Source organism: Alcanivorax xiamenensis, from assembly GCF_009846745.1.
Classification (GTDB): Bacteria; Pseudomonadota; Gammaproteobacteria; order Pseudomonadales; family Alcanivoracaceae; genus Alloalcanivorax; species Alloalcanivorax xiamenensis.
In genome coordinates this window covers 1-115,343 of the sequence record NZ_AQPF01000004.1, presented here as the reverse complement: position 1 = coordinate 115,343, position 115,343 = coordinate 1, and the positions used below count along the sequence as shown (strand labels likewise).

95 protein-coding genes and 1 tRNA gene (1 of these 96 running past the window's edge) are annotated in these 115,343 nt (G+C 61.5%); 42 read left to right on the top strand and 54 right to left on the bottom strand.

All coding sequences use genetic code 11. From position 1 onward, the window contains the following. The 10 genes from prmA to coq7 all read left to right on the top strand — a co-directional run. On the top strand, positions 1-463 hold the 3' portion of the coding sequence (prmA, locus tag A6D6_RS04585) for a 50S ribosomal protein L11 methyltransferase (protein WP_133491972.1). 422 nt of this gene lie to the left of the window's left edge; 463 of the gene's 885 nt are visible here — the last part of the coding sequence; its start codon lies beyond the left edge, outside the window; the stop codon is at positions 461-463. Positions 464-545: 82 nt separating this feature from the next. Next, positions 546-1,646, top strand: coding sequence for a zinc-ribbon and DUF3426 domain-containing protein (locus tag A6D6_RS04580; RefSeq protein ID WP_159660064.1), 1,101 nt, complete (start codon positions 546-548; stop codon positions 1,644-1,646). Positions 1,647-1,758: 112 nt separating this feature from the next. After that, positions 1,759-2,799: a tRNA dihydrouridine synthase DusB gene (gene dusB / locus A6D6_RS04575; RefSeq protein WP_159660063.1), complete on the top strand. Its 1,041-nt coding sequence runs from the start codon at positions 1,759-1,761 to the stop codon at positions 2,797-2,799. 44 nt (positions 2,800-2,843) lie between these two features. Beyond that, positions 2,844-3,125 (top strand): DNA-binding transcriptional regulator Fis, encoded by a 282-nt coding sequence (fis, locus tag A6D6_RS04570; RefSeq protein ID WP_014993375.1) that lies wholly within the window; start codon positions 2,844-2,846, stop codon positions 3,123-3,125. Positions 3,126-3,291: 166 nt separating this feature from the next. Then, complete coding sequence (gene purH, locus A6D6_RS04565; RefSeq protein ID WP_159660062.1) at positions 3,292-4,860, top strand: bifunctional phosphoribosylaminoimidazolecarboxamide formyltransferase/IMP cyclohydrolase; 1,569 nt, start codon at positions 3,292-3,294, stop codon at positions 4,858-4,860. Positions 4,861-4,954: 94 nt separating this feature from the next. After that, entirely contained in the window at positions 4,955-6,241 is a 1,287-nt protein-coding gene (gene purD, locus A6D6_RS04560) for a phosphoribosylamine--glycine ligase (protein WP_159660061.1), read from the top strand. Positions 6,242-6,305: 64 nt separating this feature from the next. Continuing rightward, entirely contained in the window at positions 6,306-7,055 is a 750-nt protein-coding gene (locus tag A6D6_RS04555; RefSeq protein WP_133491967.1) for a sulfite exporter TauE/SafE family protein, read from the top strand. 187 nt (positions 7,056-7,242) lie between these two features. After that, positions 7,243-8,301: a cyclic nucleotide-binding domain-containing protein gene (locus A6D6_RS04550; RefSeq protein ID WP_133491966.1), complete on the top strand. Its 1,059-nt coding sequence runs from the start codon at positions 7,243-7,245 to the stop codon at positions 8,299-8,301. Next, positions 8,267-11,053 (top strand): hybrid sensor histidine kinase/response regulator, encoded by a 2,787-nt coding sequence (locus A6D6_RS04545; protein ID WP_159660060.1) that lies wholly within the window; start codon positions 8,267-8,269, stop codon positions 11,051-11,053. Before A6D6_RS04550 ends, A6D6_RS04545 begins: the two co-directional genes overlap by 35 nt. 135 nt (positions 11,054-11,188) lie before the next feature. Then, positions 11,189-11,857: a 2-polyprenyl-3-methyl-6-methoxy-1,4-benzoquinone monooxygenase gene (coq7, locus tag A6D6_RS04540; RefSeq protein ID WP_236563985.1), complete on the top strand. Its 669-nt coding sequence runs from the start codon at positions 11,189-11,191 to the stop codon at positions 11,855-11,857. 147 nt (positions 11,858-12,004) lie between these two features. Here the strand turns inward: coq7 and speD are convergent, their stop codons facing one another. Together speD and A6D6_RS04530 are read right to left on the bottom strand one after the other, a co-directional pair. Then, positions 12,005-12,841, bottom strand: a complete 837-nt coding sequence (speD, locus tag A6D6_RS04535) for an adenosylmethionine decarboxylase (protein ID WP_133492005.1) — start codon at positions 12,839-12,841, stop codon at positions 12,005-12,007. A 110-nt stretch (positions 12,842-12,951) separates the two neighbouring features. Continuing rightward, the gene (locus tag A6D6_RS04530) at positions 12,952-13,371 is read right to left on the bottom strand and encodes an OsmC family protein (RefSeq protein WP_133491963.1); all 420 of its coding nucleotides are present in this window, start codon (positions 13,369-13,371) and stop codon (positions 12,952-12,954) included. A gap of 271 nt (positions 13,372-13,642) precedes the next feature. Here A6D6_RS04530 and crp point away from each other — a divergent pair, with 271 nt between their 5' ends. After that, positions 13,643-14,272: a cAMP-activated global transcriptional regulator CRP gene (gene crp / locus A6D6_RS04525; RefSeq protein ID WP_014993366.1), complete on the top strand. Its 630-nt coding sequence runs from the start codon at positions 13,643-13,645 to the stop codon at positions 14,270-14,272. A gap of 215 nt (positions 14,273-14,487) precedes the next feature. Here crp and trpC read toward each other — a convergent pair whose 3' ends face one another. The 11 genes from trpC to cyoA form a co-directional block, all read right to left on the bottom strand. After that, the gene (gene trpC / locus A6D6_RS04520) at positions 14,488-15,282 is read right to left on the bottom strand and encodes an indole-3-glycerol phosphate synthase TrpC (protein WP_159660058.1); all 795 of its coding nucleotides are present in this window, start codon (positions 15,280-15,282) and stop codon (positions 14,488-14,490) included. Positions 15,283-15,417: 135 nt separating this feature from the next. Further along, on the bottom strand, positions 15,418-16,461 hold the full coding sequence (gene trpD, locus A6D6_RS04515; protein ID WP_133492004.1) for an anthranilate phosphoribosyltransferase: 1,044 nt from the start codon (positions 16,459-16,461) through the stop codon (positions 15,418-15,420). A gap of 2 nt (positions 16,462-16,463) precedes the next feature. Then, the gene (locus tag A6D6_RS04510; RefSeq protein WP_159660057.1) at positions 16,464-17,054 is read right to left on the bottom strand and encodes an anthranilate synthase component II; all 591 of its coding nucleotides are present in this window, start codon (positions 17,052-17,054) and stop codon (positions 16,464-16,466) included. Continuing rightward, on the bottom strand, positions 17,054-18,544 hold the full coding sequence (gene trpE / locus A6D6_RS04505) for an anthranilate synthase component I (RefSeq protein WP_133491960.1): 1,491 nt from the start codon (positions 18,542-18,544) through the stop codon (positions 17,054-17,056). Before trpE ends, A6D6_RS04510 begins: the two co-directional genes overlap by 1 nt. A gap of 424 nt (positions 18,545-18,968) precedes the next feature. Further along, on the bottom strand, positions 18,969-19,529 hold the full coding sequence (locus A6D6_RS04500) for a response regulator transcription factor (protein WP_133491959.1): 561 nt from the start codon (positions 19,527-19,529) through the stop codon (positions 18,969-18,971). Further along, the gene (locus A6D6_RS04495; protein WP_133491958.1) at positions 19,513-20,862 is read right to left on the bottom strand and encodes an ATP-binding protein; all 1,350 of its coding nucleotides are present in this window, start codon (positions 20,860-20,862) and stop codon (positions 19,513-19,515) included. The genes A6D6_RS04500 and A6D6_RS04495 overlap by 17 nt, the downstream gene beginning before the upstream one ends. Positions 20,863-21,033: 171 nt before the next feature. Further along, complete coding sequence (locus A6D6_RS04490; RefSeq protein ID WP_236563984.1) at positions 21,034-21,789, bottom strand: SURF1 family protein; 756 nt, start codon at positions 21,787-21,789, stop codon at positions 21,034-21,036. Further along, a complete protein-coding gene (cyoD, locus tag A6D6_RS04485) occupies positions 21,786-22,172 on the bottom strand; it encodes a cytochrome o ubiquinol oxidase subunit IV (protein WP_133491957.1) in 387 nt (128 codons plus the stop codon). The genes A6D6_RS04490 and cyoD overlap by 4 nt, the downstream gene beginning before the upstream one ends. After that, the gene (cyoC, locus tag A6D6_RS04480; protein ID WP_159660056.1) at positions 22,169-22,798 is read right to left on the bottom strand and encodes a cytochrome o ubiquinol oxidase subunit III; all 630 of its coding nucleotides are present in this window, start codon (positions 22,796-22,798) and stop codon (positions 22,169-22,171) included. The genes cyoD and cyoC overlap by 4 nt, the downstream gene beginning before the upstream one ends. Then, complete coding sequence (gene cyoB, locus A6D6_RS04475; RefSeq protein WP_133491955.1) at positions 22,791-24,794, bottom strand: cytochrome o ubiquinol oxidase subunit I; 2,004 nt, start codon at positions 24,792-24,794, stop codon at positions 22,791-22,793. The genes cyoC and cyoB overlap by 8 nt, the downstream gene beginning before the upstream one ends. Before the next feature lie 68 nt (positions 24,795-24,862). Beyond that, positions 24,863-25,894 carry a ubiquinol oxidase subunit II gene (gene cyoA / locus A6D6_RS04470; RefSeq protein ID WP_236563983.1) on the bottom strand — a complete coding sequence of 344 codons (1,032 nt, stop codon included), beginning with the start codon at positions 25,892-25,894 and terminating at the stop codon, positions 24,863-24,865. Between the two features lie 106 nt (positions 25,895-26,000). On the opposite strand from cyoA, the gene A6D6_RS04465 reads away from it, so the two are divergent. Beyond that, a complete protein-coding gene (locus A6D6_RS04465) occupies positions 26,001-27,314 on the top strand; it encodes an MFS transporter (protein ID WP_159660055.1) in 1,314 nt (437 codons plus the stop codon). A gap of 344 nt (positions 27,315-27,658) precedes the next feature. Here the strand turns inward: A6D6_RS04465 and A6D6_RS04460 are convergent, their stop codons facing one another. Beyond that, positions 27,659-28,771: an NADH:flavin oxidoreductase gene (locus A6D6_RS04460; RefSeq protein ID WP_159660054.1), complete on the bottom strand. Its 1,113-nt coding sequence runs from the start codon at positions 28,769-28,771 to the stop codon at positions 27,659-27,661. A 149-nt stretch (positions 28,772-28,920) separates the two neighbouring features. Here A6D6_RS04460 and A6D6_RS04455 point away from each other — a divergent pair, with 149 nt between their 5' ends. Further along, positions 28,921-29,367: a winged helix-turn-helix transcriptional regulator gene (locus tag A6D6_RS04455; protein WP_133491952.1), complete on the top strand. Its 447-nt coding sequence runs from the start codon at positions 28,921-28,923 to the stop codon at positions 29,365-29,367. A gap of 267 nt (positions 29,368-29,634) precedes the next feature. Here A6D6_RS04455 and A6D6_RS04450 read toward each other — a convergent pair whose 3' ends face one another. Genes A6D6_RS04450 through A6D6_RS04430 form a run of 5 tightly spaced genes read right to left on the bottom strand, consistent with a single transcriptional unit; the run spans position 29,635 to position 33,349 of the window. Continuing rightward, positions 29,635-30,174: a C40 family peptidase gene (locus A6D6_RS04450; protein WP_133491951.1), complete on the bottom strand. Its 540-nt coding sequence runs from the start codon at positions 30,172-30,174 to the stop codon at positions 29,635-29,637. A 22-nt stretch (positions 30,175-30,196) separates the two neighbouring features. Further along, positions 30,197-30,991 (bottom strand): EamA family transporter, encoded by a 795-nt coding sequence (locus A6D6_RS04445; RefSeq protein ID WP_159660053.1) that lies wholly within the window; start codon positions 30,989-30,991, stop codon positions 30,197-30,199. After that, the gene (gene rpe / locus A6D6_RS04440) at positions 30,992-31,666 is read right to left on the bottom strand and encodes a ribulose-phosphate 3-epimerase (protein WP_133491949.1); all 675 of its coding nucleotides are present in this window, start codon (positions 31,664-31,666) and stop codon (positions 30,992-30,994) included. Then, on the bottom strand, positions 31,659-32,363 hold the full coding sequence (murU, locus tag A6D6_RS04435) for an N-acetylmuramate alpha-1-phosphate uridylyltransferase MurU (protein WP_159660052.1): 705 nt from the start codon (positions 32,361-32,363) through the stop codon (positions 31,659-31,661). Before murU ends, rpe begins: the two co-directional genes overlap by 8 nt. Continuing rightward, on the bottom strand, positions 32,363-33,349 hold the full coding sequence (locus tag A6D6_RS04430) for an aminoglycoside phosphotransferase family protein (protein WP_133491947.1): 987 nt from the start codon (positions 33,347-33,349) through the stop codon (positions 32,363-32,365). The genes murU and A6D6_RS04430 overlap by 1 nt, the downstream gene beginning before the upstream one ends. A 175-nt stretch (positions 33,350-33,524) precedes the next feature. Here A6D6_RS04430 and A6D6_RS04425 point away from each other — a divergent pair, with 175 nt between their 5' ends. The 9 genes from A6D6_RS04425 to A6D6_RS04385 all read left to right on the top strand — a co-directional run bounded on the left by A6D6_RS04425 (position 33,525) and on the right by A6D6_RS04385 (position 45,448). Then, entirely contained in the window at positions 33,525-35,798 is a 2,274-nt protein-coding gene (locus A6D6_RS04425) for an LPS-assembly protein LptD (RefSeq protein WP_236563982.1), read from the top strand. Continuing rightward, complete coding sequence (locus A6D6_RS04420; RefSeq protein WP_133491946.1) at positions 35,791-37,089, top strand: peptidylprolyl isomerase; 1,299 nt, start codon at positions 35,791-35,793, stop codon at positions 37,087-37,089. The genes A6D6_RS04425 and A6D6_RS04420 overlap by 8 nt, the downstream gene beginning before the upstream one ends. Continuing rightward, entirely contained in the window at positions 37,086-38,063 is a 978-nt protein-coding gene (pdxA, locus tag A6D6_RS04415) for a 4-hydroxythreonine-4-phosphate dehydrogenase PdxA (RefSeq protein WP_133491945.1), read from the top strand. The genes A6D6_RS04420 and pdxA overlap by 4 nt, the downstream gene beginning before the upstream one ends. After that, the gene (gene rsmA / locus A6D6_RS04410; protein WP_133491944.1) at positions 38,060-38,833 is read left to right on the top strand and encodes a 16S rRNA (adenine(1518)-N(6)/adenine(1519)-N(6))-dimethyltransferase RsmA; all 774 of its coding nucleotides are present in this window, start codon (positions 38,060-38,062) and stop codon (positions 38,831-38,833) included. The genes pdxA and rsmA overlap by 4 nt, the downstream gene beginning before the upstream one ends. A 48-nt stretch (positions 38,834-38,881) precedes the next feature. After that, the gene (apaG, locus tag A6D6_RS04405; protein WP_133491943.1) at positions 38,882-39,271 is read left to right on the top strand and encodes a Co2+/Mg2+ efflux facilitator ApaG/CorD; all 390 of its coding nucleotides are present in this window, start codon (positions 38,882-38,884) and stop codon (positions 39,269-39,271) included. Between the two features lie 156 nt (positions 39,272-39,427). Beyond that, positions 39,428-40,240 (top strand): symmetrical bis(5'-nucleosyl)-tetraphosphatase, encoded by an 813-nt coding sequence (locus tag A6D6_RS04400; protein ID WP_159660051.1) that lies wholly within the window; start codon positions 39,428-39,430, stop codon positions 40,238-40,240. Between the two features lie 391 nt (positions 40,241-40,631). Continuing rightward, entirely contained in the window at positions 40,632-42,554 is a 1,923-nt protein-coding gene (locus A6D6_RS04395) for a PrkA family serine protein kinase (protein WP_133491941.1), read from the top strand. Between the two features lie 114 nt (positions 42,555-42,668). Continuing rightward, entirely contained in the window at positions 42,669-43,952 is a 1,284-nt protein-coding gene (locus A6D6_RS04390; protein WP_080530538.1) for a YeaH/YhbH family protein, read from the top strand. Next, complete coding sequence (locus tag A6D6_RS04385; protein WP_159660050.1) at positions 43,952-45,448, top strand: SpoVR family protein; 1,497 nt, start codon at positions 43,952-43,954, stop codon at positions 45,446-45,448. The genes A6D6_RS04390 and A6D6_RS04385 overlap by 1 nt, the downstream gene beginning before the upstream one ends. Before the next feature lie 194 nt (positions 45,449-45,642). On the opposite strand, the gene A6D6_RS04380 is transcribed toward A6D6_RS04385, so the two are convergent. The 4 genes from A6D6_RS04380 to A6D6_RS21810 form a co-directional block, all read right to left on the bottom strand. Continuing rightward, on the bottom strand, positions 45,643-45,966 hold the full coding sequence (locus A6D6_RS04380) for a hypothetical protein (RefSeq protein ID WP_133491939.1): 324 nt from the start codon (positions 45,964-45,966) through the stop codon (positions 45,643-45,645). An 87-nt stretch (positions 45,967-46,053) separates the two neighbouring features. After that, positions 46,054-47,034, bottom strand: coding sequence for an NAD(P)H-dependent flavin oxidoreductase (locus A6D6_RS04375; RefSeq protein WP_159660049.1), 981 nt, complete (start codon positions 47,032-47,034; stop codon positions 46,054-46,056). A gap of 203 nt (positions 47,035-47,237) precedes the next feature. After that, complete coding sequence (locus A6D6_RS04370) at positions 47,238-47,930, bottom strand: DMT family transporter (RefSeq protein ID WP_236563981.1); 693 nt, start codon at positions 47,928-47,930, stop codon at positions 47,238-47,240. Further along, positions 47,912-48,136, bottom strand: coding sequence for a hypothetical protein (locus tag A6D6_RS21810; RefSeq protein WP_236563980.1), 225 nt, complete (start codon positions 48,134-48,136; stop codon positions 47,912-47,914). Before A6D6_RS21810 ends, A6D6_RS04370 begins: the two co-directional genes overlap by 19 nt. A 235-nt stretch (positions 48,137-48,371) precedes the next feature. Here A6D6_RS21810 and A6D6_RS04365 point away from each other — a divergent pair, with 235 nt between their 5' ends. The 3 genes from A6D6_RS04365 to A6D6_RS04355 all read left to right on the top strand — a co-directional run bounded on the left by A6D6_RS04365 (position 48,372) and on the right by A6D6_RS04355 (position 51,441). Then, a complete protein-coding gene (locus A6D6_RS04365; RefSeq protein WP_133491936.1) occupies positions 48,372-49,616 on the top strand; it encodes a multifunctional CCA addition/repair protein in 1,245 nt (414 codons plus the stop codon). Further along, positions 49,601-50,338: a pteridine reductase gene (locus A6D6_RS04360; protein ID WP_159660048.1), complete on the top strand. Its 738-nt coding sequence runs from the start codon at positions 49,601-49,603 to the stop codon at positions 50,336-50,338. Before A6D6_RS04365 ends, A6D6_RS04360 begins: the two co-directional genes overlap by 16 nt. Before the next feature lie 221 nt (positions 50,339-50,559). Beyond that, positions 50,560-51,441 (top strand): hypothetical protein, encoded by an 882-nt coding sequence (locus tag A6D6_RS04355; RefSeq protein ID WP_133491934.1) that lies wholly within the window; start codon positions 50,560-50,562, stop codon positions 51,439-51,441. On the opposite strand, the gene folK is transcribed toward A6D6_RS04355, so the two are convergent. Both folK and folB read right to left on the bottom strand, forming a co-directional pair. After that, positions 51,431-51,946, bottom strand: a complete 516-nt coding sequence (gene folK / locus A6D6_RS04350) for a 2-amino-4-hydroxy-6-hydroxymethyldihydropteridine diphosphokinase (protein WP_159660047.1) — start codon at positions 51,944-51,946, stop codon at positions 51,431-51,433. The genes A6D6_RS04355 and folK overlap by 11 nt on opposite strands. Next, entirely contained in the window at positions 51,946-52,302 is a 357-nt protein-coding gene (gene folB / locus A6D6_RS04345; RefSeq protein ID WP_014993332.1) for a dihydroneopterin aldolase, read from the bottom strand. Before folB ends, folK begins: the two co-directional genes overlap by 1 nt. A 152-nt stretch (positions 52,303-52,454) precedes the next feature. On the opposite strand from folB, the gene plsY reads away from it, so the two are divergent. Further along, positions 52,455-53,060 (top strand): glycerol-3-phosphate 1-O-acyltransferase PlsY, encoded by a 606-nt coding sequence (gene plsY, locus A6D6_RS04340; RefSeq protein ID WP_166643055.1) that lies wholly within the window; start codon positions 52,455-52,457, stop codon positions 53,058-53,060. Between the two features lie 138 nt (positions 53,061-53,198). Here plsY and tsaD read toward each other — a convergent pair whose 3' ends face one another. After that, on the bottom strand, positions 53,199-54,236 hold the full coding sequence (gene tsaD / locus A6D6_RS04335; protein ID WP_159660046.1) for a tRNA (adenosine(37)-N6)-threonylcarbamoyltransferase complex transferase subunit TsaD: 1,038 nt from the start codon (positions 54,234-54,236) through the stop codon (positions 53,199-53,201). A 221-nt stretch (positions 54,237-54,457) separates the two neighbouring features. On the opposite strand from tsaD, the gene rpsU reads away from it, so the two are divergent. From rpsU to A6D6_RS04295, 8 genes are all read left to right on the top strand, one after another. Continuing rightward, positions 54,458-54,673, top strand: coding sequence for a 30S ribosomal protein S21 (rpsU, locus tag A6D6_RS04330; protein ID WP_014993329.1), 216 nt, complete (start codon positions 54,458-54,460; stop codon positions 54,671-54,673). A gap of 21 nt (positions 54,674-54,694) precedes the next feature. Further along, positions 54,695-55,144 (top strand): GatB/YqeY domain-containing protein, encoded by a 450-nt coding sequence (locus A6D6_RS04325; protein ID WP_159660045.1) that lies wholly within the window; start codon positions 54,695-54,697, stop codon positions 55,142-55,144. 140 nt (positions 55,145-55,284) lie between these two features. Continuing rightward, positions 55,285-57,195 (top strand): DNA primase, encoded by a 1,911-nt coding sequence (gene dnaG / locus A6D6_RS04320; protein ID WP_133491930.1) that lies wholly within the window; start codon positions 55,285-55,287, stop codon positions 57,193-57,195. Positions 57,196-57,288: 93 nt separating this feature from the next. Next, entirely contained in the window at positions 57,289-59,178 is a 1,890-nt protein-coding gene (gene rpoD, locus A6D6_RS04315; RefSeq protein ID WP_133491929.1) for an RNA polymerase sigma factor RpoD, read from the top strand. A 160-nt stretch (positions 59,179-59,338) separates the two neighbouring features. Next, positions 59,339-59,415 (top strand) — tRNA-Ile (locus A6D6_RS04310). A gap of 534 nt (positions 59,416-59,949) precedes the next feature. Further along, the gene (locus A6D6_RS04305) at positions 59,950-61,368 is read left to right on the top strand and encodes a reverse transcriptase domain-containing protein (protein ID WP_159660044.1); all 1,419 of its coding nucleotides are present in this window, start codon (positions 59,950-59,952) and stop codon (positions 61,366-61,368) included. 262 nt (positions 61,369-61,630) lie between these two features. Beyond that, positions 61,631-62,425, top strand: coding sequence for an enoyl-CoA hydratase/isomerase family protein (locus A6D6_RS04300; protein ID WP_159660043.1), 795 nt, complete (start codon positions 61,631-61,633; stop codon positions 62,423-62,425). Positions 62,426-62,452: 27 nt separating this feature from the next. Next, a complete protein-coding gene (locus tag A6D6_RS04295; RefSeq protein WP_159660042.1) occupies positions 62,453-64,117 on the top strand; it encodes a class I adenylate-forming enzyme family protein in 1,665 nt (554 codons plus the stop codon). A gap of 90 nt (positions 64,118-64,207) precedes the next feature. Here A6D6_RS04295 and A6D6_RS04290 read toward each other — a convergent pair whose 3' ends face one another. The 6 genes from A6D6_RS04290 to A6D6_RS04265 form a co-directional block, all read right to left on the bottom strand. Beyond that, the gene (locus A6D6_RS04290) at positions 64,208-65,140 is read right to left on the bottom strand and encodes a DUF808 domain-containing protein (RefSeq protein WP_133491926.1); all 933 of its coding nucleotides are present in this window, start codon (positions 65,138-65,140) and stop codon (positions 64,208-64,210) included. 144 nt (positions 65,141-65,284) lie between these two features. Beyond that, positions 65,285-66,643 carry a hypothetical protein gene (locus A6D6_RS04285; protein ID WP_159660041.1) on the bottom strand — a complete coding sequence of 453 codons (1,359 nt, stop codon included), beginning with the start codon at positions 66,641-66,643 and terminating at the stop codon, positions 65,285-65,287. Positions 66,644-66,689: 46 nt separating this feature from the next. Then, the gene (locus A6D6_RS04280; protein ID WP_159660040.1) at positions 66,690-68,819 is read right to left on the bottom strand and encodes a TonB-dependent receptor family protein; all 2,130 of its coding nucleotides are present in this window, start codon (positions 68,817-68,819) and stop codon (positions 66,690-66,692) included. 34 nt (positions 68,820-68,853) lie between these two features. Continuing rightward, a complete protein-coding gene (locus A6D6_RS04275) occupies positions 68,854-69,294 on the bottom strand; it encodes a CopD family copper resistance protein (protein WP_097058375.1) in 441 nt (146 codons plus the stop codon). A 110-nt stretch (positions 69,295-69,404) separates the two neighbouring features. Next, positions 69,405-71,333, bottom strand: a complete 1,929-nt coding sequence (locus tag A6D6_RS04270; protein WP_159660039.1) for a hypothetical protein — start codon at positions 71,331-71,333, stop codon at positions 69,405-69,407. A 64-nt stretch (positions 71,334-71,397) separates the two neighbouring features. Then, on the bottom strand, positions 71,398-71,934 hold the full coding sequence (locus tag A6D6_RS04265; protein WP_159660038.1) for a hypothetical protein: 537 nt from the start codon (positions 71,932-71,934) through the stop codon (positions 71,398-71,400). Between the two features lie 111 nt (positions 71,935-72,045). Between A6D6_RS04265 and A6D6_RS04260 the strand changes: the two genes are divergently transcribed. Continuing rightward, positions 72,046-72,780 carry a Crp/Fnr family transcriptional regulator gene (locus A6D6_RS04260; protein WP_159660037.1) on the top strand — a complete coding sequence of 245 codons (735 nt, stop codon included), beginning with the start codon at positions 72,046-72,048 and terminating at the stop codon, positions 72,778-72,780. Positions 72,781-72,817: 37 nt separating this feature from the next. Here A6D6_RS04260 and A6D6_RS04255 read toward each other — a convergent pair whose 3' ends face one another. Together A6D6_RS04255 and A6D6_RS04250 are read right to left on the bottom strand one after the other, a co-directional pair. Then, entirely contained in the window at positions 72,818-73,543 is a 726-nt protein-coding gene (locus A6D6_RS04255; RefSeq protein ID WP_133491922.1) for an SDR family oxidoreductase, read from the bottom strand. Between the two features lie 74 nt (positions 73,544-73,617). Then, positions 73,618-74,808 (bottom strand): oxygenase MpaB family protein, encoded by a 1,191-nt coding sequence (locus A6D6_RS04250; protein WP_159660036.1) that lies wholly within the window; start codon positions 74,806-74,808, stop codon positions 73,618-73,620. A 108-nt stretch (positions 74,809-74,916) separates the two neighbouring features. On the opposite strand from A6D6_RS04250, the gene A6D6_RS04245 reads away from it, so the two are divergent. After that, a complete protein-coding gene (locus A6D6_RS04245) occupies positions 74,917-75,525 on the top strand; it encodes a TetR/AcrR family transcriptional regulator (protein ID WP_133491920.1) in 609 nt (202 codons plus the stop codon). Positions 75,526-75,547: 22 nt separating this feature from the next. Here A6D6_RS04245 and A6D6_RS04240 read toward each other — a convergent pair whose 3' ends face one another. The 5 genes from A6D6_RS04240 to A6D6_RS04220 all read right to left on the bottom strand — a co-directional run bounded on the left by A6D6_RS04240 (position 75,548) and on the right by A6D6_RS04220 (position 82,983). Then, complete coding sequence (locus A6D6_RS04240) at positions 75,548-76,534, bottom strand: acyl-CoA dehydrogenase family protein (protein ID WP_159660035.1); 987 nt, start codon at positions 76,532-76,534, stop codon at positions 75,548-75,550. Between the two features lie 21 nt (positions 76,535-76,555). Beyond that, entirely contained in the window at positions 76,556-77,119 is a 564-nt protein-coding gene (locus A6D6_RS04235; RefSeq protein WP_133491918.1) for an NADPH-dependent FMN reductase, read from the bottom strand. 52 nt (positions 77,120-77,171) lie between these two features. Then, positions 77,172-77,462, bottom strand: a complete 291-nt coding sequence (locus A6D6_RS04230) for a DUF1330 domain-containing protein (protein ID WP_014993312.1) — start codon at positions 77,460-77,462, stop codon at positions 77,172-77,174. Positions 77,463-77,618: 156 nt separating this feature from the next. Beyond that, a complete protein-coding gene (locus A6D6_RS04225) occupies positions 77,619-78,413 on the bottom strand; it encodes a LamG domain-containing protein (protein ID WP_159660034.1) in 795 nt (264 codons plus the stop codon). 10 nt (positions 78,414-78,423) lie between these two features. Further along, positions 78,424-82,983: a phosphodiester glycosidase family protein gene (locus tag A6D6_RS04220; protein ID WP_236563978.1), complete on the bottom strand. Its 4,560-nt coding sequence runs from the start codon at positions 82,981-82,983 to the stop codon at positions 78,424-78,426. A gap of 287 nt (positions 82,984-83,270) precedes the next feature. Here A6D6_RS04220 and A6D6_RS04215 point away from each other — a divergent pair, with 287 nt between their 5' ends. Further along, positions 83,271-84,077, top strand: coding sequence for a LuxR family transcriptional regulator (locus A6D6_RS04215; RefSeq protein WP_159660033.1), 807 nt, complete (start codon positions 83,271-83,273; stop codon positions 84,075-84,077). A gap of 319 nt (positions 84,078-84,396) precedes the next feature. Here the strand turns inward: A6D6_RS04215 and A6D6_RS04210 are convergent, their stop codons facing one another. The 4 genes from A6D6_RS04210 to A6D6_RS04195 all read right to left on the bottom strand — a co-directional run bounded on the left by A6D6_RS04210 (position 84,397) and on the right by A6D6_RS04195 (position 99,187). Further along, positions 84,397-85,674 (bottom strand): PstS family phosphate ABC transporter substrate-binding protein, encoded by a 1,278-nt coding sequence (locus tag A6D6_RS04210; RefSeq protein ID WP_159660032.1) that lies wholly within the window; start codon positions 85,672-85,674, stop codon positions 84,397-84,399. A 139-nt stretch (positions 85,675-85,813) separates the two neighbouring features. Beyond that, positions 85,814-86,059: a hypothetical protein gene (locus A6D6_RS04205; protein WP_159660031.1), complete on the bottom strand. Its 246-nt coding sequence runs from the start codon at positions 86,057-86,059 to the stop codon at positions 85,814-85,816. A 76-nt stretch (positions 86,060-86,135) separates the two neighbouring features. Further along, positions 86,136-86,927, bottom strand: coding sequence for a LuxR family transcriptional regulator (locus A6D6_RS04200; RefSeq protein ID WP_133491913.1), 792 nt, complete (start codon positions 86,925-86,927; stop codon positions 86,136-86,138). Positions 86,928-86,986: 59 nt separating this feature from the next. Continuing rightward, a complete protein-coding gene (locus A6D6_RS04195) occupies positions 86,987-99,187 on the bottom strand; it encodes a filamentous hemagglutinin family protein (protein WP_159660030.1) in 12,201 nt (4,066 codons plus the stop codon). 432 nt (positions 99,188-99,619) lie between these two features. Between A6D6_RS04195 and A6D6_RS04190 the strand changes: the two genes are divergently transcribed. The 3 genes from A6D6_RS04190 to A6D6_RS04180 are packed head-to-tail and all read left to right on the top strand — an operon-like array spanning position 99,620 to position 101,756. Further along, entirely contained in the window at positions 99,620-100,222 is a 603-nt protein-coding gene (locus A6D6_RS04190) for a secretin and TonB N-terminal domain-containing protein (protein ID WP_159660029.1), read from the top strand. Next, positions 100,219-100,776 (top strand): RNA polymerase sigma factor, encoded by a 558-nt coding sequence (locus tag A6D6_RS04185; protein WP_133491910.1) that lies wholly within the window; start codon positions 100,219-100,221, stop codon positions 100,774-100,776. The genes A6D6_RS04190 and A6D6_RS04185 overlap by 4 nt, the downstream gene beginning before the upstream one ends. Further along, positions 100,773-101,756 carry a FecR family protein gene (locus A6D6_RS04180; protein WP_133491909.1) on the top strand — a complete coding sequence of 328 codons (984 nt, stop codon included), beginning with the start codon at positions 100,773-100,775 and terminating at the stop codon, positions 101,754-101,756. Before A6D6_RS04185 ends, A6D6_RS04180 begins: the two co-directional genes overlap by 4 nt. A 147-nt stretch (positions 101,757-101,903) precedes the next feature. Here the strand turns inward: A6D6_RS04180 and A6D6_RS04175 are convergent, their stop codons facing one another. From A6D6_RS04175 to A6D6_RS04135, 9 genes are all read right to left on the bottom strand, one after another. Then, positions 101,904-102,206 (bottom strand): hypothetical protein, encoded by a 303-nt coding sequence (locus A6D6_RS04175; protein ID WP_097058364.1) that lies wholly within the window; start codon positions 102,204-102,206, stop codon positions 101,904-101,906. A 16-nt stretch (positions 102,207-102,222) separates the two neighbouring features. After that, on the bottom strand, positions 102,223-103,197 hold the full coding sequence (locus A6D6_RS04170) for a peptidylprolyl isomerase (protein ID WP_159660028.1): 975 nt from the start codon (positions 103,195-103,197) through the stop codon (positions 102,223-102,225). Positions 103,198-103,254: 57 nt separating this feature from the next. Beyond that, complete coding sequence (locus A6D6_RS04165; protein ID WP_159660027.1) at positions 103,255-103,746, bottom strand: YbjN domain-containing protein; 492 nt, start codon at positions 103,744-103,746, stop codon at positions 103,255-103,257. Positions 103,747-103,787: 41 nt separating this feature from the next. Continuing rightward, on the bottom strand, positions 103,788-104,456 hold the full coding sequence (locus A6D6_RS04160) for a DNA repair protein (RefSeq protein ID WP_159660026.1): 669 nt from the start codon (positions 104,454-104,456) through the stop codon (positions 103,788-103,790). Between the two features lie 29 nt (positions 104,457-104,485). Next, the gene (locus A6D6_RS04155; RefSeq protein WP_159660025.1) at positions 104,486-106,183 is read right to left on the bottom strand and encodes a putative porin; all 1,698 of its coding nucleotides are present in this window, start codon (positions 106,181-106,183) and stop codon (positions 104,486-104,488) included. Between the two features lie 61 nt (positions 106,184-106,244). Then, entirely contained in the window at positions 106,245-107,003 is a 759-nt protein-coding gene (locus A6D6_RS04150) for an energy transducer TonB family protein (RefSeq protein ID WP_236563974.1), read from the bottom strand. A gap of 29 nt (positions 107,004-107,032) precedes the next feature. Next, positions 107,033-107,458, bottom strand: coding sequence for an ExbD/TolR family protein (locus A6D6_RS04145; RefSeq protein ID WP_014993295.1), 426 nt, complete (start codon positions 107,456-107,458; stop codon positions 107,033-107,035). Positions 107,459-107,469: 11 nt separating this feature from the next. Continuing rightward, positions 107,470-109,362, bottom strand: a complete 1,893-nt coding sequence (locus A6D6_RS04140) for a DUF2341 domain-containing protein (protein ID WP_133491905.1) — start codon at positions 109,360-109,362, stop codon at positions 107,470-107,472. A 59-nt stretch (positions 109,363-109,421) separates the two neighbouring features. Then, a complete protein-coding gene (locus A6D6_RS04135; protein ID WP_236563973.1) occupies positions 109,422-111,008 on the bottom strand; it encodes a ShlB/FhaC/HecB family hemolysin secretion/activation protein in 1,587 nt (528 codons plus the stop codon). A gap of 566 nt (positions 111,009-111,574) precedes the next feature. Between A6D6_RS04135 and A6D6_RS04130 the strand changes: the two genes are divergently transcribed. Next, entirely contained in the window at positions 111,575-111,901 is a 327-nt protein-coding gene (locus A6D6_RS04130) for a hypothetical protein (RefSeq protein ID WP_133491904.1), read from the top strand. Between the two features lie 63 nt (positions 111,902-111,964). Then, positions 111,965-112,657, top strand: coding sequence for a 4'-phosphopantetheinyl transferase family protein (locus A6D6_RS04125; protein ID WP_159660024.1), 693 nt, complete (start codon positions 111,965-111,967; stop codon positions 112,655-112,657). A gap of 228 nt (positions 112,658-112,885) precedes the next feature. Here A6D6_RS04125 and A6D6_RS04120 read toward each other — a convergent pair whose 3' ends face one another. Then, a complete protein-coding gene (locus tag A6D6_RS04120; protein ID WP_159660023.1) occupies positions 112,886-114,661 on the bottom strand; it encodes an acyl-CoA dehydrogenase C-terminal domain-containing protein in 1,776 nt (591 codons plus the stop codon). Between the two features lie 87 nt (positions 114,662-114,748). After that, a complete protein-coding gene (locus A6D6_RS04115; RefSeq protein ID WP_133491901.1) occupies positions 114,749-115,120 on the bottom strand; it encodes a YbaN family protein in 372 nt (123 codons plus the stop codon). Positions 115,121-115,343: the final 223 nt, after the last annotated feature.

Genomic DNA, 115,343 nt, shown 5'->3' with positions numbered 1-115,343 from the left:
AACCACCGCGCTGTGTCTGGAGTGGTTGGAGGCGGCGCCAGTGTCCGGCAAGCAAGTATTGGACGTGGGCTGCGGTTCCGGCGTGTTGTCCATCGCCGCCTTGCTACTTGGTGCCGGGCGGGCCCTGGGTAACGACATTGATGAGCAAGCGTTGCTGGCCAGTCGCGCCAACGCCGAGGCCAATCAAGTCGCCGACCGGCTCGATCTGTGTCCGGCGGACGCCATGCCGAGGGGTTTCCAGTGTGACGTTCTGGTCGCCAATATTCTGGCGGCCCCGCTGATCCAACTGGCGCCGACCCTGGCCGGATACTGCAAGCCCGGCGCGCTGCTGGCGTTGTCGGGCATCCTCGCCGAACAGGCCCGATCCGTGGCGGAGGCCTACCAACCCTGGTTCGATCTGTCGCCAATCGAACAGCGCGGGGACTGGGTAAGAATAGACGGGGTTCGCAAGCTGTCCGCATAACAGTTGCGGCGGGATGGCATGATTCGGTAAAACTCCCTACACAGCCACTACACGAAAAATCCGACTCACGGACCGCCAGCGCATGACCGGCCCCTACAAGACCCGTTGCCCTCACTGCGAGGCGCAATTCAAGATCAGCGAGGAGCATCTGGCCCAGGCCAAGGGTGCGGTGCGCTGTGGTTCCTGCTTGCGCGTTTTTCAGGCCACCGAACACTTACTGGAAGGCCCGCCGCTGGTGCGGGAAGAAACGCCGGCACCGGCGGCGGACTGGTCGGCGGCACTCCCCGAGGAAGCACTCCCCGAGAAGACACCGGCTCCGGCCCCCTCAAGCCCTGACCGCATCCGCGCCGAAGACGACCGCCAGTTGCAACTGAGCGACAGCTTCCTGTCCCTGGAAAAGGAGGACCCGGTCCCCGATCTGGATCTGGAACTGGGCAACCATCCCCACGAGCAAACCGATGAATCCTGGGCCGAGGCTCTGCTGCAGGAACTCGAATCGGATCCCGAACCGGTCACCGCCGACACCAGAGACGCCGGCGCCCCCGCGACACCGCAACCCGCCCCGGCCGAACCGGAAGCGGCCGCGGACGACGCCTTTGAATTTCTTAACGGACCGGCCACCGCCCGTTCGGCGGCGCGGCGCGAACTGGACAGCCCTCCCCGCCGCAATCCGCTGGCGTTGTTGGGCTGGACTCTGGCGGTACTGCTGGCTCTGACGGTGCTGGCCGGCCAGTACCTGTTTTTCCATTTCGACACGCTGAGCAGGGATCCGCGCTGGCGCCCCGCTTTCGCCGAAGCCTGCGCGGTGGCCGGCTGCACCCTGCCGCCACGGGTGGATACCACTCAACTGCGGGGTACCAATCTGGTGGTACGCAGCCATCCACGATTCGACAATGCGCTGGTGGTGGATGCCCTGCTGTTCAATGAGGCGTCCTGGCCACAGCCGTTCCCGGAACTGGAATTGACCTTCATTGATCTGCAAGGCAAGCCGGTGGCCCGGCGGCGCTTCCAGGCCGGCGAGTACCTGCGCGGAGAGTTGGCCGGGGCCGGGGCCATGCCGATCCGCACACCGATACACGTTTCCCTGGAAATCGTCGACCCGGGACACAAGGCGGTCAGCTACCATCTGAGGCTGCTGCCGGCGGCCCAAAGGCCGGCGGCGCGGCTTTCCAACGTCCACTGAGCCGCATATCCCCGCTGCCGCCCTTTTCTCCCGGCGCCCGTGCCTCTATGATTGGCGCCCCCATGCCGGAGTCTCCACCCGGTGAACCCGTTCCGTCCAATCGAGGACCATCATGCGCATCGGCCCCCACGCCCTGCCCAATCCGGTGATCCTGGCCCCCATGGCCGGTGTCACGGATCGCCCGTTCCGGCGTCTGTGCCGGGAACTGGGCGCTGGCCTGGTGGTGTCGGAAATGGTGACCTCGGACACCCGCCTCTGGCAGTCGGCCAAGTCATCGCGCCGTCTTGATCACAGCGGCGAGCCTGGCCCGATCTCGGTGCAGATCGCCGGCGCCGATCCGCTGATGATGGCGGAGGCCGCCCGCGCCAACGTGGACCTGGGCGCCGAGATCATCGATATCAATATGGGCTGCCCGGCGAAAAAAGTCTGCAAACGGGCCGCCGGTTCCGCCTTGTTGTCGGAGCCGGAGCTGGTGGCGCGGATTCTCGAATCGGTGGTGGCCGCCGTGCCGGTACCGGTCACCCTGAAAATCCGCACCGGCCCCACCCGCGACAACCGCAACGCGGTTCTGATCGCCCGCATCGCCGAACAGTCCGGCATCCAGGCGCTGGCCATTCACGGCCGCACCCGTGCCGACCGTTTCAATGGCGAAGCGGAATTCGACACCATCGGCGAGGTGGTCCGCTCCGTGGAGATCCCGGTTATCGCCAACGGCGACATCGATTCCCCACAAAAAGCGCAACGGATACTGCAAAGCACCGGTGCCGGTGGTATCATGATCGGCCGCGCTGCTCAGGGTAACCCCTGGATATTCCAGGATACGGTGCATTACCTGGAGCACGGTCGTTTAGCCCCGGCGCCATCGGTGGAAGAAGTACGCGCTCGCGTGCTCACTCATTTGAGTGACTTGCATGACTTCTACGGCACGTATTCCGGTGTGCGCATCGCTCGCAAACATCTGGGCTGGTACACCCAGAATTTGCCGGGCGGGGAGCATTTCCGGCGCGGATTCAACAACCTGGAAAAGGCCACCGACCAACGGCGGGCCATCGAGCAGTTTTTCCAACAGATCAGCGCCAGCAGTGACCGGTTGCGTATCGGTTGCTATGGCGGGGTGTCTGCCCGGAACAAAGACGGAGCATTGGCCGCATGACCCTTTCTTCCATGAAGACAGTCACTGCACGGACACTGACAGAAATGAACACCGCTGAATCGCGTAAACCGCATCTGACCCTCGCCCGCAGCGAAACCCACGATACACTGCGTAACTGCGTGCGACGGTCCATCACCGACTACTTCAATCAGCTGGATGGGGAAGCGGTCAGCGACCTGTACCAGATGGTGCTGGCGGAGATGGAAATTCCGCTACTGGAAAAAGTTCTGGAATACACCCGTGGCAACCAGACCAAGGCTGCTGAATTACTGGGCCTGAACCGCGGGACGCTGCGCAAGAAACTCAAGCAGTACGGTTTGCTGTAAGGATAACCCAGAATGCCGAGGGCAGTTCAGACTGCCCTTTTTTATTGAGTATCGCTAACACGCAACACGCTGGCACGCAACTGACAAACCCCGCTCCGCTGCTCCACACCAGGCGTGCAAGCGTGCAGCGTGTCGGCGTGCAAGCGTCACCAAAGGTGCCCCTCCCATGAGCAAGGTGGTAGAACGCGCGCTGATCAGCGTTTCCGATAAAACCGGTATTGTCGACTTCGCCCGGGCCCTGGCCAACCGGGGCGTGGAACTGCTCTCCACGGGCGGCACTTTCCGTGCCATCCAGGAGGCCGGCATCGCCGTTCGCGAAGTATCCGATTACACCGGCTTCCCGGAAATGATGGACGGACGGGTGAAGACCCTGCACCCCAAGGTGCATGGCGGCATCCTTGGCCGGCGCGGCCAGGATGATCAGGTCATGGCGGACAACGACATCCAGCCCATCGATCTGGTGGTGGTGAACCTCTACCCGTTCGAGCAGACCGTCGCCAACCCGGACTGCAGCCTGGAAGACGCCATCGAAAACATCGACATCGGCGGCCCCACCATGGTGCGCTCGGCGGCCAAGAACAATGCCCACGTGGGCATCGTCACCGACGCCGGCGACTACGCCCGCGTGCTGGAGGACATGAACGCCAACAATGGCGCTTTGTCCGATGGGTTGCGCTTCGATCTGGCGATCAAGGCGTTCGAGCACACCGCCGCCTACGACAGCGCCATCGCCAACTATTTTGGCCGCCGGGTCGGCAACGGCAGCGCCGACTTCCCGCGCACCATCAATCTGAATTTCGTCAAGGCCCAGGAAATGCGCTACGGCGAGAACCCCCACCAGAAGGCGGCGTTCTACACCGAGCGGCGGCCCGGCGAGGCCTCCGTGGCCACTGCCCGGCAATTGCAGGGCAAGGAACTGAGCTACAACAACATCGCCGATACCGATGCCGCGCTGGAATGCGTCAAGTCCTTCACCAAGCCGGCCTGCGTGATCGTCAAGCACGCGAATCCTTGCGGCGTGTCGGTGAGCCTGGACGGCATCGGCAAAGCTTATGAGCTGGCTTTCCAGACCGACCCGGAATCCGCCTTCGGCGGCATCATCGCGTTCAATCGTGAACTGGACGCGGCCACCGCCAAGGCGATCGTCGACCGTCAGTTCGTGGAAGTGATCATCGCGCCCGCGGTGAGCGAGGAAGCCCTTGCCGTCACCGCCGCCAAGAAGAACGTGCGCGTGCTGGTGTGCGGCGAAATCAGCGGGCCGGCAAGCAGTGGCCTCGACTACAAACGCGTCAACGGCGGCCTGTTGGTGCAGGATCGGGACGTCGGCATGATCACCGAGGGGGATCTGAAAGTGGTCACCAAGCGGGCGCCGACGGAAGCCGAGATGCACGACCTGATCTTCGCCTGGAAAGTGGCCAAGTTCGTCAAATCCAACGCCATCGTCTACGCCAAAAACCGGCGGACGGTGGGTGTTGGCGCCGGCCAGATGAGCCGGGTGAACTCCGCCCGCATCGCCGCCATCAAGGCGGAACACGCCGGCCTGGAAGTGAAAGGCTCGGTGATGGCGTCCGATGCCTTCTTTCCGTTCCGCGACGGCATCGATAACGCCGCCGAGAACGGCATCCGCTGTGTGATTCAGCCGGGCGGCTCGATCCGCGACGAGGAAGTCATCGCCGCCGCCGACGAGGCCGACATGGCCATGGTCTTCACCGGCATGCGGCATTTCAGACACTGACGCTGGCACGCATGCACGCTACACGCACCACGCTCTTTTGCGTGCCAGCGTCGAGCGTGGTGCGTGAAAGCGACTCGAACGAAGTGAGAGACTCATGAAGGTCCTGATTATCGGTTCCGGCGGACGTGAACACGCCCTGGCCTGGAAAGTGGCCCAGGCGGAGCATGTGGAAAAAGTGCTGGTGGCACCCGGCAATGCCGGCACCGCCCGCGAAGCCAAGTTGGAAAACGTGGCGGTGGATGTGCTGGATCTGCCCGCCCTGGCCGATCTGGCCGAGCGCGAGCAGGTGGCCCTGACCATTGTTGGCCCGGAAGCGCCGCTGGTGGAAGGCGTGGTGGATTACTTCCAGGAGCGCGGCCTGCGCTGCTTCGGCCCCAGCAAGGCAGCGGCCCAGTTGGAAGGCTCCAAGGCCTTCACCAAGGATTTTCTGGCCCGTCACCACATTCCTACCGCCGCCTATGGCAACTTCACCGATGTGGACGAGGCGCTGGCCTATGTTCGTGAACAGGGTGCCCCCATCGTAATCAAGGCCGACGGCCTGGCCGCCGGCAAAGGCGTGATCGTCGCCATGACGCTGCCGGAAGCGGAAGAGGCGGTGCGCGATATGCTCGCCGGTAACCGTTTCGGTGACGCCGGCCACCGCGTGGTGGTGGAAGAGTTCCTGGACGGTGAGGAAGCGAGTTTCATCGTCATGGCCGACGGCGAGCATATCCTGCCGATGGCCACCAGCCAGGACCACAAACGGGTGGGCGACGGCGACACCGGCCCCAACACCGGCGGCATGGGCGCTTATTCGCCAGCGCCGGTGGTCAGCGATGACGTGCACCAGCGCATCATGGATCAGGTGATCCGGCCCACCGTGGCCGGCATGGCCGCGGAAGGCATGCCCTACACCGGCTTCCTCTATGCCGGCCTGATGATCGACGCCGCCGGTCAGCCCAAGGTGATCGAGTACAACTGCCGCTTCGGTGATCCGGAAACCCAGCCGATCATGATGCGTCTGCAATCCGACCTGGCCGGGCTCTGCCAGGCCGCCCTGGATCGCCGCCTGGACCAGGTGGAAGCGCAATGGGACCCACGCCCGGCTTTGGGTGTGGTGCTGGCCGCCGGCGGCTACCCGGACGACTACGGCAAAGGGGACGCCATCGAAGGGCTGGACCAGGCCGATTCCGATCTGGTGAAGGTCTTCCACGCCGGCACCCGCGAGCAAGACGGCCAGGTGGTCACCAATGGCGGGCGGGTACTGTGCGTCACCGCCCTGGGTGACAGCGTCGCCGATGCGCAACGCAATGCTTACCGGGGGGTGGCCAGGATTTCCTGGAAAGACGCCTACCACCGTACTGATATCGGCTATCGCGCCGTGGCCCGGGAGCGCGGCTGACCCGGCTTTCACCCCCAATCTGGCGGTCATTCATTGATCGCCGCCACCCCGCGCAGGGAGCACCATGCCTGAATCGCTGCCGTTGTTTCTGCTGGCCGTCGCCATCGGCTCCTATATTCAGGCCGTCACCGGTTTCGCTCTCGGCATCTTCCTGCTGGCCGCCGTGACCCTGCTCCAACTTGGCTCGATCCCGACCACCGCCACCGCGCTGAACATCATGAATCTGGCCATGGGCGCGGTGGTGGCGGTGCCCCAACTAAGAAAGGCGGACGGCCGTATCATCGCGCAGAGCCTGATTGGCCTGGTTCCGGCCATGATCATCGGTGTGCTGCTTCTCAGCTATCTCAACAGCAATGCCCAGAATCTGCTCAAGGCGCTGCTTGGCGCCGTCATTGTCGCCGCCGGCCTGGTGCTGGTCTGCCGCCCGGATCCGCTGCCACGGCGTTCCTCACCGGCCGCTTTCGTCGGCACCGGTTTCCTCGGCGGGTTCTTCGGCGGCCTGTTCAGCGTCAGCGGCCCCCCGGTCGTCTATCAGCTCTATCGCCAACCGATCCCGGTCCAGACCATCCGCATCACCCTGCTGACGCTGTTCTCACTGGCGTCACTGGGGCGTTTGGTAGTGGTCGGATTGCATGGTGATCTGACCCTGGATGTGGTCAAGATCGGGCTGTTGTCGCTGCCGGTGGTGGCGGCGATGGCCTGGGTCGGCAACCGTTTCCCGCCGCCGGTCAGTGAGCGTACGCTGCGGCGCGGCATCTTCGTCCTGCTAATGCTGTCCGGCGGCGGCACCCTGCTGATGGCGCTGACCGCCTGACTCACTGCCTGCTCCAGGACCCTTATCACAAAACCGCGACCTATCCGGGAAAAGGCTTAAAGTAGCCGCTATCATCGGCCCTAACGCGACACCTCGAGACCGCTTGTCTCATCACAACCATAATGATCGTCGCCGGTGTATCGTCCGCTGCCGCTTCTGGCGCCGTGCGTTTGCTCAGGGGGAAAGTATGTCCATCACCACACCGGATCCGTCCCGGCTCGCCGAGTTTATTCCGTTCGACGGCCTCAGCCAGACTCACCTGCAGGCCATCCAGGGCCAGTTGGAAGTGCTGAATCTGCCCCCCGGTCGGATGGTGTTCAAACGGGGCCAGCACAGCGACAAGGCCTACTTTCTGGTGGACGGTGAACTGGATCTGATTGATGCCGGCTTCAGCGTGCGGCCGTTTTCCGCCGGCGATGACGAAAATTATCTGGCCCTGGACAACTGCGCGCCGCATACCGTCAACGCCATTACCCGCACCGGCGCCATCCTTTACACTCTGGATCGGGATAAGCTGGATCTGTTGATGGCCTGGACCGGCGCGGTCGATCTGTTGCCGCCGCCGGGACAGGAGGAGCAATGGGACTGGACCGACGCCCTGCTGGCGTCCGGCTTGTTCGCCCGCATCGCGCCGGCCAAGCTGCATACGCTGTTCATGCAGTTCAGGCCCCGGGAAGTGGAGATGGGCACCACCGTGGTCCGCGAAGGGGATGCCGGCGACACGTTCTACGTGCTCAAACAGGGGCAGGCCATGGTCACCCGTGGCCAGGGGCGCGGCACCGGTACCCTCGCCACTCTGGGACCGGGCCGTTTTTTCGGCGAAGACGCCCTGATCAGCGACCAGCCACGTAACGCCACCGTGACGATGACCAGCGATGGTGTGCTGATGTGCCTGGGGCAGGATGATTTCCAGGACATTCTGCAAGCCTCCGTGATCCGCCATCTGAATGAGGATACCCTCAACGACATGGTCCTCGACGGCGACCACGCTTGTATTCTGCTCGATGTGCGGTTACCGATGGAATTCCGGCATGACCGGACTCCCGGCGCCCGCAATATTCCGCTGGGCGAACTGAGACAAAAAGCCCCCGCCCTGGAGCGGGATTTCACTTATATACTGTGTTCCGCGGGTCGACGCAGCGAGTTGGGAGCCTATATCCTTTCCGAAGCCGGCCTCAATGCGTATGTGCTGGATCGGGAAACGAAGAAGGATGATGCCACCAAGGACGTTTTGGCCACGGAATAACCCCCCTGGGCGGTGGCTGCCGCTGATATTCGGCCTGCTCTGGCTGGTCGCCGGCCGCGCCTGGGCGGCTCCCCCGCCGCCGTTCGTGATCAACAGCGAGCCGGACGATGCCCGCATTACCATCTATTCCGAATACCTGCCCGACCCGGACAATCATTATTCCCTGGAGGATGTGGTCAGCGGCGGCCTGGATCACCGGTTCCAACCAGCCTCCCGCTTCGTCGAACGGCTCGGGCTGAGCAACCACGACTGGTGGATTCGCGTTTCCATCCACAATGAGCTGTCCGATCAGCAGCGCTTCGCTCTGGTGATGGCTCCCCGTGCCTACCAGGACAGTCAGTTCTATGTTCCCGACGGCCCCCCCGGCACCACGCGCTATCGCACCCCGCTGCCGGATGAATCCTTTGTCCACCGCTACCCGATCCAGGTGCTCGATCTGCCCTTGGGCCAGCCGCGGGTCTTCTACTGGCGGGTGAATCCTCACGGTGAACTGGTCTATTCATTGACGCTCACCACCATGCAAAAAGCGCTCGGGGACAATCCTCTGTACGGCGTCTACTGGCTGCTGATCGGCATGTTGCTGACCATGTCCCTGTACCATCTGGCTCTGGCCTTCATGCGTTCCGCCACCAGCCACGGCTACCACGCCCTGTTCGGCTTCTGCGTGGTCGGCCTTATCGTCGTCGGCGGCGGCTTCCTGGGCCATCAGGATGATCTCAGCAGTTGGGATCATCCATTGCGCCTCACCCTGCTCTCCGTGGCGCTGTTCGCCGCCTGCGGCGCCGGGCGCACCTTCGTCGACAGTCACCAGCACAGTCCCGCCCTGCACTACATCCTGCTGGTGCTGGGGGCTCTGGCCCTGGTGCAGATCCCGTTGCTGTTGATTCTGCCGTCACCAGCGGCGATGGGGCTGTGCAGCATCCTCGTTCTGCTGTCCGTTCCCTGTCTGGTCGCACTGGGTTATCAGGCCTGGCACCGGGAAGTGCCCGCCGGCGCCCTGTTCTTCTTCACCAGTATTCTGGTGGGCGTGCCGGTAGCCATTTTGTGCCTGGTAACCCTGGGCCTGCTGCATACCGGCCTGGATGTGCCACTGACATTGCTTCTGGTGTTCACCGTGGCGGGCAGCCTGAAAACCGCCGGTCTGCGTCTGCAGCATCAACGCCGCCAACGGCTCAGGGCGGAACAGTTACGCAATCAGGCCGTCACCGAGACCGTCGAGACCACCCGCCGCGAGACCCTGGCACGCATGGGGCACGACGCTCGCACCCCGCTCAGCGGCATCCTCGGCATGGCCGAATTGCTCGACGATACCCCACTGACCCCGAATCAGAAGGAGTGTGTCAGCGCCATCCACAACGCCGGCGAAAGCCTGTTGAAGATCATCAACGACGTACTCGAATATTCCCAGCTGTCCACATCGGGTACCGAGATCAGCCGCGAGGCTCTGGATGTGCACGAGCTGCTGGTGGATGCCGTGGACCTGTTCCGGGAACGGGCCGAAGAAAAGCAGGTGGAGCTGATCACCCATGTGCACACCAATGTGCCAGCTCGCATGGAGGGGGATCCCGGACGCCTGCGCCAGGTGCTGACCAATCTGATTGGCGCCTTCATCCGCCAGGCACAGCATGGCGAACTGATCATTGATGTGTCGCTGGAACCCACCGGCCAGGCCGGCCAGGTGCGCTTTGAATTCGCTGGCACCGCTCTGCGCGCCGGCACCCTGCACGATCTGCGCGAAAACGGCGCCCGCCAGGACAGCAGCACCCTGAACCTGGCTATCGCCGAGCAATTGGTGGAAGCCATGGGCGGCCGCTGCGGACATCGCGACGGGCACAATCAGGAACCGGCCTACTGGTTCATCGTGCCGCTATCGGCGCTGGATGATCCGGCGCCCGATAATCCGGCGGACCGGGTCCCCCTGCTCGGACGCAGCATGCTGGTGGTGGATGATTCCACCACCGTCACCCGGGTGATCCGCCACCTGGCCCTGAGCTGGGGCATGCGTGTCACCGCCAGCAACGATCCACGCGAGGCGCTGGCCTCATTGCGCACCCAGGCCAATATCAACGAGCCCTACGACGTGGTGCTGCTGGACCACCAGATGCCGGGGATGACCGGGGTGCAACTGGCGGCACGGATCCACGAAGACCCGGTCATCACGCACTCGCCGGTATTGATCATGCTCACCGGCATCAGCAGTTCCCCCACCGATATGGACGCACGCAACGTCAGTATCCACCGGGTTCTGACCAAACCGGTGTCGGCGCCGCGCCTCAAACAGGTACTGAGCGAGGAACTGGGCCTGCAGCGCCCTTCAGCGCCACGCCAGCGCAGCGAAAGCCCTGACCCCGGACTACAGGTGCTGGTGGTCGAGGACCACAAGCTGAGCCAGAAGGTAATCCGCGGCATGCTCAATAAGCTGGGAATTTCTCCGGAACTGGCCGCCAACGGCCTCGAGGCCCTCAACCGCGCCACCCAGAAGCGTTACGACCTGATCCTGATGGACTGCGAAATGCCAGAGATGGACGGATTCGAGGCCACCCGCCGGATTCGTGCCCACGAGCGGGAAAATGGTCTGGTGGCGGTCCCCATTGTCGCCCTCACCGCCCATATCCTGCGCGAGCACCGGGAGCGCAGCCTGGCATCGGGAATGAACGCCCACATCCCCAAGCCGGTGGAACTGAATGTGCTTCGTGACGTACTGATTCGCTTCACCCGGCGCGGGGTGGAGGAATCCAGGGAAGAATCCTGACCCGCGCGAGGCGCGCCGCCGCGACGATGGCGAGCGTTGCCTGCTACACTATCGCCCCGGCCATACCGGCGTCCGCCACGGACATCCGCATGGCCGGCTTACCATCCGCCCCATGAGCATCGTGGAGAAGTCGTGATGACGGGTCGTCACCTGACGCCAGTGGACCAATTGCTTAGCCGCGTGGACAACGCGCTGCGCACCCTTACTCCCGGATCCACCCGGGCCTCCCGGCAGCCCGCCGCCCAATCCAGCGATGACGAAGCCGCCATCAAGGACCGGAGCGCCCCCCTGGACACCCGGCAGCAGCGCCATATCGCCGGTCTGATGCGCATCAACCACACCGGCGAGGTCTGTGCCCAGGCGCTGTACCAGGGCCAGGCCAGCACCGCCACCTTGCCCCACGTGCGTCATGCCATGGAGGAAGCCGCCCGGGAGGAGGAAGATCATCTGGCCTGGTGCGAGGACCGTATTCGCGAACTGGGCAGCGTGCCCAGCCGTCTGAATCCGCTGTTCTACGCCATGAGCTACACTCTCGGCGCCGGCGCCGGTCTGGCCGGAGACCGCTGGAGCCTGGGCTTTGTCTCGGAAACCGAACATCAGGTGGTGCGCCATCTGGAGCGCCACCTGTCCGAACTGCCCGCCGCCGATCACCGCACCCGTGCCATCCTTGAACAGATGCGCGAAGACGAGTTGAAACACGCCGTCACCGCCGAAGACGCCGGCGGCGCCCCCCTCCCCACCCCGATCCGCCGCGTCATGACCCTGATGAGCAAGGTCATGACGTTCACCACCTACAGGATCTAGTGAATAATTAACAGTTAATAGTTAACAGCGAAAATCAAAAGCAAAAAGGCCGCGCCCAACACCTGGACGCGGCCTTTTGGCTTTCAGCACCTAGCGCACTTCATCGCGCGCTATTCACTGTTCACTATTAACTCTTCACTGCCTTTTCTACATGTTCCGGCTGTAGAAAATCTCCAGCATCTCGGTTTGCAGGCGTTCCTTGATTTCGGCCAGTTCGACATCGTCGAATTCGTCGCTACCGGCACCGAACAGGTAGTTTTCGATGTCGAAGTCCTTGAGCAGCATCTTGGTGTGGAAGATGTTCTCCTGGTACACGTTGACGTCGATCATCTGGTATGCGTTCTGGGTGTCCTCGACCAGGAAGTTCTGTATCGAAGTGATGTCGTGATCGATGTAGTGCTTGGTGCCGTCCAGATCCCGTGTCATGCCGCGAACCCGATAGTCGATGGTGACGATATCGGAGTCGAAGCTGTGAATCAGGTAGTTCAGCGCCCGCAGCGGCGAGATCACACCACAGGTGGACACATCCACATCCACCCGGAACGTGGAAATGCCGTTATCCGGATGGGATTCCGGATAGGTGTGGACGGTCACATGGCTCTTGTCCAGGTGCGCCACCACCGTGTCCGGCAACGGCCCCGGCGCCTCTTCGTCCCAGTCAGTACCGCTCGGCGGGGTCTCGTGTTCCGCGATCAGCATGGTCACGCTGGCGCCCTGCGGGTCGTAGTCCTGGCGGGCCACGTTGAGGACGTTGGCGCCGATGATGCGCGTCACGTTGGTGAGGATTTCAGTCAGCCGCTCCGCATTGTAGAGCTCATCGATATATTCGATGTACTCCTTGCGATGCTGCTCGGTCTTCGCGTAGGCGATGTCGAAAATATTGAAGCTGAGCGACTTGGTCAGGTTGTTGAAACCGTGCACCGAAATCTTGGGATTGGGATCTTTTACCACCGCGTTTCCCCGTTGGCGGTCGTCACCGCCCATGGTTTTACTCACTCACTCCCGGATACGCCTGAGCGCACCGGGATCCGCAGGTTATTTGGCGCCGGCCCAGGCCCTTCCGGCGCCTCGTCGCCTTGGCGAAGGGTATCCGCTCAGGCTTCGATGGTATAGCTGTGGGTGACCTCCACACCACCACGGGTGAGCATGATCGACGCGGAGCAGTATTTCTCCGCCGACAATGACACCGCCCGCTTCACCTGCGCCTCCTTGAGATCCTCGCCGGATACCACGAAGTGCAAATGAATTTTTGTGAATACGGCGGGGACTTCGTCCTCCGCCCGCTCCGCGCTCAGCTCACAGCGGCAGCCCGTCACATTCTGGCGGGATTTACGCAGAATATGCACCACATCAAACGCGGAACAGCCGCCGACGCTCATCAGCAGGGTTTCCATCGGGCGCGGACCGCGATTCTGGCCGCCATGATCGGGCGGACCGTCCATAAGGATGGTGTGACCGGAACCGGATTCCGCCTGAAAACAAGCTTCGCCCTGCCATTCAACCACGGCTTTCATCACTTACTCCTGCTCGGCACCGGAGCGGCTCACCAGGCCCGCCCCCAAATGGGCGCGCAGATTACCACAGAGCGGCCCCGCGACCATACCCTTGGAGCCAGCTCATGGCCTCCTCGCCACCGCGTTGACCACCTCCGAACGCCCCCGACAGCGGACCGGTGTCACCCCTTTGCGCACTCGCGGGCTCCCACCCTTGGCAGCGATGTGAAAAACAGGCAATATCCTTGAGCTTAATCGGCTAAGACATTCTTCTGGCTTAAGCAGAGACCCCATGAGCGACGGCAACAAGATTATTCCCAATCTGGACCACTTTCTGGCCAACTGCCACCGTCGGCGGTATCCGGCGAAGAGCACCATTATCTACGCTGGCGATGAATCCGACGCCCTTTATTACATTCTCCGTGGCTCGGTCACGGTGATGATCGAGGACGACGACGGTCGCGAGATGATCATGGCGTACCTCAACGAAGGTGACTTCTTCGGTGAAATGGGCCTGTTCGAGAGCGACCCTTCCCGCTCCGCCTGGGTAAAAGCGAAGACCGAGTGCGAAGTGGCCGAGGTGAGCTACGCCAAATTCCGCCAGTTGACCCGGGAAGACGCCGACATTCTGTTCGCCGTATCGGCGCAACTGGCTGGCCGTCTGCGCGCCACCACCCGCAAGGTGGGCGATCTGGCCTTTCTGGACGTCACCGGCCGGGTCGCCGGCACCCTGCTGGATCTGTGCAAGCAACCCGACGCCATGACCCACCCGGACGGCATGCAGATCAAGGTCACCCGCCAGGAAATCGGCCGCATCGTCGGCTGCTCCCGCGAGATGGTCGGCCGGGTTCTCAAGAACCTGGAAGAACAGGGCCTGGTGTCCGTGAAGGGCAAGACCATGGTGGTGTATGGCACGCGCTAAGCGCGTGCCAAGTTGACAGTTGATAGTGAGCAGTTGACAGCCAAAAGCAAACAGAAAAACAAAACAGGTGATCTTTAGCCGCTGTGGGAGCGTGCTTGCAAGCGAATCTCGCCAAGCGCTTGAGCCAACCCCATTCGCTTGCAAGCACGCTCCCACAGAAAACGCATGGACTGGCTTTTGATTTTCGCTGCTAACTATTCACTGTTCACTATTAACTAGAAAAACAGCTTTTTCAGCGCCGCGCCGGGGTCTTCCTCGCGCATGAAGGCCTCGCCAACCAGAAAGCCGTGGATGCCGTTATCGCGCATCAGGCGCGCATCGGCGCGGGTGTGGATGCCGCTCTCGGTGACCACCAGGTGATCGGCGGGCACTTGCGGGGCCAGTTCCAGGGTGGTGTCCAGGCGGGTTTCGAAGGTGCGCAGGTCACGGTTGTTGATACCCACCACTTCCACGTTCAGTTTCATGGCCCGCTCCAGTTCCTCTCCGGAGTGCACTTCCACCAGCACGTCGCAGCCGGCTTGCTGAGCGGCGTGATAGAGCTCGTCCATCTGCGCGTCGGATAATGCCGCCACGATCAGCAGAATAGCGTCCGCGCCCATGGCCCGGGTTTCGAACACCTGCCAGGGGTCAACGATGAAATCCTTGCGCAGCACCGGCAGCGACACCGCGTTACGGGCCGCGCGCAGATAGTCCTCATGGCCCTGGAAGAACTCCTGATCGGTGAGCACGGACAGACAGGCGGCGCCGTTTTCCTCATAGCGGCGGGCGATATCCACCGGGTCGAAGTTCTCACGAATAACCCCCTTGCTGGGAGAGGCTTTCTTGATTTCCGCGATTACCGCCGGCTTGCCCTCGGCCACGCGATCGTACAGCTTTCGATGGAACCCTCTCGCCCGCCGCTGGTTCTCCGCCAGCGCCCGCAGGTCCCCCATGCTGTAACGGCGCTTGCCGTCGGCGATCTCCTGCTCTTTACGTTCGATGATGCGATCAAGAATGGTGCCGTTGCTCATGGCCGCTCCTGGCTGTCTGCGCGGGCCGCGCCGGCCCGCTTTCTTTATCGAGGGTGGTCAAGCCACTCCCATTAGAACGCTCCCGGCGGGGGATGTTCAAAGGCCTTACGTTAAATCCTGTTCAATCCGCGGCGTTCAATCCGCCGCTTTCAAGGCGCGGCAAAACTGGGCCAGTTCCCGCATGCGCTCGGCGGCTTCACCGTTATGAATCAAATCATCCGCCATCCGCACGCCTTCCGCCAGCGTGCGGGTCACCCCGGACACATAGATCGCCGCGCCGGCGTTCAGCGCCACCATGTCCGCGGCCTTGGCCGACACCGGTCCGGTACGTTTGCCGAACGCATCCCGGATCAGCGCCAGCGACGCCTTGGGATCGGTAACGTTCAGCCCCACCAGAGAATCGGACTCAATGCCCACGTCTTCCGGCGTGATCTGGAACTCCCGTACTTCACCATCCTTGAATTCCGCCACATGCGTGCGGCCCGCCAGAGTGATCTCGTCCAGGCCATCATGGCCATGCACCACCATCACATGCTCCGCGCCCAGACGCCCCATCACTTCGGCCATGGGCCGGCAAAGCCGGTCGGAGAAGACGCCCACCACCAGCCGTTGGACGGCGGCGGGATTGGTCATCGGGCCGAGAATATTGAACAGCGTGCGCATGCCCAATTCCTTGCGCGGGCCGATGGCGTACTTCATGGCGCTGTGATGACCGGGGGCGAACATGAACCCCACGCCGACCGCGTCAACGCACTGGGCCACCTGCTCCGGCGTCAGGTCCAGATCGACGCCGGCGGCCTCCAGCAGATCCGCTGAGCCGCTCTTGGAACTGACCGAGCGACCGCCGTGCTTGGCCACCCGGCAACCGGCGGCGGCGGCGACGAAGGCGCTGGCGGAGGACACATTGAACAGATTGGCGCCATCACCGCCGGTACCGACGATATCCACTAGATGGCGGCGGTTCTCGATGGTCACCGGTTTCACCAGCTCGCGCATCACCATGGCGGCACCGGTGATCTCGTCCAGGGATTCGCTCTTCATCCGCAGCCCCACCAGGAAACCGCCGATCTGAGCGTCGGTGGCGCCGCCGGTCATGATCTGGCGCATCACTTCGCGCATTTCCTCGGTGGACAGATCAATATGGTCCACCACCCGCGCCAGCGCGTCCTGAATATTCATGCTCATTGCCCCCCCTGCTCGAGAAAGTTCTTCAACATGGCGTGGCCATGCTCGGTCAGAATCGACTCTGGATGGAACTGCACCCCTTCCAGGGGCAGTTCTTTATGCCGCATGCCCATGATCTCTTCCATTTCGCCCTGCTCATTCCCGGTCCAGGCGGTGATCTCAAAACACTCGGGCAGCGTCTCCCGGGCCACCACCAGGGAATGATAGCGAGTGGCGATGAACGGGCTCGACAGGCCGGCGAACACCCCCTGGCCGGTATGGTGCACCGACGAGGTCTTGCCGTGCATCACTTGCCCGGCACGCACCACCTTTCCACCGAACGCCTGCCCCAGGGACTGATGTCCCAGACAGACGCCGAGAATCGGCAGCTTGCCGGCGAAATGGCGAATCGCCTCCACGGAAATACCGGCTTCGTTGGGCGAACAGGGCCCCGGCGAAATCATCAGCCGATCCGCCGCCAGCGCTTCCATGCCGGCCAGATCAATCTGGTCGTTGCGGTGCACCAACACCTCGGCCCCCAGTTCCTGCAGATACTGGACCAGGTTATAGGTGAAGCTGTCGTAGTTATCGATCATCAAGACCCGCATCAGCGTTCCCCCTCGTCCAGATTCAGCCCGCCCAGGGCCATGTTCACCGCGCGGAATACGGCGCGGGCCTTGTTCATGGTCTCTTTCCATTCCAGATCGGGCTGGGAGTCGGCCACCACGCCGCCGCCGGCCTGCACATAGAGCCGGCCGTCCTTGACCACCGCGGTGCGGATCGCGATCGCCATGTCCATGTCGCCATCGAAGCCGATATAGCCCACCGCGCCGCCGTAGACACCCCGTTTGGTGGGCTCCAGCTCGTCGATGATTTCCATGGCGCGGATCTTCGGCGCGCCGCTCAGGGTGCCGGCGGGGAAAGTGGCCCGCAGCACGTCCAGCGGCCCCAGTTCCGGACGCAGTTTGCCTTCCACATTGGAGACGATATGCATCACGTGGGAATAGCGCTCCACCGCCATTTTCTCGGTCAGCTTCACTTCCCCCGGTCTGGCCACCCGGCCAACATCATTGCGGCCCAGATCGATCAGCATCAGGTGTTCGGCCAGTTCCTTCGGGTCCGCCAGCAGCTCTTCTTCCAGCTCCCGGTCCCGCTCCGGTGTTGCGCCGCGCTTGCGGGTGCCGGCAATGGGCCGCACGGTAACCGTGTCGCCCTCGACCCGGGTGAGAATCTCCGGCGAGGAGCCGGCGATATGGAAATCTTCCAGGTCCAGATAGAACATGTAGGGGGAAGGGTTGAGATAGCGCAAAGCGCGATAAAGATCCATGGCCGGCGCCGGGAATTCACAGCTCATGCGCTGCGCCGGCACCACCTGCATCACATCTCCCGCCAGGATGTATTCACGAATCGTTTCCACCGCCTGGCCATGCCGGTCGCGGGGAAACTCGGAGACGAAATCCTCTTCCCCCACCGGTTCGCCATAGCGATGGTGGCCGGGCTCGGACAACGGCGCCCGCAGCTTCGCCTCCAACTCATCCAATCGGCGCAACGCCCGACCCTCGGCGTGGCTGTCCGCCGGGTCCACCTGCACGATCAGGAACAGGCTGCCGCGCAGGTTATCGAACACCACCACTTCCTCGGAGCGCATCAGCAGGATATCCGGCACGCCTAGCACGTCTTCCCCCGGCGCCGGCCCCAGACGCGGTTCGAAGTAACGCACGCTGTCGTAGCCGAAGTAGCCCACCAGCCCCCCGTTGAAACGGGGCAGACCGGGAATTTCCGGGGTGTTGTATTCCTGCCGGTAGGCCTCGATCCAGGCGATCGGATCCGGCACGTCCAACTGGCGTTCGCCGTCGGCGTCGGTAATCAGAATGCGCCGGCCGTGGATACGGATCACCTCCGCCGCCGGCAGGCCGATCATGGAGTAACGCCCCCAGCGCTCCCCACCCTGCACGGACTCGAACAGATAGCTGTAAGGCCCGGCGGCCAGTTTGCGATAGGCGGACAGCGGCGTGTCCAGATCCGCCAGCACTTCACGCACTACCGGTACGCGGGTGTAACCCTGGCGGGCATACTCATCCAGATTTCGTGGTGACATGGTGGTCCCCGATCTTGATACAGACGACAGATTGTAGACGGAAATAAAACGCGAGGGGTGCCGCTATCGGCAAAGGAAGCGGCAAGCGAAGAGCGTCACCATCGCCAGGCGGCGACGGAGCGGGGCAGGAACTTGATGTGGAGGTCGGTGCGGTTCACCGGCTTTCCTTCGACTTTTTGTGTTGAGACCGGATTCTAGGGCGTGCCGCGCCGGGGCGCAACACGCAGCCCGCTTACACGCAACACGCCGGCACGCTAACACGCTATTCGGGGCTAAAGCCGCTTCCCATGGGGGACTACGAAGCCGCCGTGGGAAGCCTGCTTGCAAGCGAATGGGCCAACGCCGGGGGTCGCATTCGCCAGCAAGCGGGTCTCCCACAGCCGCCCTGTCGCCACCTCTGAATTCATCTTCCCGCGCCCGCCCTTCACTTCACCTGCTGTTTGCCCAGCTTGCGGGCCAGGGTGCGGCGATGCATGCCGAGGCGACGCGCGGTTTCGGAAATGTTGAACCCGGTTTCCGCCAGGGTTTCGTGGATGCGCTCCCACTCCAGGGTCTTGATCGAGGTCGGGCGGCCCACTACTTCCACCTCGGTGCTGCCGTCGGCACGGTGAAACGCGGCTTCGATGTCGTCGGTGTTGGAGGGCTTGGCGAGGTAATGGCAGGCGCCGAGCTTCACCGCCTCCACCGCGGTGGCGATACTGGCATAACCGGTCAGCACCACGATCAGCATGTCCTCATCGTGGGCATGCAAGGCCTGGACGCAGGATAGCCCGGAGGCTTCCCCTTTCAGCTTGAGATCCACCACCGCGTACCGGGGTGAGTGGCTCTCCAGCAACGTCATCATCGATTCCATGCCATCGGCACTGATCACCGCGTACCCGCGGCGCTCGAACGAGCGGGCCAGGGTGCGGGCGAACGGAGCATCGTCCTCGACAATCAACAGGGTGTCCGCGCTGTCTTCATGCGGTTCAGGCTCGTTCACCATGCTCTTCCTCCAGGGCAATCGCTGATAATGGCAACGTCAGCGTTACTTCAGCGCCTTTGTGCGGCCGATTTCGGGCGGTGAGGTTACCCCCCAGCGTACGCGCCACATTGACCACCAGGAACAGTCCCAGCCCACTGCCGGGGCGCCCTTTGGTGGATTGATAGGGACGGCCGATCCGGCCCAGCATCTCCTCGCTGAAACCCGGCCCGCGGTCCAGTACGGTCAGTATCAGGGATTCACCGTCCCGGCTGACCTGCAGGCCAACCCAGTCACGGGAGGCCTCCAGGGCGTTATCCAATACATTGCACAGGCTCTGCTTGAGGGCCGAATCGGAAACGATATCCCTATCCTCGCCAAAGGCGTTGTGATAGTCGAATCCAGTCACCGGACGGGTGGCCCGCCACTCTTCCACCAGTTCATCCAGGAAAGCGTGCACAGTGGTTTCTTCAGAGGATTCCCCCCGCGCCTCGCCAGCGGAAAGCAAAATACCACTGACGATGGACTTGCAACGCAGTACCTGGGTCTGCATCTCGGTGATCTCGTCGAGCAGATCCGGGTCGGATTTGAACACCGGCATATGGCGCCAGTCCCCCAGGATCACCGACAGCGTCGCCAGCGGCGTGCCCAGCTCATGGGCGGCACCGGACGCCAGTAACCCCATGCGGACGATGTGTTCGCCCTCGGCGGCGCGCTGACGCAGATCCGCCAGCCGCGCATCCCGCTCGCGCCGGTTGCGGGTGATACGGCTGATAAAGATCACCAGCAGCACGGCATTCAGGACAAAACAGATCAGCATCCCCTGGATATACAGGCTCAGCGGCCCGCGCTCGTAATCCGGCGGCATCACCAGGGGCAGCCCGGCGAACTCCAGCCAGACAAAACAACCCGCGGTCACCAGCAGGATGATCCAGGTGGACCACGCCTCCAGCAACACCGCCGCCAGCACCACCTGCAGCAGATACAGGAAAATAAAGGGGTTGGTGGCGCCACCACTGGCGTAAAGCTGCATCGTCAGCGTTGCCACATCCACCAGCAGCGCCAGAAACAGCTCACCGTTACTGACATCACGGCGCAGCCAGCGCAGCCGCAGCATGCTCAGCAGGTTGAAGCCGATCAACCCCGCCAGCACCGCCAGCATGAACACCATCGGCAGCGAAATGCCGAAGCCGAACCGCACCAGCAGTATGGTGCCGATCTGCCCCAGCACGGCGATCCAGCGCAGTTGGATCAACTGCTGCATGTTCTTGCGCCCGGTGGCGTCGTCGCTCTCGCGTTGCGCCGGAATCGGCTGGGGGCGTTGTACCCCCTGCGCGGCCCCCTTCGTGGCTGTCATCGTCACCCTCTCCTGAACCCGTTCAGACTTAGGAGGCCTTTGAAAAACGTCATACCGGACTACCAAGCAACGTCATGCCGGACTTGATCCGGCATCTTCCTCCACGAGCTGGTGCGTCCCAAGAGTGAGACCCGGGGCAGCCCCGGATGACAGGACGTTTCCCAGAGGCTCCTAGCGCCGTGACCGCAATTCCTCACGCAGCACGAACACAGCGCCGGCGGCCACCATCAAGGCAAGGGTATACCAGGTGATCGCATAGACCAGGTGATTATTGTGAAAAGAGACTACGGTCAGCCCGCCCACCGGCCCTTCGGACCGCTCCGGATCGGCGTCGGCATCAACGAAATACGGCGCCACCCGGGTCAGATCATGGGTTCGGGCGATGGCGGCCACATCCCGGGAGTACCAGCGGTTCTCCGCCGGGACGTTGTCCCGTAGAAAGCCGCCATCGGGCTCACTCAGGCGCAGCAGGCCGCTGACCCGCACCTCCCCTTCGGGAGTCCAGGCGCCGGCGGCGGCCTGGTCGCGCTGCTCCTGGGGAACATAGCCGCGGTTGATCAGCACCACGGTGCCGTCGTCCCGTTTCAGCGGCGCCATCACCCAGTAGCCGCTACCCAACTCGGTGCTGGCCTGGGCCAGGGAGATACGATCGGAAAGGAAAGTACCGCTGAGCTGAACATGCTGATATTCATACCCTTCGCGGCTGATTCGCGGCCAGTCGGCGGGGCCCGGAGCAGGCTCCGCCGGAGCGTCCACGCGGTGGGAAACACGTTCGATCAGATCCAGCTTCCAGGCCCGGCGCTCCACCTGCCAGTTGCCCAGGAACACCAGCCCGATGAACGCGGCCACCGCCACCAGCACCCACGCCAACCGCGCCACCCGGTGCAGGCGGCTCACGGCGGGCCGTGGGCGCGGGGTTTGGTTCACGGTCCGTGCACCGCTTCCATCAGGCCGGGCATCATGTTGACGTTAAGGTGGTACATCACCCACAACGATCCCGCCAGGGTGATGAACACCATCACCGCGGTGAAGATCAGCGCCAACATGTTCCAACCGCCTTCGGATTGGAAGTTCATGTGCAGGAAGTAAATCATATGCACCACGATCTGCACCGCGGCGAACCCCAGAATCACCAGGGCGGTGGTGCTGGAGGTCTCGAACACGCCCCCCATCACGACCCAGAACGGGATCGCGGTGAGGATCACCGACAGGATGAAGCCGATCATGTAGCTCTTGAAGTCGGCGTGCGGCAGCTCGTCGCCATGATGTTCGTGATGATGCTCGTGAACGTTGTCGTGATGCTCGCTCATACCAGCACTCCCATCAGATAAACGAAGGTGAACACGCCGATCCAGACCACGTCCAGGAAGTGCCAGAACATGGACAGACACGCCACGCGACGCTTGTTCTCCGGAATCAGACCGTGCTTGCGCAACTGGAAGCACAGGGTCACCAGCCAGACGATGCCGAAGAACACGTGCAGACCGTGGGTCCCCACCAGAGCGAAGAACGAGGTCAGGAAAGCACTGGTTTGCGGGCCCGCGCCGACATGAATCAAATGCGCGAACTCATACAGCTCCAGGCTCAGGAAGCCGACCCCGAACAAGCCGGTGATCAGCAGCCAGCCAATGGTGCCGCGCACCCGATTCTTCTGCATCTCCAACATGGCGAAGCCATAGGTGATGGAGGACAGCAGCAGCAGCGCGGTGTTCATCGCCACCAGCGGCAGGTCGAACAGCTCGGCGCCGGTGGGGCCGCCGGCGTAGCTGCGGCCCAGAACCCCGTAAGTGGCGAACAGAGAAGCGAAGATCAGACAGTCGCTCATCAGATACAGCCAGAAACCCAGCATCGTGCCCGTCTGCGGGTGATGCTCCTCGGTCTCGTGGAACTGCAGCTGCTGCCCTTGCGCTTGTTGAGTTTGAGTCGTGTCAACCATGGTTCGCGAGTACCCGTGTCCGTTCCGCTTCCACGCGCTCTACCTCTTCCACCGGAATATGGTAGTCGCGGTTGTAGTTGAAGGTGTGACCGATGGCCACCACCAGCAGCCCCAGGAAGGATACGCCGGCCAGCAGCCACATATGCCAGATCAACGCGAAACCCAGCACCGTGCTGATGCCCGCCAGAATGATCCCGGCCCCGGTGTTCTTGGGCATGTGGATCGGCAGGAAACCGCTTTCCGGACGTTTGTAGCCGTGCTGTTTCATCTGCCACCAGGCGTCCAGATCGTGCACGCGCGGGGTGAAGGCGAAGTTGTAGGCCGGCGGCGGAGAGGAAGTGGACCACTCCAGGGTACGGCCATCCCAGGGATCACCGGTCTCATCACGCAAGGATTCCCGGCGCATGAAGCTCACCACCAGTTGAATCAGGAAGGCGGCGATGCCGATGGCGATCAGCACGGCGCCAAACGCGGCCACCTGGAACCAGATCTGCAGGGACGGATCATCGAACTGGCTCATGCGACGGGTCACGCCCATCAGGCCCAGCACATACAACGGCATGAAGGCGAAATAGAAGCCAGTCAGCCAGAACCAGAACGAGACCTTGCCCCAGAACGGATCCAGCTTGAAGCCGAAGGCCTTCGGGAACCAGTAGGTAATCGCCGCCAGCATGCCGAACAGTACCCCACCGATGATCACGTTATGGAAGTGCGCGATCAGGAACAGGCTGTTATGCAGCACGAAGTCCGCCGGCGGCACCGCCAGCAACACCCCGGTCATACCACCGATGACGAAGGTGACCATGAAGCCCACGGTCCACAGCATCGGCACGTCGAAGCGGATACGGCCGCGATACATGGTGAACAGCCAGTTGAACACCTTGGCCCCGGTGGGGATCGAGATGATCATCGTGGTGATGCCGAAGAACGAGTTCACACTGGCCCCCGACCCCATGGTGAAGAAGTGGTGCAGCCATACCAGGTAGGACAGCACGGTGATCACCACGGTGGCGTAGACCATGGAGGCATAGCCGAACAAACGCTTGCCGGAGTAAGTGGACACGATCTCGGAGAACACACCGAATGCCGGCAGAATCAGGATGTACACCTCGGGGTGACCCCAAATCCAGATAAGATTGATGTACATCATGGCGTTGCCACCCAGATCTTCGGTAAAAAAGTTGGTACCGAGATAGCGGTCCAGGGTCAGCATCGCCAACACGGCGGTCAGCACCGGGAAAGCGGCCACGATGAGCACGTTGGTGCAGAGAGCAGTCCAGGTGAACACCGGCATCTTCATCATGGTCATACCCGGCGCCCGCATCTTGACGATGGTCACCAACAGGTTCACGCCCGATAGGAGGGTACCGACACCCGCAATCTGCAAGGCCCATATGTAGTAGTCCACCCCGACTCCGGGACTCTTGTCTATACCCGCTAGTGGGGGATAGGCGAGCCAGCCGGTCTTGGCGAATTCACCGATGAACAGGGACACCATGACCAGCACGGCACCGGAGGTGGTCATCCAGAAAGAGAAGTTATTCAGGAACGGGAAGGCCACGTCGCGGGCCCCGATCTGCAACGGCACCACGTAGTTCATGATGCCGGTGACCAGAGGCATGGCGACGAAGAAGATCATGATCACGCCGTGGGCGGTGAAGATCTGATCATAGTGATCCGGTGGCAGGTAGCCGGCGGAGTCACCGAAGGCCCAGGCCTGCTGGATACGCATCATGATGGCATCGGCGAAGCCGCGCAGCAGCATCACCAGAGCCAGAATGATGTACATGATGCCGATCTTTTTATGGTCAATGCTGGTGAACCATTCCCGCCACAGGTAACCCCACAGGCGGAAATAGGTCAGAGCCACCAGCAACGCGATACCACCAAGGATCACCGCGGCGAACGTGGCGATCAGGATCGGCTCATGATAGGGAATCGCCTCCCAGGTGAGGCGACCGAAAATGAGCTTGGTCAGGTCGATTTGATCAAACATTTTGCATACCGACGCCCAAGGCGCTTCATGAAAGGTGTATCGGAACGATGGAAGACCGCGTCATTCCATCACTGATGCTGTTCGTGCCCGTGGCCAGCGGCGGGATCACCATGGCCTTCATGGCCGTCGTCCTTGCCGACATTGCCGCCGCCATGACCGCCATGACCAAACATCATCATGTCTTTCATACACATGGTGCCGGGCTCCACGCAGAGATTCAGAATCGCGTCGTAGAGTGTGGGATCCACATCGGCATAGTAGTGTACGGGCTCGCGCTCGCTCGGCTTCTCCAGCTCCCGATAAACGTCGCGGTCCAGGGTATCGCCCTCGGCGGCCACTTTCGCCACCCACTCGCCGAAGTCGGCGTCGCTCATGCCGTGGAACTTGAAGCGCATGTGCGAGAAACCGGCACCGCTGTAGTTGGCGGAGAAACCGTCGTAAATCCCCTCTTCGTTGATCACCCCATGCAGCTTGGTTTCCATACCCGCCATGGCGTAGATCTGTCCGGCCAAGGCCGGGATGAAGAAGGAATTCATGGTGGACGAGGAGGTGATCTTGAAGCGGATCGGGCGATCCACCGGCGCCGCCAGTTCATTGACCGTGGCGATGCCCTGCTCCGGGTAAAAGAACAGCCATTTCCAGTCCAGGGAGACCACTTCCACCACCAGCGGCTCCACGCCCTCCGGTACCGGTTGACCCGGTCCGATGCGGTCCAATGGACGGTAAGGGTCCAATTTGTGGGTGCTGACGTAGGTCATCGCCCCCAGGGCGATGATGATCAACAGCGGCACACCCCAGATCACCAGTTCCAACACCGTGGAATGGTCCCAATCCGGCTTGTAGGTCGCTTCCTTGTTGGAAGAACGGTAGCGCCAGGCGAACAACAGAGTAAGGATGATGACGGGCACGATCACCAGAAGCATCAACACCGTGGCCCAGACGATCAGGTCACGTTGTTGGGCGGCCACATCACCGGATGGTGACATGACCACTGCATCACACCCCGCCAGCAAAGCGACGGCGGCGGCCAGTGACAGCCCGCGTACTAGCTTGAGAATTGGCATTGCCGAGTATTGTAAGTAGTCCAGGGTGCCGCGCACTGTACGCCTCCAGCCCGGAATGTTGAATTGGACATTTTGTCCAATGGTGTCACGATATCGAGAAAGTGATTATGATCGGTTGGACTTGATTTGGTGAGGTACAGCAATGATAACAACTAACGATTCCGCCGCCGTGTCCTCCTACTCTTCCGCTCCGGAAGTCCATCAACCGGTGGCGCCGAACGAGATCGCGGTGGGGGTGGTGATCGGCCGCACCTCAGAGTACTTCGACTTCTTTGTTTATGGAATAGCCTCGGTTCTGGTGTTTCCGTCGGTGTTTTTTCCCTTCGCCGGCCGCCTCGAGGGCTTGCTGTACGCCTTCACCATATTTTCCTTCGCTTTCATCGCCCGCCCCTTCGGCACCGCGCTGTTCATGACCATCCAGCGCCACTGGGGCCGCAGCGTCAAACTGACCGCCGCCCTGTTCCTGCTCGGCACCGCCACCGCCGGCATCGCCTTCCTGCCCGGCCACGCGGTGCTGGGCGGCTATGCCATCCTGGTGTTGTCGCTGCTGCGCATCTTGCAGGGCCTGGCCCTGGGCGGGTCCTGGGACGGCTTGCCCTCGTTGCTGGCGCTGAACACGCCGAAAAACCGCCGCTCGCGCTTCGCCATGATCGGCCAGTTGGGCGCCCCCATCGGTTTCCTGGTGGCCAGCGTCCTGTTCCTGTTTCTCTACATGAGTCTGTCCACCGAGGATTTCCTCGGCTGGGGCTGGCGCTATCCGTTCTTCGTGGCGTTCGCCATCAACGTGGTGGCCCTGTTCGCCCGCCTGCGGCTGGTGCTGACCCATGAGTACACCGCGGCGCTGGAGGAGAGCGAGCTGGAGCCGCTGAGCACGCGCAAAATGTTGCAAGAGCAGGGCTACAATATCTTCATCGGCGCCTTTGCCGCTCTGGCCAGCTATGCCCTGTTCCATCTGGTGACCATCTTCCCGTTGTCCTGGATCGTGCTGAACGGCTCTCAGAATGTGCCGGACGTGCTGATCGTGCAGGCCATCGGGGCGATCCTGGCGATTTTCGGCACCATCGCTTCCGGCTGGATCGCGGAGCGGATCGGCAAACGCACCACCGTCGGCTCGCTGGCGGTGCTGATCGGGATTTTCAGTCTGTTCACGCCGTTACTGATGAACGGTAACGCGGTACAGCAGGACATTTTCATTCTGGTCGGCTTCTTTCTGCTGGGTCTGTCCTACGGACAGGCGTCCGGCACCGTCACCGCCAACTTCCAGCGCCGCTTCCGCTATACCGGAGCGGCCCTGACCTCCGACTTCGCCTGGCTGTTCGGCGCCGCCTTCGCGCCGCTGGTGGCATTGGGGCTATCGGCCAAGTTCGGCCTGGCTTACGTCAGCGTTTATCTGTTGTCCGGGGTGATTTGCACACTGCTGGCGCTGCGCATCAACAAGTCATTGGAAGCGGGTTAACACCCAACAAGAATCGCGGCCCGTGGGCCAGAGGTGTCTCACAACTCGCTGGCACGCTTACACGCAACACGCCGGCACGCCAAACCCAAGGCCCGCTTGCGGGCCTTGGGGACATAATCCAAAGGAACCCCGCCATGCCGGACTTGATCCGGCATCTCCTTCTATATCCCTACCGGTCTCCCCCTCGACCCTCTGTCTCCAGAAAGCTCATTGAGCTCTCCATTGAACTCTCAAGCCCGGGATGACCGGGTGTTTTCAAGGCGTGTTAGCGTGACGGCGTGTTGCGTGTTGCGTGTTGCGTGTTGCGTGTTAGCGAGCCATGGGACAGCAGAACTCCGCCTCACTCAACTCAGCGAACCCAGCGCTTTCTTGGTGAAAATCTCGATCTCCTGCTCGCGGCCTTCCCGCATCTTCACCAGCCAGTTCGGGTCCTGCAGCAACGCCCGGCCGACGGCAATCAGATCGAACTCGTCATTCTCCATGCGTCGTTCCAGCTCCTCGATGCCCACCGGGTTGGCGGTACCGCCCATACCCTGGTTGTTGTGGCCGATGAAGTCGTCGTCCAGACCCACACTGCCCACGGACAGGGTCGGCTTACCGGTCAACTTGCGGGTCCAGCCGGCCAGATTGAGATCAGAGCCCTCGAACTCCGGCACCCAGAAACGGCGAGTGGAAGCGTGGAACAGGTCGACGCCGGCATCCACCAGCGGGGTCAGGAAGCGTTCCAGTTCCTGCGGCGTGGTGGCCAACCGGGCCTCATAATCCTGCTGCTTCCACTGGGAATACCGCAGTACGATTGCGAAGTCCTCGCCCACCGCCTCACGCACCGCGCGCACGATGTCCGCCACGAAACGCCCGCGGTTGTCCATGTTGCCGCCGTATTGGTCATCCCGCTGATTGGTGCCTTCCCAGAAGAACTGATCGAGCAGATAGCCGTGGGCCCCGTGGATTTCCACGCCGTCGAATCCCAGATCGCGGGCATGGCGGGCGGACTCGGCGAAAGACCGGATGACATCGTCGATGTCTTCCAGAGTCATGGCGTGACCGTTTTCCTTACCCGGTTTGAACAACCCGGAAGGCGAATAGCCGGGCACGTCCTTATCCGGGCCGATACCGGGCCGGCGCACCGAGCCGACATGCCAGAGCTGGGGAATAATGGCGCCGCCGGCCTGATGGACCTGGTCCACCACCCGCTTCCAGCCGGCCAAGGCCAGCTCACCATGAAAAGCCGGTACCCGCTCGTAACCATTGGCCGCCACATGGCCCACGGTGGTGCCCTCGGTGATGATCAGGCCCACTTCACCTTCCGCTCGGCGACGGTAGTAAGCGGCCACATCCTCATTGGGAATGTAATCCGGGGAAAAATTGCGCGTCATCGGCGCCATGGCCACGCGGTTACGCAGTTTCAGGGATTTGTGTTCAAACGGACGCAACAACGCATCCAGCGAGGTACTCATAACCGGTTCTCCCGAGTCGTGGCGGCCCCGGCCGCCGTCCAATTTGGTTGCAGATCGCAACCGTAAACCAGGACGGTTTCATCATGCAACCATTTTGGATAGACTGAAGACGTTCTTCCATATGCCAAATCCCTTTGGAGGGCCCGCCCGTGACCCGAAAACGCTTTGACGACCTGGATTGCTCCGTGGCCTGCGCCCTGGATCAAGTGGGGGACTGGTGGTCGTTGCTGGTGGTCAAGGAAGCCATGCTGGGCACCCGTCGTTTCGTCGACTTTCAGCAACGGCTGGGGATCGCCAAGAATATCCTCTGCAACCGTCTCAACCGGCTGGTGGACAGTGGAGTGATGAGCAAGGTGGATGCCGGCGAGCACGGCACCCGCTACGAGTACCGGCTCACCGACAAGGGCCGCGACCTGTTCACGGTGATCACCGCGCTGCGGCAATGGAGCGAGCGCTGGAACGGCAATCGGGACGATCTGCGGCTGGTGGACAGGGTCAGCGGCCATCCCATTCGCCAGCTCCACGTGGAGGGCGATGACGGCCAGCCCCTGACCGTCCGCGATGTGCGTTTTGAGGAAACCAAGGTCGGACGCTAACACACCATTCGCTGCCAAAGCAGAATCTCCCACGGATCGAACTACGAAGCCGCCGTGGGAGACCAGCTTGCTGGCGAATTACGGACCTCTGGCATTGACACATTCGCTTTCAAGCAAGCTTCCCACAGCGGCCTTGTATCTCTCCAGGCTTTGGGTTTGGCGTGCCGCGTGTACGCGTGCCAGCGAATTATGGGGCACTAGTGGTTGCGCAACCGCCATGTCATCCGAGCGCGGGAGCGTTGATCTTGGCGTCAGACGTCCGGCGTCTTAAAAGCGCGTCTCGATACGGCGGGCGGTCCAGTAATGGGAGCGCCAGTAGACATTGTCCAGCGACGAGATCATCACCCCTCTGCTGGTGGAGGCGTGCATGAAACGGCCGTGGTTCATATAGATCCCCACATGACGAACACCGCGGCCCGTGCGGAAGAACACCAAGTCACCGGTCTGCAACTGATCCTTGGCCACTTTCTCCCCCACCCTCGCCTGCTGGTCCGTGGTGCGCGGCAGGCGCACGCCCAGGCGATCATGAAAGGTCAGGAACACAAAGCCGGAGCAATCAACACCTTTGCGGGTCATCCCGCCCAGCCGGTAAGGCGTGCCTTCCCATTCCCGCAGCTGCGCGCTGAGCAAAGCGTGCACCATCCCCGGATTGGCCATATCCACGGAGTAATCCTCCATAGACACGGTCTGTTCCGGGTCCGCGTGGCCGCCCGGCTCCGGCTCGTTTCGATCTTCCACCACCACCGGCCGGCTGGCACAACCGGCCAGCAGCACGCACAACAGTATCACTCCGCTTACCAGGCGCATTCGATAGTCCGTTTCTTCCTCGTCAAAAGGGTAGCAGCGCCACCCATAACGGCACCACCGCGCCGTAGGCAACGACGATGGCCGGATGCAGCTTCTGCAACGCCCTCTGCATCAACCAATAGGAAAGGATGCTGGTAAAGACCGCCAGATAAACCAGCCGCCACCACTGCTCCCAATGCCACTGCGTCACTTCCGGTAATCGCGTCACACCCACCAGGCAGAGCAACAGGCCGGCGAACAGCAGGCTCCAGAACGTGGTGGTGGCCGCCGCCGCGGGCAGCCAGTTGCGCAAAATAGCCCCACGGGACAATACCGCGTAGCCGATCACCGCCGCGCACCCGAGCAAATAAATCTGGCTACCCGGCCGCGCCAGCAGCGCCAGCAGATCAGTGGGCGTCGGCATAATCCAGTACTGGATCACCAGATACAGCGCCAGAGCAAACACCGTCAGCGGCACCGGGTGCAGATACTCCCGGTTGGCGTACCAGGCCAGAATCGCGGTACCCGGCGGCGACAGCAGGTACAACAGAGACAACTCGATACTGCCAACGGTTCGCAGAGCCTGGAACTGGGCCCAGAAAAACACCGCCAGCAGCACGCCCAGGATCGCCCAGATCAGCAAACGGCGCGGGTTGATCGCCACCCGGGCGGCTACCGGAGCCAGCAGCAGCGCGGCGATCAGAAAGCGTACTCCGGTCAGAGGCAGCGGGTGCGCGTCCCGAACCAGATATTCCGCGGTGGGAAAGGAAGTCCCGATCAGCAACGACCACACCAGCATTTCGCCGTGCCCGGCGGCACGGGTGCGGATGCCGCTCATTCAGGCCAGGGCCAGTTCGGCACGCATCCGTTCAATCACCGCCCGGTAGTCGGTCTTGCCGAAAATGGCGGACCCGGCGACAAAAGTGTCGGCGCCGGCGCCGGCCACCTCGCGGATGTTCTTCTCCGACACGCCACCATCGACTTCCAGACGGATCGGCCGGTCCTGCTGGTCGATAAGGGCGCGCACCTGCTTGATCTTGTTCAAAGTGCCAGGGATGAACTTCTGCCCACCGAAGCCCGGGTTCACGCTCATCAGCAGGATCATGTCGAGCTTGTCCATGACATATTCCAGGCACTCCGGCGTGGTCGCCGGATTCAACACCAGCCCGGCCTGGCAACCGGCATCCCGGATCAGTTGCAGGGAGCGGTCCACATGGCGGGAGGCTTCCGGGTGAAAGGTGATCATGGAGGCACCGGCGTCGGCGAACATAGCGATCAGATCATCCACCGGCGACACCATCAGGTGCACGTCGATGGGGGCTTCGATGCCATGTTTGCGCAGTGCCTGACATACCATCGGACCGATGGTCAGATTCGGCACATAATGATTGTCCATGACGTCGAAATGAATCACGTCGGCGCCGGCGGCCAATACCGCCTCGCATTCCTCTCCCAACCGGGCAAAGTCCGCGGCCAGAATGGAAGGCGCGATCCAGGGGGTTTGCTTACCCATCGAGTTCTCCAGCACCGCCCGAACCCACGGCTCGGACGCGTAAGAATTGATCCAGTTGTTCCAGGCGCCGCGGGGTTCCAATATCCCACCACTGCCCCTGGTGATATTCACCGCTGACCCGTTCATCGGCCATGGCCGCGCGCAGCAGCGGCGCCAGCTTTTGCTCGCCGGATGCCAAGCCGTGAAACAATGCCGGATGCAGGCAGGCGATGCCCGCGTAGGTCAGCCGCGCCGCGCCATTATCCCGTACCCGGCCCTGCTCTGTTAAATGGAAATCCCCGTCCGCATGGTGCGCCGGATTGTCCACCAGCACCAAATGGGCACGGTCGGCGGCCAGGTCGCGGTTCAGGCGACTGAAATCGTAATCGGTCCAGATATCGCCATTGACCAGCGCGAACGGCTCATCGCCCAGCATCGGCAGGGCACGCAGAATACCGCCGGCGGTTTCCAGTGGAGTGCCTTCATGGGACCAGCGGATCCGCGCACCGAAGCGCTCCCCATCCCCCAACCGCGCCGGCAGCTGCTCGCCCAGCCAGCCGGTATTGATCACCAGTTCATCGAAGCCGGCACGGCTCAGCCCTTCGATCAGATGCTCGATCAACGGCTTGCCGCCCGCCTCCAGCAATGGTTTGGGCGTATGATCGGTGAGCGGCCGCATGCGATTACCATAGCCCGCCGCCAGGATCATCGCCCGCATCAGGGACACCCCCACTCGTCCAGCAACCGTCCCAGGTCCGCCAGTTCCGGGCGGCGGCCGATCACCGTGCGCAAGTAGGTGAAGAAACGGGGAACGTCCTTCACATAACCCGGCTTGCCATCCCGGTGCCGGATTCGGGAAAAGATACCGATCACCTTCAAATGACGCTGAGCCCCCATCAGATCGCACCAACGCAAGAAAAGATCGAACTCTGGCAGAGGCAACCCGGCGGCCAGGCCGCGCTGATGGTATAACCGCAGCCAGTCCAGCACCCGTGGTTCGGGCCAGTTGATAAAGGCATCCTTGAACAGGCAGATCGGGTCGTAGCTGATCGGGCCGAGCACCGCGTCCTGGAAGTCGATGACCCCCGGATTGGGTTCGGTCACCATCAGGTTGCGCGGCATATAGTCCCGGTGCACGAACACCCGGGGCTGCTCCAGAGCCGACGCCACGAGTTGGTCAAACACCCGGTTCAGACGCTCCTGCTGCTCGTCGGCGAGAGCCAAGGACCGCTCATGCGCCAGATACCATTCCGGAAACAGCGTCAGTTCCCGGCGCAACAGCGCCTCGTCATAGACCGGCAAGCCGTCAGCATCGGCATGGACCTGCATCCGCACCACGGTATCAATGGCCTGCCCGAACCAGGCATCGGCATTGCCGTCATTCAGGGTCCGCAACCAGGTATCGGTGCCGAGGTCATCCAGCAGCAGATAGCCGCGTTCCAGATCGCTGGCGCGAATCCGGGGCACGTTAACGCCAGCGGCGGCCAGCCGCCGGGCCACGTCGACAAAGGGCCGGCAGTCTTCCTGTGGCGGCGGAGCGTCCATTGCCACCAGCGAGCCCTGCTCCAGCGAATAACGAAAATAGCGGCGAAAACTGGCGTCCACGGACGCCGGCACACCTATCACCGCCTCGCCGGTCTGTTCACCGACCCACTGATCCAACGCGGACTTGCGCGGATCCCGATCATCCTTCTCTGGCTGCATTGCCCATCCCATTCGTTTACACTGCGGCGATTGACGAAGACTACCGTGTCGCCCTGTTTCCTGCCCCGAGGTGGCCCCGCCCCGAGCGCCGGCATCGGGAAACACCGGGACAAATCCCGGCCAACGGGGGCGTCCAGCGGTTTAAGACGGCCTTTTTACCTGTTCTGAGCAGCCGATGCCACTGCACTCACGACTGATGTTTTCCTGCCTGGTACTGGGGTTCGCCAGCACCGCGGCAGCCAAGGACGATCTGAACTGGGTTGACCGTGAGGCAATGAACGAGCTTCCCGAGGTGCTGCAGCGCCCCATTCCGGTGTGGTGCGGCGGTATTTATTACAATCCCCGGGTCGGCCCACGGGCGGAGACCAGCGACACCATCATCACCGCCGATCAAACCAGCGCGTCCGAGGACGGCCTGATCGAAATGAGCGGCGACGTCCTGATCGAGCAGCCCGGTTCCCGGGTGGTCACCAATTCCGCTTTGTTCGACCGCAGCAGCGGCAAATTCGAAGTGGACACCCCGTTGCGTCTGGAGTCCAACCAATTCACCTTTCTCGCCGATTCCATGAGCGGCCAGACCAGCAGCCGTCAGGTCAGCCTGGGCAATGCCCGCTATTCCCTGTTCGGCCCCGGCGCTCACGGCTCCGCCGAGTATATTGATCAGGTCAGCAACCTGACCTCGGTGTTCAACGGCACCTATACCACCTGCCCGCCCGGCTCCAACAGCTGGCGTCTCTCTGGCGAGCAGATCCTGCTGGACCGGGACAAGGGCTGGGGCGAGGCGCGCAACGTGGTGTTGCGAGTAAGAGACGTACCGCTGTTCTATCTGCCCTGGATCACCTTCCCCATCGATGACCGGCGCAAGTCGGGGTTGCTGTTTCCCACCATCAGCACCAGCGACAACGGCGGCCTGGACTTCTCCCAGCCGATCTACCTGAACCTGCACCCGCAGATGGACGCCACCGTCGCCCCGCGTTATGTGGACGGCCGTGGCGCCGGCCTGGAAACCGAGTTTCGCTACCTGAGCCGCTATGGCCAGGGGCAGGTCAGCTACGGTGTGCTGTTCCAGGACCGGGAGTTCGACGACCAGGACCGTGAGTTGGCGGCCTGGCGCCACGACGGCTCCATCGGCCGTTGGGGCCTGCACGTGGACATGAATTACGTGTCCGACGACTTCTACTTCAAGGATCTGGATACCGGCTTGCAGGTGAGTTCCCAGACCCACCTGCCACGGGTTGGGGAGCTGCGCTACTACGGCCGCACCTGGCAAGCGCTGGGCCGGCTCCAGGCCTGGCAAACCATCGACCCGACGCTGGCGGATGATCTTCACCCCTATCGCCGGCTGCCACAGCTGCAACTGACCGGCAGCCCGCATCTGGTCGGCCCGCTGCGGATGTTATGGCTCAGTGACGTCACCGCTTTCGACCGCAGCGACAAGGACACCAGCAACAACCCCACCGGAGTGCGCATGCACGCGCAACCGGCGCTGTCCGCCCGGATGGAGAACAGCTGGGGTTACGTCGAGCCCAGAGCACGCCTGTACCACACCCGCTATCAACTGGATGATGGCGGTCCCAGCGGCAGCGAACCTTCCCTCAACACCTGGGGCGCCAGCCTCGACGCCGGCATGTTCTTCGAGCGTTCCACCAACCTGTTCGGCCGTGGCTATACCCAGACCCTGGAACCCCGGGTGTTCATCAACAAGGTCGCCTACGAGAACCAGGACGATCTGCCGGATTTCGATGCCGGCGAACTGACCTTCTCCTACAACACCCTGTTCCGGGAAAACCGCTACATCGGTTATGACCGCATCGGTGATGAAGAGAAGATCGCGGTGGGCTTGACCAGCCGTTTCCTGCGCGACGACGATGGCCGCGAGCAACTGCGTCTGCGCGTCGGCCAGGGCTATTACCTGGACGACCGCAGAGTGCAACTGGACGGTGCCGGGGAAGACACCACCGACCAGACGCCGGCGGTGGCCGACATGCGATGGAACTTTGGCCGCGATTGGTACCTCTATTCCGAAGGCCAGTGGGATACCTCCGGCGGCCAGCGGCAGCGCTCCACCCTGCGGCTCGGCTACAACGACCGCGAGCGGCGGATTTTCAATCTGGGCTTCCACGACCGCCCGGAGGATAATCTGCGGCAGTCAGAGGTGGCGGCGATCTGGCCTGTCCATCGCAACTGGCGGCTGATCGGCCGCTGGATGTACGACGTTGAAAACCATCGCACCCAGGAAACCCTGGCGGGCGCGGAATACCGAAACTGCTGCTGGCGGGTACGACTGGTGAGCCAGCGGGAACTCTATGACGATGATGGGGACGGCACCCTCGAACCGGACTCCACCGTGATGTTGCAGATTGAAATGACCGGACTGGGCGGCTTTGGCGGGCGAGTGGACTCGCTGTTGGAGCGCAGCATTTCCGGATACAGGAGAGAATATGAATAGGGTTTTGTCGACGTTACTGACCTTCTGTCTGTGTCTGGGCCTGGCGGTCCATGCCCAGGCTCAGGTGCGGATCCTTGACCGCATCGTCGCGGTGGTCAACGACGGCGCCATCATGGAAAGTGAGTTGCAGTCCCGGGTTGCCGGCATTGTTGGTCAGTTCGAGGCGGACAACCGCCCTCTGCCTCCAGCCCAGGTGCTTCGCGAGCAAGTACTCGATCGCATGATCATCGAGCGCATTCAACTGCAACTGGCGGAGCGCGGTGGTATCCGCGTGGATGACGGCAGTCTCAACCAGGCGCTGACCGGCATCGCCGGGCAGAACAACATGGATCTGGAGCAGTTCGCCAGCGCGGTCCGCGCCGACGGCTACTCCTGGGCCGAGTTCCGCGAGCAAGTGCGCAACGACATGGTCATTTCCCGCCTGCAGCAGCGCTCCGTTTCCTCCCGGGTGCGTGTCACTGACCGGGAAGTGGACCGCTTCCTCAGCTCCGACCTGGGCCGGCGCATGTTCGCCGCCGACTTCCATCTTGGCCATATTCTGGTGCAAGTGCCCAGCGGCGCGTCTCCGGATCAGATCGAACAGGCCCGGAACAAAGCCGACGGCATCGTTCAGCGTCTGCGCGGCGGCGCGGACTTCGCCGAAACCGCGGTGGAACAGTCGGACGGCCCGCAAGCACTGGAAGGCGGCGATCTGGGATGGCGGCCGGCGGCCCAGTGGCCAACCCTCTTCGCCGAGACCGCCATTGATATGCAATCCGGCGATATTTCCGAGCCGCTGCGCTCCGGAGCCGGTTTTCACATCCTCAAAATGATCGAACGTCGTGGCGGCGGGGGCGAGCACGTGGTTACCCAGTACCGGGTACGGCATGTGCTGGTTCAATCCGACGCTCTGACCACCGACAATCAGGCTCGGGCCGAAGCCCGGCGCCTCCATCAACAGGTGGTCAGCGGCAGTGTCAGCCTGGCCGATGTGGCCCGCGAGCATTCCGATGACCCCGGCAGCCGCAATCAGGGCGGTGAGCTGGGATGGGTCACGCCTGGCCAGATGGTGCCGGAATTCGAGCAAATGATGGAATCCACCCCGGTGGGCCGGGTGTCCCCGGTGTTCCAAACCCAGTTCGGCTACCATTTCCTGCTGGTGGAGGAACAACGAGAGGCGGACATGAGCGACGAATTCCGCAAGATGCGCGCCCGCCAGGCTCTGCAAAAACAACGGTTCGACGAGGAACTGCAAACCTGGCTGCAGGAAAAGCGGGCGGAAGCCTACGTCGATATCCGACTGGATCAATGACCGCGCCGATCGTCATCACCAGCGGCGACCCGGCGGGTATCGGCCCGGATCTGATGCTGGATCTGCCGCGCCGCTATCCCGACACCGCCCTGGTAGTGCTGGCGGATCGGCGGGTGTTGCACGATCGCGCCCGGTCGCTGGGTTTGCAGGCCACCTGGCCACAATGGCAACCTGGCGACGCCCCACCCGCCAGCCCGGCGCTTTGGCACTGCCCCGCCGGCGCCCCCGTGACCGCCGGCCAACCGGACCCGGCCACCGCCTCCGGCACCCTGACAATGCTCGGGCGGGCCGCCCGGGGTTGCCTGGAAGGCCAGTTCTCCGCCCTGGTCACGGCACCAGTGGCCAAAAGCATCATCCGTGAAGGCGCCGATCCGGCGTTTACCGGACACACCGAGTTCTTCGCCGAGCAGGCCGGCGTGAAACAAGTCGTGATGATGCTGACCGCGAAAACCCTGCGCGTTGCCCTGGCCACCACCCATTTGCCCCTGTCCCGGGTGGCGGAGGCGATCACCGGTCCATCACTGGAAACCACTCTGCACATCCTGTGCCAGGACCTGCGCGACAAATTCGCCATCGATTCGCCCCGCATCCTGGTCCTGGGGCTGAACCCTCACGCCGGTGAAGGCGGCCACCTGGGACGGGAAGAAATCGAGATCATCGAGCCGGCGCTGACGCGCCTGCGCCAGCAGGGCCTGAGCCTCACCGGCCCGGTGCCGGCCGACACCGCCTTCCAGCCGGCATTGCTGGCGCAACACGACGCGGTGCTGGCCATGTACCATGACCAGGGCCTGCCGGTGCTCAAATACGCCGGCTTCGGCGAAGCCGTGAACATCACCCTGGGGTTGCCGTTCATCCGCACGTCGGTGGACCACGGCACCGCCTTCGATCTGGCCGGCAGCGGACGTATCCGGGCCGGCAGCTTGCACGCCGCCATCGACCTGGCTCTGGAACTGGTGGAGAAACGTTCCTCATGACCGAACATCGCGCCCGCAAACGCTTCGGGCAGCACTTTCTGCATGACCCGGGCATTATTGATCGCCTGGTCCGCACAGTGGCCCCGATCGCCGGCCAGAAGCTGGTGGAAATCGGCCCCGGACGCGGCGCGCTCACCTATCCACTACTGGAGCAGGTGGCGCACCTGGACGTGGTGGAGTTGGACCGGGATCTGATCCACCTGCTGCGCGAGGCGGTACCCGAGGAACGCCTGACCATCCATCAGGCGGATGCCCTGCGTTTCGACTTTCGCCCCCTGGCCGGCGCCCTCAAGCTGCGGGTGGTGGGCAATTTGCCGTACAATATTTCAACTCCCTTGATCTTCCACTTGCTGGAGCAGGCGGAAATCATCAGCGACATGACATTCATGTTGCAAAAAGAGGTGGTGGACCGGCTCACCGCGGCCCCCGGCACCAGTGATTACGGCCGGCTGTCGGTGATGGTGCAATACCACTGTCAGGCGGATTATCTGTTCTTCGTGCCCCCGGGCGCGTTCCAGCCACCGCCCAAGGTGGACTCCGCCGTGGTCAGATTGACTCCGCACACCACCGCGCCCTGGCCGGCCCGGGACCCGGTCCATCTTGGCAAACTGGTCAACCAGGCCTTCACCCAACGCCGCAAGGCGGTGCGCAATGCGCTGAAGACTCTGGTGGAACCGGACACTTTCGATGCCTTGGGCATCGACCCTGGCCTGCGCCCCGATCATCTTTCGGTGGCGGATTACGTCGCGCTGGCCAACGCCACCGGCTGACGGCGGGGAATACCGCCCGCCGGGGCTCCGACCCCGCGAGAGGGAATCATGAGTGACAGTAACAACGATGCCCACGGCATCGAGGTGTTCGCGGAAAGCGAGTATCTGCCGGAACAAAGCGACGCCGACCAGAAACGCTGGGCGTTCGCCTATCATATCCGCATCATCAACCGTGGCAGTCGCGGCGCGCGCCTGCTGACCCGGCACTGGATCATCACCGACGGTGACCAGCGCATACAGGAAGTTCACGGCGAGGGCGTTATCGGCCAGCAGCCGGAACTGGCGCCGGGCCAGGAGTTCCGCTATTCCAGCGGCGCCATCCTGGAAACCGCCGTGGGCAGCATGCGTGGCAGCTACCAGATGCTGTCCGAGGACGGCACCTGCTTCAATGCGCCGATCCCGGCCTTCACCCTGGCCGCCGACCGGGCCTTGCATTGACGGCGCTGGACGCTGGACGCCAATGATGAAAAACCGAACTCACCACTCCCCTCAAGTACTGAAAACGGTTATCCATACCGCAATCCTCACGGGCACGGGTTTTAGCGTCCGGCAACCAGCGTCTGGCGCCCGGCATGGCTTCCAGGAGGCCTTCCTATGAGCACCTATGCCATCGGCGACATCCAGGGCTGCCTGGGCCCCTTCGAGGCCCTGCTGGAGCGGATCCACTTCAACGCGGACCGTGATCAACTTGTGTTGGCCGGGGACCTGGTCAATCGCGGCCCGGATTCACTCGGCACTCTGCGGCTCCTCCACGATTTGCGGGACAATGTTCTCACCGTGTTGGGCAATCACGACCTGCACCTGCTCGCGGTGGCCCACGGCCAGGCCCGTGCGAGGGGCAAGGACACCCTGACGCCAATCCTCGAGGCCGAGGACCGGCATACCCTGCTGGACTGGCTGCAGCGCCAACCGCTGCTGATCGACCTGCCCGAATTCAACGCAGTGATGTCCCACGCCGGCATGCCCCCGCTATGGAGCCTGGAACAAGCCCATGAACGAGCCGGGGAAATCACCGCCGTACTCGCCGATGGCGAGCGGGCGCGCACCTTTTTCGCCCACATGTACGGCAACGAACCGGCGGGCTGGCGTGACGACCTGCAAGGGCCGGAGCGGTGGCGAGTAATCACCAACCATTTCACCCGCATGCGCTTCGTCAACGATGCCGGAGACCTGGATCTGGGCAGCAAAGGCGAGGCCGAGCAGCCTCCCGAGGGCTATATGCCCTGGTTTGAACATCCTCGCCGGCGCCACGTTGGGCGCCGCGTCCTGTTTGGCCACTGGGCCGCGCTGGGAGGCCGTGCCAGCGCCAACGACGTGGTCCCCCTGGATACAGGCTGCGTATGGGGCGGGCGGCTCACCGCCCTGCGCCTGGAAGACGGGCAGCGCATCACCTGCGAGTGCGCCTGATCGCCCGCAACCCCATTCCCACACCCTCCCGGCGGTGACCAAGTTCACCGCCTCCGGTTTATCAAGGTGCTCGGGAACCTCTTAAAAAACCTCATGCCGGACTCGACCCGGCATCTCCCGCCGCGAAGTGGCGCGCCCTCCAGAGGGAGACCCCGGATCAGGCCCGGGATGACGAGGTATTTTTCAAAGGTTCCTTAAAAAAATTGATTTTTTTTTGCCGGCCTGGCTTTGACTTGGCGTTCGTTTTGGCGCCATGCTAAAGACAAGGCCGGTCATCGACATCCCGTGACGGGATTCCATGATCTTCGCGCCGCATTCATTTCGTTAAGGGTTTATTTTCATGTAGAAAGTGACGGCTTGACATTCAAGCGCCGCCAGGAGGGAGTGAGGAATGAGCATCATCAGCCATTATCAGGCCCGGTTTGACGCCACTCAGCAGGAAGAGTTGTCCCTGGAGGAGTATCTGGCGCTCTGCAAGAGCGACCCCAGCGCTTACGCCAGCGCTCCCGAGCGCATGCTCATGGCCATCGGTGAACCTGAACTGGTGGACACTTCCAAGGATCCACGACTGTCCCGGATCTTCTCCAACAAAATCATCCGTCGCTATCCCGCCTTCGACGAGTTCTACGGCCTCGAAGAGGTTATCGAGAATATCGTCAGCTACTTCCGACATGCCGCTCAAGGTCTGGAAGAAAAGAAACAGATTCTCTACCTGCTCGGCCCGGTTGGTGGTGGCAAATCCTCCCTGGCGGAGAAACTCAAGGCCCTGATGCAGAAGGTCCCGTTCTACGCCATCAAGGGCTCTCCGGTGAACGAGTCGCCGTTGTCCGTGTTCGACGCCGACGAGGATGGCCCCATTCTGGAAGAGGAGTACGGGATCCCGCGCCGTTACGTACGCACCATCATGTCGCCCTGGGCGGTCAAGCGTTTGCACGAATACGGCGGCGACATCAGCCAGTTCCGGGTGGTGAAATGCTACCCGTCAATACTGGATCAGATCGCCATATCGAAAACCGAACCCGGCGATGAGAATAACCAGGACATCTCGGCCCTGGTGGGCAAGGTGGACATCCGCAAACTGGAGGATTTCTCCCAGGACGATCCGGACTCCTACGCTTTCTCCGGCGGCCTGTGCCGCGCCAATCAGGGCCTGATGGAATTCGTCGAGATGTTCAAGGCACCCATCAAGGTGCTGCACCCTTTGCTCACCGCCACCCAGGAAGGCAATTACAACGGTACCGAGCACATGGGCGCCATCCCCTTCGATGGTATCGTGCTGGCCCACTCCAACGAAGCCGAGTGGCACACGTTCAAAAACAACAAGAACAATGAAGCGTTCATCGACCGTGTCTATATCGTCAAGGTGCCATACTGCCTGCGCGTTACCGAAGAGCAGATGATCTACGAAAAGTTGCTGCGCAACTCCAGTTTGCGCGATGCCCAATGCGCGCCGGACACGTTGCATATGCTGGCCCAGTTCTCGGTGCTGACCCGCATCAACGAACCGGAGAACTCCAGCATTTATTCCAAGGTACGTGTCTATGATGGAGAAAACCTGAAGGACGTGGACCCACGCGCCAAATCCATTCAGGAATACCGGGACATGGCCGGCGTCGATGAAGGCATGGACGGCCTGTCCACCCGCTTCGCCTTCAAGATTCTCTCCAAGGTCTTCAACTTCGATCACTCCGAGGTGGCCGCCAACCCCGTTCATTTGATTCACGTTCTCGAGCAGCGCATCGAGCAGGAGCAATTCCCTCAGGAGCGCCAGGAACAGTTCCATCGTTTCATCAAGGAATACCTGGTTCCGCGTTACGTGGAATTCATCGGCAAGGAAATCCAGACCGCGTACCTGGAATCCTACTCCGAATACGGGCAGAACATTTTCGACCGCTACGTCACTTACGCCGACTTCTGGATTCAGGATCAGGAATTCCGCGATCCGGATACCGGTGAAATCTTCGATCGCCAGTCACTCAACGAGGAACTGGAGAAAATCGAAAAGCCGGCGGGCATTTCCAATCCCAAGGATTTCCGCAACGAGGTGGTCAACTTCGTATTGCGGGCGCGCGCCAACAACAGTGGCCGCAACCCGAGCTGGCTCAGCTACCAGAAGCTCCGTGACGTGATCGAGAAGAAAATGTTCTCCAATACCGAAGAGTTGTTGCCGGTCATTTCCTTCAACCCGAAAGGCAGCGAAGAGGATCGCCGCAAACACGACAACTTCGTCAAACGGATGATGGATCGCGGCTACACCGAGAAACAGGTTCGGCTGCTTTCCGAGTGGTACCTGCGGGTGCGCAAGGCGCAGTAAAGGGCAATGAATAGTGAACAGTGAATAGTGACGCGGGCCGGGCCCTTTTGACATCCTGCCCCGTGCCCGCGAAACACAGTCCCATCGCCCTATCGGCCGAGACTGGAGAGCTCAATGAGTTATATCATCGACCGGCGTCTCAATGGGAAGCACAAGAGTGCGGTGAATCGGCAACGGTTTCTGCAGCGCTACCGGCGACATATTCGTGAAGCGGTCAATGACGCCGTGGGCAAGCGCTCCATCAAGGAAATGGAGCAAGGCGAGCGCATCGTCATTCCTCGCAAGGACATTTCCGAGCCCATTTTCCATCACGGCCCCGGCGGCCAGCGCAACATCGTCCACCCAGGCAATCGGGAGTTTCAGCAAGGCGACCGGATCAAGCGCCCCAGTGGTGGCGGCGGACAAGGTAGTGGCTCCGGCGACGCCAGCAATCAGGGAGAAGGCGAGGACGATTTCGCCTTCGAAATCGACCCCCAGGAATTCCTCAATTTTCTGTTCGAGGATCTGGCGCTGCCGAATCTGGTGAAACGGCACCTGGAAGGCACCCGGACCTTCCAGATCCGCCACGGCGGCATTGTCAGTCATGGCATGCCGGCCAAGATCAATATCGTCCGCTCCATGCGCCAGGCCTCCATGCGCCGGCGTGCGTTGACCGCCGCCAGCCGCCGCCGGCTACGTGAACTGGAAGAGGAGCGGGAAGCCCTGCTGCAGCAGGATCAATCCCCTCAGCGTCAGGCTCGCCTGGCGGAACTGGACGAACATATCGAGCGCCTGCGCCGGCGTATCGATCGCATTCCCTTCATCGATACCGTGGATCTGCGTTACAACCACCATATCAAGGTCCCGGTGCCGGTGAGCCGGGCGGTGATGTTCTGCATCATGGATGTTTCCGGCTCCATGAACCAGGACATGAAGGACCTGGCGAAGCGCTTCTTCCTGCTGCTTTATTTATTTCTGCAACGCAACTACCAGCACACCGAGGTGGTATTCATACGTCATCACACCAGCGCCAAGGAGGTGGATGAAGAGGAGTTTTTCTACTCCCGGGAAACCGGCGGCACCATCGTTTCCAGCGCCCTGAAACTGACCCGGGACATCATCAAGGAACGCTACCCGGTGGAGGAATGGAACATCTACGGCGCCCAGGCCTCGGACGGCGACAACTGGAACGATGACTCTCCCGGCTGTGCCGGGTTACTGGAGAAGGAATTGCTGCCGCGCATGCAGCACTTCTCCTATGTGGAGGTCATGCCCCGCGCCCACCAGGCACTCTGGGACCAATATGAGGGCATCATGGGGCGCCACCCGGACGTCTTCTCCATGGCACAGATCGACGACCCGGCGGATATATATCCGGTATTCCGCCAGCTGTTCCATAAACGCATGGAGGCCGCCTGATGCTCTTGTCCACCGGCTCCGACTGGGACTTCAACCTGCTTGCCCGCTATGACGAGGCGATCTCCGAGCTGGCGCACGGCAAGTACGCTCTGGACACCTACCCCAATCAGATCGAGGTCATTTCCTCGGAACAGATGATGGACGCCTATTCCTCCGTGGGCATGCCGGTGGGCTACCACCACTGGTCCTTCGGCAAGCAGTTCGTGGAGGTGGAAAACCGTTACCGGCGCGGACAAATGGGGCTGGCCTACGAGATCGTGATCAACTCCAACCCCTGCATCGCCTATCTGATGGAGGAAAACACCATCACCATGCAGGCGCTGGTCATCGCCCACGCCTGCTATGGCCACAATTCCTTTTTCAAAGGCAACTATCTGTTCAAATCCTGGACCGATGCCTCGGCGATCATCGATTACCTGGTGTTCGCTCGCAAATACATCGCCGAATGCGAGCAACGCCACGGCGTCAACGCGGTGGAGGACATCCTCGACTCCTGCCATGCCCTGATGAACTATGGGGTGGACCGGTATAAGCGGCCGACGCCGATTTCCGCCCAGGAAGAACGGCGGCGGCAGCGGGAGCGGGAAGCCGCCCTGCAAAAACAGGTCTCCGAGCTATGGCGCACCTTTCCGGACCTGCAGCCAGCAACACAACGGCGCGAAAAGATCGAGCGCTTTCCGTCCGAGCCCCAGGAGAACATTCTTTACTTCATCGAGAAGAACGCCCCGCTACTGGAACCCTGGCAGCGGGAGGTCATCCGCATCGTGCGCAAACTGGCCCAGTACTTTTACCCACAGCGTCAAACCAAGGTCATGAACGAGGGTTGGGCCACCTTCTGGCATTACACCCTGCTCAACGATCTCTATGATCAAAAACAGGTCACCGATGGCTTCATGCTGGAGTTTCTGCACAACCACAGCCAGGTGGTCTATCAGCCGCCTTTCGACTCCCAGTATTACTCCGGCATCAACCCCTATGCCCTGGGCTTCGCCATGTTCCGGGATCTGCGGCGCATTTGTGAGGATCCGGACGACGAAGACCGTTACTGGTTCCCGGATATCGCCGGTAGCGACTGGCTGGCGACCCTCAAATTCGCCATGGAAAGCTTCAAGGACGAAAGCTTTATCCAGCAGTTCCTGTCCCCGCGCCTGATCCGGGAGTTCAAGCTGTTCAGCCTGTTGGATGATACCGAGAAGGAATACATCGAGATCAACGCGATCCACGATGAGCGCGGTTATCAAAAGGTGCGCAACAAACTGGCCGAACAACACAACCTGAGCATCCAGGAGCCGAATATCCAGGTTTACGAGGCCAATGTGCGGGGCGATCGCTCGCTGGTGTTACAGCATGTCCGCCAGCATCATCGTCCTCTGGATGAAAGCAGCAGCCGGGAGGTAATCAAGCACCTGCATCGCTTGTGGGGATTCGACGTGCACCTGGACAGCGTGGACAACGGCACGGTCGTTGAGCGTCAGTCAATTCAGGGTGGGCAATGAATAAAGGTTCGTCGCGGAATAACAAGAATAGCCTCTCTATCGGGGACAACACAGCCCCGCTTCGAGGTAATCGGCAAGCACGAGGTCCTTCCAATCGGCTGGCGATTCGCTGCCAAGGCAGCTTCCCACAGCGGCTTCGTAGCTCTCTGTGGGAAGCTGCCTTGGCAGCGAATATAACGCGTTATCACCCGAATTCAATCTTCCAGGCTTCTTTGCAGTCTTTTCCGAGTTTCTTCACTGAAGCGGGACAGACGCTCATCGGACAACACGCCCCGGGAACGCATGGCAAGCAACTTTAGATAGGCATGATTACGGGTCAGATTATCGAACATCAAGGCGATGTCCTCGTCCTCTTCCCTCAGTAATTTCCACAGCTCCAGATAGCGTTCATGCTCCCTGCCTTCCCGGTCGGCCAGAATACTCTCCGCTTGCCTCAGAATCCGCTCGCAAGCCTCATTGAGCATCTCTCCCTTCAAGGATCTGAGTGCTTTCCAGTCTCTTTCAGGAATGGATGCCATTTCCTCCTCCGTAACCCGTATCAGCCGCGGAGACCGTATTCACGGCCCGTGAGCGGACGGGCCGCTCACGGGCCGCACTTCGATCAATCAACCCGCCAACAGAGTGTTCAGGCGATTGCGAATGGTTTCGGTGCACTCGCTCATGATTTCCTGCACCAGCTCGTCACAGGAAGGAATGTTGTCGATCAACCCCTGCACGATACCGCTGGTCCAGATACCGTAGTCCACATCACCTTCGGTGAGCGATACCTTGCCGCGGGTACCGGCGACCATGTCGCGGATCAGCTCGAACTTCATGTCCTTGCCGGCTTCACGCTCGATCTCGTTGACCTTCTCCGCCACCTTGTTCTTGTAAACACGGGCAGTGTTGCGCAGCGGACGGTACACCAGCGCGGTGTCCAGCTCGCTGGCTTCGACGATGGCTTTCTTGATGTTCTCGTGGATCGGCGCTTCCTTGGTGGCCATGAAGCGGGTCCCCATGTTGATGCCTTCCGCGCCCAGCGCCAGGCAAGCCGCCATCTGCGTGCCGGTACCAATACCGCCGGAAGCAATCATCGGGATATCCAGCACCTTGGCCGCCGCCGGCAGCAGCACCAGGTTGGGTACATCGTCCTCGCCGGGGTGACCGGCGCACTCGAAGCCGTCCACGGAGACCGCGGAACAGCCCAGTTTCTGCGCTTTCAGGGCATGCCGCACGGAAGTGCACTTGTGGATCACGCTGACGCCGTTCTCATTGAACTGGGCCATGAAGGGCTCCGGACTGCGGCCGGCGGTTTCCACCACCTTGATGCCCGCTTCGATGATCACCCGCACGTATTCCTCATAGGGCACCGGCTTGATGGTCGGCAGCAGGGTCAGGTTGACCCCGAACGGCTTGTCGGTCATTTCCTTGCAGCGGCGAATTTCCTTGTCCAGGTCTTCCGGGGTCGGCTGGGTCAGGCCGGTGATGATCCCCAGAGCACCCGCGTTGGAAACGGCGGAAGCCAGTTCCGCATAGCCAACATTCTGCATGCCACCTTGCACGATGGGGTACTCGATGCCCAGCATCTCGGTAATACGTGTTTTCATGAAACTATCTCTCCCGTTAAGCCAGGGGCGGTCGGACAAAGCATCGGCCGGTGACGTCGTGGTGACGGCTGGCGCGCTGGTATCCACATGCCCGAATCAGGCCATGATCCGAATCAAACGATGACGAAGCACTAAACCATGGCCCCAGGCCCGGTTCAATGGTGATAAACGCCATGTAGACTGTCATTTCCCGTCATCGCCTGTCATCTTTCGCCAACCGGAGCCCCGCTTTTGAGACCCCGCCGCACCCGCCGGTCGCCCAGCAAATACAGCGCCAGGGCCATCACGATCACCACCGCGCCGACAAGCACCGCCAGCGCCAGCCGTTCCTCATTGAGCAGCGCGCCCAGCGTCAATGCCAGTACCGGCGTCATCAGGGTAATCAGCGCCACCGTGGCCGCCGGCAGCCGCGCCAGGATCTGGAAATAGCAATAGAATCCCAGCAGTGACCCGAACACCGCCAGGTAAACGATAGCCCCCAGGCCACGCCAGTCGCCATTGAACCCGGCGCCTTCACCGGACCACCAGATCGCCAGGCCATAGCACGGCAGCGAAGCGAGCAAACCGCCCACGGTCTGTTGCATCGGCGCCAGCCCCGCCGCCACCCGCTGCACCGCGATGGCCGACCCGGCGAACAGCGTCACCGCCACCAGCATCCAACCCAACGCCGCCGTGCGCTGATCGCCGCCCTCGCCGAACAGTGCCAGCAAGCTGTCATTGAATACCAGCGCCAGACCCAGCAGACCGAGCACGCAGGCACACCAATGCCAGCCGTTGAGACGACTCCCACCGGGAATCAGCTGCATCATCAATCCGGACAACAACGGCGCCAGCCCGAACATCACCGAAATCAGACCGGACGGCAAAGTCCTCGCGGCTACATAGCTGCATCCCATGGCACCGAAAATACCAGGCAAGGCGGCGGCGTAACTGGCCAGCGCCCGACGTCGCAGGCCAGCCACAGCAGACCGAGCAGCGCCGCCAGCGCCATGCGACTGCCCGCCGCCGCCCAGGGCGGCATGGCCTCGCCACTCCATTTGATCCCCAAAGGCGTGGTGGCCCAAACCGCCACCACGATCAAGTATGCCGACAGGGTATTCATGACCGGCTCCCGCCAAACTTCGCGCTTCCCGGAACCGCGCGAGCACCATGACGTCGCGATACCGGACATCGCGACGGAAGAAGAAAAATAAAGAGCAAAAATGAAAACCAAAGCGGGCCAGCAGACCAGAAAATAACCATTCGAGGTGAATTCGAGCGTATTCCCTGCCCAAGCGGTTTTCCGGCCAGACCAGACATGACATTCTAATGTTTACCTGGAAGCGATAGCGAACACGATGGATATCTATCTTGTCGGTGGTGCGGTCCGCGACGAATTGCTCGGACTGCCGGTCAAGGAGAAAGATTGGGTGGTGGTGGGCGGCACCCCCGATACTCTTTTGGCGCAAGGCTACAAACCCGTGGGCAATGACTTTCCGGTGTTCCTGCATCCGCGGACCGGCGAGGAGTACGCCCTTGCCCGCACGGAACGCAAACATGGCCACGGCCACGGCGGCTTTCTTTTTCACACCGCCGAGGACGTGACGCTGGAAGACGACCTGAAGCGACGGGACCTGACCATCAATGCCATGGCCCGCGCCAGTGATGGCCGCTTGATTGACCCCTACAACGGTCAAAACGATCTCAAGGAACGATTGCTGCGCCATGTCTCCCCCGCCTTCGCCGAGGACCCGCTGCGGGTTCTGCGGGTGGCCCGTTTCGCCGCCCGCTATCACTGGCTGGGCTTTCGCGTGGCCCGCGAAACCATGGATCTGATGACCGATATCGTACTGGCGGGCGAACTGCGGCACCTCAGTCCGGAACGGGTCTGGAAGGAAACCAGCCGGGCACTGATGGAACGCTCACCGCAAACGTTCTTCCGCATCCTGCATGAATGCGGCGCGCTGGCGGAATTATTCCCGGAACTGGCCAACCTGGATGGCATCCCCCAGTCTCCGGACCATCATCCCACCGTGGATGTGCTTACCCATCAATGGCGCTGCCTGGCCCAGGCAGCTCGGCAGAATCTGTCCCTGACCGCTCGCTACGCCCTGCTCTGCCATGATCTCGGCAAGGCCAGCACGCCGCCGGACCGCTGGCCGCGTCATCAGAATTACGAAAGGCAGAGCGAAACCCTGGCACTGGAAATGTCCAAGCGCTTAAGGGTCCCCAGGGAAATGGCGGACGCCGCCGCCGTCATGGCGCGCTGGCAGAACCGTGGGCGTCGCGTCCTCAAGCTGCGCCCGCCACGTGTATGGGAAGTCCTGCACGCTCTGGATGTGATCCGCCGGCCGCGCCGGTTGCGCTTCTTCGTTGACGCCTGCGAAGCCGATTACCGCACCTGCCAGGCCGATCCCAAAGCCCCCTTTCCGCAAGGCGAATTCCTGCTCGGCGTCGCCGAAGTGGTCCGCACCGTGGATGTGGCGGGGCTGCGCCAGGCCGGCCTGTCCGGCCCCGCGCTCGGCCGCGCCCTGGAAAGCAAACGCATTCGCGCCATCCGTCTTTACCGACAGGAGTTCGTGGAAAAATGGCCGCTCCCGTAGCCCTGGTCACCGGTGCCGCGCGCCGCATCGGCGCCCGCATTGCCCGTCGCCTGCACCAATCGGGCCACGATGTGATCATTCACTACCACCACAGCGAAGAACAAGCGCGAACCCTGGTGGACGACCTTAACCGGCAGCGTGCCGACAGCGCGGCTTGCCTGTACGCGGACTTGGTGGTGCCCGGCCAGGTGCGGCAACTGGCCGCCCAGGCCCTGGCTCTGAAGCCCGGACTGCGGCTACTGGTGAATAACGCCTCCCGGTTCTATCGCACGCCTTTGCATCAGGCCAGTGATGAGGACTGGGACCAACTGATGCACAGCAACCTGCGGGCGCCTTTTCTGCTCAGCCAGTCACTGGCTCCGGCCCTGAAACAACATCACGGCGCCATCGTTAATCTGGTGGACGTTTACGCTGAAAAACCCCTGCGAGAACATCCGCTGTACTGCATGGCCAAGGCCGGGCTGGCGATGATGACCCGCGGCCTGGCCCGGGAACTGGGCCCTGAAGTACGCGTCAACGGCGTGGCGCCCGGGCCGATTCTGTGGCCGGAGCAGGGACAGGAATCCCAACAGGCGATTCTTGATGCCCTACCGTTGGGCCATGCCGGCGACCCGGATGACATCGCCAACACGGTGCTCTGGCTCGCCAATCACGCTCCTTACATCACCGGGCAGATCATCGCCGTGGACGGCGGCCGCTCTCTGTCCTTCCCCGGCGCCTGAAGCCGGCCGCCGGGGATTGGCACTGGCGTCCTTTGCCGCTATGGTTAGTAACCAAGACCGCAGCGACGGAGGACGGCCGTGGGGGCCGCCCGTCAAAATATCAACAATGCGGTTGATCCTGTCGACTCAGGGATGGAGTCCAGCGTAGGCCAGCCTTGTCTTACCGTTCCATCCCCCAACCGGGCCGACAACGCCTTATTTCGGTTTAGAGGGATACTCGCATGTCACTTTTCACTATCGGCTCCACCCGTGCGCGGGCGCTGACGCCTGTCTTACTCGCCTCTGCCCTTGCCGCCTGTGGCGGCGGTGGTTCCTCCGGCTCGGGAGGTGGTCAAGAGCCCTTCGTCAGCCTGAATAACGAGAATACAGGCCCGCTGCTCTATCTCGCCCTGGAGGGCAGCCTGGGAATGGTGCCGGTGCAGATGCATGCCATTATGCTCCCCGATTTAGAGGGGGAGTGCACCCAAGGCTCTATCACCGTGGTTTACGGTACCAACGACATTCCCACCAGCGCCACCGCCAATAATTGCACCCTTAGTGGCGAAAACACCGACCCTGTGACCCTGGCGGGCACCGTCCGCTACGACTTTGAAGGTGACTCCACTTTGGAAGTCGACACCAGCGGTTTCAACTTGGTAGCGGGGAATCCTGTAGAGGCCAACATCCTGATCAGTGGAGAATTCGACTACGTTATGGACGCCGTCGATCATTTCGCTGATACGGATCTTCAGATAGATGCTCAGGGCCCCAGCCAGAGTGGCGAAGGCGAATACAACGCTAACTGGCACGTGGAGGATCTTAAAACCACCTGGGACTACTCGTCTGAAAATGTCACCTATACGGTAGAAGGGACGCTCCTGGTGAACGGTAGAAGCGAGAAAGTCAGCATCACCACCGCAGAGCCGCTAACAAGAAACCTGGACCAGGAATTCTGCCCCGAATCCGGCGAGATCCGACTGCGCGGCGCCAACAACACGCACGCCGAGGTTTTGGTGGAGCACCGGGACGGTATCGTCGTGACCATCAATGGTGTCGCCACCAATTACACTTGCGAGCAGTTCGAAGCTTATATGATCGAAGCGGAGAACTCCTTCATTCAGTGATATCGCCATCGGACGCGGGCCAGCGGAACGGCACTTGCCAAAGCCGCTGGCCCTTGAAGTCGGTTTCCGCCAGCAACTCCCGGTAGCGGCGCCCATTCTCCGGGTGCCGCGTCTCCGGCGCCAGATCCGCCAGCGGACGCAGCACGAACGCGTGCTTTAGAATTTCCCCGCGCGGCAGCTTGACGCCATCCACCTCGCCAACCGCATCGTCGTAGGTGAGAATGTCGATATCCAGGGTGCGGCTGGCGAACTTCTTCTCGCCGCGTACCCGGCCGTGACCGCGCTCGATATCATGCAACGCCCTGGCCAGCTCCCCCACCGGCAGCGCCGTATGCAGAGCCACCACCAAATTGAAGAACGGGCTGCCCTTGAAGCCCACCGCCTCACTTTCATACACCGGGCTCAGCCTCAGCTCACCGAACCGCTCCGCCAGCGCATTGAGACCGGAATGGATATTGTGTTGCCGGTCGATGTTGGAGCCGAGACTGAGAAACACCTCCGCCATCAGGAACGCTCCCCGCGCTCGATAATCACGCCAACATCGCGGGCACCGCGCAGGGCGCCTGGTTTGCTCAACCGCAATCGCAGCCAGGGCACATTGAATTCCTCCAGCACCAGCGCCGCCACCTGCTCCGCCAGGGTTTCCACCAGTTGGAATTCGCTTTCCTCGATAAAGGCGATCAGCCGCTTGCTGATGCTTTTGTAGTCCAGGGCGTCATCGATGTGATCGGTGGCGGCGCCCTTGCGGATATCCGCGGCCATCTCCAGATCCAGGCTGACGGTCTGACGGATACGCCGCTCCCAGTCGAAAATGCCGATCACCGTATCGACTTTCAAATCATTGATATAAACGATGTCCATGCTGTTCCTCGGTCCGGCCGCGCGCGGGCCTGATACGCGGTTAGGTTTGGCGCCGCCGCTCCCGGGAGCCTGACCCCGGGGTGACGCGCGACAAGCGGCTTGTGTGTACAATGTCCAGCCTGTTGATTCGGGGATTATAGCCGGTGGTTGCCATGGCATTACAGGAAAGCTGGGGTTGGTTGCTGTCTTTATGCGCGGTGGCGTATCTGCTGGGCTCGATTTCCAGCGCCATCCTGGTCTGCCGCTTGTTCGGCCATCCGGACCCGCGCACCCAGGGCTCCAGCAATCCCGGCGCCACCAATGTGCTGCGCATCGCCGGCAAACCGGCGGCGGCGCTGACTCTGGTCGGCGACGTGCTGAAAGGGGTGCTGCCCGTCCTGGTGGCGACGGCTCTGGGGCTCTCCCCATTTGCCGTGGCACTGGTCGGTTTCTGCGCCTTCCTCGGCCACTTGTTCCCGGTGTTCTTCCAATTCCAGGGTGGCAAGGGCGTGGCCACCGCCTTTGGCGTGCTGTTCCCGCTGCACTGGCCCAGCGGCCTGGTGGCGGGCGCGGTGTGGTTGGTGGTGTTCGGGATACTACGGATCTCCTCGGTGGCGTCGCTGAGCGCCTTCATCGCCGCACCTATCTGCCTGTGGTTCTGGCTGCCCGGCGCCGCGCCGCCGATGGCCGCCCTGACCCTGATCATGATCGTGCGCCACCGCGCCAACCTGGCCAAACTGCTGCGCGGTGAGGAACTGGGGTTCAGGAAGAAAGGTTAGGGGTACCACTTAACGCCAGTTCGCTGCCAAGGCAGCGTCCCACAGCAGCTCCGTAGCCTCTCTCCGTGGGAAGCTGCCTTGGCAGCGAATGGGGTACGGCGAGGGCCCTTTTCATGCGGCAAAGGACCTCGATCGATCTCAATGAGAAGCCACCCGCGCCAGCTCCGCCAGCGGCCAGCGCGCCCGAACACTGACGCCCAGCCCCTTCTGACGCTCGCCGGCGGCCAGCCGCAGTGCCCCCGCGTAGGCGATCATGGCGCCATTGTCGGTGCAGTACGCCAGCCCGGGGTAATACACCTTCACTCCCAGCTTGCCCATGGCCTGAGCCAGCCGCTCGCGCAACATGGCGTTGGCGCTGACGCCACCGGCCACCACCAAACGTTTGGCGCCCGTGGCCTGCATGGCCCGGCGGCATTTGATCACCAGAGTGTCCACCACCGCTTCCTGGAACGCGAGAGCCACATCGGCGCGGTCCTGGTCATCCAGAGCGTCGGCACCGCCGAGATCGTGAATGGTGTTGAGGGTGAAGGTCTTGAGGCCCGAGAAGCTCATATCCAGGCCGGGCCGGTCGGTCATCGGCCGGGGAAAGCGAAAGCGCCCGGCCTGCCCCTGCTCCGCCAGACGGCTGATCGCCGGCCCGCCGGGATAGCCCAATCCCATCATCTTCGCCGCCTTGTCGAAGGCTTCACCGGCGGCGTCGTCCACGGATTCGCCCAAAGGGACGTATTCACCCAGGGCACGGGCTTCCAGCAGCAGTGAGTGCCCACCACTGACCAGCAGCGCGACAAAGGGAAAGTCCGGGGCATCATCCTCCAGCAACGGCGCCAGCAGGTGCCCTTCCATATGGTGTACCGGCAACGCCGGCACGCCCCAGCCATAGGCCAGAGCACGAGCGACACCGGCTCCCACCAGCAGGGCTCCCGCCAACCCCGGGCCGGCGGTGTAGGCGACGCCGCCCAGTTCCCGGGCGCCGATGCCGGCGTCGGACAGGACCTGGCGCAGCAGGGGCAGCAACCGCCGCACATGGTCACGGCTGGCCAATTCCGGCACCACGCCACCGTAGACCGCGTGCATATCGATCTGACTGAACAGGGCCTGACTCAACAGGCCCTGTTCAGTGTCGTATACGGCCACGCCGGTCTCGTCGCAGCTGGTTTCGATGCCCAAAACGCGCATTTCGCCTACCTCAAAAAACAGAATCCGGCCGGCGGCGCACCCGCCGGCAAGGGTCGGCATGATAGCCCGGCACGCCGCCATTTGCATTTACCTACCGGTCACGGGTAGAATTCGCGCCCTGCCGCCTGGGTGGCCGTCCCCATGACGTTTGCCCCCGAGGGACCACCTGAGCCCGAGGCGGAACCCACACAACTCAACACTTTTTAGGTAGGTGATACTTCATGCCTCAGGTGAAAGTAAAAGAAGGCGAACCCTTCGACGTGGCCCTGCGCCGCTTCAAGCGCTCCTGTGAAAAAGCCGGTGTTCTGTCCGAAGTCCGCCGTCGCGAGAACTACGAGAAGCCGACTCAGGAACGCAAGCGTAAGCGCGCTGCCGCGGTCAAGCGTCACCTGAAGAAGCTGCAACGCGAGCAGCTCGCCCGTAAGCGTCTGTACTAAGACCGTTTCCGGTCCTTGACCATGAGCGCGATCAAAGCACAGCTCGCCGATGCCACCAAAGACGCCATGCGCGCCAAAGACAAGGCGCGCCTGGGTGTTCTGCGTATGGCCATGGCGGCGCTGAAGCAAATCGAGGTGGACGAGCGCATCGAAGTGGATGACGCCCGCTCTCTCGCCGTGCTCGATAAACTGGTCAAGCAGCGCAAGGATTCCGCCGGTCAGTACCGTGACGCCAACCGTCCGGAACTGGCCGAGGTGGAAGAAGCGGAAATTCTGATCCTCCAGGAATTCCTGCCCCAGCCCCTGAGCGATGCCGAAATCGAGGCGTTGATCGACGAGGCCATCACCAGCACCGGCGCCGCCGGCATGGGTGACATGGGCAAGGTCATGGGCTTGCTCAAGCCCAAACTGCAGGGCCGGGCCGACATAGGCGCGGTCAGCGGCAAGGTCAAAGCCAGGCTCACTGGCTGATTCCGGGCCCGGCACGCGGTTCCCGCCCACCCCCGGCGGCACCCTCATCAGTCCTCATAAGCCGTTGTGTGCCGGCTTCCACCACTTTCTCTCATTAGCCGGACTTGCCATCAGCCCGGGTGAGTTGGAATATTCTTCCCATGGCCGGTTTGATTCCCGAACATTTTATTCAGGATCTTCTCGCGCGAATCGATATCGTGCCGCTGATCGACGCCCGCGTGCCGCTGAAGAAGACCGGGCGGAACTATTCCGCGTGCTGTCCGTTCCACCAGGAGAAGACGCCGTCGTTCACGGTGTCCCCGGACAAACAGTTCTACTACTGCTTTGGCTGTGGCGCCTCCGGCGATGCCCTGCGCTTCGTCATGGAGTACGACCACCTCTCCTTCCCCGAGGCGGTGGAGCAACTGGCCGGCCGCGCCGGTGTGGACATCCCGCGTGAAGAGCATCACGACAGCCGCGAGGAGAAGGCACGCCGGAGCCGCCTGCAAACCCTGTACGATTTGCTCGGACGGGCGGAGCGCTACTATCGTCAGCAGTTAAAAAGCGCCCCGGACCGGCAAAAAGCGGTGGCTTACCTGAAAGGCCGGGGACTCAGCGGCGAGATCGCCGCCCAATACGGCCTGGGCTTCGCCCCGCCCGGTTTCGATAATCTAACGACCGGGCTGTCGCTGGATCAGGCCGGGCTGGAGCAAGCCCTCACTGCTGGTCTGCTGGTGCGGCGCGAGGACACCGGCCGGGTTTACGACAAGTTCCGTGACCGGATCCAGTTCCCGATCCGGGATGCCCGCGGCCGCACCATCGGCTTCGGCGGCCGGGTACTCGGCGACGGCAAACCCAAATACCTGAACAGCCCGGAAACCCCGGTGTTCCACAAAGGCCGGGAACTGTACGGGCTGTGGGAATGGCGCCGCAGCCGCGACCGCAGCGACCGCCTTTACGTGGTGGAGGGTTACATGGATGTGATCGCCCTGGCTCAGCACGGGGTGCCCAACGTGGTGGCGACCCTCGGCACCGCCACCAGCCCGGAGCACTGCCAGACCCTATTCCGGCAAGTGAACGAGGTGGTGTTCTGTTTCGACGGCGACAACGCCGGCAGACGCGCCGCCTGGCGGGCTCTGGAATCCGCCCTGCCGTCCCTGGACGACGGCAAGCAGGCGCGCTTCCTGTTCCTGCCCGACGGCGAGGACCCGGACACCCTGGTGCGTGCCCAGGGGCCGGAAACCCTGCTGGCGCTCACCGAGAAGGCGGACACCCTGTCCAGCTATCTGTTCCGGCATCTTTCCGAAGGGCTGGACCTGAACACCGTGGACGGCCGGGCACGGCTGGCGCGGCTGGCGCTCCCTTACCTGAGCAAGCCCTCGGGGCCATTCTACCGGGTGCTGCTGGAGGAGGAACTGGCGCGGCTGACACGACTGGAACGCGCCTCCCTGGAGCGGCTGCGCCAGGAAACACCGGCCGAACCCGCGCCCCGGCCGGCGGCGCCCCCCAAACCCGCGGCTCCGCCTCCCCGGGCCACCAGCCATGAGCAAGAGCCGGATTGGGACGAGACACCGCCGCCGGACTTCCCGCCGGCCATGGCGAACGAGCCGGATGATATCCCCGCTCGACCGCATCAGGCGTCGGGCGCCCGCCGCCCCGGCCTGAGCCTGGTGGAACGGCTGGTCCTGCTGCTGCTTTCCCATCCTCAGGTGGTGCGTGACCGCCCACTCCCCGAGGGCGTGGAGGAATTGGACCTGGCACGGGTCGATCTGCTGCTTCAAGTGGCCGGCGCGGTGCGCGAGCACGCCACCCCGGCGGCGGCACTGGGCGCCATCATGGCACTGGAACAGGGCGAATCCCTGTCCCGCCTGCTGCGCGAGGCACTGAAACCCACCATGGACGACGATACCGCGCGGCGGTACTGGGACGACGCCCTGCACCGCCTGCACACTCTTGCACTGGAACAGACATTGAAAACCGAGGAAGCCCGCCCCGATCCAGACCTGGCGCGGCTTTCGGAACTGCACCGGGCCCTCGCCAAAGCACGCGCCGGGCACCAGGCGGAACCATAGCGGGGGCTTGTGATTACTGGCTCCACCCCCCATATCCGCGTATAATACGCCGTTTTCCCAGGACCACGGCTCTTCCAACTACGGGCATTTCGCATGACGACTCAAAAACAGCAACAGCAGTCACAGCTGAAGCAGTTGATCGCACTGGGCAAGGAGCAGGGCTACCTGACCTACGCCGAAGTGAACGACCACCTGCCCGAGTCCATCACCGACACGGATCAGGTCGAAGACATCATCCAGATGATCAACGACATGGGCATCACCGTGGTGGAAAAAGCCACCGATGCCGATGAGATCATGATGGGTGAAGGCGCCGACAGCACCGACGAGGTTGCTGCCGAGGAAGCCGCCGCCGTACTCGCCTCCGTGGAGAGCGAGCCGGGCCGCACCACCGATCCGGTGCGGATGTACATGCGTGAAATGGGCACCGTGGAGCTGCTCACCCGGGAAGGCGAAATCGAGATCGCCAAACGCATCGAGGAAGGCACCCGAGAAGTCATGCACGCCCTGGCCTTCTGGCCCGGCGCAGTGGAAATGGTGCTGGATGAATATGACCGTATCCTGTCCGAGGAACGCAAACTGACCGACGTGATCGCCGGTTATCTGGATCCGGACGATGACGGCGCCGCCGCCACCAACGCCAACAAGGAACCGCGCTTCAATCAGAAGAAGCAGGCGGAGGCCGAGGAAAAGGATAAGGACGACGACGAAGACGACGACAGCAGCGACAGCGACGACGACAGCGAAGAGGATGAAGGCGGCCTGGATCCGGCACTGGCGGCGGAACGCTTCGCCGAGCTGAAGAAGCGCCATGAAAAGGCCGAACGGGCGCTCAAGCGCAACGGCCGCGACCACGCCAGCAGCGCCAAGGCTCTGGAGGCGCTGGCCGAGCACTTCACCCTGTTCAAGCTGGTGCCGCGCATCTACGATCAGTTGCTGCAAGGCGCCCGCACTCACCTGGATATCGTGCGCAAGTTCGAGCGCCAGATCATGGCGCTGGCGATCCGCCGTGCCGGCGTGCCACGCAAGGACTTTGTACAGCAGTTCCCGGGTAACGAGACCAACCTGGAGTGGGTCGCCGCCCACGCCAGGACCAAGAAGGCCAAGGACTACTCCGAGCGCCTGATGACGGTGGCGGACGACATTCAGCGCAACCAGCGCAAGATCATCACCGTGGAAGAGGTCATCGGCCTGCCGGTGGCGGACATCAAGGAAATCAATCGCCGCATTTCCATCGGCGAAGCCAAGGCCCGCCGCGCCAAGAAGGAGATGGTCGAAGCCAACCTGCGGTTGGTGATCTCCATCGCCAAGAAGTACACCAACCGTGGCCTGCAGTTCCTGGATCTGATCCAGGAAGGCAACATCGGCCTGATGAAGGCCGTGGACAAGTTCGAATACCGCCGTGGCTACAAGTTCTCCACCTACGCCACCTGGTGGATCCGGCAGGCCATCACCCGCTCCATCGCGGACCAGGCCCGCACCATCCGGATTCCGGTGCACATGATAGAGACGATCAACAAGATCAACCGCGTGCAGCGCCAGATGCTGCAGGAAATGGGCCGCGAGCCGACGCCGGAAGAACTGGGCCAGCGCCTGGAAATGCCGGAAGACAAGGTCCGCAAGGTGCTGAAGATCGCCAAGGAGCCGATCTCCATGGAAACCCCCATCGGCGACGACGAGGATTCCAGCCTGGGCGATTTCATCGAGGACGGCAACGTGGACTCCCCAGTGGATTCCGCCACCTCCCTGGGCCTGGAAGAAGCCACCCGGGAAGTGCTGGCCAACCTCACCGCCCGGGAAGCGAAAGTGCTGCGCATGCGCTTCGGCATCGACATGAACACCGACCACACCCTGGAAGAAGTCGGCAAGCAGTTCGACGTCACCCGGGAGCGGATCCGGCAGATCGAAGCCAAGGCTCTGCGCAAGCTGCGCCACCCCTCCCGCAGCGAGCACCTGCGCAGTTTCCTGGACGCGGATATGTAACTCGTTATATAACTATCGGCCCGGACGGCGACCGCCATCCGGGCCTTGTTTTTTCGGGGATAAACGAAGACACAAAGGACCACCGGCAACTCACCACCGAGACCGCCGGCCGGGGCAGGACACCGTCTCCCGCTCTGCTGAACATCCTCCGAGTTCCAAAGGGCCTATAGCTCAATTGGTTAGAGCAGCGGACTCATAATCCGTTGGTTCCAGGTTCAAGTCCTGGTGGGCCCACCATTCTTGCGTCAGTCGCAGCCAGCCGTGTTCTTGTAACCGTAGCTTGGCCGTTTTGGACAAGCCATGGTGATGATTAGGCATAATTTGTCCTCACCAGATCCAGCAATCCTGCAAGTTTCTCGAAGGATCCAGCTTGCGCCTTAATACCGGCCTTCAGACTATTGACTATGCAAATGTAAATTCATAGGCTTAACGGACTCCGGTTAGTTAAAGCGCTGGAGGCTGATTGGTTACACCACAGTCAAGTACGAACTGGACTATCCAAGCTATTACTGCATTTCGCAGCACCAGCTTGAAGCTTGGCTCAATGCTGACATGGTGATCAGAGTGCTTCATAGCATTCCTCCAATTACATTATACATTAGAGTATTTTTGCGGCGTTGCCCGATCAAACAGGTCTGGGCATCGTAGGTCGGCTTGTGTGATTCTGATATCACCAGGCTTGGCCAAGCGGTATCGTAAGGTTCCGCTCGACGGTGGCGCCATGCAAGTGGCCGCAGCGTGCTTGCTGCCACCGGTTCCAGAAGGCAAACAATGCAGAACGCTAAGAAGGACTGGTATAAACGGCGTACCTACGCTCACTTTGACCGCCCTATATCCAGAGACAAAGCCGAAAGGCTCGTCACTTCCCCATCCAACGTTGCAAGTCACGCCTTTTGGCCTGTGATCTTGAACCCACAAGAAACCACTTCGAAGAAAGAGGTCTCTGGTCGAAGAGTCCACACAACCAAACGTCGGCCAATTGCCTATGCTGCACACAGTGACTCACATATCTACTCTTACTATGCTCATGTCCTCGGCGACCGCCTGGAAGAGCTGTACAAAAAAGAGGGAGAGGATCATGTTTTGGCTTACAGGCGCTTCGACGTCCCTAAATGCAACATCCATTTTGCGCACGAAGCCTTCAGCTATATTGCCTCTCACCGCCCATGTGATGTAGTCGCAATTGATGTTGAGGGATTCTTTGATGCTCTGGATCATGAAGAACTCAAAAATCAGTGGAAAAGGATTCTTAACGAACAAAGCCTTCCTAACGATCATTATGCCGTTTATAACGCCTGCACAGACAGCTCAGCCGTAACACTCCCGGAATTACGAGACTTATTCGGAGGAGAAGTTCGGCGCCGCGCAGGATCTTCTGGCGCAGCGATTTGTACCCCGAAAGCATTCAGAGAAGATGTGAAGCCATTATTGCGCCACCGGCATGACATCGTCTGGGATATCAAACGAAAACCCAAACCACCTCAAATATCAGGTATCCCGCAAGGATTACCGATTAGTGCTGTCTTAGCTAATCTCTATATGTATAACGCAGATAAGCGCTTGAACCAGATCATCACAGGTTTGGGAGGCGTTTATTGGAGATACAGCGACGATATTCTTCTCGTCGTCCCTTCCGGGAAAGGCCAAGAAGCGGAAAATAACGTAATTGCAGAGCTGGACGCCGTAAAGTTGACTATCAATAATGGTAAAACTGTCAGACGCAGGGTTAGGGATGACAGCGGCACCATAAAAAGCTTCTCTTTGGACGATAAATATTCCGAGGGGGAACCAGCCCCAGTGACGTACTTGGGCTTCAACTTCGATGGAGAGGAAACAAGGGTCAGAGACTCCACCATCTCTAGATTCATGATTAAAGCTCACAGGGCCATAGAAAGGGCAAGAGTCGCAGCTGCAAGCCGGAAAAACCCTCATCTAAAGAAACGCCAACTATATGCCAAGCTCACGTCAATGGGTTATGGCTCGGCCTATGGCAACCATGTCTACACTCGTGAGGGCGGGATTCTACCAAAAGGGGCCCCTCGACTTGGGTTCTTTCGCTATTTAAAGCTAGCTCAAAAAGTCATTGGAGGCGACGGCATCAATAAGCAGCATAGACAGATCGAGTCCAAGATGCACAGAGCAATTCACGACGCTGAAGCAAAACTAAAGGCTAAACTCCTCGAATCCTAGCCGGGAAGAGCCGAACATTCCTTGCTATATACTTGCTTGAGACCCACAAGCAACATAGCCCATCAATTGTAAGTACTCACAAACAACTAATCACGCGCATACTCAAGGCCGGACAGACTATCCCTTCAGAATCCGGCCAACTTATGGTTTCACGAACACAAGCGAAGGCTCCCGCGCCCCCGTCCCATAGCCATTTGACACAAGAAGCCCTCCGCAAGCCCTGCCTACACTGATCGACACTTTCAACCGATCAGGAATCCCCATGTCCCCTCCGATCCTGCTTGAGATCCGCGACGCCGTCGCCCACGTCACCCTGAACCGGCCGGAGCAGGCCAATGTGCTCAATGACGAGATGTCGGCGGCGTTCATGGAAACGGTGGAAGCCCTGGCGCGGGCTTGCGCCCAGGGCCAGGTGCGCGCGGTGCTGCTGTCCGCCAAGGGGCCGCATTTTTGCGCCGGGGGTGATATCAGTGGTTTTGTCGCCAGTGACGATCTGGCCGGGCTGATGGACCAGGGGATTCCACCATTGCACCGGGCCATTCACACCCTGAGCACCTTGCCGGTACCGGTGGTCAGCGCGGTGAACGGCTCGCTTGGCGGTGGCGGCATCGGCGTGGCGTTGTGCGCCGATCTGGTGCTGGCGTCGTCATCGATGAAGCTGCGCGGTGGCTATTCCGCTATCGGCCTGAGCCCGGATGTGGGAGTGTCCTGGGTCCTTACCCGGCTGGCCGGACCGATGCGCGCCAAACATATCCTGTTCACCAATACGCCACTGACCGCGCGGCAGTGTCTCGCCGCCGGTCTGGTATTGGAAATCCATGAGGACGACCAGTTGATGCCGGCGGCGGAGAAGCTGGCGCGTTCTCTGGCGGCGGGCGCCACCGGTGCTCTGGGCCGGATCAAGGCGCTAGTGGATCAGGCCGGCCGCCACTCACTGCGGGACCATCTGGAGCGGGAACATCACGCCATGGTGGTCAGCGGCGCCGGCGCGGAGTCCGGCGAGGGGGTGCGTGCCTTCATGGAGAAACGGCCACCCCGCTTTGACAACAACAACTAATCCCATACTTTCCGCCAGGAGCCGATCATGTTGCTCAACCAGCGTTTGCACTCGCATCACTGGTACCACCGCACCGTTTCCCAATTGTTCGCCGAAACCTGCGCCGCTTATGCGGACAAGCCCGCGATCCTGTTCGAGGGTCAGGTGATCCGCTTTGGTGAGTTGTTCGAGCAGGTTCAGGAGATGACCCAAGGGCTTCTGGAACTGGGTATCGACAAAGGAGATGTGATCTCCACTCTGCCCAGCGCCACACCCGAATTCGCGGTGCTGTATTTCGCCACTCTTCAGGCCGGAGCGGTGGTCAACCCGCTCAATCTGCTCTGGGGCACGATGGAATTGCAGGGCGTGTTGCAACGCAATCAGCCCAAGCTGGTCGTCACCGTGGATCGCCAGGGGCCACGGGATATCCTCGCGCTACTGGAGGGTGCACTGCCGGATCTGACATTCAAACCGGAGACGTGTTGCCCTTCCCTGCCTTCTCTCAAGCGGGTTGTTTGCGTGGGCCGGCACGGCCCCGCGCCGCCGGGTTATCTCGACTTCAAGGATTTGTCCCGACCAGCCGATCGCACCACGCTGCAACAACGTCAGGAGCAGGGCCGGGCCTCCGACGTTCAGTTCATGTGCCAGACTTCCGGTACCACCTCTTTATCCAAGAGCGCGTTGTGGGATCATCGCCCGCCTCTGGCCACCGCCCACTTCGGCGCGCGCAATTTGCGCATCACCGAACAGGACCGCTTCATCTGTCTGGCACCGTTCTATCACAACAGCGGCCTGTTCGCGCTCAACATGAATCTGGCCTATGCCGGCACCACTTTGGTATTGATGGATGGCTTTGATCCCGCCAAGGCGCTGGACCTGATCGAGCAGCACCACTGCACCTGCACTTTCGGTTTCGACGCCCACTGGCAGGGGCTGCGCCGCCAGCCGGATTTCGAAAAGCGCCAGTTCACCATCAGCAAGGCGATCCTGGCGGGTGAGCCACGCACCTATGATATGGTGCGCGACATGTGCCCGGCCGGTGCCACCATCAACAATCTCTACGCGCAAACCGAGAATGGCCCGCTGGTGTCTCTGGCGGACCATGAATGCGTGGACGAAGCGGTGAACAAATACACCCACGGCCGCCCTCTTCCTGGCGTGCAGGTGGTGATCAAACACCTTGATAGCGGCGCCCGGGTGGCCCAGGGCGAAGCCGGGGAAATCTGCTACAAGAGCCCGTATCTGTTTCAGGGCTACCACCGGCAACCGGAAGAAGTGGACAAGGCCTTCGACGAGGAGGGCTATTTCCACAGCGGCGACTACGGCCACCTCGATAATGGCTACCTCACCTATCTGGGCCGCCTGGGCGGCGTGGTCAAATCCGGCGGCGAGAACGTGTCCACCACCCGGGTCACCACGGACCTTCTGGAGCGCTTCGAGGATCTGTTCGACGACGTCAAAACCGTGGGCATCGACGACGCCTACTGGGGCACCCGGGTAGTCAGCTTCGTGCGCACCCGCGATGAGCAACCACTGCCGCCCTCGGAAGCATTGCGCGAGGCCTGCAAAGGGCATATGGCCGCCTATGAGATCCCCAAGGACTTTTTACCCTGGGACGGCGAATGGCCGATGACGCCGGAAGGGAAAATCGACTTCAAGCAGCTTCAGCAACAAGCCCGGGAAACGCTCGGCGAAAGCCAGGGCAAACGCTAAGTGAAACATCCGCACGGGAAGCGCGACCGGTTCAGGCGGGCGGCATAGCCAATAAGCAGGGCCCGCCAGATCCGGCTTCCGTCAGGGGAATCAGCCGGCCCTTGCCTTACTTCCGCCACGCAACCGCCTCACCAGACTCACCAGCGCCAGTACCACCATGCCGGCGATCAGCCCGCCAATCAGATTCACCAGCACCGGTACCGCCCAGGATACCGCCCCGGCCAGTTCGCTCAGATGGTGCACCCAATCGTGGGAGCCGGGAACGCCGTGCACCAGAATGCCGCCACCGACCAGGAACATGGCGATGGTACCCAGCACCGACAAGGTTTTCATCAGCCACGGGGCCAAGGTCAGCAATCCCCGGCCGAGAGCAATGCGGGCCGGAGCGGCGAAACGGTCCTCGGGAGTTTTCATCAGCAACAGGCCCGCGTCGTCCAATTTGACGATGCCGGCCACCAACGCGTACACCCCGATGGTCAGCAGCAAGGCAAGGGTACTGAGAGAAATCACCTGCACCCCGAAACTGGCGCTTTGCATGGCACCGAGGGAGATCACGATAATCTCGGCGGAAAGAATGAAGTCGGTACGAATGGCACCTTTGATTTTTTTCTTCTCGAAGGCGACCAGATCCACCTTGGCATCCTGTAACGCCTGGAGCCGTTCTTCCCGGTTGTGCTCGTCCTCACTATGCAGGAACTTGTGCAGGACTTTCTCGGCGCCTTCATAGCACAGGTAAGCCCCACCGATCATCAACAGCACGGTGATCGCCCAGGGTGCGAAGGCGCTGATCAGCAGCGCCGCCGGCACCAGAATCACTTTGTTGAGCAGGGATCCTTTGGCCACCGCCCAGACTACCGGCAGTTCCCGATTGGCGCGCACGCCGGATACCTGCTCGGCGTTCAGCGCCAGGTCATCCCCCAGCACCCCGGCGGTTTTCTTCGCCGCCACCTTGGTCATCAGGGATACGTCATCGAGCAACGTGGCGATGTCGTCGATCAGTGCCAGCAAACTGGTTCCGGCCATACTTCTCTCCTTGGGGCGGGCCGCCCGATGGCGCCGCGGCAAAGACAAGAAAGTACACGTGACCATGGGGATTCGGCAAATTCCCCTGTTTCCCATCCGTGTCACCGGGCAGCGCCGGGCAGGCAACGGCGCGGATCGGCTTTATCAGGTGACCACGCGCCCGCGCCTGAATGCCGCCAGGAGAGCCAGCAATGCCAGAGTAGCCGCACCTATACCGCCCCCATTGCCCGAGCTCTCCTGGTGACCTCCCAGGGTGTTCTCCACCGGCGCCACGCCGAAGGCCAGGACACCGGCCTCCGGGCTCAGATCCCAGGGGCCATTGTCATGCAATCGGATCTCCAGCGCATGATCGCTCAGTCGTCGATATGCATCGGACGCCATTAATCGATAGCGTTCGTTGCCGTCGATGACTTGAGAGGCGTACAGAAGAAGACGCGAAGACTCCGGCAGCGGTGCCTGGAAGGTAACACGCACCGTCACCGGCTCGCTTGTCATGGCGCTTGCCTGCAAATCGAACCGAATGAATCCGTATTGGTATTCCAGCCCGGCGTCACCGCGCGTGGTATCGGGAATGGAGGAATCTCCGTCCGGGTCCGTGGCCAGGGACATATAGCCGGTGGTGACGCCGGCAAAGCGCCAAGGCTCGCCCACGGCGGCCTCGGCGGTGGTGCCGGACAAGGCGTCTCCAGTCACCTGCCGCCCAGGGATACCGTCGAGCAGCGCCACACCGGCTGCCAACCGGGGATCCAGAGCCGCCGCGCCAGGCTCCAGGGCGTCGATGAGACCATCCGCATCCGTGTCCACCGGGTTCTCCGGGTCCTCCCCCAGTTCCTCCGCATCGGGCAAGCCATCACCGTCGGTATCCGCGTTATCGGCATCCGGGTTGAGCCCCAGCTGTTCCTTCAACTGGTCACTGATGCCATCACCTCCGCTGCTGCTGCCTTCCAGGCGCGCGTAACCTTCGAAGTCGGGCTGCACGGTCATCGGAAAAACACCCGTGATCTGAGTCCCCGGAATACCGTCGAGTACGCCCGCCGGCTCATCATCCACGGTGATGATCAAGATACGATTGGGGTTATCCGGATCCTCGGTGATCTCGAACCGGGTGCTGGTATCGGCACGGGGATTGCCGACATTCGGGTTGTAGATCTGAAAGCCGTGATAAACCGTGTACGTACCATCCAGATTATCGGTGAACCCGGCGGTAAAGCGATCATCCCCTTGCCCCTGATTACCGATGGATTGGACCTCGTAATCGAATCCCACGGTCAGGGTGGTGCCGCGAATCAGCACCCACCCCTCATCGAAGTTCCAGCTCCAGTCCGCATTTTGGATGCCTTTGCCCAGCACCAGCTCACTGCCGGCCTGGCAAGCTCCGGGACAACCTCGCATGGTGAGCAGGTGCTGACCATGATAGACACCGGTCAGGCCGGGAGTCCCGGCCATAGCCGCGCCGCAGATGATCAACAGCGGAGCACTCATCAAAGCAGTCTTCAATTTCATATCACCCCCTTCCTCGTTCCATATCGGGGGCTGCCGTGGCGCCCCTTCACCATCGGTAAGTTACTCCGGCGTAACCGTGAAATTCCGCGCCGGGCACAAAGGTCGGAGCGGTCAGGCTGGACTCGGGATCTTCCGCCGACAGCCCGCGGACTACGTAGGCCGTCTGCCAGGTCTCGTTGGTGAGATTGCGCAGATCCAGGAACCACTCCCAAGATGGCGTCGGACGATATGACAAAGCGGCCCCGAGCAGCAGATAGCTGTCCTGCTTCAGTCCCGCGTTGTAGTGATCGACATGGGTGTCTTGCGGCTGCCAACGGGCGGACAGTGTCAGGCCAAGCCGCCGCGACCAGTGATATCCCAATTCAGCGGTCACCAGGTGAACCGGAATGCCGGCGATCCGCTTACCGTCATACCGCCCGCCATGGAAACGGAAGTCGCTGTAGTTGTAGACCCCACGCACGGAGAGCCAGTCTCCGGAGCGGAACAGTCCACGCCCGCTTCGGGCGCTCACCGCCAGTTCAACACCCTGATGCACCGTATCGTGATCGTAGTTCACCGTGGTGCCGTCAATGGCGAAGTTCTGAACTTCCGCGATCAGCTCATCCTTGACCCGCGAATAAAAGTACGCCCCTTCCCAGGCGAAGGAGCCGGCAATCCGCCGGGCGCCCACTTCAAAGGTGTTCGCCATCTGCATTTCGAGGGGCTTGGTCATCAGATACAGGCTCGCCGGCGACGCCGGCACCGACCCCGGCCCCAGGTCCACCAATTGCCAAAAGGTGGGAGCTTCCGAACTCCGGCTCACATTGGCGTAGTAATGCGTGCCGGCGAAAGGCGAATAAATCAGTCCGAGCTTTGGATTGAGAGCGCGATAGGTCAGCTCGCTGTCGAGCAGGCCAGGGGCTCTCTCATCATCGACATTCCGTTGGTGCCACGCATACTGAAACGCGGCCACTGCCTGCCACCGTCGGGACAGGGGATAATTGATCTGCGCTCCTCCGACCACGTTGCTGGCCCGCAAATCGAGATCGGCGAAGCGCCTCTCCAGACTGCCGTCGTCGGGATGCACCAGATAGTATTCCCTGGGCATGGCGCCAGAGTTGGCGGACAGGAATACCTGATAGCGAGCCTCCGTTCCATCCGTATTGGGAACAAACACCTCCGTCCCGTAATCCAGACCGAAATTGCCCGCCTCGGTATTGGCTTGCCAGGCCGGATTCTTGAACCGGTCCCGTATTGACTCAGCGTACAACCCCAGACTGTGGGAAGCCTGTTCCGTGTACCAGATGGTTTTGTTGGCCAGTCTGGTCTGCCGGGTGTCCCGTTCCGGCTGGCGCACCCGGACGTTGAGAAAATCCTCTGTGCTTTTATTGTCCGGATCAGCGTAGTCCCCCATCACCGAGTCTGGATCGGACAAGGCCCTGTCCTTGGTAAGCAGAAAGGGGATGTCGAAACGGTTATCCGCCAGATTCAGATAGGTTCGGTTGATCCAGTTCCCGCCCCGGTATCCGAAGTTGACAACGAAGGTGTTCCTTTGCGCGCCACTGTGGCTTCGCCAACCGTCGGATGCCTGATACCCGGCGCGTATGTAGCCATCCCATTGCTCTTTTTTTTCAGCCAGGGCGACACTGCCCCGCCAGGTGTTCCAGGATCCCGCTTCCAGAGAGACCGAGGACGGACTGTTTCGTGCCGTGCGCATATTGAAATCAATGGCGCCGCCGAGAGTGGTACCACCATATCGGAGCGCGTTGGCGCCACGGTACACGGAGATCAGGCTGGTTTGCTCGGGATCAATCAGGCCGATAATAAAGGAACCGTCCGCCTGATTGATCGGCAGACCGTCGTAAAGAATCTGGATGCCACGACTGACCGGATTATCCTGAATGCCTGATCCACGGATATTCAGTCTTGGCTGATCATTGCCGCCGAAGAACTCCTGGATGATGATCCCCGGCTCAAAATCCAGCACCCTGGCCAGAGTAGCCTGGCTACCCTCCTTCTCTCCGGGATCGATCAGGTTGGTCGCACCGGGCACGTCATCGAGCCGGCGTTGCAGTTCCCGCTTTTCATGCACCGCTTCGTTACCGGCTTCGACCGTCACCGGATCCAGACGGTTAGGCTCCGCCGCCAGAACGGTTGTGGCAACGAGCAGGCAACACGACAAACAACGCCGGATCATCGGCTCGCCTCCCACGGAGGGCAAGGCGGATCGATCAGGTCAGGTAGAACATGGCCTTGGCCAACACCACAATCAGCACCATGTGGATGAAAACACTGTAGTGGGTAATCTTGAAGCGCAGGGAGCTCATACTCCCACAGACGGAGGCCCGGATGGCGGTAATGAAATGCACCAGGACACTCAGCGCGAGCACAATCTTCACCGTCAGGAGTGTGGAAAAAACGCTGGAAAATGGAGGATACCAGCCAGCCCAATACACCCTCACCAGTAATCCGATCCCGGTGAGGAAGAGCAGCCCCACCACATAGGGCATGATCTTTCGCGCTCTTCGGTGAATGCCCTCCTCCACCAGCGTCATCATACCGGCGGGCAGATACCGACGGATGTTCTCCAGAAAGATCACCTCGAACGCCACGATGCCGATAAAGAAGATCGCGCAGAACAGGTGCAGCGTGATCAGTACTCCGTATTCCAATTCGATTCTCTCTCATTAAACGGTTGCAAAGCCGAATCATTGCTCACCAACTCCCGGAACCTCAATGACATTTGTCATGGTGATAAGGGACGCCAGGCGTCCCACGGCACCTATCTCTTGCGGCGGATGAGCAAGACTGAAATCAACCCCAGCAATCCCAGGGGGAGAGTGCCGCCACCCCCGGAACCGGAGCCACCACCGGCGCCGTCATTACCATCACCATCGCCGCCGCCATCTCCGTCTCCGTCCCCGTCCCCGTCCCCGCCGGAATCTTCTGGCTCGGTGGTGGCGAGCACCAGGTTGACCAGTCGCCCGCCGTCCTCGTAGGGGTAATCGTCCGGTAGCGCGACGATGTCCTGGTCTTCATCAATGGGTGAAAACATATGGGTGGAAACCGTGAACCGCACGCTCTGTTCGTCAAGCCGGGTATACGGCACCTCCACCGCCAGGCTGGCCCAGATGGTCGGTGCCAGAATTTCCTCTCCGTTGATCACCTCGGAGGCACTGTTGAGCACGCGCCGGACGGTGAACAACCGGAGCCCTTCCGGGATCCCCCCGGCGAATTCCAGCTGCATGGGTGGCGCATCGGGAAGCAGGCGATACACCACCGTGCCGTCGGACAGCTCTTCGCCCAGTTTGACGTAGTCGACAATACCCGCTTCATCCAGGAACCCTTCAAAGTCATTTTCGAAGGCTTCGCCGAAAAGTCCGGTTCCCTGCGCACGCCACGCGCTGATTCCGGCTTCGAACGCGGGCCGGGCCAGTTCCATACTGGCGGCATGGTTGTCCATCAGCGTCTTCTTGCGCGCCAGCAACGTCTGTTGCTGCTCGGTCGGTTGATCCCCGAGACTGTCCCTATACGCCTCGTAGTCAGCCTTGCGGAACAACCAGTCTTTCTTGGCGGTGAGATATTCCCCCGCATACGGCTCGATGAATTCCTTGTTCCACCGGTCCCAGTCGGTGTCCCTGGCGGTGGTGGCAAACTGAATCTGGCCCAGATGGTAGCTCAGCTCCGCGCCGTCTCCGGCAATAAGGGGCAAGGACTCGCCCACCGAGCCGGGTTCAAAATAACGGGTGTCGATGCCGGTGACGGTATTGCCCAATTGAAAGCGGTTTCCCCTGCTGTTGGTCAACGTCACCAAGCGCCCGTCAAGCAGCTGTATGCCGGCAGCCACGGAATCATCCGCCGCGCCGTTGGCGCCTTCGATCAAATCGGCGATACCGTCGTTGTCGGCATCGATCGGCATGGTGACGATGTCACCGCGCCTGGCAACGTCCAGAACGGTATCGACGGCTACGCCATAGGCCTGTGCCTGGGCATCGGTCACGCCATCGCCGTTACTGTCCGCACCATCGTCCGGGTACATCACCGCGCTTTCGAACTGGGGAGAGACCCGGAAGGGAAACACCGCGTTGGGTTGCCCCTCGAACATGGCCGGCAACCAGCGCCCCGGAATCCTGTCACCATCAGGCCCATCAAGAGTGGTGATCGAAAGCCTGCCATCATCGGCTTCCTGTATCTCGAAATCCGTGGTGATCACGCCGAGAGGGTAGCCGGCGAAATCAAGGAAGATCTGTAAGGCGAATTGCGCGGTGTATGTACCGTCGCCATTGTCCATGAAAGTGCCGGTCACCTCGGATGGATCAGGCGTCTTTTCCGGAAAGAGCTGCCCATCGATTCGCTCCCGACCCGGGCTGAACAACTGGAACGGCGGCGAGGCCGTCTGCAAGGCATATATCCACCCTCCTCCGAGAGTGATCGTTTTGTTGTCAAAGTCCCACTGCCAATACTGCGTGGAACGACTGCCCCCAAGCCGGTTGTAGTAAGTGCTGTTATCGTACGGGCTGGTCAACAACTGGTTGATCGGCGCCCGCGGAATCTCCGCCGGTAAGGTAATGGGACTGTTCATATGCAGGGAATAACGACCGATATAGGTACCGTTCAGCCCCGTGGTCCCGGCCAGGCCGAGAGCGCTTTGCAATGCAAGGATGACGGCGGCAACGCGCGCGGCCATTCTCAATCTGGTATCAGCTTTCATGGGAGCAATCCTGATGTTTACGGTGGCGGGCACGCCTGGCATGCCCGCCTTCGCCGGTTGCCTGTCAGTAAGCGGAGCCGGTCAGTTCAATGGACAAATTAGCCGGGAATGGCGAGGCCGGAAGGTTGTGCCCGATGACCCCGTCGCCATCGGAATCGATGGTATCGATGATCAGAACACCACCGCTGTCGGTGATCTCCAGCGTGATCCCGGTATCCTTGTTGGGGTTGCCAAACAGCGGATTGAACACCTTGAAGTTGTAATTGAACGAATAGGTACCATCGCCGTTATCGGTAAACGGAATCGTCGTGCTCCCGGAGCTGATATCGGTCAAGGCGTAATTGAAAATGCCGGATATGCCCAGAAAGCTGGCGTTCACCTGGCCGTTGGTGATGGTCATTTCCGCGTTATCAAAATCCCAGTCCCAGTCGTAATAAGCCAGGCCGGTGGCGCGAATGGTGTTGTCGTCGGTGGTCCTGACCTGAATCAGATAATCACCATAGTAGGCGCCGGTCAGTCCGGGGGTTCCGGCCATCGCGCCGGCGCCCAGTTGCAGCGTGAAGATCCCCAGAATCGTGGCAATGCTAAGAAGCGGTTTCATGGCATTTCTCCGAAGATGAAAGGTCGTTCCTTGCTCCTGAAGACAGGAGCGCCTATCATCTGATAATCATTCTCAAACAAAAATGACTTTTATCAGTTCGGTGGGTGGGCCGTGTCCGTAATCGAAGCACTGAGCAAGACCGCCCTGTTTTCCGGGGTGGCATTACCGGCCTTGCGGGTCATCACGCGGGGCACGCATTCCATATCCGTGCCGTGCGGTGGACATTTGTTTGCGTCAGGTGATGAGGCACACGCATTCTTCCTGGTAAAGACGGGAATCGTTCGCCTTTACCGTGCCGGCCTGGACGGTGAGGACAAGGTCTACCAGGTCTTGGGGGAGGGGGATTTGATCGCCGAAACCGCCATGTTTTCCAACCCCTGCGTCTACCCGCTCTCCGCCCAGGCGGAGAGCGACTGCGATCTTTACCGGTTACAAAAAGAAGGTCTCGTCGAACTGGCCACCAACGATTCCCGCTTTGCTCTCTATCTGCTGGAGCAGATGTCGGGCCGGTTGTATCAGGCGGTCAATCGCTTCGATCATTTAACCGTGACCAATGCCAGCCAACGATTGGTGATGTACCTCCTTGACTTGATCCAGGAACAAAAAAGCCATTGGCTGACCCTGCCGGTCAGCGTCAAGGTTCTGGCCAGGCAATTGAACATGTCCCCGGAAACGCTTTCCAGATTGCTGGCCCGCTTCCGGGAAAGCGATATGATCAGCGGCCGGGGCCGCAAGTGGGTTATCTCCGATGCCGCCGGCCTCTGCCGGGTCACCAACCTTCCGCTACCGGATCCCATGTCCTCCATGGCGGGCGGCCAGTTTTTTCGCTGCTGCAACTTCGGCTAGGGGGGCTCCCGCACGCCCTGTCCGGACTGACGCCATGTCAGGAAAACGCCGCCCGCCCCACCGAGGCGCCGCCGTCCACGAACAGGGTCTGGCCGGTGATGTAGCCGCTATGCTCGCCGAGCAGAAATTCGATGGCGGCGGCGATTTCGTCCGGCTGGCCGAGCCGGTCCATGGGGACACCGGACAGATAGCGCGCTTCACCTTCACTTCCGGGCGGGTTGTTTTCGCGAAACAGTTCGGTTTCCGTCGGGCCCGGTGCCACCGAATTGACGGTAATACCGGTTTTCGCCAGTTCCAGCGCCCAGGTGCGGGTGAAATTGACCAGAGCGGATTTGGCGGAGGCGTAAGCGGTGCGCCCCGGCATACCCAGCACGGTCAGGCTGGAGATATTAACCACACGCCCCCAGCCGCGCTGGCGCATCCCCGGCAACACCGCCTGGGTGGCCTGGATGCTCGGGTGCAGATTCAGCGCCAGCACGCTGTCGAAGGTATCCAGATCGATCTCGCCCAACGGCTGCGGACGCACCGCGCCCACATTGTTGACCACGCCGTCGAAGTCAAAACGGTTAGCCAGATCCGCCAGCACCTGCCCGGTGTTGGCGCGGTCACTCAGGTCCGCGGAAATCAAAGTGCCAGGGAAATCCCCCTGGCCGGCGCCGCGGGCCAGGCCCACCACGCCGTGGCCGGCGGCGGCCAGCCGCTGGGCCAGGGCACGGCCGATGCCCTTGCTGGCACCAGTGATCAGAAAGGTTCTTGTTGTCATGTGGCTCTCCCGATTGTTATCCGAATAAGAGCCACAGTGTGCCGTGCCGGATCGGATCAGGACAACGCCCTTGATCAGCTTTCCCGCAAGGTGCCCACCGCCGCTTTCTGGAAAGCACGGCCACGCTGTTGCAGCCGTTCCCGCAGCCCGGGCAGAAATCGATGACTGCTGTAATAAGTGAAACGCGGAGCAATGGTCAACAGCGGGAACCAGGGCAGGATATGATCCGGCAAACCGAGCTGGCGCATCTTTTCCTTGCCGAGGAAATAACGGCTGGTACTCAGATGCATGTGATAGCGCAGCCGGCGGCGCACGCCCTGAAGACGGGGAAAACGGTGCGCCAGGGGCTCCCTGGCCAGCGCCCGCGCCAGTTCCGGCGTGGTCCAGTCCGGCTGGCTCTGGGTCATCAGGGTGTGATGCAAACGCAACGCGCCTTCTTTTTCGGTATCCACCAGCCACGGTTCCTGCACGCCCATCAGCCAGCAGGCGTAGCGCCACAGATGCATGACCGCCCGGGACTCCCCCGGCGTCACCGGGATCCCCAGCAACCGCAGACCGTTAAGCATGACCACGGAGAAGCCCAGATAGGTCGCTACCATATCCACCTGACTTAGCGGCAGCCCCCAACGCTCATGATCCCAGTCCTCGCGCCGGTCCAGATCCCGGCGCACCAAGGCATGCACCAGGCGCACCTGCAAGGTGGCGCGGTAGCCGGCGGCCAGCGGCTCCAGACCACCCACCTCGGTGCAGTCGATCCACCAATGACCGGTACGCGCCACCCGGCGGCCGGTGCCTTCCGTCAGGGCGCCGGTAAGCACCAGGGATTGATTGAACCCGGACAGCAGGTAACCCCCCATCAGCGCCAGGTCACGGAGCACGAAAGTGGCGCCCTCCCCGGTGCCATGAATGAAGCGGGCCCCCTGCGCCAACAGCGCCGCATCCACCCAATCCGGGCGGGTTTCCACCCCTCGAAAGAAACGCACCAGGGGCTCCGGGGCCTCCGTCAGGCTGTCCACACCCTGGCTCAGAGCCTGCTGGAACAACTTGTGGCCACGTCCCCGGCCATACTCTTCCATCCAGGCCACCAACTCATCCATGGCCGGGTCGCCCACCCACAGTCCATCCAAGGCGGCCTGAAACTCTTCCCGACTCGGCGCCAGGTCGCGCCCCAACCATAACCGCAGCCACAGCGGCGTGCGCCCCTGGGTCTTTTCAAACGGGCGGGCCCGGGTCGGAGCCGGGCGAGGGGTAACGGCAGCGTCCATGGCGAATCTCCTTTGGACAAAGGGCTCTTGTATTGCTTCAAACCATAATGCGAATATGTATTCGCATTCAATTCGCGTTTGGGCCCACCCCGGCCGTGGAGGAACGTCATGCGCAAACAACCCAGACAACGGCGCTCGCGGCGGATGGTGGACGCCCTCATCGACGCCACCGCCCAGTGCATTGTCGAACACGGCGTGGATGGCACCACCACTCCGCGTATCGCCGAATGCGCCGGCGTCAGCGTCGGTTCCCTGTATCAGTATTTCAGCGACAAGGACGCTCTGTTCGAGGCGCTCGGCGAGAAACTGGCTCACGATGTGGCGCGGGCACTCAAACGGCTGCCGCTGCCGGAATCAGCGAACCTGCATGATCTGGTCGGTGGCGCCATCCGCTTCGGCTTCGAGATGCTCAACGCCCGGGAGGGCCTGTTTCTGGAGTTGATCCGCAACTGGCACCGCCTGCCCACGGCCCGTGTGGCGGACGTGCTGCAGGATCACTTCCTGGAGCTGGCGCGGCTGTATTTCATCAAGCACCACCAGAGGTACCCGATCGCGGACCTGCAGGTGCGCATGTTCATCGTCGCCAACAGCACCTTGTTCACCATGGTGCGCCAGGTCAGCCAGGACGAGGGGCTGTTACGGCAGGAAGAGGTAGCCGAGGGACTCACCAATATGATCGTCGGTTATCTCGGCGGTGAGACAGGCCCGTCCCGGTAGTCTGGCCGGCACGGGCCCCGATTCAGGACAACCTGGGCTCAGGCAGGGTGGCGAGTTGCTCCCAGGCCCGTTGAACCCGCAGTTCCCGTGGTTTGGAGGCAATTTGGAATAACGGCTGGTCTCGCAGCCAGCGCCGCAATGCCGGGTCCCCGTTGTCACTGCCGCGCCACTGATCGGTCACCCTGCCATACAGGGCCTGCCCCTGACCGAGCAGGCCGGCGAGCGCCACGTGGGTCGCCGGGCTGCTGGCATCCACGCTAGCCAGACTGCCCAGCGAAAACAAATTGGCGGCCAGAGCTTCGATGAGCGGATCCGGCCAGCCACGATAGCGGGCTTCGCGCAGCAAATAGGCGTGAGTGGCGATGGCGATGAAGGTGTCTTCCACGGTGCGGAACGGCTTCACGTAATCGCTGTAACCATCGCCGGACAACACCGCCGCTCGCGGCACCCGGACATTATCGAAGGCCGCCGCCTGATGGGGCACTTCCGGCACGAATTCCAGCGGCGTTTTCTCCGAGAAATAAATGCCTTCGGAAGACGCCGGCACCGCCACCACTTTCAATTCCGGCCTGGCCTCTGGCTCATGGCCATTGACGCGCGCCACCACCAGCAACACATCCGCCACCGGCCCCAACGTGGTCCAGCTCTTTTCACCGCTGACGGTGACCGTGCCGTCGCCGTTATCGGTTACCTGGGTACGGATATCCCGGGGGCGATTGCCGCTGCTTTCAGTAGCGCACAGTGCCATTACCCGTTCGTTCTCCAGCAACTGAGGACGAAACGGACTCAGCAACCGGCGCAGTGCCGACTGATAGCCGCCGGCAAAGGCCCAGGCCAGACGGTCGGAGAGAAAGCCACCACTGACCGCCAGCGCCACCGGCGACAACCCTTCCGCGGCCTGGGCCCGCCATTCCGGCGCCCAATCCTCGGCGGTCTCCAGAGCGTCCACCTCCGCGCGGGAGCTCAACGCGAAACGCAAGGCGTCCATGAAATCGGATTGATCAGACATGATGCTCTCCCTCCCTCGGTATTATGAAGCGCGCAGCGGCTTCAAGGCGCCGGCCCATCGCTCCAGTTCATCGAGCATCGCCTGAGCGCTGTCCCGATGATGATCGTTACTTTCAAAGACACCGTCCTTAAGGTGTTGGTTCACCATCGGCACCATCACCTGCTCCACCAACGGCATTATTTTCAAGGTGGTCAACAACGGCTTGGTGGCCTGCACCGAACGCAGTCCCCCGGAAGCGCCGCCGTAGCTGACGAAGCCCGCGGTCTTGTAATTCCACTCCAGGTACAGGTAATTGAGCGCGTTGGTCAATGCCGGCGTCGGCCCGAAGTTGTACTCCGGCACGACAAAGACGAAGGCATCGGCGGCGTTCACCGTCTCCGCCCAGCGGCGGGTATGATCATGCTGGTACTTCTGCATTCTCGGGTGATTGGGCTCGTCCAACAAAGGCAGATTCATCTCGGCCAGATCCACCAGACGGGCGTCGAACGCCCCGTGCTCCCTGGCGACGGGATAGAACCAATCGGCCACCGCTTTTCCCACCCGTCCGGGGCGGGTACTGGCGATCACCACATCAAGACGCAGCATGCGTTGCCCTCCGATTGCAAAAGTGATGTCTACAATCTACTCCCCACCGCCGCTACTGCAAACCTTGAAGAAGCAAAACCACTCCATGAGAGCCCGCTTTGCGATCCCTGGCGATGGTGATGTACTGCTCGGACTGTGACCATTCCCGAAAGGCCTGGGCGTCGGGGAAGGACATCAGAATGGCTTTTTGGTAACCCCACTCCCCTTCCACTTGCTCCGGCGCTTCGTCGGCGGCGAGCAGCCGTCCCCTGAACTGCTGAAAGACTTCCATGAAACGGGACAGGTAACGCTGGTAGGCGTCACGGTCGGTGATGGTGATTTGGGCTAACGCATAGACGGTCATGATCGGCTCTCCTTAACAGGCTAGCGTCCTTATTAGGAGAGACCGGCTGGTCAGGCAATGACCGAAAAGCAGCAATCCATTGGCGGGATATTCCGGACACGGTGACCGGGGCGGCCAATGCCGCCCCGGACCGTCCCTCTTTTTTGGCAATATCTTTTAGTCGGATTCCGGGCAGAACAGATTGGCTTCGCCGCTACCGCTCAGCCGTACCAGGTCCACATCTCCCTGGAATGGCGTCCGCGTCGTGCTCCCCCAGGCGGCGCCGACCATGGCACCGGTGGCCTGGCTGGAAAGAATAGGCATGCCGGCGGAGCGATCAAACTCCGCCACGGTTTCACAGTCCAGCTGCACCGTGACGTGATTGCCGTCACTGCCCACCCACAACTCCTGCCAGGTGCCGGCTTCCCCCAACGCCACCACCAGACGACGCTCCTGGTTCGGGAAGTTCAGCACCGCGGCGGCACCGTTCATTTGCAAATCAAAGGCCAGCGCTCCCTGGCTTCCCAGCGAGAACACCGAGCCCTGCGGGTCGGCGGCACTGCGAGCCCGTACATGCAAAGCGAACGCCTCGCCGATCACGGTGTTGGCCAGCACCGAATTCCCCCGGGTGGACAGCTGATAGGTGCCATCGAAAGCCAGCACACCGCCAACCGCACCGCCCTCCCCTGGCTGTGGTCCGGTTTCCAGTTCCTGGTAGCCGCCGTCCAGTGCGTACAGCGGATTACCGTAGGCGGAATAATCGTTGACGCAGAAAGCCTCGCAATCGACGTCCGCGTCCATCACCCAGAACCCCAGCACGTGGCCATCAACAGGCATGTATTCCACCGGGTTCTCAACAGTGTCACCGGGTACTTCAATGACACGATCCACGTAGCGGGTGTCATCGCCGCCACAGGCGGTCAACGCGATGGCCATGGCGGCCAGGCTCAATGAAGTCTTGGCGAATTTCATGGTTTACTCCTTAGCGGCCTGCCCGTGGGGTGAGGATGGTGTCGTCCACCACGGTGCCATCGAGAGTGCGCGTCAGCACGTGCAGGCTCGCGCCGTCGATTTGCAGCGTGGTATAGGTATTAACGTTGTCGTCGAACAGCACATCGGCGAATTTGGCGATGCCACCACCATTGTTGTCGTAGTACTTGGCCGAGTCGGAGCCCGCGATCAGGTAGGTGGCACCGGCCGGGTGCGGTTGCCCGCCCGCCATCGGCACACTGCGCGAGTACATGTGATCGTGGCCCGAGAGCACCAGATCGATACCGAGTTCGTCCACCACCGGTGGCAGGTACTGCATAACACGGCCATTGCCGGAGGCCGGGTTGCCGTTGTACGGCGGCCGGTGAATCATGACAATCTTCCAGGTCCGGTCGGACGCGCTCATATCCGCGCGCAACCAGTCCATCATCTTCGGCCAGTCGCTTTCCTCGGTGAGTTCACTGGTGAGCACGGCGATGTGCGCGTTGCCGTAATCGAAGCTGTAGATAGCACCTTCGAAGGGATCGGCCACACCGCTGTCGGTGGGGGCGAAGCGGAACATGGCGGCGAATTTTTCCGCGCCTTCGTTGTACACCTCGTGGTTGCCTTCGGTGGGGACCAGCAAATGGGAAGCCAGCATGCCGTCGCCTTCCAGGGATTCGAGGAACAACCGCAGCAGGCGGTAATCACTGAGATCCTCGGTGAAGTCACCGACGTGCATAATCAGATCACCACCAGGCAACTGCGCCTGCATCTTGCGATACAGTTCCGTCACCAGACCGCTGCCGTTGAAGATATTTTCGTTGGACAGCGTCTGGGTATCGCCGAACAGGTGGATGTTCACCTGATCGTCGCCATCATCGGTGGTGAAGCTGAACTCGGTGCTTTGGTTGGCACCGCCATCACCGACCTTATAGCGATAGGTGGTTCCTGGCGCCAGATTGGTCAGCGCTACATGGTGCACGCGTACAACCCCCGCTTCCGTTCCATAGAAGAACGGCAAAATCCCGGAGTCACCAGTGGCGGTCTGATTCAGGGAACCGGTGCCGTACATCACTTCGCTGGCGCTCACATCCGTGGAGGTATACCAGGTCACGTTCACTTGTGAACCATCCGCGCCCGGGGTCAGATACAGGTGACGCGGCGCCGGCGTCAGCCGCTCCACCAACGCCTGCACATCGGTCATCAGCGATGACCCCAGATCGTCATAGGCCCGGAACAACATTTCCCGGGAGTCGCTGCCCGCGGGCAGGGTCACGGCCAGGCGACCTTCCGCGTCGGTGGCACCCAGCACAACCACGTCACTGATCTGGTCCGTGCCACTGTTGTAGGTGAAGGTTTCCACCGTCACCCCGGACGCGGCGTTACCCTGCTGATCCACCACCAGCATGTCCAATTGCTGGCCGCTGATGCCCCAGTGGGTCAGCAAGCGATAACGGCTGCCCACCTCTTTGCGCACCACCGGATGGTAGTAGGTATCGCCATCCAGTTGGCCGTTCACCACCACGGACACGAAGGTGTTCTGGATGTAGTCGCGCACCTTCAGTTCCAGATACGCCACCACGCCGATATTGTCATTGAACCCGGTAAAGCGCCCGCTCCAGTTGCCTTCCGTGGTGCTGACATCGGTGGCGCTCAGGTCACCGTCGATCACCGTCATGGCGGCTTTGGTGGCGTCGTAGTCGAGACTCAGATTGAAGTCACCGAAGTGGCCGCCACCCTCCACACGGATCGGTACCTGGAAGGTGCCGCCGGGGTAGAACTGGATACTGGCACTGTCGATGTAAACGCGCGGGCCACCGGTCAGCACCTGGAACAGATAATCGCCCGCGGTGACGTTGCCGTTGGTATCCGCCACGCGGTAGTCCACCCGGTGCCAACCGTCCGCCAGATCAGCGCTCTGGAACTCGATACGGTCCTGGCCATTGTTGGTGAGCGAGGCGGAAACGTCCTGGCCATCCAGGGCTACATAAGCGCTGCCGAAATCCACGCCGGAATCGTCATGCACCTGCAAGGACAACAAAGGATCAGGCTGCTCCACCGTGGCGTCGGCTTGCGGCGACACCGTCACACCGGGACCGGCGAGATCGGTGTCATCGCTGTAGATGGCGGTGAAGTCGTCCAGAATCACGTGGGAGTCGATGCGCTCGGCGGTCTTCAATACCAGGAAGCGGAACGGCTGGAAGAAGCGCAGTGGCTCCTTGTAGCCGGAGCCGATTTCCGCCTTCATGAAATGCCAGCCCCGTTCCGGCAAGGCATCGCCATCGTTGTTGTAGTTCAAGGTGACGGTCTTGCCATCGTCATCCTTGAGACTGCCACGCACCCACCATACTTTGCCGGCCAGTTCATCAGGGATATAAACATTCACACCCAGGTACTTGGGATACCCCGGCAATTCGGTCACCTGCCCCGGATCGGTGAGATAAGCGCCAAAAGTACCGGGCTGGGCGGGGTCCGCTTCCCAACTCAGCTTCATGGAGTAATTGCCGGCGAATACCTGGTCGGAGACTTTCTCGATATTCACCGTTTTATGACGAGCACCGCCTGGCGCGAAGGCGCTGGTATCACCCTCGAAGCCGCTCACCAACTCTGGCGCCACGCCGATATTCACCACGGTGGTGGCACTCATTCCGGCGGCGGTGGCGGTGACGGTACAGCTTCGGCCTTGTACCGGCGCCACGGACAGCACGCCTGTTTCCGGATTCAGAGTGCAATCGTCGTTGTTGTCCAGCTCATAGCTGATGACGTCGTTGGAATAGTGCACGCTGTCGCCATCACTGATCAGCAGCGGCGTCAATTGCAGGCTGCCGCCACTGTCCACCGCGTACTGCTCGCTGGGAAAACGGATCTCATCGATGGTATCGGTGACACGCACTCGAGCCACACCTTTTTGTTCACCGACCTGAACCACCACATACCCTTGCGCATTCGCATCGGCTGCTTTGAAAGCACCGGTGCGACTGTCGATCAACCCCAGGGAGGCATCGCTGATGCCATACTCCGGGATGTCACCGCCGCCTTCCCAGGACGCGCTGTCGTAACCCACGCCCCGGAAACGGCGATAAACGGACCCCGCCATCATTGTCAGTTCCCGGGGATACACCGCCACCGCATTGGCGTCGTAACGTGCCTGCTCCGCGTTCAACACCAGCCCCCACTTGGTGGCGGTGACCCGCTCGCCACCGTCGGAGGGTGTGTTCACCAGATAGGTGTAGCGTTCGCCGGGCAGACGCGCGGCCAATGTGGACGAGCCACCGCCGTCCAGGTTGATCGCTTGCACCGCGCCATAGCCGATCATGATCTGGCCCAGTTTGGTCTGGGTGATGCCGTCGTAGAGAGAGCCCACCGGCTTGTCCACCACCAGGAAGAAAGCGCTGCCGTCGGCGCGAATGCCGAAAGCAGTGCGGCTGCTTACCGCCACTTCGTCCTGATTGTTGCCAAGCTGACCGTCCTTCACCAACAGACCACGACCGAAGCCGGCCCCCAGAGCACTCTCCACCTGCTCCCAGGACGGATCGTCGGTTTCGTAACGGATATCCACCTTGCTACCGATGGACAACACGCCGCCGTCCACCAGCAACGCGTGCCCGGCGGGAACCACATAGTTGGCGCGGTCTTCCACGCGTCCCACCACGGTTCCGGATAATGGCGGCAACTGCACGCTGACCTCGCCGTCGCCCCGCTCCACCACGCTGACGCCATTGGCCTCGGCGGCGATCAGCGCGGCACCGCGACCGGTCAGATCGATGGTGCCGCGATAGCTTTCCGCCGGATACAGTTCCAGCTCGGAGTCGCCGCGGCTGAAGCTGGTGTTGGCCTGACTGGCATTATTGAAGTAATGCACCTTGCCCAGCGGCTCCAGCAACTGGCCATTGAGATACACATTCAAGGTGAACTGGGGCACCTGTTCCAAAATACCCGGCGAACCGTCCTGATAGACCACGATCGCCTGCTCGTTGCGATCGGAAAACCCGGTGTAGGTGACCCCGTCTTTTTTTATCAGACCCATATTCCAGCCCTGGGTCATATCATAGGGATCCGCATTCACCGCCAGAATCACGTTCTGGCCGTTGTCGATGGCATGGTTGGCGGACGCGGTGGTGCGCTCAAAGGAGAACTGACCGTTGGAACGGGTCAACGGCACCAAAGAGAGACTGCCGCCAGTGGTGAACTCCGCACTGAAGATGCCTTCATCGCGAACGTGATTCAGACGACCGCTGGTCAGGCTCAGATCGGTGTTGACCTGGAAGCGCTGGTAGCCGCTGATCAGAGTCGCCTCGGTTTCCCGTGCAGTGACGCCATTCACCACTGGCGCGGGTTGCGGCTGAAACTGATCGTCGGCGCCATCCGGCGCGGCGATCACATTCGCGGCAAAGGTTTCCGCACCGGATAAATCCTCCACATAGGGGACGTCCTCGGTGACGGGAACCTCGACCTCTTTATCGACGAATTTGGTATCGGTATCTCCACCGCAACCGGCCAGCAAGGACGCGATCAACGCCGGCAACACAGCCGCACGCCATCGGCCCGCGTGGCGAACGCAAGCTCCCATGATGTTCTCCCGAATAGATAAACCTGTGTCAGGGCAAACGCCCCGCTAAAGATCGGGCAGGATAGAAGAGGACGGTGGCAAATCGATTACCGGAAGGTGACATAATTTATGACAATCGTGCTTCCCTTTTTCTGTCACCACAGTGACACCTTTTCACCTTACAAGCTGTAAGAAATGACAGGGTGATCATCACGAAACCGCAATACTTACTGCCTAATCTGTTATGAAAATCCGAGAATCAAAATCATAAAGCGAACACCCATAAACCACAGGGAAGGCTCAGGGGGATGTTCTACGATAAAAGCGTGGTGGCCCAAATCCTGGCCATCACCCGCCTTACACGCCTCACACGTTTGCACACGGCGGTGGAGTACTTCATCCGTGAACATGGATTCCAGTGCTATTTTTTTGTCATCAACAGCACGGTATCCCTGAACCCGCCGGAACCGCTGCGTTTGCATAATCTGGCCGACGACTGGGTCCGGCTCTATCGGGACGAGCACCTGATCAACACCGACCCGCTGGTGCACTACGCCCTGAACCATCACCTGCCATTGGACTGGCGCTCCCTCATGACCCTGCCGGACTACGACACCGGCGAACAACGCCGCGTCATGATCCTGCGTGCCCACCACGGCATGGCCTCCGGCTGTACCGTGCCCCTGGCCATTGACGGCCTACATGCCCGTTTCAACCTGATCAGCGAGGAGGACGGCGAGCGCGCCTGGGACCATGCCCATCAATTCCTGCCCTATGCCCTGTTGCTCGGCAACGTCATCCTGGAACGCACTCGCACACTGCGCGGCCAGGATGGCACCACCACAGCACAACAACGTGAAGCCCATTGCGCCGAAGCGCTCAACAGCCGCGAACGGGAATGTCTGGTGTGGGCCAGCGCCGGCCACACCAACAACGAAATCGGCCAGCGCCTGGGCATCACCGAACGCACCGTGGTCTACCACATCAGCAACGCCTGCCGGAAACTACGTGCCCGTAATCGTCAGCATGCGGTGACCCGGGCGATCCTTTCCCGGCAGTTGCCACTGGAAGGCCTGCCAGTGCAGTTTGATTTGCAGGGTGGCGGGGACGACTGAAGCGGGTAAAAGCCTCGGCATGTTTACTCTGGCCCCGTCGAAATATTCGCTTGCAAGCAAGCTTCCCACAGCCCCAATGTCATGCCTAACTTGATCCGGCATCTCCTTCTTCCTCTACAAAGCCGCGCCCTTCAGACGGAGATCCCGGGTCACACAACGGTGCTTAGAGCACCGTTTGGACGCCCCGCAGGGCGCCCCGAAGGGGGCGTTCAGTGGCGTTAAGCCATTGAACTATCTACCCCGGGATGACCGGGTACAGCCTTTAAAAAAAGGGGCGCCCTCTTGGGCGCCCCGCTCCGGTCAGGACCGGATATGCTGCTTAGTTAATGCAGTTGTTAATAACATTGTCGATTTTGCCAGAGCTGACGGGGGCATAACCAACAGGCAGACCTGACGCATTGCTCACAGCCATGAACAGGCTCTCTACCGCAGTAGCATTGGGGTTATTATTGGTGTAGGTAAGCAGGTTGGTGAAAGCCACGATGGGATAGCTTTGAGTCAGTTGGATAGCGGGATTCACCACAGCCAGACACCCCACTTGAGTACCACCAGCAGAGCTCAGGGACTGGGTAGTCGGCAGACCATTCGAGCCCGGATTACCCAGGACGGTGTCAATCAAGATGTCAGGGTCCGCGACAACAATGCTACCACCACTAGCCGGATCGTGGCCTTCTACCAAGGCGTAAGCCAAACCCGGCTCAGCGGCTACGTTGGAAAAGTTGGCGTAGCCGATGGCGCCCGGGGTGCTGGTTACGGCATCGATCACACCACCATTACCGCTACCACCTACTGACCGGCTGCCATATACGGTCAGAGAAATGGCATCGCTGTACAGCTCCTCGGTTTGGAACGTGGTAGCAGAGATGTTGCAGGCGGACGCCAGATACTGGGTAAAGGCGAACGTCGTGCCGCTGCCGTCGGAGCGATAAACGACCTTGATTTGCTGGCTGGAAGGTACGCCCACATCACTCCAAACCGTGGCGCTGCCGTCAAAGATGGAACAGACTTCGGCGGTGCTCAGATCGACGTTGGTGATGGGGTTACCGGAGCCGTCCTGGATATTCATCGGCAGCCCCAAGAAAGCCCCAAGGGCCGGCACCTGAACCAGGTTGGTACGTTGGGATTGATAACCATTGGTTGAGTCGATGAACTTGCTGATGTCTCCTGCCGTCAGCGGCGCGTCGGAGCCGGCGAAATCAGGCAGTGCGTTCGGCCCACTGAAGCCATCGGCGGAATCGCTGTAATCCTTACAATTTCCTGAGGCGATTTCGTCAGCGGCGCTCAACAGAACCCGCTTACCCGTGCTGCTACCGGTCTGACAATAAGATGCATTATTGGCCCCTTGGTTGTAGATACCAAAAATAGAGGTGCCATCCGCAGTCACTTGATTATAAGGCATACCTGTGCCGGGGTTGATGCCTGCAAAAAGGACACTGCTGGAAAGCCGTGCCTGGGGATCTGGTACAGTAAAGCCATCACCGACGTAAGCAACGGCGGGCAGCGATGCCCCGCCACCCACCAGGTTGGCAGCGGAAGCGGCAAATGGGGCCGACATGATGGCAGCAACCAGAGCCGCCTTTTTCAATATGGTGTTCATGATCAATTACCCTCTTTAAAAGTGGTTAGTTCGATTGCAATGAAGCGCGGCGAACCGCATGAACCACACTAAAGAGGGCGCGTTTCCGAACCTTTTCATTTCGGGGAATATTACCGGTCGATCAGGCGACGTTTTCTTGTCACGGCTTTGTTGTTTCCAGCAGTTTGTAACCGGTTTTTCGTTGTCTTTTATGAACCCCGCTTGCATCCCGGGTTCGGCCGCTGTCGAACAGGGAAGAGATGTGACAGAAGGTCATAAATTGGCGGATAAGATTGCTGTAATTGGCAAAGCAAAAAAGGCCGCTCTTTGGGGTGAATTCGAAGCCGCTGTGGGAAGCTTGCTTGCAAGCGAATTGCCAGCGCCAGGAGAAATAATTCGCGGCCAAGGCCGCTCCCACAGCGGATTCGTGGTTGGAGTTGGGAATGAAAGGATATGTGATCGCCTTCGATCAGCGACAAGCGCTACACCATGTTACCAACCAGCCGGGAACTGTCACTGGTGGGACCAAACAGCTTTCGAGACAGGATGGCCTTGGTGACCGCGTGTTGGCGATTGCGGGCATGGAGTTTTTCACAGGCATGGTGAACGTGATACACCACGGTACGTTCGCTGATGCCGAGCAGCGCACCGATTTCCGCGTTGGTCTTGCCTTCACTGGCCCAAAGCAAACACTCCCGTTCCCGTTGAGTGAGCGGTGTGCCGCCATCGGGCTCCATCAGGTCGTCGTCTTCTTGCCGGGTCAGACCCCGGGTTTTATCCAACAGGACCTGTCCCAGCAAAGAAGCGTATGGCAGGTAGCGGCGAATACAGAGATCCGCTTCCTCGTCATCATGATCACAGATCAAATCCAGCCGCGCCAAAACGCCACTGGCCTGACTCAAGGGCACGGTGCAACCACTTAATAGTCCGTGTTGGGCCCGCGCCGCCATCACGCGCAGATAACCCCGGTGCTGGTAACCGGGCAGCGCCATGATCTGCTTCCAATCCATGGGCAGGGTACGAGTAGCGGCGTAATGAGCGAGGGGATCCTGATCCGGCTCTCTATCCATTTCAGGCCGGCGGCCATTGACCGGCAAATTGTGCAAGGTGACCGGGTCGCGGCCTGTCAGCGCATGCTGCCCGCGCAGCGAAAAATAGTAAAAGCGAAACCCGTGCATCTGAATCAGATACGTGGTGGCGGCATGCAGGCGCGCCAGCGTGGTCACCCGGGTCATCGCCAATATCTGACTGGCCGCGTCACGGTCGTAGAACATCCTTGTGCCTCCTGGCAATGTCCCCGGAGCGGGCTTGCTCCGGGGTTCAACCGAGATGATCAGCGCGACTTGAGTCCCCGGCGCTCAGCGGGCGTCAACATGCCCATCTGGTTCGCCGACAACGGCCCCGCCCCCAACACCTCCACCATGCCCTCTCCAGGCCGGGAGGCCGGGGCGGCGCTGGTCCGACCGCCTCCCGCTTCCAGACGTTCCTCGCCGTAGCCGAGAATTTCCACGTTGATGATTGAGGGTTGTTGTTGCTGATAGCGCCGGCCGACCTGCTCCGCCGCCTGTACCGCACTGGAGGCGGCGTTGCTGGCACTGGTCAGAGCCCCAACATTCACCGCCGCCACCGCCGGCAGGCCGGTGGAATCCCCTTGCACCTGGATATTTTCCGCGTTCACCACCTGCAACGCCGCCACATTGATACTGCCGGACACGCGGATACCCGCTTCACCGGCGTCGATCACGCCCAGCGGCGCGATCAGATCGATGTCTCCTGGCGGCACTTCCGGGATCGGTGCCAGGGTGGCTATGCCCGCGCCGGTACTCGGCACGGATGGTGACAGGGTGACATTACCCAGACTGTCGTAGGTGCGGCGCGGCGGCGTGTACACCAGGGTGGTCTTGGCGCCGCGGCCGGCGTTGATGTCACCAGCGTTGGACCAGGCGAAGATGTCGCCGCCGTAGGTGGTCATGATGCGGGACAGGCCCAGCGCGATGTCGCCCTGGCTGAACAGCTGAATATCGCCGCTGCCCTGAGTGAGGATGCCATTGTCGCCGTTCTCCGCGCGCACTGATTCCAGGCCGATGATCAAATCACCGCCGGGCACCAGCATCTGGATGTCGCCGCCGCCTTCGGTGCGGATCAGACCGGAGCGCTCGGTATTCCCATCCTGAGTCGTGAACATGGTGAAGTCACCCTGGTAACCGGAGGTGCCCATTTCACTGTCCATCTCCGGCAGCAGGGTCTCGATCACGCGGCGGCCACGCAGGTAGCTGCCGAAACGGGGTCCTTCGGAATCCGTGTACTCCCGTCCCCCTTCCCGCAGTTCCGCGTAATAGAGCTCGCGCAAGAAGATACGCTGCTGCTCCGGTGCCAGATTCTGGAAATAGGCCAGGGCATCGGTGAGGTCCAGACCCGTTAGCCCGAAACGCTGTTCCAGCCAGACCCTCAGTTCTTCGTCGTACACCTTGACGACCTTGTCCGGTTGCTCGGCCAGAGGCCTTCCGGCCTCGGCCAGATTGGCGGGGTCCAGATAAGTGTCGATGAGCGCCTGATAATCCGGGCCGGACTCGCCCATACCCGCGTTCACCACGATATCAGCGCCACCGTTGTTAACATCACGCGTTCCGTCGCTAAAGGGACCCACGCTACGCACCCAGCCCCGGTCGGCTTGGTAGACGTTGCGACCGGCGGTGAGTTCCAGGGTGCCCGGGCCTATTACCTGAGTATTGATATGAATCAGATCACGGCCAGCCTCGATGATGGAGACATCCGTCGGGCTGTAATGTCCCAGAGCGGAGTTTGCCAGCCCTGCTTCCCCGCCGCCGTACTCAACGATATCCCGACCAGCGCGCACATGCGCGGGGCGACCGGCCCGATTTTGCAGAGAGCCAGAGATACCAAACACACCATAATAGCCGTAATACAGCTGATAAATATCGCCTTCCAGCGCGTAAAAGCGGGCCGGGGCCACCTCCAAGCCGGATAGCGACGCATCATAGACCGTAGACAAGCCCAGCGTGTAGATGGACTCCCGGGCCAGAATTTCCAGCCAACCGTTGGACGACACGTCCGTGGTCAAGTTGACCTGGTTGGGCGAATTGCCGTTGCCGTATACAGAACCGCCGGCGGCCACCGCGCTGAAACGGGCAGGCAGGCTACCGGACCCCGAGCCGCCACCGACGCCGATATCACCGCCCGTACTCAACACAAGCGCTTCGGTGTGATCAGTCCGCAGCACCACCCCATTGGTAGAGGGATCCTGCACATTGACCAGCGCATCTCCTCGTGTATGGAGGGTGGCCCTGGCATCGCCCAGCACCAGTCTCAGGCCACCGAAGGCCCGTTTGTTCACCAGCAGCAGTTCGTCATCCGGACGTGGGTCGGTGTTGTACGAAGCCACGTCGTAGGTTTGCCACAGTTCCCCCAGGGCTTCGGCCCGCACCTGGACATCACCACGCAGGTTGGCCACGCCACCCTGGTCCAGAGTGTTACCCAAAAAGACCGGATCGATGATGCCCGCCACGTCCAGCTTCAAGTCGCCACCACCGTAGGTATGGCGTTGCCCCTCGCCATCGACCCAGCCGGCGCCACCGACCATCAGGAAGACACCGCCCAGGACTTGACCGTCGGAGGTACGGGTGTGGGCACCGACATCACCGCCAGCGGTCACCGTCAGGTTGCCGCCCCCCAGGGTGCCGATGCCGTCGAAGCCCAGCAGGTCCAGATATTGATTGCTGCCAGAACCGGCCAAGCCATAGTTACCGGGATTGATGCCCCATACTTGCTGGTTTCCGGTTTCAGTGCCCGAGGCGGCCCAAAGCCAGTGACCGGTCTCACCATTGGATTCATACCCCTGGATATCACGGCCCACTTGCACCAGGACATTACCGCCGCTGGTATTGATCAGCGCGGTGGCCGCCGCCGCGGCATCCTCATACAAGGCATGATCAGTGTTGAGGACGGTACCGTCCTCGGTACGCTCAGCCCCAAGTGCCGGCGCCCCTTCCACCGCCGTACCCCCCGTGTAAATGCTGAACCGGGAATTCTGGAGGTAGTCGCGACTGGCGATCAGTTCCAGATCGCCCGTGCCGGTGCGGATCACACTCAGCCCCTCCCGAACTACATCCGCATCCAGCCCTTTATAGGTAACAACCTTATAGTCATTGTCGAGGATCAGATCCCCTCCCGCTGTCAAAACCTGGGTTGAGCGACTGCTGGCGGAGGCCAGATCGGCACCGGAGACAAGCCGCAGATCCCAGCTTTCCGAGCCCTCATTCATGGCGGATGCCATGGGCCAGATCGGCTGTTCGAACTCCTCACCTTTAAAGCTGGAAATGCCGAAGCCCTTCGGCAGTACGAAACCCGTCTCCAACTGGAGGTCTTCCCCATATTCCTTTGCATCTATTACGTTAATACCCTGAAGATCTGTTCCTGCGGGTATTACTGAGGGTCTAAAACTCATTGCTACGCTAAACGTACTGCCCTGAAATATCGTTGTTCCGGCAGGAAGTGATACGAACCCGACGGTGGTGCCGGCCGGAACAAGCCCGGGTCCATAAGTTGTCCCTGGTCGTGCAAGATCATTGATCTGTACAGGCAATACGATATCAGCGGGAAGTGTCGCGCCAAAAGGCAGAGTTACAGAGCCCGATAATTCACCATCAAACGGTATCTGGACGTTTGGAGAGACCTGAATCAACGTTTCCGTCAGATCGAAAGGCAAGAAGTATGGGCTCCCTGAGGCATGAATACTGCCCAGACTCCACCCCGATCTCAGCGTTAGGTTTTCCTCAAGCTCAAAGTCTTGCGTCAGCTGCCCCTCGCCGTTCAACAACCCCGGATCCAACTCAAAATCCAAGGTATAGCTGCTGTCGGGGGTATTAGGTGGCAGCTTGAAGCCATCAGTTACACTGCCATTCACCTCCAGATCGCCCCCGGCACGCATCACGAACACGCCAGCGGTACCGCTGCCGTGTACGGCCTCGTCCACACCCGGCCCATAGCGATAGCCGGAGAAGTCCAGATCACCATCGATACGCAGATTGCCGTCCTCGGTGGCGGAGACGATCTCCACACCGGGACGCAAGGAGAAGGCCTCGCCAGCGGCGTCTTTCAGGTTCGCCAAACGCTGTTGCAGCGCATCGTTGGCCAGAGCCGCGTTGACAAAGCCCTTGCTCTCTTCGTGGATCCGATCCAGATACTCCTGATCAACACGCTGCGCAGCAGGCCCCTCCGGATCGTCCGGAGCATCGTCGTAGCTCCAGAATCCGTTCACCGACACCCGTTTGGCGCCGGAGACCGCCAGGCTGTCACCGGCATCCACCGCCACGTCGTTACCGGTTGCCGATGTTTCAGAAGGTGCACCCAGGCGGCGGGCATTCAGATCAATGGTGCCACGGGCTTCACCGCCCGCGCTCACATCCAACGTCACGTTATCACCCAGCACCAGACGGCCATCCCGGCTGGTCAGGTTGATAATGGCCCGGTTGCTGCCCTCGATGGGGTCACCGTAGCTGTCCAGCTTGAGTTGCTCACCGCTGGCGTCCAGGCGGGCGCCATTCACCACCTGCAGGTCATTGGCGGCGGCCAGGTAGATACTGCCGGCGTACTCGCCACCTGCGCGCAGATTGCCGTCGACGATCAGGTCACCGCCGTTGGCGGTGGTCTCGATATGACGGGCGCGGACTTCCTCGCCCAGGGTCAGATCACCTTCATTGGTCTCGAAGCCGCGCAGGTAATCGAAGCCACCGTCGGTGAGGCGTTGGTTGAGGGCCACGAAGCCAGGCAAAGTATTGGCCTTGATACGAATGGTGCCGCCTTCGCCCTCGCCTTCCGGGGCCTCCCCGGGATTACGAGCAACCAGCTCACCGGCCAGGTCCACGGTGCCGTTGGCGGCGGTGGCTTCCAGTTTGCCCGCGTCGCTGTAAGGCGCGGACACATCGATACGAGAGCCCGCGGCCTGCTGGACATTGCCTTCAGCGCTTTCCAGGCTGATCGCGCCACCGAAGCTGTATTTGGTGACATCGAAGAACTCCACCGCCCGGCCAGCCACGTTGATCAGGCTGCCGTCGGCCAGCAGCAGATCCTCGGTGGACTCGATGGCCACCTTGCCGCTGGGGGCAATGATGCTGCCCTCCACACGAACGCTATTGCCCTCCAGACTCAGTTGCGCACCCAGGTCCAGGTCCGCCGGGGCCGCAGCGGCGGCATTGTCGGGACGGCTCACCAGCAGATTACCGCCGGTACGGTAGGCCATTTCGGAACCGGCCTGGCCGGTAAGCACCGGGGCGCTCAGGGTCAGGTTGCCGCCGCTGAAGGTATCGTCACTGTTCTTTTGCTGGTAAACGGACAGGCCGCCGTACAGATCGCTGGTAATACGGTCCTGGGCTCCGAAGGTAACGTCGTTGAAACCGAGCATCAGACGTTCCAGGGTGGCGTTGGCGCTCTGGTCGCCCACCAGGCCGTTGAAGCCGAACATGACTTCGTTGGCTTCCACCCGGAAAGCGCCTGTGCCCGTACCCGCGCCGCCGGCGATTACCTCGCCGGGCGCCACCGAGCCGGCTTCGAATTCCGCCGACCCTTCGCGACCGGAGGTATACCCCAAGCCACTCCAGATAAACTGATCGGTGCGGATGGTGGCGGTGTCGCCGTCCCCACCGCGGCCATAAATGGCCGGTCCGATAAAACGCAGATTGGCCTGGGACTCACCACTGTCATCGTAGGTGTCCAGGGAGACCGAACCAATGAAATTGATGGAATCGGAAGCCTGCAAGCTGAGACTGTCTAGCTCACCCAGCGCCAAAAGGCCATCCAACGTGCTCTGGTTCAATTGCCATCCACCGGAGAGTACCCCCTGGGCCTCAGCCGCCGCCAAGGCGGCGTCCTCACCGATATTGATGTCCTCCATGGACAGCAGCAGATCGCTGGCGGCCAGGCTGATATCGCCGATCTCCAGGCCACCCGGAGCGGACAGGGCCAAGGTGCCCTCGCCGTACAAGCCGGCACCGTCCTCAATACGGATGGTGCCGTTGCCGCTGGCGGCGCCGAACTGCATCCTGTCGTTGCTCACCGTCAACAGAGCCACATCGGCGAGCGGGGAAATAAGAAAACCGTTGTCGGCGCTCCAGCCGGCCTGGCCCTGACCACGGCTGTCGAGCACCGCGCCGGATTCCACCACCACGGCACCCTGTCCCGACCCGCCAACCAGCAAGGAACCGGCCCGTAAGGTGGCGCCGGAACGAATCACCGTCTTGCCGGAGGCGCTTGGCCTGCTTGCATCCCTATTAACACCAACCCCCAGCACAGTGGCGCCGAGATGGTTCAGATCCTCGTCCAGCAAGGTGATGTAACCGCTGTCCGCCTCGTCACGCTCGCCGGTGGCGGCCACCACTTCCAGATCCTTGCCATACAGCGCCACCATACCGCCACGACCATCTTCCACCTGGGTGTTGCGCAATTCCCCGTTGAAGGAGAACGCCCGGTCATCGCCGCTGGCGGCATGACGAAAATCAAAGCTGAGCGGCCGCACATCTTCCGGCAACAAGGGAGCCATTAGCCGGGTGTCGCCGAATTGCGCCAGCGTGTTCGTCACCCATTCGCTCAAGGTGGTTTCGTTGTAGTCCCCATAGCGGCGCAGGGTGTCACCGGACATGACCGTGGCCCACAGGGGCGCCGAATCCAAGACCTCGCTCAGACCGTTGACCGTGTTCACCGGAGCGCGATACAGACCCACTGCCGGGCTGGCCACGATGCCCGTATCATACCGGGCCATGTCGCCGCCCAACTCCACCCGGTAGCCGCCGGGCATCAGGGCGTATTCCGCCGGCAACAGGGTATAGGTGCCCGCCGGCAGGCCGGGCACGCCGTCACCGATGGTGATCTGCTGCCCCACTTTGGAATGGCTTGCCAGGGCCGGGTCGAGAGGGGCCTGGCTGTCGCTCAAGCCGGGCACGATGGCGTAGACCTGGGCATCGGCGTCACCCGCATGCCAGGGGGCGGCATTGGCCAGGGCGGTATTGAGGATATCCACGGAACCACCGCGACCAGAGGTGAACCCCACGCCGCGCAGCTCGCCGCCGGCGCTGACATCGATCACCGCGCCGTCCTCGGCCTCGAAAGTAGCGGTGGCGAAATGGATGCCCGTGGCGGTGCGCTGATTCTGTTCGGTTCCTCTGAGCCCCACTTGGTCATAGCGAACTTCAGTACCATTGTAATAATAACTCTCCCCTTCCAGATAGCCGTAGGGCAGCACCAGACCGGCCGCGCTCACCGAAGTCAGACTGCCTTGACGTAACAGCACGTTCATTTCCAGATTACTAATGAATTGAGGCGTTATGCCTCCATAAAGGTCCGTGGGGTAATTTGTAAAGCCGCCCTGGTTCGCGTGAGGGTGCGAGAACGCGATGCCTCCCAGCGGAGCGTACAACGCGGCCCCCTGATCGATGATGGGGGCCTCCATGGACAGGTAGCCATAGACGGAAAGCGGCGACGCCTGCTCCCTCGCCCGCTCTTCGTCGTAGTAGCGGAAACGCAGTACCGCATCCTCCAGCGGGCCACCGTTGATGCCGGCATCGCCAAGCCCCACCCGGATGCGGTTACCGCTGTGGGTGGTGGGGTACAGGCGTTGGCTGATGAAGGTCAGCGCTTCCGTCGCCATTAGATCGGCACCGGTGAGGCGGATATCCCCGGTGCTGGTCAGGGTGATATCGGCGAAGCCCGGCAATTCCACCGGGGTGGCGCCATTGGGGGTATCATGGCTGCCCCGGGCGCCGAAGGTCAGTACCCCTTCACCGAGATCAATCAGCGCCGCCTCCACGCTCAGCTGGCTGTCGCCCTCCGCGAGCGGCGCATTGTTGTCGAATTGAAGGTAGGGGTTGACTCCAGAAACACTCCCGCTAGAAGAGTCAGGGAGACTCACCCGCCCCGCCAGATGCACATGGGGGGCGGCCAACCGCACTTGCCTGGCGGTATGATCAGGGGTGGCCAGGGTGACGGCGGTGAGCGACAGGCTGCCGCCCAGTGCCAGGTCCACATCGCTGTCGAACAGGATGGCGTCCCGGGCCCACAGGCTCAGGTGGTCAATGCCTGAATCCTGCAAAGCGTCAACGGAGAAGCGGGCCTGGCCATAGGCCAGATTTTCATCGTCGTAACCGGAGCCGGTATCCGCCTGGGTGAGGGTGATATTGCGCAGCACCGAAGCCTCTTCGGTGGCTTGAGAGGCGATGGTCAGCGTACCTTCCAGCAGCACCTCCAGGCCGCCTCCCGATGCGTTCGCGCCACCGGCGTCGGCCCTCAGTTCACCATCGAAATAGATCCCGGAATTGGAGCGCATGGCCAAGGAGCCGCCATCACTGGCCACCGTGGTGGCGGTGGGCTGACCCAGATCCAGGCCGGCACTGACGCCGGACACATCAATCAATGCGCCTTCACGCACCACCACGAAGAGATTGTTGATGTCGTATAGATTGGCATCACCGAAGTCCTCCGGCGCCTCCGCCCCCAGTACCACCTCGCCGCCATCCAGCACGGCGCCATAGTTGCGATCCCGGGCATCCGTAGCCGTATAAGCCAAGCCGGAAGCATCCAGCACCGCGTTTTCACCAATCTCGATCCGGTCTTCCGAACCGCTCGCGGGTCTAATGGTCAGGAAGGAAGAGACCACCTGAATGATACCGCTTTGTGCCCGCAGTGTTCCGTCCACAGTCAGCCGATTACGGCCGGAAAGCAACAGCGACTGGCCCGGGTCCACCTCCAGGCGAGCACCTTCCGCCACCATGATGGCCCCGCCCAGGCCATTGAGATCGGAGCGCAGGGCAAGGCTGGCGCCGCCGCGTTGTTCCAGCTCTCCGTCCAGAGGGCGTTCCAGGAACAGCTCCGGCTGCCAGGTTTCCAACGCCTCGTCATAGGCGGAGGTCTGAAAAGCGCCCTCGGCCAGACGCAACACCGGCATGGCGACGTCAATCTCGGTCTCTTCGCTAACCAACACCCCTTGATGCCCGTTGATATCGTAGCTGGAGAAGCCACGCCGGAAATCGGCTTCGTTCAGCACCAGCACTTCCTTTACCCGGACATTTGAGGGCAAGCTCGTACCACGCGCCAGGACGGAACCAGCCTCAATAGTGATGTCAAACGGCGCAGGCGATCCGGCGTCAACCACCGATGCACTGGGCACCAACGGTACACCATTGGGGAATACATCCGCCGGTACCACGTAATCCGCAGCCCACGCCCCAAGATTTGATGGGGTTTTGGCGATAATCGAAGAGCCCGCCGGCACGATAGCCCCAGAGTATGCCACCTGATACCCGCCCGCAGGAGACTGGTAGGTAACATAGAAAGTACCGTGTTCCGCGTCGGGAACGACCCAATCCTCCCCGGTGACGAGAGGATCCGACATGGAGACCTCAAGCTCACCATCTCCGACCGGCTCTCCCGGCGCCGCCGATGTCCTCTTGTAACTGTAATCCAGAGGCAGCGGCTGCCCTTCCCGGACCACCAGGTCCTCTATCAGCGTCAGGTCCACAGGCGCGGTTTCGCCGGCCTGTAGAACACCATTGGTCTCCAGGCCCCCGTCGCCAATCACCACGGCCTGGCCGGTCTCCAATATCAGCTCGCCACCGCCAGCAACCCCGTAGCTGCGCAGTTCTCCATCCAGGACCAGCGTACCGCCACCGGGACTGGCTGAACCGGAACTTGTGGTGAGGGGAACGTTCGCCCCAAGCGTGATATCACCGCCACGCCCTCCCAGCAGTTCTCCATCCGCCTTCAAGGCAGCCCCGGAAGACACATCAATCAGGCTGCCTTCAGCGAGGGTGACATCTTGAGTGCCTTCGATGATGACATCGCCACCATCCACATAGGCCTGCTTCCAGTTCTCACCGCTTTCCAACAAGCCGTTGCGCCATAGGCCACGGGCGTCCAACTGGCCGTTTTCGGTCAGACGCAATTCGCTGTTTCCGTCCTCATCGGTGAACGCTATCGGAGTGAGACTGGTGCCGGCAGGCATCAATATATTGGTCAGCGCAGTATCCCCGCCCCGGGCGGTGACGGAGGCATCCACCTCCACCTGCCCGGACACCAGACGCAACTGCCCACCCTCTGCCAGAGTCAGATCACTCTCCACCGAAATGCTGCCACCAGACACCAGATCCAGGCCACCGAGGCGCTGTTCATTCAAACGACCAGCGTCCAGCCAAACGGTGTTGAGCCGTTCGCTGAGATCGGATTCCAGGGTGAGTTGCTCGCTGATGTCGTCGAAGTCGCCTATGCGAATGTCGCTGCCGTAGGCGTTTTCCAGGCCGTACTGGCCATACTGCCCCACCGCCAGGCGGCCACGGCGGGCCACCCGGTTCTGCGCTTGCTGGTAGCTGTCCCGCCCGGCGTCCTGGGCCTGGTTCTGGCGCTCGCCCTGGAACACTTCGGCGACGATGTCGCCCTCCAGCACGGCGGTGGGGGCGTTGATGATCAGGGTGCCGGCGTCGCGGCCCACGGTGTAGCCGTTTTCCAGTTGACGCTCTGGCGCGATCAGCGGATTGCGCCAGGCGTCGGTTTGCCCCCAGCGTTCGCTGACCCGTTCATAGCCCTGATAGATACCCGTGTAAAGCATGCTCGCCGGGGCGGTGGCGGCGTCATACAATCTGCCGTCGGCGCCTTTGAGCCAGGTTTTGGCGATATAGCCGGTCTGCACATCAAGGGTACCGCCGGACAGGTTCACCGCCGAGCCGGTCTGGGTCACCACTTCACTGCCGCCGAGCAGCACGGTGCCGCCCGCCGCCGACCATTCCCCGATGCCGTGGCCCTGGGTATCCAGGTAGCCACTCACTTCCAGCAGACCACCGGCGGTATACCACCGATCCGTTTCGTAGCCGCCAGTGCCGGCGGGCACGAAGATCAGGTTGCGCCGATCAACCCAGACGTCACCGTTGTTGAGCCCACCGTTGTCGCGGTTATCCGGCGAGTCCCGCTGCTCATTGCCCTGCACGTTGATCAGGACATTGTTGGATTCCATCGCCACCTTCACACCCACGGAGCCGGACACGTCCAGTTCCGAGCCCGCGTTCAGGTGGGTGCGGCGGCCAGCGTCCACGGCGATCTGGCCGCCGGTGGCCAGGGTCAGGGAATCCTTCTCGAACACCACATCGCCGCCGGAGACGATTTCCACCCGGGACTGGTCGCGGCGGTCGGCCATCAGGCCGATGTTGTCGAAGGCGCCGGTGATCATGTCATCGCGCAGGCCATCCAGTTCCGCCGACGACTCGATCAAGGCGTCACGCTGATTGTCCAGGGCGGTCTCGCCATCGTCCTCGATCACCACCGTGGTCACCGCCCCCTCGCCCAGGGTCACTTTGCCTTCGGTGTCGCTGGCCGAGTTGAGCAGATGAACGGTACCCCGGGTGTTCACCGTGGTGGTGGCCATGGCCACGCCCTGTTGGCGCACGTCGTGACCGGTGAGGGTGATGTCCCCTTCCCGCGCCACGATCAGGCCTTCATTGGTGACGGTGCCGGCGTCGCTGCCGGCTTCCCAGGTGCTGGCCACTTCGTTGCCACGGGTGGTGGAGGCCTGGTTGGCTTCGGTGCCCGCGCCCTTGCGGATGTAGAAGTCCTCACCGGCGGCCAGGGTGGTCTGGCCCCGGCGGGTGGTGATTTCCCCGGCGTTGTTCACCTCCCGTCCCATCAGCAGCACATAGCCGCCGCCCTGGGTCACCGATTCCGGTTCGTGGGTGGTGATGCTGGCGCCGGCGTCCACCGTCACGTTGCCGGCGGCGTCGGTGAAGGTGGGCTGGGAGCCGTTGGTGTCCACGTACAAACCGCGTTCGGTGAACTGCTGGTCGCTGATGTCGGCGGCGGCGGCCACCAGGTTGCGCACATTGACCTGGCTTGAGCCGCTGAACACCACGCCATTGCGGTTGACGATCATCACCGTGCCGTCGCCCTGGATCCGCCCCTGGATCTGACTGGGGCGGGCGTTGGGGTCGTTGACCCGGTTCAGCGCCGCCCAATTGGCCTGCTGATCGAAGTCCACGGTGGTGTCACGGCCGACGTTGAAGGTCTCCCAGTTGAGGATGGCCTTGTCGGCGGTTTGTTCGATGCGGACGGTGGTGTGGCCGTCCTTGGTGGTCTGGGTCGGATCCTTGGCGTTGAGCCAGCCGGCGGTGTCCGGGTTCACATCGACCTTGAGGCCGCCGTCTCCGAGGCCGTTGGGAATGTTCGACGCGGCCTGTTGGGCAGCCTTGCGGGCCGCTTCCTGCGCCGCTCTCTGGGCGGCCACGGCAGCGGCGGTGCGGCCGACATTGTTGATCGAGTGTTGCAAGCGTTCGCGAGCTTGCCGTTGCTGGGCCAGAGGCCGGGCGGTGGGGGCGGTATTGGCGCGGGCGGCGGCGAACCACTCCGGGCTGAACGGGCGCGGGCTGCTGGCGTCGGCCTGCCCGGCCCCCACTGCCAGAATCGAGGCCACGGCCAGGGCCAGAGGCTTGCGGGAAATCACGGAACGTACCGGAGTGCGGCGGGCCGGTCTGGTGTTTTTGGTCAGCATGAAATAGGCGCTCTCAACAACGGCTGTGGACGACCACCAAGGCGATGGCGGTGCGCGCGACGGGCGCGCCCCGCATCCCTACACGCTACCGACGGCGGCCACGGCACAACCCCAACGGCCCCCGGCGCGGCATCGGCTCCAGCGTGAACGGTCTTTGTGAGAAAGATGATCGGCCCGCCCCACGACCGCCGTTTTTTCACGGAAAGTTCATCAAGGGGCACAATCCAGGCAGTGTCGGGTTCTACAACCAACGACACGGATTTGACACACAGAGCCTGCATGGTGGAGCACGGATTGAATCCGCCGGTTCAAGACCCGGATGCAGTGTCTACAGGTGACCATGCCAGTGCCGTCTTTCCCGTGACGATCACCGCCTCTTTCGCCAACTGGAGCTCCGTTCTCCGTTTGTTGCGACGGGTGGGGACAGGACTGATGCTGGCATCGACCCTGACCGGCCACGCCAATGAAGGCGCCCCCTTTTTTGATCTTCCCGCGCAGCCTTTACCGCTGTCGCTGGAGACTTTCAGTGAGCAAACGGGGATATCGATCTTGGTTACCAGTGATCGCATCCAGGACAAAACCGCCAGCGCCGTACGAGGTCATTTCGCTCCGGATCAGGCGCTGACGCTGTTGCTGAACGGTACCGGGCTGACCAGCCGCCGGCTGACCGATTCCGCCCTGACGCTGATACCGGACCAGCACGACACCACCGAAAACGTCCCGCCCAAGGTCCGCTCCTCGGTGCCGCCCACCTATGCCCGCTCACTGCAACAATCAGTGATCACCAGTTTGTGTCGCCATCGACCGGAACAACTGGGACGTTTTCGCCTGGTGGTGCAATTGTGGGCCGACCCTCAAGGCCGGATCACCCGGATGCACTTTCCGGACAGCGATGCCGAGGCACGGTGGGGGAAAAACGTCCGCGCCAGTTTCAAGGATCTGACCCTGCCGCCACCGCCGCCGGGCATGCCGCAGCCGATCACACTGCTACTCCACCCGGGCACACCATCCTGCCAAGGAGAATCCAGGGAATGAGCACCGCCGACATCCCGCACCAGTCGCTGCACGATCTGCTGGTGCAACGTTACGACGAGTTCCGTCAGCGCCTCTCCAGCCGCCTGGGTTCCCATCAACTGGCGGAGGACGCCTTACAGGAAACCTGGTTGCGCATCGAACGTATGCAGGAGGGCACCCGTGTTCATCACCCCGCCGCCTACCTTTTTCGCATCGCCATGAACGTGGCGGAAGAGCAACGCCGCAAACACGCCCGGGTGATGACATTGGACGAAGTGGAAGATCTCTATCAGATGGCGGATGAACTGGCCGACCCCGCCCGTGAAGCACTCGGTGAACAGGAGATCCGGATATTCCGCAGAGCCCTGGCGGAACTGCCACGGCGCCGCCGCGCCATCGTCACCGCCGCGCGTATCGAGGACACGCCGCACGCGGAAATCGCCGAGCGTTTCGGTGTATCCCTGCGCACCGTGGAAAAAGAGCTGCGCGCCGGATTACAGCATTGTTGCGAACGGTTGGAACGGGATTACTCCCCACGTTACGGGCCCAGACAAAAAAGGCCGACGCAATCATGACCGATTATCGAAATGCCCCCGCCCCCTCTTCCGACCGGATCACCCGGGAGGCAAGAGAATGGGTGGTGCACCTCTCCTCGGGACGCGCCAGCGCCGCCGACGGTGAAGCTTTCCGCCGCTGGTGCGCGCGGAGCCCGGAGCACGCCCGGGCATTCGTCCATTGCCGCCAGGTCTGGCAAGGCGTGGAACAGGCCGTTACCAGCGAAACCGTCGAAGCGGAAGTTCATCCGTTGCCCCGGCGCCGTTCTTCCCGCCTCACTCGGCGGGCCTTTCTCGGCGGCGCCGTGGCGGCTTCGGCGGCGGGCTGGCTGGCGTTACGCTCGCCTCTGGATCTGTGGACGCGCATGGGCATGCAGTCCGCCGATCTCTGGACCGGCACCGGGGAGCAGCGCGAAGTGGTGTTGCCCAATACCGCCACCGTGCAGCTCAACACCCGTACCAGTATCGATGTGAACCGGCAGGCGGAACACATTACCGGGCTGGTGTTGAACAGCGGTGAAACCGAGATCACCACCGCCGACGGCAACCGCCTTCCCTTCACGGTGACCGCCCAGAACGGCCTCATTGAAGCACGCCACGCACGCTTCAATGTGCGCTTCACCGATGACCGCGTGCGGGTGACCTGCCTGGATGGCCAGGTGGCGGTGCGCCATCAACACCAGAGTGTCCAGCTCCAGCCTGCCCAGCAAGTGGTGTACAACAGCGCCCGCTTGTCCTCCGTGCAACACGTGGACCCGGATCATGTGACGGCCTGGCGGCAACGCATGCTGGTGTTCAACGGCACGCCACTGGCCCGGGTGGTGGACGAGGTGAACCGCTACCGCCCGGGGCAGATCGTGTTGGTGAACGATCAGATCGGCCGGGTTCCGGTACAGGCTTATCTGTCATTGGACAAACTGGAAGACTTCGCCGCTCTGGTCAAGGAAGTGCGTGGCGCGGAGGTGCGATCATTGCCGGGTGGGATTCTGATTATCAGCTGAGAGACCGTACTCCTACACATCCTACACGCTGATTCGCTGCCAAGGCAGCCTCCCACAGCGGCTTCGTAGCTCTCTCTGGGAAGCTGCCGTGGCAGCGAATACCATGCGGATTCATACCTTCAGCGGGCATGTCCCGGCATCCCGCCGCTAATCCTGGCAGTAATAGACCACTGAGTAGTTATACACCAGCGTTACCGGAGCTCCCCGCGCCACCGGGGCACTCACTGCTTGTCGGGAATCCACGTTTTTCAAACGCACCCGGTCCGTGCCACAAGCCTGGCGCGCCTTGGCGATACAGGGATTGGCTTCCACATCCTGGGTCAGCGAACATTGCACGATCACCGAACGCTGATAGCGATCAACCGCTGAATCGGAGCGGGGCGTGGTCTGGGTACAGGCGGCCAGCACAGTGGCGGCCAGCGCCGTTACCATTACCATCCGGATCGGCATACAGGTTCCTTTTTGATTAAGGCTGGTTTTGGTTTTCCAGCAACGCCGTCACCGCGGCGCCGTTGATACTGAGAGAAGCTTCACCCACCAGACGGTTCAGGTAGGCCTCGGCGTTTTGCCGCCGGCGCTGCTCCCTGACCGTGGCGCGCAGTTGATCGCGCACCTCATCGAAGGTGGCGGTTCTCGCCGCCTCGGTCTTCTCCAGCTTGAGCACATGCCAACCCGACGCGGTGCGAAACGGCGCGGAGACTTCCCCTTCCTTCAACGCCGTCACCACCGGGCGCGCCTCCGGAGTAAGCTGGGCTAGTGACTGCACGCCGATATCACCACCCCGGGCGGCGGAAGCCGCGTCATCGGAATGACGACGGGCCAGTTCGGCGAAGTCCCCTTTCTTAGCGCGGGCTTCCTTCACCAATTGCCCGGCGCGAGCTTTCACCTGGTCGGCATTGGCGCCGTCCACGGCAAGAAAAATCTGCCTGAGGTAATAACGTTCCGGTACCGCCAGTTCCTGCTTTCTGTTGTCATAAAGCTGCCGCAGCGTGGCGTCATCGGGAAAGTCCTCCGGCACCTGGCTCACCGCGCCCAGATAGCTGCGCAGCAGGATCTGATCACGCGCTTGATCGATGGCCCGCGTCACTTCCTCCCGCTTCTCCCAGCCCTGTTGCCGGGCCTCTTGAATCAGTGCCTTTTCCGCCAGACGCTGACGCGCCCAATCATCAAACAGCGCACGATCCCGCTGTATCGCCGAGCGGGCCTGTGGCGACAACGCCGCCAGCCAGTCCGCCACTTCCTGATCGCGCAGACTGACCGCCCCCAGGGCCGCGACCGCATCCCCTTGCCCTGTGGAGGTGGGCGATGAGGCCGCCGGTGACGGAATCGATGCCGGTTCCGAAACGGCCACCGCCTCGGACGGTTGCATCACCCAAACGGTGCCAATGACGCCCGCCAAACCAGCCAACACCGCGCTGAGTAAAACCTGTGCGCTTTTCATTGTTCACTCCCTGGTTGAAACCATCGCCGGCACGCCGGCAATTCACTTCTCTACCCGTCACTCCGCCGCTTCCGTGCTTATCGCCTGCTCATGTTCCGAGGCATCGTCTTTATCGTGGCTCTCATTACGGTTCTCGTCACGGTAATTGCGCAGATAGAGCAGGAACTCCTGCAACAAGCGGTCCCAGATTTCCAGGTTGGCGCGCACATGGGCGCGGCGCACACCGCCAGCCACGATCACATCCATTTCCAGCACCAGAAAATCACCATGCCGGCTCAATCTCGAGAAACGCTTGCCGCGATTCCAGGCCGGGATCAGCCCTTCCGGCAACTCGCCCTGGATGCGCAAAGCGCAGCTGATGGTGAAGTCCAGAAGCCCTTCCCCCAGCATATTACCGGGGCGCACGGCAAAGCCGATGCCCTGACTGGCGCTGAGCAGTTGCTTGCTGCCGTTATGCTCGGTTTCATTGGTGCGATAACCGGCTTCCTGCAACAGAGCACTGAGTTCCTCAAGAAGCAGAGTGTCGATGATGTGGTTTTCTTCGCTCATGGTGATGTCCTTAACAAGCCGTTGTGACGTTTCGATGATGGTCAGCCGCCGTTTTCCGCCGCACCGGCGTTACCGTCCTGGTCCGACCGCACCACGCCGACCTGGGCGTTATACAGCCGGTCTCCCATTTCCTGGGCCCTGTTCTCGAACTCCACCCGCGACGAGGTCGCCAGCGGCTGACGCATCTTGAACAGGCTGCCGGCACCGAGGCTTTCATAAGCGGACAGAATCTCCTTGCCCGCCATATACATCTCCTCGTTGCGGCTGACGCAGGTCTGCAATTCGGCGGTACGTTGTTGCAACGCTTTCTGCAGCGTCAGCCGTTCCGTTTCCTTGCCTTTGGCCAGGGTCAACAACTCATCGTAGGCGTCGCGCATCTGCTGGGCGCGTTCCTGGCTGGCCGCGATGCGTGCTTGACTGCTGCGTTGCTGGGAGGCCAGATTCCCTTCCACCGCATCGAGCCGGGCCTGCAATTTGGCCACCTTGGCCCTGGCGGCGTCACGTTGCACTTCCGCGTTGGAACGGGCCGCCTCCAGGCCCGCTTGCCGGGATTGCAGGTCCCGCAATTGCTGGGTGGTGTTGCGTAACTCGGTGCGCAGACGTTCTTCCAGACTGGACTGCTGTGCTTGCGTCCACGCCGGCAAAGCCAGGACCATCAATGCCATCGTCACGGGTAACCACTTTGTTTTGACGTTATCCGTCATCTTCATGGTATTACCTCCCTTCATCGCCAGGTCGATCAGAACCGGGCGTTCAGTTCGAGCTGCAAAATGTCGATGGACAGCGGCGGTCCATACACCTCTTCCGAACTCATCCAGCGGCCCTGGAAGTACAGCCGCTCGTTCAAGGCGTAAGCCGCGCCCAGGTAGTAGCCCTTGGCATTGGTGCCGCCGAGGTGGAAGGAAGAATCGTTGTAGGCATCCGGTAAAGCATCCGGCTCAATGTGTTTGTAGCCCAGGAAGGTCAGCCAGTCCCCCCTCCGGTCCAGCTTCAGGGAGGAACCGAAAGCAGCATGAACCATCCAGGCGGTTCGCCCACTTTCGAATTCGCCGTCTTCATCGAAGTTGTTGACGATCATGCCGGCGGCATTGCGCCACATGGCCTGTTCGGAATAGGCGTCGTTATAAATGATGTTGCCCGCCAACCTGAGTTTGTAATCACTGAAAACCCGTGTATCCCAGATCAGGTTCAGATCGAACAGCTGAAATTCCGAGGCCAACCCCAGGTATTGGGGCATTGAAGTGACGTCGGCATCCGGATTGGGTTGGATATCGCGCAGCCAGAACAGGGTATTCCCCTTCTGCATGAAGGTCGGCCGCGACCAATCCGTATCGCAGAACTGGTATGGGTCACTGTACAATTCACATTCGGAAGACCGCTGCCCTTGAATGTTATCAAAGTGGTAGTAGCCGATGGCCGCGGTCAGGCGCTCTTCCTGATTGAACACCCAGTTGGCGCCGACCTGCGCGCCGAACAGCCATTTGTCCTCACTATCACTTTTGTCCGGGCTGCTGGAAGGCCATGAGTCGGAGCTGTATTCCAGGGGAAAGGCGCCAATGGTGCCGAACATCGCGACGCGATCACCGACCCGAAGGTCCTTGAAACCGGCGGACACACCATCGAAACTCAGATCACCGGAGAACAGAATGTCGGTGGAGACGAAGGGGTTCTCCGCGCGCCCAGCGGTGAAGCGCCAAATCCCCGGAGCCCATTTCACCCACCCCTGATCCAGCCAAATGTCTTTTTTGCTGAGCCCGCCACCGAGCGTCTGGGTAGTGGAAACCGGGCCATTGCTGCTGCCCGTGGCCAATCTGACACCGGTGCTCCAGTTGCCCCCCAGATCCGCTTCCAAACCGAAACGGGCACGGAGCCGCAACAGGTTGGTGCGGTCTTCACGGGTGTTCATCAGGGGGGGAAAGTCACTAGCGATAGGCCCCAGATTGGTTTCAAACGGGCCATCTTCATTATATTTTTGGCCATCCACGAGTTGATCAATGTTATCCCCGGAAAAGAACCGGCTCTCATTACGTACCCGCACGTCACCAAACAGCTTCACCCGCGATACCCAGTCCGGAAAGGTATTCGGTGCCGCCCAGTTTTCCGCCTTGGCCTGGGCCATCACTTCCTGTTTGACTTCCTCGCGAATCTCGTCACGAACCACTTCCGGGATGTAGGGCACACGCACGTCCCCTTCCCGCACTTCAGGTTCGGGGCGGCGCTGACTGGCGGTCTGGGCCTCCTGTTGCGCCTGCTGTAGCAAGGCGTTGGCCTGGGCATCGGTGATCACCCCCTGTTCCACCAACAACCGGATCAGGTGCACGGTGGTGCTGTTGCCCTCCGGCGCGGTGGATTCGGCGGGTGCCTGCGCCACGGCCGGGCCGCTCAGGGTCGCCGCCACGGCCAGCATCAGCAGCCACTGATTGCGCTTCATGTTCATTGCTTTATTGCTCCTGAAACGGTTCGTCTCGATTCTTGGGTCTGGTTGGTTTCGGTCCCGGTCAGCCCGGACGCCGCCCTTGCAAAGCCACTTTCACCGGCAGTGTCATCGACTTCGGCGGCTTTTGATCCAGCGCCGGGATGGCACGCACGGCGGCGATCACTTTGTCGTCCGTATCCGGGTCACCACTGGACTTGAGTAATTGCACCCGGGTGATCTGGCCGGCTTCGTTAAGCCAGAGATTGATCTGTATCCGGTAACTCAGATGACGGATCGACGGCTCCTCGCGCAGCGCCCGCTGAAAGGCGTAGGAGAGGTACTGGCCGTAGGTGGCGTTGCCGACCCGGCCAGTGCCGGAACCGGCCATGCCGCCGCCGCTGCCGGCGCCGATATTGAAGGCATCGGTGCCGGCCTGGGCTTCACCATCGATCTGCATGGCCTCGGACAAATCGTCCGACGGCGAAGGCGGTTCCTCCGGCGTCGGTTCTTCCACCGGCGTGGGATCCGGTTCCGGCTCGACGATCTCCTCCGGCTCGGGCTCTGGTTCCGGCTCCTTCATTTCCTCCGGTTCCGGCTCCGGTGGCGGTGGTGGCAGCGGCACCAGCATCGGCTCCTGCGGCACCTGCCGGCGCACACCGCTCATATCGTTGGCCCACTGCCAGATCAGCCAACCCAGCACGATCAACACCACCGCGCCGACGGCCAGGCGCACATAGGTCATCGGCCCGCGCTTGTCACGGGATGCCTTGCTCGCCAACGCGGATTGCCGTTTACGAGAGGAGGCTCCGGAATCCCGCGATTGAGGTGACTGCAACGACATGGTCTTTCCTGTTATCCGGTTATCATCGATCACTGTGGCGGCTTGCCGGTCACCAGACCGACCTGGTTGAGATCCAGACGCCGCAGCACATCCAGCACTTGCACCACTTTTTGGTATTGCACCGCGGCGTCCCCGCGCACGATCACCGGAAAGCCGGGGTTCATGGCTTTCTCGGTACGCAACCGATCCTCCAGTTCAGCGAGCGTCACCGGGTAGGCATCGAGAAACACCTGTCCGTCGTTGTTCACCGAAATGGCCTTGGTCTTGGATTCGGACAGCGACACCGAGGAGCTGGCCTTGGGCAGATCCACCTTGATGCCCGCGATCTGCGCCGTGGCGGTGAGGATGAACATCACCAGTACCACCATGAGCACATCCACCAGCGGCGTGATATTGATGCCGTCCACCGGTCCGTCCATTTCATCGTCGTCCATCGAGGTTCTTACCGAAGCCATCGTTGTTCTCCTTACACCACCGGACTTTGAGAGATGCCATGGCGCACGGCATGACCGGCCTGCGCCGGCTGCGGCGGCCGCTGCCCGGCGCCATGAATCTCGGCCAGGCGGGTGACGAATTCGTCCAGGAACACGCGCATATCGGAACTGATATCGCGGTTACGGCCGTTGATGCGGTTGTAGGCAAACAGCGCCGGGATCGCCACGAACAACCCCATGGCGGTGGCCAACAGAGCGGCGGCCATACCCGGCGCCACCGCGTTGATGTTCACGTCCCCGGCCATGGCGGTACCGAGAAACACCACCATGATGCCCATCACCGTACCCAGCAGGCCGATGTAGGGGCCGCCGGCGATGGCGTTGGAGAGCACACCGAGACGGGAACTCAGCTCGCGATTCTGCTGGGTACGAACGGCGTCCATGGAAGCGCGGATCGCTTCCAGGGTTTCCGAGGAAATGCTGGAAGTATCGGCGCCCTGGGCACGCCGCAGACGCAACTCATGCACCGCCACTTGGTACAACCGCCACAGCGATGAGTGCTCCAGTTCCCGCTCCAATTCGGGGCTGTCCGCGAGTTTTTCCAGTTGCGTGCCGACCTGGGCGAACTCGTCGCGGAAACGGCCATTGGCCTCGTCCACCCGGCGGCTATGGCGAAACTTCCGGTACATGACGAACCAGGTCTGGATCATCATGATCACCAGAATCCCGATGATGACCCAGGCGTCGATGGGCACCGCGCTGAGCAAGAATCCGAGAGCACCGAAGCCGAATCCGGACTGCTCTTCGTCGACGCCAAATACCACCAACCGCGACTCGGAGCCCTGGGCCTGGTAATCCGCCATCAACAGAGACGCCGGCCGGGCCTGCTTGGAAATCCGCACTTCATCCAGAGCGCCATTGAAGTAGCGGGACGGCACCGCCGCCGGTGTAGTGGTAGCGACATCCTCCCCTTCACTCGCGGTTTCTTCCGCAACGGGCTCGGCGGGCGCGTAACCGGGAATATCGCCCCCCAAGGCGATGGCGGTGGCCAGCGGCGGCAGTGCCACCGGCAAGCTGCTGATCTGGCGGCCATTCACGTACAACGCCACTTGCCGCCCATCGGCGGTCACCGCCAGATGCTGCCACTGACCGGATGCCAGCGGTTGCGCTGGCGCCGTTCTCTGACCATTGACCTCAACAAAGGGCTGGCCGGCGTTGATGCCGATCAACAGCGAATTACCGGCGTCACGGCGGGCATAGATCAACTGTTCATTGGCACTCTGATCGGCACGCACCCAGGCGCTGAAGGAAAACTGACCGGCGGCTGGCGTCGCCAGGACCGGCGCGGCTTCCACCATCAGCGGTTCGCCACCGGCAAAGGCGGCGGCCTGGCCGATCACTCCGGTGACGCTTTGCGCCACGGTGTTACTGGAATTGTTGCCGTAGGCGGTGGCGTCACGGGCCGGTGCGCCGGGCGCCTGGTCAAAGTGATAGACCAGGGTGTAATCGGCATCGAACACCGCTTGGCCATTGCTGGTGGCCGGCGCGTCGGGATTGCCGTAGTACATCCAGATATCCTGGCTGGACCCGGCTTCCAGCGCCGGCACGTCCACCCAGACGTAGGCCACGCCCAGCAGCGCGTCGAAGCTTTCAATCTGGTGATTGAGAACGGTTTGATCGTCCGCCGCCACAAAGCGCAGATCCGAGCCGTTTTCCTGGACGTCCTGAAAACCGAAGTTACCGGTATGCAGACGTACCAGCAGCGGTACCCGGCCGACCCGCTGATCGATGGCCGCGCCCTGGGGCGAGGTATCGATGGTGATTTGCTTGCGGTAACTCCAATCGTCTTGCCACCAGGCATGGGCCAGGGTGGGCAACAGCGCACCCAGGCAGGATATGAGAAAAATCAGCAGGCGTTGTTGCATGATCAGACACTCCGAAAAACAAGCTGTTTGGACGCCCTTGGGGACACCCCTGGTTCTGTTCAGAAACTGGCGGTAATACTGAAATGCACTCTGGGGTCGTGTTTTTCCGTGTTTTCCCCATCAGTGAGCGGGTACCCCAGATCCAGCCGCCCGCTCAACCAGGCACCGATTTCCGCTCGCAGACCGACACCGACACTGGCCAGATCGAATTCGTCGTCCTGTTCCGGCAACGGGTTTTGCAGTGTCAGATGGGCGCCCTCGCCGAACACATGGGCGCGCACCAGACTCCAGGGCGACCCCAGCCACTCAGCAATGGAAGGTGTACGCAGCTCAATACTGGCCAGCACACCGTCATCGGCGGATTGCTCCGCGGACAGATAACCCCGAACCGTGCCGGCGCCCCCCACCGCGAATTGCTCGTTGGAAACCAGGGAACCGGACGCCATTTGCGCGCTTACTTTTGTCGCCAGCCCCCACTCGCCCAACAGCCTCTCGTTGCTGGCCTCGGCCTTGATCACGGCGAAGTCCGGTTTGGCCCGGTAACGTTTGTAATCGAACTCCTCCCAGCCGCTGCTGTTGCCGGGAAACTCATTGGTGGCGGTTACCAGAGTCAGATTGATCGAGCCCTGATTCTTTTCGGTGTAGTAGTAGCCGTTATAGCCAAAGGTAAAAGGCGCGTATTTCAGCGGGATGGTGTCCTCGGCATCGCCGAATTCCAGTGACTCGTCGAAGTCCTTGAAATCAACACCGAGTGAGAAGGAATGTCCCCAGGTGCCGTCGAACGGAATGTTGTAGGTGGCGGAAACGCCGTAAGAACTCCCTTGCCCCAGCACGCTGGTGCCGCCCACGGTGTTGACGTCGCTGTCGGAGGTATAACCGGAGAAACGCAGGGACCAGCGCTCGGACAGCGGCATGCCGTAACTCAACGACCAGACCTCGGCGTTATCGGTATTCTCCGGCGCGGTGAACAGCGTCAGGGACATACTGTGTCCCCGTTGCCACAGGTTGGAATGCCCGAGGGTGGCGATGGTGCGCAGTTTTTCGGTATCGGCGCTGTAATCGTTGTTCAATGTCAGGCTGCCGTTCCAGGGCGTCTGGTCCTCGACGGCCAGATCCACATCCATGGTGCCGGGAATGGCGCCTTCCTTGACCACTGGCATCACCTGCCGCTTGCCGGTGCGGTTCACCTTGGTCAGGTCTTCCTGCACCAGTTCGAAATTGGGCACCACGCCTTCCCGCAGTGCCGTCACTTCCTCGCGGATTTTCAGCGGCGAATGGTATTCGGCGCCGACCACGCGCACCCGGCCCACGGTGACTTCGATCACCTGCAGATAGACCACGCCGCCGCTGACCCGCTGCTCCGGCAGTTCCACGTAAACGGATTGATACCCTTTGTCCTGATAAACCTTTTGCAGAGCTTTTTGCGCGCTCTGAATGTCTTCCAGGCTTCGTTCCGGGCCGAGAAAGGGGTACACCGCCTTCTCGATGTCGCGCGCTTCCAGAACCGTGTTGCCACGCACGACGTACTCGTTGATGGTCACCGTTCCCGGCACTTCCTCCGGCGCGGCCTCGGCTGGCTCCACCCCGGGCGCCATCCGCGCCTCCTCGGCGGCGGCACCTTGTTGAGCGTGAAGTGCCGATGTCATCGTCATGGCTGCCACAAACACTCCCCCCCAAAAACAGGACATTCCGCTCATTCTATTGGCGTCACGCATTGACTCGACTCTGCAAACACATACATGGACCGGTGGCCAGCATCACCGTGGAAAACTCTGGTAACCACGAACCACAACCCCGAAAGACACCGCGGCAAATACGGTGATCCAGTTAACACTCTCTAGATGTCGGGAGTCCGTCGGAACCGAACTGTTGTCACCAAAAATTCACGGAAAGACCGCGTTGCTACAGCAAAAAAAGCGCGGACCGGTGAGGTGGGAAAGACGCTCAGGCGGCGCCGGAGCGGTGATGGCGCGGCAATGGGGAGAAACAGTGGAGAACAGGACGCCGGTCATGAAAAATTCACTGAAAAACCACTTCGTTTTCATTCTCCTGGGGGAGCCCAGGAAAACGTCATGCCGGACTTGATCCGTCATCTCCCACTACGAAGTGGTGGCCCTCCAGAGAGAGCTCCCGGGTCAGGCCCGGGATGACGCGGTATTGTTCAGAGCTTCCCTGGCCGCAGGCACATGCACCGATAAAAAACGGAAACGACATGAAGCACTGGATACGCATGGGATGGCTGCTAATGATGACACCGGCTCTGCAAGCGGCGGAAGCTCCCGCGCCCGGGGCCGATGAGCCCTCCTGCGTGGAAGTGGAAGTCAACGGCCATCGCGCCCTGCCCTACGACTGCCTGCAGCGGAAGATGATGCCGACGGCCCTTCCCAAGGCGGCCAGGCGGGATAGCCCGGCGCTGGACTCCGCCGACGTCACTCGCCTGCCGCCCAATCAGAGCGGACAGTTCAGTCAGTCGGCATTGCGCAATCGTATGGGCAACGCGCTGGGAAGTGGCGTCAAGCCGCAACGCCCGCCGCGTTGATCCCGACTTGCCGACATCGCTGGCAGACGCCAGTATAAAGGCCCCGTCAGCGAGCGCCGTGTTATGCCCGAATCCGTGTCCAGCCTGGATCCTGTTCAACTAGAGCACTGGGAAGACGGCCTCTGTCTGGCCAGCGGCGGCTATTATCCGGAACGGATCCGGCTGGAAGATTTCGAGCATCAGGCAGTGCCGCTGCCGGCATCCCTGCAAGGCGCGGTGGAGAAGCGTCTGGCCGAATATCTGGCGGGACGATGCTGCGCCAGAGCGGCCATCGAAGCCATCACCCGCGAACCCGCCCTGCCCGGCTACGGGGAGGATCGGGCACCGATCTGGCCACAGGCGGTATGCGGTGCCATCACCCACGCTCAGGGCCGGGCAGCGGCTCTGGTGGCTGATCGCACGCTCTGGCGCGGGGTCGGTCTGGACGCGGAAGCGTGGATCACCCCGCAACGGGCGCTGAAGCTGCGCGATCAGTTGCTGACGGAAGCGGAGATCGAGGCGCTGTCGGACCTGGATCAGGAACAACAGGCACGCCGCGTTTCACTCACGTTCTCGGTGAAGGAGGCGTTGTTCAAAGCGCTTTATCCGCTCACCGGCCAACGCTTTTATTTCCAGGACGCGGCACTGCTGGACGAGCACCGTATCGTGTTGCGCAGTACCTTATCGGATGAGTGGCGCACCGGTGTGGCACTGGACTATCAGTGGCGGGAACAGCACGGCGGGGTGCTCAGCTGGATTCTGGTGGCGCGGGTTTGACCCGTACCGTCATCCCGGACACCGATCCGGGATCCCGCTCAGTTTATCGTGGCCTTGATGGAGGCACTGCCGGCGTCACGAGATCCCGGGACAAACCCGGGATGACGTACGGGTATTCGCTGCCAAGGCAGCTTCCCACGGCGGCTTCGCAATGCCTATGTGGGAAGCTGATTTAGCAGCGAATACGGCGCGAATTCATCTCTCCAGGATCAACAGACTGCCCACGGCTTAAAACAAATCGGCGTCGAGGCTCATCATGGTTTCGGCACCGGCCTTCAATTGCCGCGCCAGGGCTTCGCCGCGCGGCAGCAGACGCTCGAAGTAAAACCGTCCGGTGATCATCTTGGCGCGGCCGAAGTCGTCATCACGCCCGGCGGCATTGACCATCATCATCGCCCACAGCCAGGCGTAGGTGACGTAACCGAACAGATCCAGATATTCCACCGCGCTGGCGTTGACCGCATCCGGATTATCCCCCGCCTGGCGCAGCAATTCCTCGGTGGCCACCTGCAAACGATCCACCGCGGCGACCAGCGGCTCACGCACACCGTCCAGGCCGGCTTCCTGGCCATTTTCTTCGATCCAATGACGCACTTCCGCCAGGAACGACTCCACGTAACGGCCACCGTTGCGGGTGACTTTACGACCGGCCAGATCCAGCGCCTGAATGCCGTTGGTACCCTCATAGATTTGCGAGATTCGGCAATCGCGCACGAACTGTTCCATGCCCCATTCGCGGATGTAGCCGTGACCGCCAAACACCTGCTGGCCCAACACCGTGGTTTCAAAACCTCGATCGGTAAAAAATGCTTTCGCCACCGGCGTCAACAGAGCCACGCGATCCGCCGCCTTGCGGCGTACTTCCTCGTCCTCGGAAAACTTCACCAGATCCAGTTGGATGCCAACGTACGCGGACAAGGCGCGGCCGCCTTCATTGAGCGCGCGCATGGTCATCAGCATACGGCGCACATCGCCGTGCACGATGATCGGATCGGCGGCGCCGTCCGGGTTGGCGGCGCCGGTGGCGGCGCGGCCCTGAATACGCTCACGGGCATAATCCACCGCGCTCTGGTAACTGGCTTCCCCCAAGCCCAGTCCCTGGATACCGATGGACAGACGCTCGTAGTTCATCATGGTGAACATGCACGCCAGCCCCTGGTTGATTTCACCAACCAGCCAGCCCTTGGCGCTGTCAAAATTCATTACGCAGGTGGCGGACCCCTTGATGCCCATCTTGTGCTCGATGGAGCCGGCGGCGACACCATTGCGCTCACCAGGATTCCCCTCGGCATCCGGCAGGAACTTCGGCACCAGGAACAGGGAAATGCCCTTGGAACCGGCCGGGGCGTCCGGCAGCTTCGCCAGCACCAGATGGATGATGTTATCCACCATGTCGTGCTCGCCGCCGGTAATGAAAATCTTGGTCCCGCTGATTTGGTAGGAACCGTCGTCCTGAGGCACCGCCTTGGTGCGCAGAATGCCCAGGTCAGTGCCGCAGTGCGGTTCGGTCAGACACATGGTGCCGGCCCATTCGCCGCTGTACAGCTTGGGCAGGTATGCCTGTTTCAACTCGTCGCTGGCATGGGCGTCCAGACACAGGGTGGCGCCGTTGGTCAGCGCCGGGTACAGCGCGAAGGAGGAGTTGGCGCTGTGCATCATTTCCTCGAACAGCACCGCCAGGGATTTCGGCATACCCTGCCCGCCGAATTCCGGATTGCCGGAGAACGCGGTCCAGCCGTTTTCAGCGTAGGTTTTGAACGCGTCCTTGAAGCCTTTTGGCGTGGTGACGACACCGTCCTCGAAGTGACAGCCTTCCTCGTCACCGTCACGGTTCAGCGGAAACAGCAGGTTCTCCACCATCTTGCCGGCTTCTTCGAGCACGGCGTCGGAAAGATCGCGGGTCACTTCGGAGATAGGGGGCAAGGAAGACCAGAGATGTTCCGCCTGAAACACGTCGTTAAGCACGAAACGCATGTCTTCCAAAGGAGCCTTGTAGATCGCCATGGTCTGTCTCCCAATTGCTGACCGTGTGAAAGGCGGTCAGTTTAGCCACGACGCCGGTGCGGTAAACGATTATTTGTGACTCCCCATTCATCCGTGACCGCCCGGTTCCGGCCGTTTCCACAGCCAGATCAAGGTCACGCACAGAAAGGCGGGCACGCTGAACTTCACCAGTGGAGGCGCCGCCGACAGCGTGATCAGCACCACGCTCAGCGCCATCATCAATGTCGCCGCGACCTTGGCGCGACGGGATACCGCGCCATGTTCACGCCACTGCCGGATCGAGAAGCCGTAGCGGGGGTGGTTCAGCAACCAGTGCTCCAGGCGCGGCCAACCGTGCGTGCCAGCCCAGGCCGCCAGCAGCAGAAACGGCACCGTGGGCAGACCGGGCACCACCACGCCGACCATGCCCAGTGCCAGAGTCAGCAAGGCCAGTGTTCGCCACAACAGAATCTTGATCATGGCGGCTATTACAGCATGGCCACCGCTCACTGTCTTCGTACGGGGAAAGGATTGATGGATGGGGGGCTTTCTAGCGGAGGGCTTCGTAGCCGAGCGTCTCAGTATTCGGGGAGTGCTGCCGGTCAGGGCGTTCCAGGATCGTGTTTGCCCACGGATGGCCAAACCCTAGCGTACAGGGACGTATTCATAGCGTGTCCTGGGCCGTTGGCGATTCGCTTGCCAG

Excerpts from the sequence above, each read along its gene's own strand:
- A6D6_RS04580 (WP_159660064.1), top strand. The coding sequence starts at position 546 with ATGACCGGCCCCTACAAGACCCGTTGCCCTCACTGCGAGGCGCAATTC.
- dusB (WP_159660063.1), top strand. The coding sequence starts at position 1,759 with ATGCGCATCGGCCCCCACGCCCTGCCCAATCCGGTGATCCTGGCCCCC.
- fis (WP_014993375.1), top strand. The coding sequence starts at position 2,844 with ATGAACACCGCTGAATCGCGTAAACCGCATCTGACCCTCGCCCGCAGC.
- purH (WP_159660062.1), top strand. The coding sequence starts at position 3,292 with ATGAGCAAGGTGGTAGAACGCGCGCTGATCAGCGTTTCCGATAAAACC.
- purD (WP_159660061.1), top strand. The coding sequence starts at position 4,955 with ATGAAGGTCCTGATTATCGGTTCCGGCGGACGTGAACACGCCCTGGCC.
- A6D6_RS04555 (WP_133491967.1), top strand. The coding sequence starts at position 6,306 with ATGCCTGAATCGCTGCCGTTGTTTCTGCTGGCCGTCGCCATCGGCTCC.
- A6D6_RS04550 (WP_133491966.1), top strand. The coding sequence starts at position 7,243 with ATGTCCATCACCACACCGGATCCGTCCCGGCTCGCCGAGTTTATTCCG.
- A6D6_RS04545 (WP_159660060.1), top strand. The coding sequence starts at position 8,267 with ATGATGCCACCAAGGACGTTTTGGCCACGGAATAACCCCCCTGGGCGG.
- coq7 (WP_236563985.1), top strand. The coding sequence starts at position 11,189 with ATGACGGGTCGTCACCTGACGCCAGTGGACCAATTGCTTAGCCGCGTG.
- speD (WP_133492005.1), bottom strand. The coding sequence starts at position 12,841 with ATGGGCGGTGACGACCGCCAACGGGGAAACGCGGTGGTAAAAGATCCC.
- A6D6_RS04530 (WP_133491963.1), bottom strand. The coding sequence starts at position 13,371 with ATGAAAGCCGTGGTTGAATGGCAGGGCGAAGCTTGTTTTCAGGCGGAA.
- crp (WP_014993366.1), top strand. The coding sequence starts at position 13,643 with ATGAGCGACGGCAACAAGATTATTCCCAATCTGGACCACTTTCTGGCC.
- trpC (WP_159660058.1), bottom strand. The coding sequence starts at position 15,282 with ATGAGCAACGGCACCATTCTTGATCGCATCATCGAACGTAAAGAGCAG.
- trpD (WP_133492004.1), bottom strand. The coding sequence starts at position 16,461 with ATGAATATTCAGGACGCGCTGGCGCGGGTGGTGGACCATATTGATCTG.
- A6D6_RS04510 (WP_159660057.1), bottom strand. The coding sequence starts at position 17,054 with ATGCGGGTCTTGATGATCGATAACTACGACAGCTTCACCTATAACCTG.
- trpE (WP_133491960.1), bottom strand. The coding sequence starts at position 18,544 with ATGTCACCACGAAATCTGGATGAGTATGCCCGCCAGGGTTACACCCGC.
- A6D6_RS04500 (WP_133491959.1), bottom strand. The coding sequence starts at position 19,529 with ATGGTGAACGAGCCTGAACCGCATGAAGACAGCGCGGACACCCTGTTG.
- A6D6_RS04495 (WP_133491958.1), bottom strand. The coding sequence starts at position 20,862 with ATGACAGCCACGAAGGGGGCCGCGCAGGGGGTACAACGCCCCCAGCCG.
- cyoD (WP_133491957.1), bottom strand. The coding sequence starts at position 22,172 with ATGAGCGAGCATCACGACAACGTTCACGAGCATCATCACGAACATCAT.
- cyoC (WP_159660056.1), bottom strand. The coding sequence starts at position 22,798 with ATGGTTGACACGACTCAAACTCAACAAGCGCAAGGGCAGCAGCTGCAG.
- cyoB (WP_133491955.1), bottom strand. The coding sequence starts at position 24,794 with ATGTTTGATCAAATCGACCTGACCAAGCTCATTTTCGGTCGCCTCACC.
- A6D6_RS04465 (WP_159660055.1), top strand. The coding sequence starts at position 26,001 with ATGATAACAACTAACGATTCCGCCGCCGTGTCCTCCTACTCTTCCGCT.
- A6D6_RS04460 (WP_159660054.1), bottom strand. The coding sequence starts at position 28,771 with ATGAGTACCTCGCTGGATGCGTTGTTGCGTCCGTTTGAACACAAATCC.
- A6D6_RS04450 (WP_133491951.1), bottom strand. The coding sequence starts at position 30,174 with ATGCGCCTGGTAAGCGGAGTGATACTGTTGTGCGTGCTGCTGGCCGGT.
- A6D6_RS04445 (WP_159660053.1), bottom strand. The coding sequence starts at position 30,991 with ATGAGCGGCATCCGCACCCGTGCCGCCGGGCACGGCGAAATGCTGGTG.
- rpe (WP_133491949.1), bottom strand. The coding sequence starts at position 31,666 with ATGGGTAAGCAAACCCCCTGGATCGCGCCTTCCATTCTGGCCGCGGAC.
- murU (WP_159660052.1), bottom strand. The coding sequence starts at position 32,363 with ATGCGGGCGATGATCCTGGCGGCGGGCTATGGTAATCGCATGCGGCCG.
- A6D6_RS04430 (WP_133491947.1), bottom strand. The coding sequence starts at position 33,349 with ATGCAGCCAGAGAAGGATGATCGGGATCCGCGCAAGTCCGCGTTGGAT.
- A6D6_RS04425 (WP_236563982.1), top strand. The coding sequence starts at position 33,525 with ATGCCACTGCACTCACGACTGATGTTTTCCTGCCTGGTACTGGGGTTC.
- A6D6_RS04420 (WP_133491946.1), top strand. The coding sequence starts at position 35,791 with ATGAATAGGGTTTTGTCGACGTTACTGACCTTCTGTCTGTGTCTGGGC.
- pdxA (WP_133491945.1), top strand. The coding sequence starts at position 37,086 with ATGACCGCGCCGATCGTCATCACCAGCGGCGACCCGGCGGGTATCGGC.
- rsmA (WP_133491944.1), top strand. The coding sequence starts at position 38,060 with ATGACCGAACATCGCGCCCGCAAACGCTTCGGGCAGCACTTTCTGCAT.
- apaG (WP_133491943.1), top strand. The coding sequence starts at position 38,882 with ATGAGTGACAGTAACAACGATGCCCACGGCATCGAGGTGTTCGCGGAA.
- A6D6_RS04400 (WP_159660051.1), top strand. The coding sequence starts at position 39,428 with ATGAGCACCTATGCCATCGGCGACATCCAGGGCTGCCTGGGCCCCTTC.
- A6D6_RS04395 (WP_133491941.1), top strand. The coding sequence starts at position 40,632 with ATGAGCATCATCAGCCATTATCAGGCCCGGTTTGACGCCACTCAGCAG.
- A6D6_RS04390 (WP_080530538.1), top strand. The coding sequence starts at position 42,669 with ATGAGTTATATCATCGACCGGCGTCTCAATGGGAAGCACAAGAGTGCG.
- A6D6_RS04385 (WP_159660050.1), top strand. The coding sequence starts at position 43,952 with ATGCTCTTGTCCACCGGCTCCGACTGGGACTTCAACCTGCTTGCCCGC.
- A6D6_RS04380 (WP_133491939.1), bottom strand. The coding sequence starts at position 45,966 with ATGGCATCCATTCCTGAAAGAGACTGGAAAGCACTCAGATCCTTGAAG.
- A6D6_RS04375 (WP_159660049.1), bottom strand. The coding sequence starts at position 47,034 with ATGAAAACACGTATTACCGAGATGCTGGGCATCGAGTACCCCATCGTG.
- A6D6_RS04370 (WP_236563981.1), bottom strand. The coding sequence starts at position 47,930 with ATGGGATGCAGCTATGTAGCCGCGAGGACTTTGCCGTCCGGTCTGATT.
- A6D6_RS21810 (WP_236563980.1), bottom strand. The coding sequence starts at position 48,136 with ATGAATACCCTGTCGGCATACTTGATCGTGGTGGCGGTTTGGGCCACC.
- A6D6_RS04365 (WP_133491936.1), top strand. The coding sequence starts at position 48,372 with ATGGATATCTATCTTGTCGGTGGTGCGGTCCGCGACGAATTGCTCGGA.
- A6D6_RS04360 (WP_159660048.1), top strand. The coding sequence starts at position 49,601 with ATGGCCGCTCCCGTAGCCCTGGTCACCGGTGCCGCGCGCCGCATCGGC.
- A6D6_RS04355 (WP_133491934.1), top strand. The coding sequence starts at position 50,560 with ATGTCACTTTTCACTATCGGCTCCACCCGTGCGCGGGCGCTGACGCCT.
- folK (WP_159660047.1), bottom strand. The coding sequence starts at position 51,946 with ATGGCGGAGGTGTTTCTCAGTCTCGGCTCCAACATCGACCGGCAACAC.
- folB (WP_014993332.1), bottom strand. The coding sequence starts at position 52,302 with ATGGACATCGTTTATATCAATGATTTGAAAGTCGATACGGTGATCGGC.
- plsY (WP_166643055.1), top strand. The coding sequence starts at position 52,455 with ATGGCATTACAGGAAAGCTGGGGTTGGTTGCTGTCTTTATGCGCGGTG.
- tsaD (WP_159660046.1), bottom strand. The coding sequence starts at position 54,236 with ATGCGCGTTTTGGGCATCGAAACCAGCTGCGACGAGACCGGCGTGGCC.
- rpsU (WP_014993329.1), top strand. The coding sequence starts at position 54,458 with ATGCCTCAGGTGAAAGTAAAAGAAGGCGAACCCTTCGACGTGGCCCTG.
- A6D6_RS04325 (WP_159660045.1), top strand. The coding sequence starts at position 54,695 with ATGAGCGCGATCAAAGCACAGCTCGCCGATGCCACCAAAGACGCCATG.
- dnaG (WP_133491930.1), top strand. The coding sequence starts at position 55,285 with ATGGCCGGTTTGATTCCCGAACATTTTATTCAGGATCTTCTCGCGCGA.
- rpoD (WP_133491929.1), top strand. The coding sequence starts at position 57,289 with ATGACGACTCAAAAACAGCAACAGCAGTCACAGCTGAAGCAGTTGATC.
- A6D6_RS04305 (WP_159660044.1), top strand. The coding sequence starts at position 59,950 with ATGCAGAACGCTAAGAAGGACTGGTATAAACGGCGTACCTACGCTCAC.
- A6D6_RS04300 (WP_159660043.1), top strand. The coding sequence starts at position 61,631 with ATGTCCCCTCCGATCCTGCTTGAGATCCGCGACGCCGTCGCCCACGTC.
- A6D6_RS04295 (WP_159660042.1), top strand. The coding sequence starts at position 62,453 with ATGTTGCTCAACCAGCGTTTGCACTCGCATCACTGGTACCACCGCACC.
- A6D6_RS04290 (WP_133491926.1), bottom strand. The coding sequence starts at position 65,140 with ATGGCCGGAACCAGTTTGCTGGCACTGATCGACGACATCGCCACGTTG.
- A6D6_RS04285 (WP_159660041.1), bottom strand. The coding sequence starts at position 66,643 with ATGAAATTGAAGACTGCTTTGATGAGTGCTCCGCTGTTGATCATCTGC.
- A6D6_RS04280 (WP_159660040.1), bottom strand. The coding sequence starts at position 68,819 with ATGATCCGGCGTTGTTTGTCGTGTTGCCTGCTCGTTGCCACAACCGTT.
- A6D6_RS04270 (WP_159660039.1), bottom strand. The coding sequence starts at position 71,333 with ATGAAAGCTGATACCAGATTGAGAATGGCCGCGCGCGTTGCCGCCGTC.
- A6D6_RS04265 (WP_159660038.1), bottom strand. The coding sequence starts at position 71,934 with ATGAAACCGCTTCTTAGCATTGCCACGATTCTGGGGATCTTCACGCTG.
- A6D6_RS04255 (WP_133491922.1), bottom strand. The coding sequence starts at position 73,543 with ATGACAACAAGAACCTTTCTGATCACTGGTGCCAGCAAGGGCATCGGC.
- A6D6_RS04250 (WP_159660036.1), bottom strand. The coding sequence starts at position 74,808 with ATGGACGCTGCCGTTACCCCTCGCCCGGCTCCGACCCGGGCCCGCCCG.
- A6D6_RS04245 (WP_133491920.1), top strand. The coding sequence starts at position 74,917 with ATGCGCAAACAACCCAGACAACGGCGCTCGCGGCGGATGGTGGACGCC.
- A6D6_RS04240 (WP_159660035.1), bottom strand. The coding sequence starts at position 76,534 with ATGTCTGATCAATCCGATTTCATGGACGCCTTGCGTTTCGCGTTGAGC.
- A6D6_RS04235 (WP_133491918.1), bottom strand. The coding sequence starts at position 77,119 with ATGCTGCGTCTTGATGTGGTGATCGCCAGTACCCGCCCCGGACGGGTG.
- A6D6_RS04230 (WP_014993312.1), bottom strand. The coding sequence starts at position 77,462 with ATGACCGTCTATGCGTTAGCCCAAATCACCATCACCGACCGTGACGCC.
- A6D6_RS04225 (WP_159660034.1), bottom strand. The coding sequence starts at position 78,413 with ATGAAATTCGCCAAGACTTCATTGAGCCTGGCCGCCATGGCCATCGCG.
- A6D6_RS04220 (WP_236563978.1), bottom strand. The coding sequence starts at position 82,983 with ATGGGAGCTTGCGTTCGCCACGCGGGCCGATGGCGTGCGGCTGTGTTG.
- A6D6_RS04215 (WP_159660033.1), top strand. The coding sequence starts at position 83,271 with ATGTTCTACGATAAAAGCGTGGTGGCCCAAATCCTGGCCATCACCCGC.
- A6D6_RS04210 (WP_159660032.1), bottom strand. The coding sequence starts at position 85,674 with ATGAACACCATATTGAAAAAGGCGGCTCTGGTTGCTGCCATCATGTCG.
- A6D6_RS04200 (WP_133491913.1), bottom strand. The coding sequence starts at position 86,927 with ATGTTCTACGACCGTGACGCGGCCAGTCAGATATTGGCGATGACCCGG.
- A6D6_RS04195 (WP_159660030.1), bottom strand. The coding sequence starts at position 99,187 with ATGCTGACCAAAAACACCAGACCGGCCCGCCGCACTCCGGTACGTTCC.
- A6D6_RS04190 (WP_159660029.1), top strand. The coding sequence starts at position 99,620 with ATGCTGGCATCGACCCTGACCGGCCACGCCAATGAAGGCGCCCCCTTT.
- A6D6_RS04185 (WP_133491910.1), top strand. The coding sequence starts at position 100,219 with ATGAGCACCGCCGACATCCCGCACCAGTCGCTGCACGATCTGCTGGTG.
- A6D6_RS04180 (WP_133491909.1), top strand. The coding sequence starts at position 100,773 with ATGACCGATTATCGAAATGCCCCCGCCCCCTCTTCCGACCGGATCACC.
- A6D6_RS04175 (WP_097058364.1), bottom strand. The coding sequence starts at position 102,206 with ATGCCGATCCGGATGGTAATGGTAACGGCGCTGGCCGCCACTGTGCTG.
- A6D6_RS04170 (WP_159660028.1), bottom strand. The coding sequence starts at position 103,197 with ATGAAAAGCGCACAGGTTTTACTCAGCGCGGTGTTGGCTGGTTTGGCG.
- A6D6_RS04165 (WP_159660027.1), bottom strand. The coding sequence starts at position 103,746 with ATGAGCGAAGAAAACCACATCATCGACACTCTGCTTCTTGAGGAACTC.
- A6D6_RS04160 (WP_159660026.1), bottom strand. The coding sequence starts at position 104,456 with ATGAAGATGACGGATAACGTCAAAACAAAGTGGTTACCCGTGACGATG.
- A6D6_RS04155 (WP_159660025.1), bottom strand. The coding sequence starts at position 106,183 with ATGAACATGAAGCGCAATCAGTGGCTGCTGATGCTGGCCGTGGCGGCG.
- A6D6_RS04150 (WP_236563974.1), bottom strand. The coding sequence starts at position 107,003 with ATGTCGTTGCAGTCACCTCAATCGCGGGATTCCGGAGCCTCCTCTCGT.
- A6D6_RS04145 (WP_014993295.1), bottom strand. The coding sequence starts at position 107,458 with ATGGCTTCGGTAAGAACCTCGATGGACGACGATGAAATGGACGGACCG.
- A6D6_RS04140 (WP_133491905.1), bottom strand. The coding sequence starts at position 109,362 with ATGCAACAACGCCTGCTGATTTTTCTCATATCCTGCCTGGGTGCGCTG.
- A6D6_RS04135 (WP_236563973.1), bottom strand. The coding sequence starts at position 111,008 with ATGACATCGGCACTTCACGCTCAACAAGGTGCCGCCGCCGAGGAGGCG.
- A6D6_RS04130 (WP_133491904.1), top strand. The coding sequence starts at position 111,575 with ATGAAGCACTGGATACGCATGGGATGGCTGCTAATGATGACACCGGCT.
- A6D6_RS04125 (WP_159660024.1), top strand. The coding sequence starts at position 111,965 with ATGCCCGAATCCGTGTCCAGCCTGGATCCTGTTCAACTAGAGCACTGG.
- A6D6_RS04120 (WP_159660023.1), bottom strand. The coding sequence starts at position 114,661 with ATGGCGATCTACAAGGCTCCTTTGGAAGACATGCGTTTCGTGCTTAAC.
- A6D6_RS04115 (WP_133491901.1), bottom strand. The coding sequence starts at position 115,120 with ATGATCAAGATTCTGTTGTGGCGAACACTGGCCTTGCTGACTCTGGCA.